General features: G+C 55.7%; 106 protein-coding genes, 4 tRNA genes, 1 other RNA gene and 3 pseudogenes (2 of these 114 running past the window's edge). 52 read left to right on the forward strand and 62 right to left on the reverse strand.

Features of this window, described 5'->3' with window-relative positions; all coding sequences use genetic code 11:
* The 29 genes from tssF to AC0IXH_RS14685 all read right to left on the reverse strand — a co-directional run.
* Positions 1–1,548 carry the 5' portion of a type VI secretion system baseplate subunit TssF gene (tssF, locus tag AC0IXH_RS14545; RefSeq protein WP_338571426.1) on the reverse strand. 330 nt of this gene lie to the left of the window's left edge, so the window shows 1,548 of its 1,878 coding nt (coding positions 1–1,548); the start codon lies at positions 1,546–1,548; the stop codon falls past the left edge of the window.
* 2 nt (positions 1,549–1,550) lie between these two features.
* Positions 1,551–2,132 carry a type VI secretion system baseplate subunit TssE gene (gene tssE / locus AC0IXH_RS14550; RefSeq protein WP_053140497.1) on the reverse strand — a complete coding sequence of 194 codons (582 nt, stop codon included), beginning with the start codon at positions 2,130–2,132 and terminating at the stop codon, positions 1,551–1,553.
* Entirely contained in the window at positions 2,129–2,947 is an 819-nt protein-coding gene (locus tag AC0IXH_RS14555) for a type VI secretion system accessory protein TagJ (RefSeq protein ID WP_346566928.1), read from the reverse strand. The genes tssE and AC0IXH_RS14555 overlap by 4 nt, the downstream gene beginning before the upstream one ends.
* 25 nt (positions 2,948–2,972) lie before the next feature.
* Positions 2,973–3,965: a hypothetical protein gene (locus AC0IXH_RS14560; protein WP_346599891.1), complete on the reverse strand. Its 993-nt coding sequence runs from the start codon at positions 3,963–3,965 to the stop codon at positions 2,973–2,975.
* An 18-nt stretch (positions 3,966–3,983) separates the two neighbouring features.
* Positions 3,984–4,778: a PP2C family protein-serine/threonine phosphatase gene (locus AC0IXH_RS14565; protein WP_041692207.1), complete on the reverse strand. Its 795-nt coding sequence runs from the start codon at positions 4,776–4,778 to the stop codon at positions 3,984–3,986.
* On the reverse strand, positions 4,778–6,904 hold the full coding sequence (tagH, locus tag AC0IXH_RS14570; RefSeq protein WP_471720615.1) for a type VI secretion system-associated FHA domain protein TagH: 2,127 nt from the start codon (positions 6,902–6,904) through the stop codon (positions 4,778–4,780). The genes AC0IXH_RS14565 and tagH overlap by 1 nt, the downstream gene beginning before the upstream one ends.
* A 196-nt stretch (positions 6,905–7,100) precedes the next feature.
* Positions 7,101–7,502 (reverse strand): lysozyme inhibitor LprI family protein, encoded by a 402-nt coding sequence (locus tag AC0IXH_RS14575; protein ID WP_471720616.1) that lies wholly within the window; start codon positions 7,500–7,502, stop codon positions 7,101–7,103.
* 86 nt (positions 7,503–7,588) lie between these two features.
* Positions 7,589–7,954, reverse strand: coding sequence for a hypothetical protein (locus tag AC0IXH_RS14580; protein ID WP_471720617.1), 366 nt, complete (start codon positions 7,952–7,954; stop codon positions 7,589–7,591).
* A gap of 112 nt (positions 7,955–8,066) precedes the next feature.
* Positions 8,067–8,198: a hypothetical protein gene (locus tag AC0IXH_RS14585; RefSeq protein ID WP_471720618.1), complete on the reverse strand. Its 132-nt coding sequence runs from the start codon at positions 8,196–8,198 to the stop codon at positions 8,067–8,069.
* 522 nt (positions 8,199–8,720) lie between these two features.
* Positions 8,721–9,260, reverse strand: coding sequence for a hypothetical protein (locus AC0IXH_RS14590; RefSeq protein ID WP_471720619.1), 540 nt, complete (start codon positions 9,258–9,260; stop codon positions 8,721–8,723).
* Positions 9,261–9,319: 59 nt separating this feature from the next.
* Positions 9,320–9,736 carry a hypothetical protein gene (locus AC0IXH_RS14595; RefSeq protein ID WP_471720620.1) on the reverse strand — a complete coding sequence of 139 codons (417 nt, stop codon included), beginning with the start codon at positions 9,734–9,736 and terminating at the stop codon, positions 9,320–9,322.
* Between the two features lie 215 nt (positions 9,737–9,951).
* Positions 9,952–10,323, reverse strand: a complete 372-nt coding sequence (locus AC0IXH_RS14600) for a hypothetical protein (protein WP_471720621.1) — start codon at positions 10,321–10,323, stop codon at positions 9,952–9,954.
* A gap of 834 nt (positions 10,324–11,157) precedes the next feature.
* Positions 11,158–11,571, reverse strand: coding sequence for a hypothetical protein (locus AC0IXH_RS14605; RefSeq protein ID WP_471720622.1), 414 nt, complete (start codon positions 11,569–11,571; stop codon positions 11,158–11,160).
* Positions 11,572–12,630, reverse strand: a complete 1,059-nt coding sequence (locus AC0IXH_RS14610; protein ID WP_471720623.1) for a hypothetical protein — start codon at positions 12,628–12,630, stop codon at positions 11,572–11,574. It abuts the gene before it with no gap.
* A gap of 51 nt (positions 12,631–12,681) precedes the next feature.
* A complete protein-coding gene (locus AC0IXH_RS14615) occupies positions 12,682–13,083 on the reverse strand; it encodes a lysozyme inhibitor LprI family protein (RefSeq protein ID WP_151038356.1) in 402 nt (133 codons plus the stop codon).
* Between the two features lie 12 nt (positions 13,084–13,095).
* Entirely contained in the window at positions 13,096–13,965 is an 870-nt protein-coding gene (locus AC0IXH_RS14620; protein ID WP_151038357.1) for a peptidoglycan-binding protein, read from the reverse strand.
* A gap of 105 nt (positions 13,966–14,070) precedes the next feature.
* A complete protein-coding gene (locus AC0IXH_RS14625; RefSeq protein ID WP_151038358.1) occupies positions 14,071–14,553 on the reverse strand; it encodes an Hcp family type VI secretion system effector in 483 nt (160 codons plus the stop codon).
* A 595-nt stretch (positions 14,554–15,148) separates the two neighbouring features.
* On the reverse strand, positions 15,149–16,648 hold the full coding sequence (tssC, locus tag AC0IXH_RS14630) for a type VI secretion system contractile sheath large subunit (protein ID WP_151038359.1): 1,500 nt from the start codon (positions 16,646–16,648) through the stop codon (positions 15,149–15,151).
* Between the two features lie 3 nt (positions 16,649–16,651).
* Positions 16,652–17,179 (reverse strand): type VI secretion system contractile sheath small subunit, encoded by a 528-nt coding sequence (gene tssB / locus AC0IXH_RS14635; RefSeq protein WP_106381763.1) that lies wholly within the window; start codon positions 17,177–17,179, stop codon positions 16,652–16,654.
* A gap of 47 nt (positions 17,180–17,226) precedes the next feature.
* Positions 17,227–18,243 carry a type VI secretion system protein TssA gene (gene tssA, locus AC0IXH_RS14640; RefSeq protein ID WP_053140538.1) on the reverse strand — a complete coding sequence of 339 codons (1,017 nt, stop codon included), beginning with the start codon at positions 18,241–18,243 and terminating at the stop codon, positions 17,227–17,229.
* Between the two features lie 17 nt (positions 18,244–18,260).
* A complete protein-coding gene (tagF, locus tag AC0IXH_RS14645) occupies positions 18,261–18,971 on the reverse strand; it encodes a type VI secretion system-associated protein TagF (protein WP_013200617.1) in 711 nt (236 codons plus the stop codon).
* A gap of 21 nt (positions 18,972–18,992) precedes the next feature.
* Positions 18,993–22,613 carry a type VI secretion system membrane subunit TssM gene (gene tssM, locus AC0IXH_RS14650; RefSeq protein WP_471720624.1) on the reverse strand — a complete coding sequence of 1,207 codons (3,621 nt, stop codon included), beginning with the start codon at positions 22,611–22,613 and terminating at the stop codon, positions 18,993–18,995.
* Between the two features lie 3 nt (positions 22,614–22,616).
* On the reverse strand, positions 22,617–23,855 hold the full coding sequence (locus AC0IXH_RS14655) for a DotU family type VI secretion system protein (protein WP_013200615.1): 1,239 nt from the start codon (positions 23,853–23,855) through the stop codon (positions 22,617–22,619).
* Positions 23,856–23,872: 17 nt separating this feature from the next.
* Positions 23,873–25,216, reverse strand: a complete 1,344-nt coding sequence (gene tssK, locus AC0IXH_RS14660) for a type VI secretion system baseplate subunit TssK (protein WP_151038361.1) — start codon at positions 25,214–25,216, stop codon at positions 23,873–23,875.
* Between the two features lie 25 nt (positions 25,217–25,241).
* Complete coding sequence (gene tssJ, locus AC0IXH_RS14665) at positions 25,242–25,745, reverse strand: type VI secretion system lipoprotein TssJ (protein WP_013200613.1); 504 nt, start codon at positions 25,743–25,745, stop codon at positions 25,242–25,244.
* 24 nt (positions 25,746–25,769) lie between these two features.
* Complete coding sequence (locus AC0IXH_RS14670; RefSeq protein ID WP_167738438.1) at positions 25,770–26,264, reverse strand: SH3 domain-containing protein; 495 nt, start codon at positions 26,262–26,264, stop codon at positions 25,770–25,772.
* A gap of 959 nt (positions 26,265–27,223) precedes the next feature.
* Positions 27,224–27,904, reverse strand: coding sequence for a pyrimidine 5'-nucleotidase (yjjG, locus tag AC0IXH_RS14675; protein WP_346595503.1), 681 nt, complete (start codon positions 27,902–27,904; stop codon positions 27,224–27,226).
* Between the two features lie 14 nt (positions 27,905–27,918).
* The gene (gene rimI, locus AC0IXH_RS14680; protein ID WP_041691887.1) at positions 27,919–28,359 is read right to left on the reverse strand and encodes a ribosomal protein S18-alanine N-acetyltransferase; all 441 of its coding nucleotides are present in this window, start codon (positions 28,357–28,359) and stop codon (positions 27,919–27,921) included.
* Entirely contained in the window at positions 28,322–28,741 is a 420-nt protein-coding gene (locus AC0IXH_RS14685; RefSeq protein WP_471720625.1) for a DNA polymerase III subunit psi, read from the reverse strand. Before AC0IXH_RS14685 ends, rimI begins: the two co-directional genes overlap by 38 nt.
* 179 nt (positions 28,742–28,920) lie before the next feature.
* On the opposite strand from AC0IXH_RS14685, the gene rsmC reads away from it, so the two are divergent.
* The 4 genes from rsmC (at position 28,921) to AC0IXH_RS14705 (ending at position 30,473) form a co-directional block, all read left to right on the forward strand.
* Positions 28,921–29,955 (forward strand): 16S rRNA (guanine(1207)-N(2))-methyltransferase RsmC, encoded by a 1,035-nt coding sequence (gene rsmC, locus AC0IXH_RS14690; protein WP_471720626.1) that lies wholly within the window; start codon positions 28,921–28,923, stop codon positions 29,953–29,955.
* Positions 29,956–30,141: 186 nt separating this feature from the next.
* Positions 30,142–30,228: transfer RNA gene (locus tag AC0IXH_RS14695), tRNA-Leu, on the forward strand.
* A 33-nt stretch (positions 30,229–30,261) separates the two neighbouring features.
* Positions 30,262–30,348: transfer RNA gene (locus tag AC0IXH_RS14700), tRNA-Leu, on the forward strand.
* 38 nt (positions 30,349–30,386) lie between these two features.
* A tRNA-Leu gene (locus AC0IXH_RS14705) sits at positions 30,387–30,473 on the forward strand.
* A gap of 150 nt (positions 30,474–30,623) precedes the next feature.
* Here AC0IXH_RS14705 and AC0IXH_RS14710 read toward each other — a convergent pair.
* Positions 30,624–30,908, reverse strand: a complete 285-nt coding sequence (locus tag AC0IXH_RS14710; protein WP_041691886.1) for a DUF1435 domain-containing protein — start codon at positions 30,906–30,908, stop codon at positions 30,624–30,626.
* Between the two features lie 261 nt (positions 30,909–31,169).
* Here AC0IXH_RS14710 and AC0IXH_RS14715 point away from each other — a divergent pair, with 261 nt between their 5' ends.
* The 3 genes from AC0IXH_RS14715 to AC0IXH_RS14725 all read left to right on the forward strand — a co-directional run bounded on the left by AC0IXH_RS14715 (position 31,170) and on the right by AC0IXH_RS14725 (position 34,085).
* Positions 31,170–32,270, forward strand: coding sequence for a GGDEF domain-containing protein (locus AC0IXH_RS14715; protein ID WP_134823382.1), 1,101 nt, complete (start codon positions 31,170–31,172; stop codon positions 32,268–32,270).
* A 486-nt stretch (positions 32,271–32,756) separates the two neighbouring features.
* Positions 32,757–33,545 (forward strand): siderophore-iron reductase FhuF, encoded by a 789-nt coding sequence (fhuF, locus tag AC0IXH_RS14720; RefSeq protein ID WP_471720627.1) that lies wholly within the window; start codon positions 32,757–32,759, stop codon positions 33,543–33,545.
* Positions 33,546–33,617: 72 nt separating this feature from the next.
* Positions 33,618–34,085, forward strand: coding sequence for a YbaK/EbsC family protein (locus AC0IXH_RS14725; protein WP_041692203.1), 468 nt, complete (start codon positions 33,618–33,620; stop codon positions 34,083–34,085).
* Between the two features lie 50 nt (positions 34,086–34,135).
* Here the strand turns inward: AC0IXH_RS14725 and AC0IXH_RS14730 are convergent, their stop codons facing one another.
* Positions 34,136–35,365, reverse strand: coding sequence for an MFS transporter (locus AC0IXH_RS14730; RefSeq protein WP_106381771.1), 1,230 nt, complete (start codon positions 35,363–35,365; stop codon positions 34,136–34,138).
* 270 nt (positions 35,366–35,635) lie between these two features.
* Here AC0IXH_RS14730 and AC0IXH_RS14735 point away from each other — a divergent pair, with 270 nt between their 5' ends.
* A complete protein-coding gene (locus tag AC0IXH_RS14735; protein ID WP_041692202.1) occupies positions 35,636–36,064 on the forward strand; it encodes a DUF2946 domain-containing protein in 429 nt (142 codons plus the stop codon).
* Positions 36,065–36,146: 82 nt separating this feature from the next.
* Positions 36,147–37,631 carry a PepSY-associated TM helix domain-containing protein gene (locus AC0IXH_RS14740; protein ID WP_471720628.1) on the forward strand — a complete coding sequence of 495 codons (1,485 nt, stop codon included), beginning with the start codon at positions 36,147–36,149 and terminating at the stop codon, positions 37,629–37,631.
* 45 nt (positions 37,632–37,676) lie between these two features.
* Here AC0IXH_RS14740 and AC0IXH_RS14745 read toward each other — a convergent pair whose 3' ends face one another.
* The 3 genes from AC0IXH_RS14745 to AC0IXH_RS14755 are packed head-to-tail and all read right to left on the reverse strand — an operon-like array spanning position 37,677 to position 41,150.
* Entirely contained in the window at positions 37,677–38,651 is a 975-nt protein-coding gene (locus tag AC0IXH_RS14745) for a nucleoside hydrolase (protein ID WP_346566920.1), read from the reverse strand.
* A gap of 9 nt (positions 38,652–38,660) precedes the next feature.
* The gene (locus tag AC0IXH_RS14750) at positions 38,661–39,698 is read right to left on the reverse strand and encodes a LacI family DNA-binding transcriptional regulator (RefSeq protein WP_471720629.1); all 1,038 of its coding nucleotides are present in this window, start codon (positions 39,696–39,698) and stop codon (positions 38,661–38,663) included.
* 57 nt (positions 39,699–39,755) lie between these two features.
* Positions 39,756–41,150 carry an MFS transporter gene (locus AC0IXH_RS14755; RefSeq protein WP_471720630.1) on the reverse strand — a complete coding sequence of 465 codons (1,395 nt, stop codon included), beginning with the start codon at positions 41,148–41,150 and terminating at the stop codon, positions 39,756–39,758.
* A 594-nt stretch (positions 41,151–41,744) separates the two neighbouring features.
* On the opposite strand from AC0IXH_RS14755, the gene AC0IXH_RS14760 reads away from it, so the two are divergent.
* Positions 41,745–42,314: a histidine phosphatase family protein gene (locus tag AC0IXH_RS14760; protein WP_053140575.1), complete on the forward strand. Its 570-nt coding sequence runs from the start codon at positions 41,745–41,747 to the stop codon at positions 42,312–42,314.
* On the opposite strand, the gene AC0IXH_RS14765 is transcribed toward AC0IXH_RS14760, so the two are convergent.
* Positions 42,292–43,203 (reverse strand): LysR family transcriptional regulator, encoded by a 912-nt coding sequence (locus AC0IXH_RS14765; protein ID WP_471720631.1) that lies wholly within the window; start codon positions 43,201–43,203, stop codon positions 42,292–42,294. The genes AC0IXH_RS14760 and AC0IXH_RS14765 overlap by 23 nt on opposite strands.
* 92 nt (positions 43,204–43,295) lie before the next feature.
* On the opposite strand from AC0IXH_RS14765, the gene AC0IXH_RS14770 reads away from it, so the two are divergent.
* Positions 43,296–44,111 carry an SDR family oxidoreductase gene (locus AC0IXH_RS14770; protein ID WP_471720632.1) on the forward strand — a complete coding sequence of 272 codons (816 nt, stop codon included), beginning with the start codon at positions 43,296–43,298 and terminating at the stop codon, positions 44,109–44,111.
* Positions 44,112–44,148: 37 nt separating this feature from the next.
* Here AC0IXH_RS14770 and AC0IXH_RS14775 read toward each other — a convergent pair whose 3' ends face one another.
* Both AC0IXH_RS14775 and AC0IXH_RS14780 read right to left on the reverse strand, forming a co-directional pair.
* Positions 44,149–44,445, reverse strand: a complete 297-nt coding sequence (locus AC0IXH_RS14775; RefSeq protein ID WP_471720633.1) for a type II toxin-antitoxin system RelE/ParE family toxin — start codon at positions 44,443–44,445, stop codon at positions 44,149–44,151.
* Positions 44,446–44,453: 8 nt separating this feature from the next.
* Positions 44,454–44,726 (reverse strand): type II toxin-antitoxin system Phd/YefM family antitoxin, encoded by a 273-nt coding sequence (locus AC0IXH_RS14780; RefSeq protein WP_053140587.1) that lies wholly within the window; start codon positions 44,724–44,726, stop codon positions 44,454–44,456.
* A 234-nt stretch (positions 44,727–44,960) separates the two neighbouring features.
* Here AC0IXH_RS14780 and AC0IXH_RS14785 point away from each other — a divergent pair, with 234 nt between their 5' ends.
* On the forward strand, positions 44,961–45,695 hold the full coding sequence (locus AC0IXH_RS14785; protein ID WP_134823375.1) for an SDR family oxidoreductase: 735 nt from the start codon (positions 44,961–44,963) through the stop codon (positions 45,693–45,695).
* 41 nt (positions 45,696–45,736) lie between these two features.
* On the opposite strand, the gene AC0IXH_RS14790 is transcribed toward AC0IXH_RS14785, so the two are convergent.
* Both AC0IXH_RS14790 and AC0IXH_RS14795 read right to left on the reverse strand, forming a co-directional pair.
* Entirely contained in the window at positions 45,737–46,672 is a 936-nt protein-coding gene (locus AC0IXH_RS14790) for an AraC family transcriptional regulator (RefSeq protein ID WP_471720634.1), read from the reverse strand.
* Complete coding sequence (locus AC0IXH_RS14795; RefSeq protein ID WP_471720635.1) at positions 46,665–47,264, reverse strand: TetR/AcrR family transcriptional regulator; 600 nt, start codon at positions 47,262–47,264, stop codon at positions 46,665–46,667. The genes AC0IXH_RS14790 and AC0IXH_RS14795 overlap by 8 nt, the downstream gene beginning before the upstream one ends.
* A 305-nt stretch (positions 47,265–47,569) precedes the next feature.
* Here AC0IXH_RS14795 and AC0IXH_RS14800 point away from each other — a divergent pair, with 305 nt between their 5' ends.
* The 4 genes and pseudogenes from AC0IXH_RS14800 to AC0IXH_RS14815 form a co-directional block, all read left to right on the forward strand.
* Positions 47,570–48,367 (forward strand): SDR family NAD(P)-dependent oxidoreductase, encoded by a 798-nt coding sequence (locus AC0IXH_RS14800; protein WP_471720636.1) that lies wholly within the window; start codon positions 47,570–47,572, stop codon positions 48,365–48,367.
* Positions 48,368–48,561: 194 nt separating this feature from the next.
* A tRNA-Ile gene (locus tag AC0IXH_RS14805) sits at positions 48,562–48,638 on the forward strand.
* 307 nt (positions 48,639–48,945) lie between these two features.
* Positions 48,946–49,540 (forward strand): annotated as a pseudogene (locus AC0IXH_RS14810) (phage portal protein); the annotation flags it as partial.
* A gap of 250 nt (positions 49,541–49,790) precedes the next feature.
* Positions 49,791–50,034, forward strand: a pseudogene (locus tag AC0IXH_RS14815) (transposase); the annotation flags it as partial.
* 56 nt (positions 50,035–50,090) lie between these two features.
* On the opposite strand, the gene AC0IXH_RS14820 reads toward AC0IXH_RS14815, so the two are convergent.
* From AC0IXH_RS14820 to AC0IXH_RS14835, 4 genes and pseudogenes are all read right to left on the reverse strand, one after another.
* Positions 50,091–51,071, reverse strand: coding sequence for an MAE_28990/MAE_18760 family HEPN-like nuclease (locus AC0IXH_RS14820; protein WP_471720637.1), 981 nt, complete (start codon positions 51,069–51,071; stop codon positions 50,091–50,093).
* Positions 51,072–51,073: 2 nt separating this feature from the next.
* Positions 51,074–52,255, reverse strand: a complete 1,182-nt coding sequence (locus AC0IXH_RS14825; RefSeq protein WP_471720638.1) for a GmrSD restriction endonuclease domain-containing protein — start codon at positions 52,253–52,255, stop codon at positions 51,074–51,076.
* A 685-nt stretch (positions 52,256–52,940) separates the two neighbouring features.
* Entirely contained in the window at positions 52,941–53,282 is a 342-nt protein-coding gene (locus AC0IXH_RS14830; protein ID WP_471720639.1) for a DUF1493 family protein, read from the reverse strand.
* Positions 53,279–53,653: pseudogene (locus tag AC0IXH_RS14835) on the reverse strand (STM2901 family protein); the annotation flags it as partial. The pseudogene AC0IXH_RS14835 and the gene AC0IXH_RS14830, both read right to left, overlap by 4 nt.
* 145 nt (positions 53,654–53,798) lie before the next feature.
* Between AC0IXH_RS14835 and AC0IXH_RS14840 the strand changes: the two are divergent.
* Both AC0IXH_RS14840 and AC0IXH_RS14845 read left to right on the forward strand, forming a co-directional pair.
* The gene (locus AC0IXH_RS14840) at positions 53,799–54,194 is read left to right on the forward strand and encodes a DUF1493 family protein (protein ID WP_471720640.1); all 396 of its coding nucleotides are present in this window, start codon (positions 53,799–53,801) and stop codon (positions 54,192–54,194) included.
* 70 nt (positions 54,195–54,264) lie between these two features.
* Complete coding sequence (locus AC0IXH_RS14845; RefSeq protein ID WP_471720641.1) at positions 54,265–54,690, forward strand: hypothetical protein; 426 nt, start codon at positions 54,265–54,267, stop codon at positions 54,688–54,690.
* A gap of 49 nt (positions 54,691–54,739) precedes the next feature.
* Here the strand turns inward: AC0IXH_RS14845 and AC0IXH_RS14850 are convergent, their stop codons facing one another.
* The 3 genes from AC0IXH_RS14850 to aspT (AC0IXH_RS14860) form a co-directional block, all read right to left on the reverse strand.
* Positions 54,740–56,419 (reverse strand): bifunctional aspartate transaminase/aspartate 4-decarboxylase, encoded by a 1,680-nt coding sequence (locus AC0IXH_RS14850; RefSeq protein WP_106381786.1) that lies wholly within the window; start codon positions 56,417–56,419, stop codon positions 54,740–54,742.
* 84 nt (positions 56,420–56,503) lie between these two features.
* The gene (aspT, locus tag AC0IXH_RS14855; RefSeq protein WP_471720642.1) at positions 56,504–58,189 is read right to left on the reverse strand and encodes an aspartate-alanine antiporter; all 1,686 of its coding nucleotides are present in this window, start codon (positions 58,187–58,189) and stop codon (positions 56,504–56,506) included.
* A gap of 38 nt (positions 58,190–58,227) precedes the next feature.
* Entirely contained in the window at positions 58,228–59,928 is a 1,701-nt protein-coding gene (aspT, locus tag AC0IXH_RS14860; RefSeq protein WP_471720643.1) for an aspartate-alanine antiporter, read from the reverse strand.
* Between the two features lie 793 nt (positions 59,929–60,721).
* Between aspT (AC0IXH_RS14860) and AC0IXH_RS14865 the strand changes: the two genes are divergently transcribed.
* Genes AC0IXH_RS14865 through AC0IXH_RS14875 form a run of 3 tightly spaced genes read left to right on the forward strand, consistent with a single transcriptional unit; the run spans position 60,722 to position 63,290 of the window.
* A complete protein-coding gene (locus tag AC0IXH_RS14865; RefSeq protein WP_013200583.1) occupies positions 60,722–61,738 on the forward strand; it encodes an ABC transporter substrate-binding protein in 1,017 nt (338 codons plus the stop codon).
* 11 nt (positions 61,739–61,749) lie between these two features.
* A complete protein-coding gene (locus AC0IXH_RS14870) occupies positions 61,750–62,514 on the forward strand; it encodes an ABC transporter permease (RefSeq protein WP_134823365.1) in 765 nt (254 codons plus the stop codon).
* A complete protein-coding gene (locus AC0IXH_RS14875; protein WP_346595468.1) occupies positions 62,511–63,290 on the forward strand; it encodes an ABC transporter ATP-binding protein in 780 nt (259 codons plus the stop codon). Before AC0IXH_RS14870 ends, AC0IXH_RS14875 begins: the two co-directional genes overlap by 4 nt.
* Before the next feature lie 59 nt (positions 63,291–63,349).
* Here the strand turns inward: AC0IXH_RS14875 and AC0IXH_RS14880 are convergent, their stop codons facing one another.
* The 3 genes from AC0IXH_RS14880 to AC0IXH_RS14890 all read right to left on the reverse strand — a co-directional run bounded on the left by AC0IXH_RS14880 (position 63,350) and on the right by AC0IXH_RS14890 (position 66,656).
* Positions 63,350–64,459: an AI-2E family transporter gene (locus AC0IXH_RS14880; RefSeq protein WP_013200580.1), complete on the reverse strand. Its 1,110-nt coding sequence runs from the start codon at positions 64,457–64,459 to the stop codon at positions 63,350–63,352.
* A 95-nt stretch (positions 64,460–64,554) separates the two neighbouring features.
* Positions 64,555–66,033 (reverse strand): SulP family inorganic anion transporter, encoded by a 1,479-nt coding sequence (locus tag AC0IXH_RS14885; RefSeq protein ID WP_471720644.1) that lies wholly within the window; start codon positions 66,031–66,033, stop codon positions 64,555–64,557.
* Entirely contained in the window at positions 66,030–66,656 is a 627-nt protein-coding gene (locus AC0IXH_RS14890) for a carbonic anhydrase (protein WP_106381793.1), read from the reverse strand. The genes AC0IXH_RS14885 and AC0IXH_RS14890 overlap by 4 nt, the downstream gene beginning before the upstream one ends.
* 818 nt (positions 66,657–67,474) lie before the next feature.
* On the opposite strand from AC0IXH_RS14890, the gene AC0IXH_RS14895 reads away from it, so the two are divergent.
* From AC0IXH_RS14895 to aroQ, 4 genes are read left to right on the forward strand one after another with little or no spacing between them, the layout of a single operon-like run.
* The gene (locus AC0IXH_RS14895; protein WP_206404201.1) at positions 67,475–68,854 is read left to right on the forward strand and encodes an MFS transporter; all 1,380 of its coding nucleotides are present in this window, start codon (positions 67,475–67,477) and stop codon (positions 68,852–68,854) included.
* Between the two features lie 16 nt (positions 68,855–68,870).
* A complete protein-coding gene (locus AC0IXH_RS14900; RefSeq protein ID WP_013200576.1) occupies positions 68,871–70,130 on the forward strand; it encodes a gallate dioxygenase in 1,260 nt (419 codons plus the stop codon).
* Positions 70,130–70,954 (forward strand): amidohydrolase family protein, encoded by an 825-nt coding sequence (locus tag AC0IXH_RS14905; protein ID WP_471720645.1) that lies wholly within the window; start codon positions 70,130–70,132, stop codon positions 70,952–70,954. Before AC0IXH_RS14900 ends, AC0IXH_RS14905 begins: the two co-directional genes overlap by 1 nt.
* Positions 70,955–70,963: 9 nt before the next feature.
* Positions 70,964–71,395 (forward strand): type II 3-dehydroquinate dehydratase, encoded by a 432-nt coding sequence (aroQ, locus tag AC0IXH_RS14910; RefSeq protein ID WP_134823362.1) that lies wholly within the window; start codon positions 70,964–70,966, stop codon positions 71,393–71,395.
* Here aroQ and AC0IXH_RS14915 read toward each other — a convergent pair.
* Positions 71,390–72,625: a LysR family transcriptional regulator gene (locus AC0IXH_RS14915; RefSeq protein ID WP_106381798.1), complete on the reverse strand. Its 1,236-nt coding sequence runs from the start codon at positions 72,623–72,625 to the stop codon at positions 71,390–71,392. The genes aroQ and AC0IXH_RS14915 overlap by 6 nt on opposite strands.
* A 127-nt stretch (positions 72,626–72,752) precedes the next feature.
* Here AC0IXH_RS14915 and galB point away from each other — a divergent pair, with 127 nt between their 5' ends.
* From galB to AC0IXH_RS14955, 8 genes are read left to right on the forward strand one after another with little or no spacing between them, the layout of a single operon-like run.
* Positions 72,753–73,496: a 4-oxalmesaconate hydratase gene (gene galB / locus AC0IXH_RS14920; protein WP_013200572.1), complete on the forward strand. Its 744-nt coding sequence runs from the start codon at positions 72,753–72,755 to the stop codon at positions 73,494–73,496.
* Entirely contained in the window at positions 73,493–74,206 is a 714-nt protein-coding gene (locus tag AC0IXH_RS14925) for a 4-carboxy-4-hydroxy-2-oxoadipate aldolase/oxaloacetate decarboxylase (protein ID WP_471720646.1), read from the forward strand. Before galB ends, AC0IXH_RS14925 begins: the two co-directional genes overlap by 4 nt.
* A gap of 1 nt (position 74,207) precedes the next feature.
* Positions 74,208–75,308: a 4-oxalomesaconate tautomerase gene (locus AC0IXH_RS14930; RefSeq protein ID WP_471720647.1), complete on the forward strand. Its 1,101-nt coding sequence runs from the start codon at positions 74,208–74,210 to the stop codon at positions 75,306–75,308.
* Positions 75,308–76,192 (forward strand): NAD(P)-dependent oxidoreductase, encoded by an 885-nt coding sequence (locus tag AC0IXH_RS14935; protein ID WP_471720648.1) that lies wholly within the window; start codon positions 75,308–75,310, stop codon positions 76,190–76,192. The genes AC0IXH_RS14930 and AC0IXH_RS14935 overlap by 1 nt, the downstream gene beginning before the upstream one ends.
* Position 76,193: 1 nt before the next feature.
* Positions 76,194–76,643, forward strand: a complete 450-nt coding sequence (locus AC0IXH_RS14940) for a GlcG/HbpS family heme-binding protein (RefSeq protein ID WP_151038389.1) — start codon at positions 76,194–76,196, stop codon at positions 76,641–76,643.
* 26 nt (positions 76,644–76,669) lie between these two features.
* A complete protein-coding gene (locus AC0IXH_RS14945) occupies positions 76,670–77,188 on the forward strand; it encodes a sugar dehydrogenase complex small subunit (RefSeq protein ID WP_471720649.1) in 519 nt (172 codons plus the stop codon).
* Positions 77,181–78,794: a GMC family oxidoreductase gene (locus AC0IXH_RS14950; RefSeq protein WP_471720650.1), complete on the forward strand. Its 1,614-nt coding sequence runs from the start codon at positions 77,181–77,183 to the stop codon at positions 78,792–78,794. The genes AC0IXH_RS14945 and AC0IXH_RS14950 overlap by 8 nt, the downstream gene beginning before the upstream one ends.
* Positions 78,791–80,092, forward strand: coding sequence for a c-type cytochrome (locus AC0IXH_RS14955; protein ID WP_471720651.1), 1,302 nt, complete (start codon positions 78,791–78,793; stop codon positions 80,090–80,092). Before AC0IXH_RS14950 ends, AC0IXH_RS14955 begins: the two co-directional genes overlap by 4 nt.
* A gap of 45 nt (positions 80,093–80,137) precedes the next feature.
* Here the strand turns inward: AC0IXH_RS14955 and AC0IXH_RS14960 are convergent, their stop codons facing one another.
* Positions 80,138–81,457, reverse strand: coding sequence for a gluconate:H+ symporter (locus AC0IXH_RS14960; RefSeq protein ID WP_013200564.1), 1,320 nt, complete (start codon positions 81,455–81,457; stop codon positions 80,138–80,140).
* Positions 81,458–81,634: 177 nt separating this feature from the next.
* Between AC0IXH_RS14960 and AC0IXH_RS14965 the strand changes: the two genes are divergently transcribed.
* Positions 81,635–83,644, forward strand: a complete 2,010-nt coding sequence (locus AC0IXH_RS14965; RefSeq protein WP_471720652.1) for a 2,4-dienoyl-CoA reductase FMN-binding domain-containing protein — start codon at positions 81,635–81,637, stop codon at positions 83,642–83,644.
* Positions 83,645–83,698: 54 nt separating this feature from the next.
* Here AC0IXH_RS14965 and AC0IXH_RS14970 read toward each other — a convergent pair whose 3' ends face one another.
* Positions 83,699–84,505, reverse strand: a complete 807-nt coding sequence (locus AC0IXH_RS14970) for a 5'-nucleotidase, lipoprotein e(P4) family (RefSeq protein ID WP_471721154.1) — start codon at positions 84,503–84,505, stop codon at positions 83,699–83,701.
* Positions 84,506–84,635: 130 nt separating this feature from the next.
* Between AC0IXH_RS14970 and AC0IXH_RS14975 the strand changes: the two genes are divergently transcribed.
* Positions 84,636–85,352, forward strand: a complete 717-nt coding sequence (locus AC0IXH_RS14975; RefSeq protein ID WP_471720653.1) for a purine nucleoside phosphorylase YfiH/LACC1 family protein — start codon at positions 84,636–84,638, stop codon at positions 85,350–85,352.
* Positions 85,353–85,410: 58 nt separating this feature from the next.
* Here AC0IXH_RS14975 and rlmG read toward each other — a convergent pair whose 3' ends face one another.
* Complete coding sequence (gene rlmG, locus AC0IXH_RS14980; protein ID WP_151038394.1) at positions 85,411–86,538, reverse strand: 23S rRNA (guanine(1835)-N(2))-methyltransferase RlmG; 1,128 nt, start codon at positions 86,536–86,538, stop codon at positions 85,411–85,413.
* 82 nt (positions 86,539–86,620) lie between these two features.
* On the opposite strand from rlmG, the gene AC0IXH_RS14985 reads away from it, so the two are divergent.
* Positions 86,621–87,127, forward strand: coding sequence for a M48 metallopeptidase family protein (locus AC0IXH_RS14985; protein ID WP_346595450.1), 507 nt, complete (start codon positions 86,621–86,623; stop codon positions 87,125–87,127).
* A gap of 10 nt (positions 87,128–87,137) precedes the next feature.
* Here the strand turns inward: AC0IXH_RS14985 and AC0IXH_RS14990 are convergent, their stop codons facing one another.
* The gene (locus AC0IXH_RS14990) at positions 87,138–88,001 is read right to left on the reverse strand and encodes a DMT family transporter (protein ID WP_106381811.1); all 864 of its coding nucleotides are present in this window, start codon (positions 87,999–88,001) and stop codon (positions 87,138–87,140) included.
* Between the two features lie 127 nt (positions 88,002–88,128).
* Between AC0IXH_RS14990 and AC0IXH_RS14995 the strand changes: the two genes are divergently transcribed.
* From AC0IXH_RS14995 to AC0IXH_RS15010, 4 genes are all read left to right on the forward strand, one after another.
* Entirely contained in the window at positions 88,129–89,523 is a 1,395-nt protein-coding gene (locus AC0IXH_RS14995) for an aminotransferase-like domain-containing protein (RefSeq protein ID WP_471720654.1), read from the forward strand.
* Between the two features lie 261 nt (positions 89,524–89,784).
* Entirely contained in the window at positions 89,785–90,537 is a 753-nt protein-coding gene (locus AC0IXH_RS15000; RefSeq protein WP_134823347.1) for a GntR family transcriptional regulator, read from the forward strand.
* Entirely contained in the window at positions 90,537–91,436 is a 900-nt protein-coding gene (locus AC0IXH_RS15005) for a carbohydrate kinase family protein (RefSeq protein WP_346566891.1), read from the forward strand. The genes AC0IXH_RS15000 and AC0IXH_RS15005 overlap by 1 nt, the downstream gene beginning before the upstream one ends.
* A 39-nt stretch (positions 91,437–91,475) precedes the next feature.
* Positions 91,476–92,327, forward strand: coding sequence for a BtpA/SgcQ family protein (locus AC0IXH_RS15010; protein ID WP_134823345.1), 852 nt, complete (start codon positions 91,476–91,478; stop codon positions 92,325–92,327).
* Between the two features lie 68 nt (positions 92,328–92,395).
* Here the strand turns inward: AC0IXH_RS15010 and AC0IXH_RS15015 are convergent, their stop codons facing one another.
* Positions 92,396–94,087: a chloride channel protein gene (locus AC0IXH_RS15015; RefSeq protein ID WP_471720655.1), complete on the reverse strand. Its 1,692-nt coding sequence runs from the start codon at positions 94,085–94,087 to the stop codon at positions 92,396–92,398.
* A 168-nt stretch (positions 94,088–94,255) separates the two neighbouring features.
* Between AC0IXH_RS15015 and AC0IXH_RS15020 the strand changes: the two genes are divergently transcribed.
* From AC0IXH_RS15020 to sstT, 3 genes are all read left to right on the forward strand, one after another.
* Complete coding sequence (locus tag AC0IXH_RS15020) at positions 94,256–95,254, forward strand: Gfo/Idh/MocA family protein (protein WP_013200552.1); 999 nt, start codon at positions 94,256–94,258, stop codon at positions 95,252–95,254.
* A 253-nt stretch (positions 95,255–95,507) separates the two neighbouring features.
* Positions 95,508–96,479, forward strand: coding sequence for a TerC family protein (locus tag AC0IXH_RS15025; RefSeq protein ID WP_106381818.1), 972 nt, complete (start codon positions 95,508–95,510; stop codon positions 96,477–96,479).
* A gap of 240 nt (positions 96,480–96,719) precedes the next feature.
* Positions 96,720–97,952, forward strand: a complete 1,233-nt coding sequence (gene sstT, locus AC0IXH_RS15030) for a serine/threonine transporter SstT (RefSeq protein ID WP_041692199.1) — start codon at positions 96,720–96,722, stop codon at positions 97,950–97,952.
* A gap of 48 nt (positions 97,953–98,000) precedes the next feature.
* Here sstT and AC0IXH_RS15035 read toward each other — a convergent pair whose 3' ends face one another.
* Together AC0IXH_RS15035 and AC0IXH_RS15040 are read right to left on the reverse strand one after the other, a co-directional pair.
* Positions 98,001–99,491, reverse strand: coding sequence for a UxaA family hydrolase (locus tag AC0IXH_RS15035; RefSeq protein WP_013200549.1), 1,491 nt, complete (start codon positions 99,489–99,491; stop codon positions 98,001–98,003).
* 11 nt (positions 99,492–99,502) lie between these two features.
* Positions 99,503–100,951: a tagaturonate reductase gene (locus AC0IXH_RS15040; RefSeq protein WP_471720656.1), complete on the reverse strand. Its 1,449-nt coding sequence runs from the start codon at positions 100,949–100,951 to the stop codon at positions 99,503–99,505.
* Positions 100,952–101,409: 458 nt separating this feature from the next.
* Here AC0IXH_RS15040 and AC0IXH_RS15045 point away from each other — a divergent pair, with 458 nt between their 5' ends.
* The 8 genes from AC0IXH_RS15045 (at position 101,410) to AC0IXH_RS15080 (ending at position 105,794) form a co-directional block, all read left to right on the forward strand.
* Positions 101,410–102,087: a DedA family protein gene (locus AC0IXH_RS15045; RefSeq protein ID WP_013200547.1), complete on the forward strand. Its 678-nt coding sequence runs from the start codon at positions 101,410–101,412 to the stop codon at positions 102,085–102,087.
* The gene (gene mzrA / locus AC0IXH_RS15050; protein ID WP_013200546.1) at positions 102,087–102,473 is read left to right on the forward strand and encodes an EnvZ/OmpR regulon moderator MzrA; all 387 of its coding nucleotides are present in this window, start codon (positions 102,087–102,089) and stop codon (positions 102,471–102,473) included. Before AC0IXH_RS15045 ends, mzrA begins: the two co-directional genes overlap by 1 nt.
* Positions 102,474–102,630: 157 nt before the next feature.
* Positions 102,631–103,005 carry a DUF1090 domain-containing protein gene (locus AC0IXH_RS15055; RefSeq protein ID WP_013200545.1) on the forward strand — a complete coding sequence of 125 codons (375 nt, stop codon included), beginning with the start codon at positions 102,631–102,633 and terminating at the stop codon, positions 103,003–103,005.
* Between the two features lie 37 nt (positions 103,006–103,042).
* On the forward strand, positions 103,043–103,348 hold the full coding sequence (locus tag AC0IXH_RS15060; protein WP_013200544.1) for an ElaB/YgaM/YqjD family protein: 306 nt from the start codon (positions 103,043–103,045) through the stop codon (positions 103,346–103,348).
* Between the two features lie 2 nt (positions 103,349–103,350).
* Entirely contained in the window at positions 103,351–103,743 is a 393-nt protein-coding gene (locus AC0IXH_RS15065; RefSeq protein WP_013200543.1) for a phage holin family protein, read from the forward strand.
* On the forward strand, positions 103,743–104,024 hold the full coding sequence (locus AC0IXH_RS15070) for a YqjK-like family protein (RefSeq protein WP_013200542.1): 282 nt from the start codon (positions 103,743–103,745) through the stop codon (positions 104,022–104,024). Before AC0IXH_RS15065 ends, AC0IXH_RS15070 begins: the two co-directional genes overlap by 1 nt.
* Positions 104,025–104,271: 247 nt before the next feature.
* The gene (locus AC0IXH_RS15075) at positions 104,272–104,664 is read left to right on the forward strand and encodes a DoxX family protein (protein ID WP_013200541.1); all 393 of its coding nucleotides are present in this window, start codon (positions 104,272–104,274) and stop codon (positions 104,662–104,664) included.
* 143 nt (positions 104,665–104,807) lie between these two features.
* Complete coding sequence (locus tag AC0IXH_RS15080) at positions 104,808–105,794, forward strand: glutathione S-transferase family protein (protein WP_471720657.1); 987 nt, start codon at positions 104,808–104,810, stop codon at positions 105,792–105,794.
* A gap of 82 nt (positions 105,795–105,876) precedes the next feature.
* Here the strand turns inward: AC0IXH_RS15080 and AC0IXH_RS15085 are convergent, their stop codons facing one another.
* Entirely contained in the window at positions 105,877–106,779 is a 903-nt protein-coding gene (locus tag AC0IXH_RS15085) for a LysR family transcriptional regulator (protein WP_013200539.1), read from the reverse strand.
* Positions 106,780–106,904: 125 nt separating this feature from the next.
* On the opposite strand from AC0IXH_RS15085, the gene AC0IXH_RS15090 reads away from it, so the two are divergent.
* Entirely contained in the window at positions 106,905–107,609 is a 705-nt protein-coding gene (locus AC0IXH_RS15090) for a pirin family protein (protein ID WP_013200538.1), read from the forward strand.
* Positions 107,610–107,691: 82 nt separating this feature from the next.
* On the opposite strand, the gene AC0IXH_RS15095 is transcribed toward AC0IXH_RS15090, so the two are convergent.
* The 4 genes from AC0IXH_RS15095 to rsmI form a co-directional block, all read right to left on the reverse strand.
* Positions 107,692–108,261 (reverse strand): UPF0149 family protein, encoded by a 570-nt coding sequence (locus tag AC0IXH_RS15095; protein WP_106381826.1) that lies wholly within the window; start codon positions 108,259–108,261, stop codon positions 107,692–107,694.
* A gap of 107 nt (positions 108,262–108,368) precedes the next feature.
* On the reverse strand, positions 108,369–109,178 hold the full coding sequence (locus AC0IXH_RS15100; protein ID WP_106381827.1) for a shikimate 5-dehydrogenase: 810 nt from the start codon (positions 109,176–109,178) through the stop codon (positions 108,369–108,371).
* Between the two features lie 1,079 nt (positions 109,179–110,257).
* An RNA gene (gene rnpB, locus AC0IXH_RS15105) (RNase P RNA component class A) lies at positions 110,258–110,754 on the reverse strand.
* Between the two features lie 32 nt (positions 110,755–110,786).
* A protein-coding gene (gene rsmI, locus AC0IXH_RS15110) for a 16S rRNA (cytidine(1402)-2'-O)-methyltransferase (RefSeq protein ID WP_206404178.1) crosses the window boundary here: on the reverse strand, positions 110,787–111,419 show its 3' portion. It continues 225 nt past the right edge of the window; 633 of the gene's 858 nt are visible here — the last part of the coding sequence; its start codon lies off the right edge, out of view; the stop codon is at positions 110,787–110,789.

Raw genomic sequence — 111,419 nt, forward strand, 5'->3', positions numbered from 1 at the left:
CGCGGCAGCGCCCTGGCCTTCATCACTGTCCATCAGGCTGAGGTAGTTCATTTGCAGATGGCTGATCAAGCGCCAGGTCGTCAGCCCTTCGGCCAGCGCCGGACGCGGTGGCGTTGGCCCTTTCTTCAGCGTTAACTGACCGACCGGAATCGAGTCCGGCATCAGGAAGTTGCCCTGATCCTGTTGCAGCAGCATCAGCGGCAGATCGCGGCTGGTGCACAGCACGTCGGCGGTCAGATGGCGCAGATCATCGCTCCACGGGGAATGACGTTCATCCACCAGCGACAGGAAAACTTCCGAGCCGACATAGCCGGTCCGCGTGCCGTAACGCTGCGCGCGTTCAGACAGCGTGCGCTGTTCGCGGCGCAGCGAGAAATAGGCGCCGTAATCCCCGTGGTCCTGGCTGAAGGTGCTCCAGAACGGGCGGAAAACCTGTTCGTCCCGGCGCTTATCGCCGGTGGCATACAGCTTCTGAACCGAGTAAATCTCGTAATCCAGCGGGCGAATATTGTCGACCACCAGATGATATTCATGCACGCTGTCGCTGATTTTTTGCCGCTCGGCCGTCTTCGGGAACAGGTTGATCACCGGCGTGCAGTGCAGCGACAGATGGCTTTTATCAATCACCCTTTCCAGCGCCGCGTCGGCTTTATCCAGCAGCAGCACGATCTCAAACGCCTTCACCTCCGGGCCGCACTTGCCGAGAATGCCGCGCAGCTGGCTGATGTTGATGAACTGGAAACGGGCCGGAAAAGCAAAGTACTCCTGCAACAGCCGGTAGCCGTCGAAGTTGCGCAGATCGTCCGGCAGCAAGGCCTGGTCTGGCGAAAATCCTTCCTGGGTCAGCGCCTCATCGTTCATCACCACCCGCTGCGGCTGTGCTTCCACCGTCTGGCAGAAGCTGCCCACCGTGTGTTGCATAATCAATTCGAGCAGCTTTTGCGCCTGAATATCCGGGCCGCTGAGGAAGAACATCAGATCGTCAAAGGTCAGGGTGTTGAGGGTTACGTCGTTGAAACAGGTCAGGCGGATGCGTAGCGCGCTGGCGGCTCCGCGCTGGCTGAGGCCCATCGGCCCCAGCGGGATATCCGCCGGCACGCCGCCCAGCTCGACGCTGGTGATGGTCAGCGGTTGCAGCATCACATCGTGGGCGGTGCTGTAGCTGCAGGTGACGCCGCTTTTCTTCAGCGTCTGGCTGTCCATCATCGTGCCGCGCGGGACGCGAAAGCCGCCGCTGATGTCGCCTTTCTGGCTGTCCGGATGCAGCTCCGCTATCGCCATCGACGGCGTAGGCGCCAGGTAGTTTGGCGCAATCATCTCCAGCATCCGCTGGGAGAAACGCGGGAACTCGGCATCCATTTTTAACTGCACGCGGGAGGTCAGAAAGGCAAAGCCTTCCATCAGCCGCTCGACATACGGATCGGCGACGTCAATCCCGCGCATCCCCAGCCGTCCGGCGACTTTTGGGTAGCGTTCGGCAAACTCCGCCCCCATCTCGCGCAGGTACGCCAGTTCACGGTTGTAATAATCGAGCAGTTTGCTGTCCATGATTACCCTACGTCTTTAAACTCAAAATGGCCGTTTTCCAGGTCGACATCGGTGCGGAACAGGAATTCCAGCGGATAGGGCACGCACCACAGCCGCCCCTTGATTTCAATCGACAACACGTTGTGCAGGTCCAGCGAGGTGGTGTCTGATATGCAGCGCACCTGTAGACCCACCGGCAATATGCGCGGCTCAAAATGCAGGATCGAGTTGGTGAGCTTGCGCTGCACGTCCTGCCATTCGATGTCGGACATGCGCTGCCCGGAAAGCGGCGCCACGCCATAGTTCAGCACCGAGCGCTTCACCTCGGCGAAGGGCTCCAGATCCTGCTGCCCTTCGTTATTGATGCTGTTAAACAGCCACTGCAAATCCCGCAGCACATGCCGCCGCAGCGTGGTGTGGGAAATCACCGTGTTGCTGGCGGACTCTTTCAGCTTGTCCGGTGCGTTATCGGTCAGCCGATCCAGCAGTGAAGGCTGCATTTTGTCGCGGGCGTTTAACGCTTCCTGCTTGTTGCGGTGACGGTAGCCACCGCGTAGCAGATCGCTGCCCTGCTGCGGTTGATTCAGGTCGAAGTCATTGCTCATAGCGCCTCGTCGAAGGTCAGCACGTCCAGGCTCAGCAACGGATAGTCCGCTTCGCCGCTCAGCCAGGTTTTCTGCCCCAGTCCGCTAAAGTGCAGGCCGGCACCATCCAGCGGCTGCCATTCGGTGACGCTGGCCAGCAGCAGGTTATCAGCGGCGTCAGCGCCAAACGGATAGCGCACCGGGATCTGACACACCTGCTCGCTGCCGTCGGTCAGCCTGACCGAGGTATGACGCCAGACCAGATCGGTCACGCTGGCCGGTGCCTGAAAACGCAGTTCGCTGATGGCGCTGAACGGCAGCCAGGTGTAGCGCCCGTTGACGATCAGCTCGCAAATTGGGCCAAGGCGGCCATCGCCATCAATCAACCAATCGACCGCCTGCGCTGACTCATCCTTCAACTGCTTCAGGCTGCCGGGATTGATTTCAGCCGCCTCGAACGCCGCCGCACGCAGCTCGTCAGCCAACAGGTTTTTGCCCGCCGCATCGGCCCGCAGCGCGCTTAATAACCCTTCGGCCCAGTTAAAGGCGTCGCCAGGCATCATCGGCGAGGCCTCGCCGGCAAACACCGCCGCGCGCTGCACTTCTCCCGCCACCGCCTGCTCCAGCAACGTCACCGTCGGTTTGGCCTGTGGCTTCAACGCCGCCCAGGATTTCATCTGGGTGGTGGCGCGCGTCCAGTTTCCAGCCAGGCACAGCAACTGCACGAAGGCCGCGCGCAAATCGGCATCCGCCGGGTTGGCTTTAATTTTGCCTTCGACGCGCGCCAGCGTTTCCGCAAGCGAGGCGCCGGACATCAGGGTGCTGAGGGAGTACATAAGCTTTCCTTTGACGTGCAGTGAACTAGTTGAGGGTGCGGAATGAACCGGCTGCCGGGTCTTTCAGCTGCGGATGGAGCGCCTGCACCAGCTTGATGGTCAGCGTGCTTTTATCCGCCAGGTAAGGGGACCAGACTTTACGTACCTCAGCGAGGCGCGCCTTCACATCGCTTTCGTCGCTGGCCTGTGCGGCGGTAATTTCCACCACCACCGTGCCATCCGTTTTCCAGCCGTTAACCGCCGGGTCGAACGGCACCACCATCCAGCTCTGCGGCGACTTCTCATCGCTCAGCACCATCCGCTGATTATTCACGGTGGTGATTTGCAGATCCTGGCTGAGCGCTTTGCTGGTCAGTCCGGCCACCGGGAAGCCTTGCAGGAAGGTCATGCGCACGTTTTTGCTGGCCCCTTTGCCCAGCTGAGCAATCTGGCTTTCGCCGCTCAGCCAGCCATCGCTGCCACAGCTGACGCCGCCTTTGGCAGGCACAAACAGGGCGCTGGTCTGGTTGCCGCTACGGAAATAGGTGCGGAAGTGGCAACCGTCGAGCAGGCTGAACTGCACCCACGGCGTGGTATCGGCCGGCGGGGAAAGATCGGCCGCCGCTGGCGTGGCTGCCGGTGCGGTTTCGGCTGCCGGAGGCGCTGCTGGAGGCGTCACCGGGGCATCAGGTTCCACCTTCACCGCCCATGACTGGGCTTTGGCGGCGGTGCCTTTTGCCAGCGCACTGCCGTTGCTGTCGGTCATCTGCCAGTGAATGGATTCCATCTTGCCGCACTGATGCTGCAAGACCTTGCCGACGCGCGGCAGGAAATCGTTCAGCACGTCCGGATCCTTTTTGCCTTTTGCCACGATGCGCAGCGGAAGCTCACGCGTACACCAGTCCGCCGCATTTTTGCTTTTAACGTTATCGATCCAGATATCCAGTTTCTGCGAAGGCGAAGAGACCACGAGATAATCCTGCGCCCAGGCGCTGGACGCGATAAACAGGGAGAGCGCGCCTGATAGCCAATATTTCATATAAGTCCTTTAAGGCCGTTAATCACGAAGAGGGAAAAACTGGGCTGCCTGCGACAAGGAGTGCAGCAGCGTGGTGTCTTGTGGATCGCCAACCCAGACCGCCACGGCGCTGTAGTTGTCCTGGCTGGCCTCGGATTGCTGGTCGTTCTTGCGGATCACTTCCTGCATCAGCGTCAGCCACTCGTCCGGGGTGTTCACCATATGCAATGACTGCTGCATATGGTCCGGCGAGAGGGCGTGCCAGAAGCCGTCCGTGCAGAGTAAAAACGCATCGCCATCTTCAATCGGCACCACATCGCTGTAGCTGGCATCCCGCTCTTCATCGCCCATGCCCAGCGCAAAATAGAGCAGATTGCTGTTGATCCCTTCGGTCTGGTGTCCGGCATCTTTCATCTGCTGCACCAGGCTGTGGTCGGTGGTGACGTGATAGAGATAGCCACGGCGAAACAGATACAGGCGGCTGTCACCGGCGTGCGCCCAGTAAGCCAGCTCGAAATCCCGATCGATAAACAGGCTGACCATGGTGGTGCCCATGCGTTTGTAGTCGGTCATGGCTTTCTGCTGCTGGCGGATAGCGCCATTGGCTTCGTTGACGTAGCGGCGGATGCTCTGCGCATCCAGATGCCGATCGCCGTTGAAGCGCTCAAGGATGGTGTTGCGCGCCAGCTCAGCAGCGACATCACCGCCTGGCAATCCCGCGACACCATCGCAGACCACAAAGCAGGCCGACCGCTCACCGATGATCTCACCTGTCTGGTCCTGATTGCTTTCGCGGGCGCCCTGATTCGACATAGAGGCAATGGTGATATTCATCATTCTTCCGATCTGATTTGAGAGTCTTTGTACTGGTTCACTTCCATGTCATAGGCATGCAGAAACGCCTCGCCGAACAGGGTATGGAAGTCGTCTTCGATTTCACCGGCGGTTTCGCCATAGCGTTTGGTGAAGTGTTCCCACAGCGCGGCTTTGCGGCTGCTCGGCAAGGAGATCCGCGAGGTGATCCCTTCCTGTTTCGCTTCCTCTTCCAGCTGCTGAGGATTAAAGGATTGCAGCATCGAAGCGATGATCGCGCGGATCCCGGCGATCATCCCCAACTGGTGCGCCTGCAGATCGACCAGCGCATCGCGCACCGACTGTTTCGGCGGCATAAAGCCGGGCATGCGGCTGCCGAACATCTGCATCAGCACCGATTTACCTGACGGCAATAGCTTGAACGGGTTGTTCGCCTCGTCGAGGATCACCGTCATTTCTGCCTTCACGCCACGCTTGAGGATCGAACGGGAAGAGAGCAGCGCCACGGTCCCCTGCGAGAACATGCTGAGCATCTGCCCAAGCTCCTGCATGGAATCGCGATCGATGCGCGGCGTCGGTTGCAGATCGTTGAGCCCCATGCCGCCGATTAATGCGTCCAGCAGTTCACCGTCCAGCACCTGGCCACTGGAGGCCGATGACGACGACTGCTGTGAAGTCGTATTGGAGACAGGATCGATGCGCAGACGGCCTTTTGGCGGCGGCGTGGTATTACGGGCCACCGCCTGCGGCGTGGGCAGCGTGATGCCGCCGTAATCCGGTTGAGCGGCCGTCGGCGGCTGATCAAACAACGGCGAGTCAGGCTGATTTGCAGAAGACTCAGCAAACAACGGTGAATCGGCCAGATCTGCAGAGGATTCAGCGAACAGCGACGAATCGCCAGGGTCCGCCGGGGAGTCAGCTGACCGTGACGGCGTTTCGTCGCCATGCTGTGGCGCATCATCAAACAGCGGCGAAGCGTGCTGCGGGTTGGATTTGTCACCGGCAAACAGATCGAAGTCGCTATCCAGCGCGTGCGGCGCTGGCGGCACGATGGTGTGCTGCGGAGGTTGCTGCGTCGCCGGACGCGGCTGGCTGCCTGACGCATCCATCGGCGTTAGCGGCACGGCATTGCCCATCATCAGGCCCAGCGGATCGTCGCTGTTGGCCTGAGCCGGTGCACCACCGCCGCTGCCACCGAACAGGGCCAGCGGATCCAGCTCATCTTTCCCTTTACCCGGCTGCTGAGGCTGAGCCGCAGGCTGCTGCATCAGGGTGCTTGGCGTGCTGTCGTTGAAGATGCTGTCCTGCTTAAACAGGCCATCGTCATCGGTAAACAGGGAATCCGGCGTTTGATCGCGGCGATCGAAGTTCAGGCTGTCCGGCTTACTGGCAAACTGCGCCAGCGGATCCACCGGATTGCGATCCGGGGCCGGTGCCTCTGCAAACGGATTCAGGTTGGCCGGCTGTGGCTTGCTGCGATTTGACAGGCTGTCGGAGATGGAAAACTCCTGCGCCAGGCTGTCCCAGATTTCGCTGGGGATGGCTGCGGGCGAGTTCTCTTTTGCAGCAGACTGCGGTGCTGAAGGCTGCGGCTGTGGAATTACCGTATTCGCTGAGGCGGCCTGCGTGGACACCGGCGGCTGCGCGGCATGTGCAGTTGCAGACGGTGCAGCCGCTGCCTGCGGTGGAGTGTTCAGCGGTACAGCTTGCGAAGCGGCATTGGGAGCCGCCGATGGTGATGATACGTGCTGTGGCGAGGCCTGCGCTGACGCTGGCGCATCGCTTACCACGGCGCGGGAAATCGGCGCGCTCACAATGGGTTGCGCGCCCGCACCCAGCTCGCTCACCTGCAGTGCGTAATCATCAATACGGATGATATCGCCATCCTGCAGTTCCACCTGGCGGCCGCGTTGCAGAGGAATATCATTCAGGTGCACCAGGGTGACGGTGCCTCGGTTGGTAATTTGGCACTCGCCATTCGCGCTGACATGCACAATCGCCTGCAGGCGGGAGATGGAGCGGTTCTCATCCGGCAGCACCAGATTATTTTCAGTTCCCCGGCCAATGGTGCCGCCCGGCGGCATAAAGTCGCAGCTACGCTGTGGCGGCTGCTGACCCGATTTGGTCGCTATTATCGTAAATCGCATAACGGTTTCCTGCGTTGGATTTAGTCGGCATTCAAGCCTCGCGGCTCTTTAAATAAAAGCGGCGAAGTTTGCAGGCTGAATTAGAGGGAGATGGCGATGAAACTCATGGCGGATGGATATCACCCTCCGCTATGTGAATTCAATAATGTTTCATTGAGGACTTACCATTCATAACTGACTGCATAAATGCGGCGAATCAGCCATAGGGCATTTCTTTAAACTGCGCAATACGCTGTTTATCTAATTTGTTTATACAAATACTGACCATGCCAAGATGCGCACTGCTATCTTCGTCAGCAAGGCTGGCTTCCATTTTGCACTGCCCTTCACGATACTTTAACCAGTTGCGCTGAGTTTCCAGCAGGGTTTGTAATTGAAATTTTACGATGCTGCTATCACTCTTGTATTCTTCTTCGATACGTTTCTTTGCAGCAGAGTACTCTTTATTTAAAACCGCCTCGGTGGCATCTTTATTTCTTACGCTACAACTATCCACTTCCCAACTGATGGTTTTACTGCTGCAATTTTCTTCTGCTCGGGCGATATTACACAGTGCCAGCACGACTGCTGTGAGAATATATAATTGTAATTTATTCATTCATTTCTTTCCCAGCGCTATCCATGACGCCATTCAATCCTAAAACTATAATGTTTGAATGAACGAGTCTGTAAAGCGCCTCCTGATTATTCTGCGGGTTGTAATAATGACAGATTACCGCTTTTAGGATCGTCCTTATCACTAACCATCTGATGTGTTTTTTGATCAACATAGACGCTAAACAAGCGATGCTGAACCTGAGGATCGCCAGGGCAAGTCCCCCCCTGTTTTTCCATGACATCAACCAGATCCATTCCTTTTTCTGCATCTTTGGTGAACAAATAATCTGTACAGGCGGGATCGCTGACCAGTTTCTCCTTCTCGACAGTACTTTTAACCTGCTTTATCACTGAATTTACTGTCGGTGAAGTTGTTGCACTTGCACAGCCAGTCACCAGCAGCAAAGACGCTGCCAAATATCCTTTCATTTTTGAATTAGCCACCGTATTCATATTGCTCCGTTATCGCCATCCGCCATGTGAATACATTAAGGGTTCATTAAGGACTTACCATTCATAACTGACTGCATAAATGCCCCCAATCAGCAATAGGGCATTTATTGAATTAAATTTTAAGAGCAGGAGGAAATAACCCGGCATTTGTTGTGAATGAAATAAAAACCCCTAATAAAAAACTAGCTGCAAATGCAATTAATAGTAGTAATTGCTCTGCAACCACAAATTTAATCACATCCATTTAATCACCCTTGAAAATAATCACTGCATTCCATCAACAGACTTTTCACCAACTGTTATTACAGCAATGCGGTCATTAGCAAGCCTAATCGTAAGGAATCTCTTTCAACTCTGTGGTTCTGGCCGCATCGAGTTTTGCAATGCAACTATCGGTAAATACCAGATAGGGGTTTGAGTTCTTATCAGATGTGATGATGACTCTGCGCCCTACCAATAAAGGATCATTCGGAGAAACGCTAATATGGCTGGAAATCTAATCATCAATCCCTACATGCTTAACTTGCCATGCCCCCGCTAAAGGGTCTATGGAAGCAGGATTCGCTTAAGCCTGTGCGCTAAACATGACTGTGATAAGTAAAGTTTCTAGGCATTTCATCGTTTATTCTCATTGCGATAATAAAATCAATAATCATGGTAAAAAAATTAGATAAATTAATTCTTACTGCAAAGTGCCAATATCTTATTTTAAACATCATCAGTTCTCACAAGCTGACTAAACGAAAATCTGATTTGAGATAACCCCTCAATATAATGTCTTATTGAGATAGTTAGCTTTTAATTCAGAGATGGTTTTAGCACCTGAAGAACCCATTTTATCGGTTAATTCTTTGTCTAATTCGAGATCGCGCGTTGAGTTTGCGACCGAGAAAATAAGTGTTTCATCGGCGATTGCATTGGGAGATGAAGCTTCATAGATAACTGCGATTTTAGTGTCAGAATTGTTTGCACTTGAAATAATACCCACAGATTTCGTTTTATTACATTTTTCTGCTTCCCAAGCATCGTAACCGATTGTGGGGATGACGTTAGTAATTACAGGCTTTTCCTTAGACCAACCGACAAAACAAACATTTTCATCCTGCGCATTAAAACCACTCCCCGCAATGAATGTACCCAGAATTTTGCCACCTTTATTCAAAGTAAAGGTCTTCCCATCTGCTGGTGTGCCACCTTCAATGGATTTTTCAGATGACTTTTTGAATAAGTCTTTCTGAAACGCGGCATCACTTGCAGCATGTAGCGATGTCTGAGCCATCACCCCCGTCGGCAGTAGTAACCACATGACCATAACAACTAACCGCATATGTCCTCTCAGATTTATTAAGAGAAAATTGAATATTATTAGTAATTAAAAACAACACTATGAATATATGCCGAGAGTAGTGCCATAGCCAAAAATGCGCTTTGAATTAAATAGTTCCGCCTCCATTCCCACATCCATTTTATTTCACTAGGATTAAATGAAAGCATATATTCATAGCAAGCTTGATCAACAAGCACACCTTTAGTGGCATACATCTTTTTATTTTTTAGCAGCCTGATAAAAAATACTATCTTGAAATAAAAAAACACAAAGCCCAAATTTTCACTTAATTTTGTTATGCTATCAATGAAAAGAGAGCTTCTTTTATAATTATCTAAAAAGAATTTATATTTTGATAAATTTCTACGATATGAAGCATACGAAATAGAAGTCGACACAAAGAAGAGAACAACAAAAAATATAACCACCATGAAATATTTGTGGTCTGCACTCATATAATCCAATCCATTAAATAATCCTTTTACTTCCCGGCCTCATCGTATTCACCTACAATGCACTATTATCGATACGGATGATATCGCCGTACTTGAATACTACCCTGCGGCGACAACGGTTCCAAAAATAAGCATTAAAACTAACCTTCTCATCTTTTAAAATTTACTGAAGCTTCTTTGGGAAGTAAATCGCTTATTAAAAAAAGTTAAAGTAATTACTCTAAAGTTCCACTGTCAGTAGATATTACTTTATCTTTCTCAAAAACATTAACTTTCCACTTATTAGCCTGACCAGCGACAAAATAATAAGTATAGACGCCATTCTTAAATTCATACCCACGAAAATCACAAACTTCTGGACAGTTTACGTTTACCGTCTTTCCTTTTAATGAAATTCCTTTTCCCGCTTTTTTACTTTTTGATTCAAGCGTGACATCATCACATGAGACATTTCCTTCAGAACAATGCTCAGTAATCTTGGCTGTGTATTTACTTCCAGTAAAAACAACTGTTGAATCAGCATGAGAGAGATTTGACCATCCCAGAGTGACAGATAAAAAGATTAATAATATAGTTAAATTTTTCATAACTCCCTCATATAAAATTTAATTATTGAACACGCATTGTTTATTTCAATTGTGTTATTAACATAGCCAGCCTTAAGGAATCTATTTCAACTCTTTATTCCTGGCTTAACAGGTTTCGCAAGATAACCTCGGTAATTACCGCATAAGGGGTGGAATTCCCATCTGCAATATGATTATACAACTTACACCACTCCCTGAAATGTTAGCTAACTTCGCTCCAGCCCAGCAATGAAAATAAATTATTTAAAAGGCTCTTCCAAAAAAACTTTCTAAATCGCTAATTAATTCATAACAAATCATTAATAATAGTTAACAAAAAAAATTAAAATAGCAAAGAAAATAGCAATCAGGGTATATATGCATCTATAGAACTTGTGTAATTTCAAAATCCAATCAATTCTATCTTCAGGCAAGCACTGGATAAATTCATATGCCTCTTTCTGAACTAACTTGTTTTTGGCGTGGTACATTTTCACACCTTTATGAAGTCTAACAAAATATATAATCTTCTGGTAAACCAATAAAACACCAAAACCAGTTGAGAATCGAGTTACCGAGTCCAGATCAAAACCATTTCCATTAAATTCATCGAGAATTGAATTGTATTTTTTTTCATTTTTTTTGAACATTAAAGCTGCAAAAGCCATCATGAATAATATTAAAAAGAAAAGGAATATAATTAATACAATAATGAAGTTTTCCAAATTCATAATTTTTTACATCAAATACTTTTCACAAAAAAATGAGTGAATCGCTTTTAAAGTCATCTTTTTATTTAGACAGCCGACTTAAAAATCATCAAAAAAAAACCTAAACAGTACGATATAAATCAGACTAGACCATTAGGTAATCACTGGTACAAGTAAGAATAATTAACAGTATTGCAATGAAACACTGGACTTTGAAAATATTATAATAACTTTTTATCCAGCCATAGTCCCCATTTGTTTTTCTAATTAATAGATTAGTTGCACCGGCATCAAAAAGGCGATTCTTTTTCGATTTAAATACTTTACCGCGAAATATCATCTTCAATATGGAAACTCTGAATCCAAAGCCTAAAAAGCCCAGATTTTTGTATAGAGATTCATCTTCATAACTCATATAACCAGCATCAATTAAGCATGAATATAAAAAATCCACCTTATCATTATTTTTTTTATAAAAAACGTATAGATATATCAAACTACCTGCAAACGAAACTGATAGCATTAATTCCCCTATAACAACAAGTTTAATTAGTTCCATTCAGTCACCCTTGAATAATATATAATTCACACCATCACCAACTTTACCACCAATTTTTTCTCCAACGGTGCCTCCCGCATAGCTTCCACCAGCAGCAGATACTACACCACAAACTATACCGCCAATACCATAAGTAGCAGCCCCAATTGCTAAACATAAAGGTGCTGTGGCCGCACTTGCTGCTATACCACCCCCGACACCACCTAAAGTACTACCGGTGAATGAGCTGTATTCTTTTATAGCAGTTTTTGAGCATTCTTTCTCTCGTCCAGTATAACAGGCATCAAATACTGTATTAGAGGTATTAAGAAATGAAAATCCTAAGGCGACCCATCCCCCAGCTTTCATAAATTTTGCAGACTTAGCAGCTCTCTCGATATAATTGGAATAACCTTTGATAGCTCCTACTCCAGCCGTTTCCCAATGGTGCATTATTGAACGACTTGACAATCCGAGAGAAGACTTCAGGCTTTCATATTTCGGCATACTCAAAGAGAGTCTGGATACTTTATTTAAGAGAGGCTTTAGCTCAGAAAAGAGCACCCTTCTCTCTGCAAAAAACTGCTGACTAATCAGGGTGCCTTGTGTTCTGAACTGATTTTGATAACTAGCCTCAATCCTTTTGAGTATTCCTTCAATCTTTGTAAAGTAACGTTCTCCAGTGTCCGAAACAAGACCAGTTAATGTATCACCATAAGATGTCAGCACTGCAATATTTGCGTAATTCTGGTGTATTAATTTGGCTGTAGACATATTAGCGGTGGCCAATGAACTATCAACTTTCCTTTTAGCTTCTTGCATTTTGGAAATTTGATGATTTTGGTTATTATTATTGGGATCGGCAATAATCAGCATCTGGCCTGGCTTAACCCATTGAGTATTGCCGTTTAACTGCATAAAGAGTTTTGCTGCATCGTGGTTTCTTCCCTGAAATATCTCCTGCGCCTGAGAGGCCAACGTTCCTGGATTTTGAACAATACAAAATCCAGGTTGAATTTGCGAATTTTTCCGGTTGTCCATTTTCACCTTCCATTTAGCATCTTCATTTGACCATTTCACACAGTAGCTCTGCTGAAATGGTCATTAAAAATCACTCATCCTTTATCAACATCAATCGTAAGGAATTTCTTTTAATTGCTTCGTTCTTTCTTCATCCATCTTCGCGATGCAATTATTGGTAAATACCGTGTAAGGATTGCTATTTTTATCAGCGACGTGAGCAAATAGCTTACACTGATTATCTCTGTATTTAAGCCAACCACGTTGAGCTTCTAAGAAGACAGGAAGATAATCCTTTTTTACTGCAGGTTCAGAAGCAAATACTTCATCAATACGTTTTTTAGCTTCTGCGTATTCGTTGTTCAGATCTTTTTCTGCGACAGAACGATTGTTTTGGGCACAGAGAAAGACATCTGGATCACTTGTTTTTTTCGAGCAATCTTCCATGGCATGAGTCGACGCACTCAGTGCCAAAAGACCAAATGCAGCACCTATTAAAAATTTATTCTTCATATCTTCCTCAAATCACCTGTTTTTTCTCAGATAGTTCGCTCTTTGACGACCACCTTCATAGCTTTGTGCCTGAGCGTTGGTTTCAATAAAATTGATCAACGTATCATAATCGTTCGTCATGCAGGCTTTCATCGTTCTTTCAAACCCCATCCCCTGGTAGACGAAATCGACTGCAATTTCTCTAATTGGCGCCTTAAGCAACTCCCAACTTGTTCTCTCAGGGAAGCTGGCCGTTTTGCTCAAATAGACACTTTTCGCACTTGAAACATACCTAGGGTAGATGAGTTCAAATAACCGTGCTTGGGCTTCTCTGGATATCACACCACATTCGTTTCTGTGATGCTTTACAAACTGCTCTGCCGTCCCGCCCGTCATTTTCTTTCCGTGAGACATTAACTCAGCCTGGTCAGCCGGAACGCCACACCGCGTCAGATCCAGGTAAATAGATTCCTGCGTCCTGCCACCCATATCGTATCCACGCCCGATAGTCACTCCGGATGCCCCTCTGGGCCAATGTAGATGGCGGCTAAAGTATATGTTGTGCGGATTATCATTACCTTCGGCATTGAATGTTACCTGCCCGGCATTCACAGTCAATCGCCCGGTGTTGAGATGTCGATTCTCCTGGGGAGCACCAGAGGGCGATCCCTGGCTATTCCCTGCCACTAATTTTCTAAAGGTCCGGCCATTAGCATCTACAACACCATCAGGCTGACGAAGAAACTTAGCTTGATAACTCTTTATCGCATCCAGGGTTTTCGGGCCAAAGGCACCATCGTCACGAAGATTAGGGTAACCATTTTTTTGTAGCAATTTTTGAATTATTTTTACGTCAGCCGGGTTATTTTTCGCCCCCTGACCAACAGAACCAGAGATAGCCATATAAATCTCCTTATCACTCTTTGAAAACAGTCTAGTGTCCCACCAGAGGCCTATCTGTTATTGCAAAGAGAAAGCAATTCCCACCAGGGAATTGCTTCATTTAAATTATGCTTCTTTGTTTTCTTTGATGTTCCAGCCAGCGCTACTTTCTGCGCCTTTACCGCCTGAAGAACTCTGTTCCCAATATTGCTGCTTCACTTTAGAAGCCTGGAAACCGTAGGTCATACCGACTGTATCACCGTTATCACTACCATTATATTGAACCGAAGTGACTAATACGTCTTCCAACGTCACACGACTATATTCAACCTGCGTTCCACCCGCTTTGCAGATAGATAATTCAACTTTAGCCAGGTGTTTACCGCTTGCACAATTCTTCAGCAACGCAGTGGTAGACTTGTCGATCAATGCCTCAACATGCAGATCGTTGAAGTTCACTTTACCGGCACCGCCGCCGCCGCCCACAGACATATTGCCTGGCTGTGAAGCGCCCCAGGAGAAAGAAGTAATATCGGTCCAACCGGTGTGGTTTGAATCTTTTGATTCGCCAGTCACACCGTCAACTTTCATAAACATATCAATAGCCATGATTATCTACTCTTCATTAGTTAAAATTTGCTTTAGATAAAGCACTGATATGGCAAACAGGAAAGCATGGGGCTGAATAAAACAGTCCATATTTTACCTCTGCCTCGCTTCTGAATATCGCTACATGGGATTATCCAGAAATATAGTTACCCGCCACCCGGCGGTATAACTATTGTTGTGCCTTAAGTAACGTCAACTTTACTTAAGGCATAAAAACTGCTCAAACCTAATTAAAAATATTGAACGAATCACTTAAGCTCTGTCAGGTAATAGACAACGGATATATTCATGCGCTACATTACCCGGAATACATTGCATAATCATAATCGAAAAAGGATCAACAATTGAAAAGGATCATCTCAATCATTTTTATTTCCCTGTTATCGATCGTATCAATATATTCAATTTTAGATATTCTCTCTTCGTTCTATCTGGTCATAAGATATGAGCATTTATCTGTGTCATTTTTGGGTCTTATGCTGGGCGAAATTGTGTTCACCACGCTTTGCTTAACGGCTATTTGGTTAATAGTTAAAGCAAGAAACCAAAAGAACAGATGAAATTTTGCGGAGTAAATCATTACTCCGCATAGCCATTACGCATCGTTAGATTTCAAAGAAGGCAGTTTTGATACCAGACGCAGCGACACGGTCAGGCCTTCCAGCTGGTAGTGCGGGCGCAGGAAGAACTTGGCGGCGTAGTAGCCTGGGTTGTCTTCGATCTCTTCAACCTGCACTTCTGCAGATGCCAGCGGCTTGCGGGATTTGGTTTCCTGCGAAGAGTTAGCCGGATCGCCATCGACGTAGTTCATCACCCAGTCGTTCAGCCAGCGTTCCATCTCGTCACGCTCGCGGAAGGATCCGATCTTGTCACGCACGATGCACTTCAGGTAATGCGCGAAGCGGCAGCAGGCGAACAGGTACGGCAGGCGTGATGCCAGACGGGCATTCGCGGTGGCATCGGCATCGTGGTATTCCGCAGGCTTCTGCAAAGACTGTGCACCGATAAAGGCGGCAAAGTCGGAGTTCTTGCGGTGAACCAGCGGCATAAAGCCGTTTTTCGCCAGCTCGGCTTCGCGACGGTCGCTGATAGCGATTTCGGTCGGGCACTTCATGTCCACGCCGCCGTCATCGCTTGGGAAGGTGTGGCATGGCAGATTTTCTACCGAACCGCCTGACTCCACGCCACGGATTGAGGTGCACCAGCCGTACTCTTTGAAGGAGCGGTTGATGTTAGCCGCCATCGCATAGGCAGCGTTGGTCCAGGTGTAATTGCTGTGGTTCGCACCGTCGGTCTGCTCTTCGAAGTCGAAGCTGTCCACCGGGTTGGTGCGAATACCGTACGGCAGACGCGACAGGAAGCGTGGCATCACCAGGCCAAGATAACGGGCATCTTCCGATTCACGCAGGCTTCGCCAGGCGGCATATTCGCTGTTCTGGAAGATTTTGGTCAGGTCGCGTGGGTTCGCCAGCTCCTGCCAGGATTCCATCTGCATCACGCCCGGCGCAGTCCCGGTGATGAACGGACAGTGTGACGCCGCGCCAATGCGCGCCATTTCGCTCAGCAGCTCAACGTCCTGCGGGCTGTGGTCGAAGTAGTAATCGCCGACCAGGCAACCGAACGGCTCGCCACCGAACTGGCCATACTCTTCTTCGTACACCTTCTTGAAGATCGGGCTCTGGTCCCAGCCGACGCCTTTATAACGCTTCAGCGTGCGGCCCAGTTCCTGCTTGGAGATGCTCATAAAGCGGATTTTCAGCATCTCGTCGGTTTCGGTGTTGTTCACCAGGTAGCTCAGGCCACGCCACGCCCCTTCCAGCTTCTGGAAGTCTTCGTGGTGGATGATCTGGTTTACCTGCTGAGACAGCTTCTCGTCGATCTCCGCGATCAGCGCCTGAATCGTGCGGTAGGCATCGGTGGAAACGGTGACGGTATTTTCCAGCGCCTGCTGCGCCAGCGTTTTCACCGCGCTTTCCACGGCGGCACGCGCAGAGTCGGTCTTAGGACGGAACTCTTTATTCAGCAGCGCGCTGAATTCGTCCTGACTGTAAGCCTGCTGTTCCTGCAGTTCCGTCTGTTGTGAAGGATTGCTCATCGGTTATTCCTCCCCACTTTTAGCGGCTTCATCCTGCTTCGGCAGGTGGCTCAGTGATTTCAGCAGCGTAGGATCCTGCAGAATTTTGGAGATCAGCTCTTCCGCGCCGTTTTTGCCGTCCATATAGGTCAGCAGGTTGGAAAGCTGAGTGCGTGCATCCAGCAGCTGATTCAGCGGCTCAACGTTACGCGCCACCGCATCCGGCGAGAAATCTTCCATGCTGTTGAAAGTCAGATCGATGTTCAGACGCCCTTCGCCGGTCAAGGTGTTGTCCGCCTGGAACGCCACGCGAGGTTTCAGCGCCTTCATGCGTTCGTCGAAGTTGTCGATATCGATTTCAAGGAACTTGCGCTCGTCTACGGCCGGCAGGCCTTCGACCGATTTACCGACCAGGTCGGACATCACGCCCATCACAAACGGCAGTTCAATTTTGCGTTCCGCGCCATAGATCTCCACGTCGTATTCGATCTGCACGCGTGGCGCACGGTTACGGGCGATAAATTTCTGCCCACTGGATTTACTTGGTGCCATGGGGTTCTCCATTGGTATTCGCGGTAAAACGTGAATGAACGCGCAACTCAGTTATCGCGGCGTCCGAAGATATTTTCCAGCTGATGCACGCCGTCTGGCGCCAAATCACGGATGATGTCCATAAAGTCGAGCGCGATCATCCGCTGTACGCGGTCGATCATCAGCGGAGCCGGATGGCTTGGCTCGTGCTGCACAAAGTACTGCTTCACTTTCTCCAGCATCAGCTGGGCATCAGAACGCGAGCCAGGCTGAATCGTCCGCCAGTCCATATCGGCACGCGCCGGTCTGGCGGCTGGCGATGCCTGCGGGACTTCATCACTCGCTGGCGTTAGGCCGGGGATCAGGCTCGCCAGATCGGTAACTTCACAGGCCTGCGCGACGGTGTTCACCGTTTTTTGCAGCTGCTCCATCTCCGGCACGCCGGTTTCGCCAAGGTGTTCCACCAGCGTTTGACGAATTGTTTGTAACCGCTCACTTATGCTCAGGATGGCTTCCACGCCGGGTTGACCCGCGCGCGCCAGCTCATCTGTCAGCCGTGCGAGGCCGCCAGGATACTCCGGGCATTCGGTTTTGCTGCCGTCCAGTAGTGCGCAGGCATCGCGCAGCGAAATCTCATCTGAGGCGCTGCGAATCAACGGGGCCTGACGGGCTGCGGTAGTGAGTGCTGACTTATCGCTTAATGCCGCCAGCGCATTGACGCGATAAAACGGATCGCGCTCACCGTCCTCTTCCAGCACCGGCCAGAGCGGCTCCCAGTAACGCAGCAAAGACTGCTTGATCAGCTCCAGACCGTTGGCGTAACCCGGCAGCCCTTTCAGCTGCGTCCAGGCGCGGGTCAATGCCAGCATCACGCGGAGATCTTTGGTGCGGCTCAGCAGGTCGCTGGCCAGCCGCTCGACTTTGTTCCAGTCCGCAGGCTCGGCAGGAATGATGGTGCTGCCAAATTGCTGCTCGGCTTTGCCCGCGCAGGCCTGCTCCATCGCCATGTAATCGGCGTCGTATTCCAGATTCTCGCCGCAGGGCTTGTCAGCGCTTATCGGCTCAAGTAGCGCATCGATATTCATAGGATTTCCTTGCGTTATTACTCAAACATCGGCGGATAAAGACCGTGGCGACCGGGTTTGGCGCCGGCTGCCGGGTCAAACAGCATCGAGAACAGCTGACCGGTAAAGTTGCCGCTGTGCACGTGGGTATAAAGCGGATAGCCATCGGTCTGATTGGTCCACCAGAAGCTGGTGTAGTGCTGCGGATCGAAGCAGTCCGAGACCTGCCGCCAGCTCAGCGTGCAGGGCCGATCGGCATAGCCAATCACGTCCAGAATGTCGGAGCGTGACTCTGCGGCAGGCAGCACCGGTGCGGGAATCGACAGCAACGCCTGGTCCAGCTGCTCAGCGCTGTACGCGTTGCGCACCGCGTTCAGCAGCGTGCGCCCCACCTGCTGATACCATTCTCCTGCCAGCGCCAGCTGCGGTTGCGTCCAGCTCTGCGGGGAAAAGGTCAGCAAGGCGCAGACCGGATACTGTCGGCCCACGTTGTCACGCGCGGGCAGCAGGCAGCCCATCTGCACCAGCTGACTGCCCAGCATCGGAGGCACCACAAAATTCCACACCGGCGCGGCGCTGAACGATCGGTCTCCGTCGGCGCGTTGATCTTCATTTTGCTGCCAGTTCAGCAAGCCCACCTGGAACCAGTGGGTCCATTGCTGCCAGAGCGTTTCGGGAAAACGGCGCTTAAGAAAGTCACCGGCACTGGGCAATTTCCCGTACCAGCCAATCGCAGGAGTCTGGTTCATTATCAAATCCTTGCCTTGCGGTTAGGGGCATGAGAACCCGGGAAGCTGAAACGGATTACGGATACTGTTTGGCGTGAACTCCAGCGTCACCCGATGACCATTGACGTTAAAGGCCGCCTGACGGCTGAGGCTGCTGCTGCCGCGCGAGAGTTCGGCGCGGTCAAAGAAGCGATTCAGTGCCCATGCGCCGTTGGTGACCAGCGTGGCGGTGGTGCCATCCGCCAGCCCCAGCTGCATACGCACCTGGTTGGTGCCGCCGGGGCCCGGCCAGTTCATCAGCTGGACCGCCTGCGGCCCGTGGCTGTAACGCAGCAGCTGTCCATCCACATCCAGCGTTAAGGTCAGGATGTTGTTATCCATCTGCACGGTGCGGACGGTGACGCGGAAAGAAGGCGTGGTCGCGCCATTGGCAAAGAAGGCATCACGAATGCTTTGCGCCTGCTGGAACGGGCGCAGCACGCTTTCGCCGCCTGGCAAGGTCTTGCCGTCGATGCCCGGCGTAAAGCGCCAGCTCGACTGCGTGGTATCGACCTTGTTGGCGAGATTGTCGCGGAAGAAGCTGTCCATCAAACCAGTGCCCGGTGCAAACATCCGCGCCAGATCGTCAGGCGTTACTTCAGAACGGCCACTGCGGGAGAGCGGATAGCGCCCGGCAATCGCCTGACGGCAGAAGCTGCCCACTTCGACATTGATCCGCTTGCGCACGTTATCCAGATCGCGACGCTGGGTATCACTGCTGGCACCCACCGCCATGCTGGTGAACATGTTTTGCAGTGAGCCAGGCAGGCGACCGGCGCTGGCCTGCAGACGACTGATTGAATCGCTGGCTGGCGGCGGCATACCGCTGTTGGCGGCATCCTGCACCGCGGTCAGGTAGCGATAGAGGTCGTCGATTTGCTTAAGGAAATCATCGAAGGCGATGGTTTTACCGCCTTTCTCCAGCGGCTGAGCCAGTTCAATCACCGGTGCGAAGTGAGCGGTTACTGACTGCTCCGGCGTTTGCTGCTGCTGGCTGGCGGCGGTGCTGGCCTGGCGTGAGCGGAACAGCGCGCTCAGCGTGCTGCTGGCGCTGCTCTCCTGCTTGTCCTCGCCGGCCTTCGCCGTATCCTCTTCCGGGGCCGCTTTCTCCAGCACCAGATAGTGGCTGAGGTTAATCACCAGTTTGCGCAGCGGCGAATTGCTGCTGGAAAGCAGACGCGCCGCGTTGATGCGTTGCGATAAATCCGCGCTGTTGTTCAGCTGGATGTCCTGCAGTAAGCCATCCCACTGACGCATGTAATCGGCCATATAGAGCTGGCGAACGGCCAGATCGGTTTGATCCTTTGTCTCGCCCTGCACCTGTCCGCCCAGCACCCACTGGTCATCGTCATGCAAAGCCGCCGTGACGCTGTCGATGTTTTTGTCGAAGCTGTTCCAGTAACCGTCTGGGGTAAACAGCCCCGGAATGCCTTCACCAATCGACTTGCCGCTTTTACGTGAGAAGACCAGTTCGCTTTGTGGACCCCCGAGTGAAGCCAGCGATACCGACTTCAGTGCATCATCCCTTTCCAGCAGGCGCTTGAGGCGTCCATAGACCCGCTGCGACAGCGGCATCTGATTAATCAGCGCCTGCTCGCGCTTTACCAGCGCATCATCCCGCGCATACGGCGACGCCTGAATTTGCGTCTCCAACAGCTGCATCAGATGCCAGTCGAGCTGCTTAATCTGTTGCTGGGTGATGTTCTGCGGCTGGTTGCGCTGAATATTCAGCATCAGCCAGGCGTGCAGGAATTTGCCGTCGTAATGCTTTGGCTGGTACAGCATCTGATAGGCTTTCAGCGCTTCGTAGCTGTAATCCGCATCACTGCCGTTGTCATTACGCAGCCAGGTGGTGATTAGCTGAGCCACCTGCGGCATCAGCAGCTGCTTCAGGGATTTCTGGTACAGTGACAACGTCGCATCACTGACTTCCACACCGCGATACAGCCCCATCCGGCGGGTGATTGGCGGATCGTTCAGATCGAAGTCCTCACTCTCCGGCAGATGCAATACGCCATTGAGGAACGGCAGCAGCGCATACAGGTCAGTCAGGTCATTGGCCTGCAGGTTCTGGCTGAGCTTCACCACCTGCGGCACTTTCGCCTGCACTTCCTGCAAATAGGCTTTGTTATTGTTGTAACTGGTGATCCACAGCACGCCGGCGACGATCAGCGCAGCCGCCAGCAGCACATAGCCGGACCACAGAACGGCACGATTGCGCAGCTCCCACCAGCGGTTACTGCCCGCCAGCCCGGCTTCCTGGAAAATGACGTTTTGCAGCAGGTCTTTCAGGAAGTAGCTTTGCCCTTTGTTGGCCGGGATCGGCGCGGCTTTATCCACCTGATCCCACGCTTTGCTGTTGCCGCCCTCTTCCTGCGGCAGATTCAGCGCGCGGTTCAGTTCGCCCATCACCCGGTCAAACGGCAGACCTTCCTGAGTGCCGCTGGCAAAGTAGATGCCGCGTGGCGAGAACTGCGTTTCAAAATTGGAGCGGCTGAAGACGGTTTCCAGATAGTCATTCAGCAGCGGGCGCAGCGCCGCAAACTCCTGCGGGAACAGGTAGCTTTCGGCCCGGGCTTTGCCGTCGCTTTCCTGTAACAGCGTGTCCGGCAGACCGGCATCCAGCCGCTGTTGCAGCAGAGCATATTCCTGGGTAAAGGCGCTTAACAGATCGAAATCGGCCAGCTTCGAGCGTTCCCACGGGAAGGTGAAGCCCCAGACCTGATCGCGCTGCGCCTTATCAAAACGGGCAAAGTACGAACGGAAGCCTTTCAGTAAATCCGTTTTGGTGACCATCACGTACACCGGGAAACGGATACCCAGCTGCTCATGCAGTTCCATCAGACGCTGTCGCAGCGAAAGCGCCTGCTGACGCGACGCTTCAGCCGATTGCGTTAACAAATCGGAGACGCTGATGGTGACAATCACGCCGTTGATCGGCTGGCGACCGCGATATTTCCGCAGCAGTCCAACAAAGTTACCCCACTCGCTGGCATCCTGTTGCTGTTCGCTTTCCTGGGTGGTGTAGCGTCCGGCGGTATCCAGCAGCACCGCCTGATTGGTGAACCACCAGTCGCAGTTGCGGGTGCCGCCAATGCCGCGCAGCGCCGCTTTACCAAAGCGGTCGGCCAGCGGGAACTTCAGCCCCGAGTTGACCAGCGCGGTGGTTTTGCCCGCGCCCGGTGCGCCGATAATCACGTACCACGGCAGTTGATACAGATACTGACGGCTGAAGCGCTGGGTCCAGCGCTTATTGCCCGCGCCGCTGAAGTGGGCCTTTTTCAGCATCTCGGCGGCTTCGGTAAAGCGCTCGGACAGCACGCGGTCTTCACTGGTCAGACGCTTGTTGTCAGCGCTGCCCTCTTCGCCCGGCGTGGTTTTCAGGCTGCCCATCAGCTTGCGGTTCAGCCAGGCGTTATACAGGCGCGGCACCAGATTGCTCAGTCCCCACGCCACGTACAGCAGCCCGATACTGATCTGGCGGTTCACTTCCGGCTCCAGCGGGCGGGAATCCGCAATCGAGAACACCGGCCCAATCACCCAGATGATAAAGGAGAGCGCGGTGATGCCGATAAAACCCCACATCAGACGGCTGGTCATGATGGAAAATAGAATATTCAGCATCCGTTAATTTCCTTGCTGCAAACCGTTAACTTCCGCGCGGGTGTTCTGCGGCGAAACTAACAGCGTGATGTCCACCCGGCGATTGCGGGCGCGATTTTCGGCGGTGGTATTCGGCACCAGAGGATTGCTCTCTCCGCGCCCTTCCGCTTTCACGCGTTGCGGCTGTGACAGATGTTGTTGCAGGCGCTCCTGCACGGACTGTGCCCTGGCCAGCGAAAGCTCATAGTTAGAGGCGAAGCGCGCACTGCGGATCGGCACGTTATCGCTGTAGCCAATCACCAGAATGCGGCCATTTACGTTGTTCATCGCCTGAGCGATACGATCCAGCACCTCTTCATAACGCCCGCGAACCGAGGTGGACGCCGAGGTAAACAGACCGTCGCCTTTCAACGTGACCACGCTTTGGTCGGCTTCATCTTTTACCGCAACCAGGCCCTGTTCGATTTCAGGACGCAGGAACGCCTTAAGGTTCAATGCCGCTGGCGGCGGCGGTGCCGGATTATGAATGGTGATTTCCGGTAACGGCGTCTGGTAGACCGCAGCCAGCACCGGCGAGGTGACATCGCCCAGCCGCCAGTTCAGCAGGATATAGAACAGACAGGCGAGGAAGCCGACCAGCGCCGTGCAGGCCCACAAAGGCACCACCGGCCGCCACAATTTGCGCGTGACCGGATGATCTTCAGGATGCGGTGAAAGCGGCGGCGCATAACCACCGCGCACGGAGTGGATCATCTGCAGCAGGCGCTGTTTGATGGTTTCCAGCTGGGAACGGCCGTTATCCAGCACGCGGTAGCGCCCTTCAAAGCCCAGTTGCAGACAGTAGTTGATCAGCTCCAGCAGAACGATTTGTTCACGCGGATTCTGTGAAAGTTTGGCCAGCAGCTGGAAGAACTTCTCGCCGCCCCAGGTTTCATTGTGGAAGGTGACCAGCAATCCCTGCCCGGGCCAGACGCCGCGACTGCCCCAGGGCGTGAGCGCAGCGGCTTCATCCAGTGCGGTACATAAGCAGTAGCGCGCGCCAATAATCACTTCATAAGCCAGCCCGGCACGCTGGCAGTTCATCTCGAACTGGCGCATTTCGTCGATCAATCGCTGGCGTAACGCGGCCGGATCGGCATGGCTGACCGAATGGCGGATTTGCGGAATCGAATTTAATAACCCGTTCGCCGCGGCCACCAGAGGATTGTTATTGCTGGCACCCGAGAACACATCGCCCTGGGCAAAAGCCTGTTGTTGCTGCATGTTGCTCGCTCCCTGCGTCAGACTGAGTGGTTACGGATAGCCCAGAATTCCATCTTCAGACCGGGGAAATCCCCCGCCAGATGGAGCGCGAAGGTGCCGGATTTTTCCATCTCCTGCCACAGCTCACTGCCCTTCTCCAGTTCGAAGTAGCTGTAACCGGTGTGCCAGGGAATTTGCGGCGGCGCGACGGGCAACGGCCGCAGCACCATGCCTGGCAGCTGTAGCTGCACCAGATCGCGAATTTTGGTCACCGGCGCAATCTTCATCTGCGCCGGGAAGTGCGTTTGCAGCGCCTCGCCGGGCACATTGGCGCGCACCGCCAGCACAAAGCCGAACTCACGGACCATGGAGGTTTCGGTCACGGTAGCCACGTTCAGACCGTGCGATCGTTCGGTCAGCATCAGTTGAACGGCGTTCTCTTCCATCACCTGCGACAGCCCCTGACGCAGCATCAGCATCAGTTTGCCGAAGCAAAAGGCCAGATCGTCATGGTCATAGGTCGGCAGTTCGCTGTCCGGGAAGCGCTGAGGCGTGTAGGTGGCCAGTTCCGTCGCAAAGGCCAGCCAGGTGGAAAACAGCTGTTCAGGATGCAGCAGCGGCAGATCTTTCAGATGGCTGACGTGGCCAACGTGGTGGTTAACCAGCGCCAGCAGCATAAAGTCGACCATATCGGCCGAATTAAAGCGGCCAGGCTGTTGCAGACGCTGGCCGATTTCCTGACTGCGTTGCTGTAACAGCCCATGCATGCCGCTGAGATACTCATACAGCTTGCTGTGCGCGACGCAGTTAAGCATCGGCGGAATGAAGTTTTCATCCAGCCGAACCTGATTGTCACTGCGCTTCTCGGTGATGCGCAACGTGGCCATCGCCGTCCATTCCGCTGACAGCTCGCTTTCCAGCATCAACCGCAGACGAAGCTTGCCGAACTGCACGGCAGCGCCGCCCACCGACAGCGCATTGAAGTCATCCACTTCCTGTTCAAAGGTGACATAACGCGCCAGCGAATCCGCCGACTCGCTGAAGATCACCTCTTCACGGCCATTACGGCGGGCAGGCAGGGCCAGCACCACCAACTCATTGCCGTGATTATCCGGGATAGCCAGTGGCGGCGGCCCGTTACGCGCATCGCGGAAAGAGAAAAAGGTGCCGTCAGGCAGCAATCCACTGGCGGAGCTGAGGGCAACTTTCCCCTGCCGCAACATCGCTTCGTCGATTTCATAATCTAAAAAGCCCCAGAGATAAGGCCGCTGGGTCAGTCCCCAGTTACGAAGCGCGCTTTGTTGATAGCTCTCTGCTTGCTGGAAATGGTGTGGACGCAGGAACATGCCCTCGGTCCAGACCACTTTTTCTGCTTTATTCATAATGGCTTCCGTTGTCAGGCAATGCTCACGGTTTCACGGTGCGCAGACCGCTGATGTCAGCAATGATGTCGGCTTTCAGTTCGTCAGAAGACCCCTGCCAGAATGCGTAGGAATGGTCATTGGGCACCGGCAGCGGCAATGAGATACGCCATTTTTTGCCATCCAGAGACTGATACTCCGCGAGGATCCCGATATATCGCGCCTCTGAAGTGGTTTGCCCCTGGAGGACTTTATTCAGCTGACCTGGCATCAGGAAAAACTGCTCGCTGGTGATCAGGTTGTTGCCCAGCAGAGCGGGCGCGCTGTTTTGCAACGAATAGAAGTCGGCAGACATGAAATCCGCATCCGACTTCATTAACAGCACCCTGATCTTGAGCGGAGCGCCGTCATTGATTTGCGGATGCGCCTGGAAAACCAGGTTGTAGTGAGCAGGATTGCTGTGTGTAGACGAACCACAGCCAGCAACAAGGCTGACTGCTATCAGAAATAGCGCCTGAAGACTCAGGCGCAAAAATGAATGTCTTTTCATAGTCAGGCGGCCATTAACCCGTTATCAGTCGATGATCCAGGTGCCGCTGTTGCTGTTCTGGCACGCTTTACTGTCACCCGCGGCAACGCAGGTTTTTTTGCTCGCGGCGCGCACACGCTTACGGCGGGAGTCGGCTTTGACGGTTTTGTCGTAAAGATCGCTCTTCACCACGGCACGCAGCGGAACGTAGCCAATCAGCTGCTCCTGTCCCTGCTCGGCAATGGCGAACCAGTTGTTTTCGACCGAGCCCAGCACGGTATAAGGCTTGCCGTTCTCCAGATTGCTCACCAGCTTGCCGCCGAAGTCAGGACGGTTCATCACCGACGCGTCATACAGCGCGCGGTACTCTTCATTCACCGGCGTGAACGACGTTGGCGGCTGAACGGCGTGACGGTAAGTCAGCTTCACACCATCGACAGTGCTGGAAACAATCGTGTCATCCGTCATTGCTGGCGGTGGCGCTTTACAACCTGCAACGGTCAGGACAAAGAGCAGACTCAGTGCAATTCGAATTTTCACCATGATCCTCATGAAGTTTTTTTTGGAATGAAAGGCGTACGACAACTCAGAAATACGCGTGTACAGAATAGAGAGGGTGTCTGGGCCAGCAGGAAGCGGACCGTAACGACAAGCAGGGAGAGCGAGGCAGGCAAATGAAGCACGGCTTAACTGGACCAGTCATTAAAACAGGTCAACATTTATCCGTTTCACTTTATAGCCGAAAGCACGCTTCACAGCTTAGTAACGCAGATTATTCACATGAGTAACATTGAAACGAGATAGAGGGCTTGATTAGCAGGTTAATAGTGTAGCAACAGGATCGATTCAGCCGACCATATCGCTCACTTAACGAACAAAAATGGGGTTAAACTCCGTTTACCCTACAAGCCCTTTCCAAATATCCTACATAAAGAAGTGAATAATACTGTAGTGAATTACTCCACTCTTCTTACGCAAAGTCCCTATACTCATTACTTGTTTCAATAACATTTCACTTTAATTACCTGTTATATATAGATTAAAAAACAGGCCTACTACCATAGCTACCGCACGAGCTGATGCAAACGCAAAACGCCCGTGACATTGGTTACAGTTTATTGTGAAATTTTCGGCAAGTTTACAGAGTCCAATCGATTATTCAACGCTACGCAGACGCTGCCACTAACGTAAGAAAATCTAATGTTACAAAATTAAGGAAAATTCTGCATATTCAGGCGAAAAAACCCAGGACATTTCCAGGAGTTCGCTCAATATTTGGCTTTATTAAAACAATATGGAATATAAATATTATTTTCAATAACCAAATATCATAAAGTAAAATTATCGAATGGCACTAATTTTTAGGATTTTATCGGGTGGGATTTTTGAGACGGGGGTCTACAGGTTTTTATATCTAAAAATGGGGTTATTTAGCTGAATGCCAGCGATTTGTGCTGGCATTCAGAGAGTGAGGGTGTTTTTGACCAAAAATATCAAACTTAAGTATTTAGAATCACTTCCAGTTCCTGTAGCGTTTTTACCTGCCAGCCAGGCTGGATGCCTTCAGGACGTGGACGATTGTCGGCGTTGAGCCAGCAGGTCGCCAGACCGGCATTAATGCCGCCGAGAATATCCGAATCCGGGTTATCGCCAACCATCATCACCCGCTCACGCGGAGGATTGCCCATCTGATCCAGCGCGTAATCAAAGATGGCCGGATGCGGTTTAGCGTGGCCAACCTGCTCCGAGATCACCAACAGGTCGAAATAGCCGAGGAACCCCGTCCGTTCAAGCCGTGCCTGCTGCAATGCCGTAAAGCCGTTGGTGATGATGCCCATCTTCACCTTGCCTTTAAGCGAGTTAAGCAGGTTTACCGCGCCGGCCAACGGCACGCACAGCTCGGCCATCGCAGCTAAGAAGCCGTCGTTAAGGTCCAGCGGCGTCACCTGCAGCTTCGCGGCCCAGCCTTCAAAGCGCTGATGCTGCAGCTGCAAGGCACTGATGGCGCCATTCTGATAATCAACCCACAGCGGCTTGTTAATCGCCTGATAATCATCGTAATCGGCCGTAGAAAAGGCCACGTCATACTGCTGAAAAAGACGCTGTAAACCGGCAAACGCATCGAAGTGAAACAGCGTATCGTCAGCGTCAAATAAGATCCAATCCCAGTCTTTAAGCATCTTTCAGTCGGTCCTTATAACGTCAGCGCCATAATAATGGCATCTTCTTTGCCGTCCGCCGTTGGGTAGTAATTACGGCGCACCGACACTTCGTTGAAATCCAGCTGCTCATAGAGCGCAATCGCTGGACGGTTTGAGGCGCGCACTTCCAGCCATAACGTCTGGATGCCGCGTGATTCGAGTTCGACGATCACATGCTCCAGCAGTTCCCGGCCAATGCCCTGGCGCTGAAAAGCGGGATCCACCGCCAGGTTAAACAGCGTGGCTTCATCAAGCACCACCTGAGTAATGGCAAATCCCGCCATCTGCTCACCGACGGTCAGCTGATAGTTCAGGTAACGTTCGCCCTGATTGCTGGAGAAGGTTTTTTCTGTCCAGGGAAAAGCATGACTGCGCTGCTCAATGGCAAAAGCGGTCTCAAGATCGTGCGGGGTCAGTAAAGAAATCTGATTCATAGTGGGAGATCTGCTGCCACAGCGCGCGTTTGGCACCGGCATTATGATAGAGCTCCGCAAGAACAGGCGAAGCGATCTGTGAACCGTCAGGCACGGCGGCGGGTTCTACACCCAGACACCAGCTCGCACAACGGGTATCGTCTGGCAGCATCGCCAGTTGTTCCGGGTTCAGCACCACCACCTCCTGCTCGCGCATCAGCATCGCGCGGAGCACATCGCTAATCAGCGGATCCGAGAGCAGAGGCGGTACTTCCGCCACAATCAGCAGGCGAGTCTGTTCCGGCAGTGACACCGCAACCTCACCCTGTAAGGCACGCGGACGCCGCAGCGTATACTGCGTTATGCCCATTTGCTGTAATAACCAGTCACGTCTGGAGGACATCTTTATTCCTGTCTGGTCGCCCGATTGCGTCGCTATGCTAGCAAACCCATCGGTTCTGCGCCAACAAAGCCACCCTTCGCACGCCGGCTGACAGCACAAAACAACGGAATGCGGCGGGCAGTGCTGCAACTCTGGCTAATTTGGGTATAATCGCCGCTCTGATTCGTAAGGAGCCACCGATGTCTGCATTTAGCCCGGCCAGTGAAGTGATACTGCGCCACAGTGATGAATTTACTCAACGCCGCGTACTGTTTGCTGGCGATCTGCAGGATGACCTGCCCGCCCAACTGGACACCGTTTTGAGTCGGGTGCATACCCAACAATATCATCACTGGCAGATCCTGAGCCGCACGCTGGAAGACTACGCGCGCTACGGCCTGGTGGCGACAGCCGACGACGTTGCAGAGTGCGACACGCTGATCTACTTCTGGCCGAAGAACAAACCGGAAGCGCTGTTCCAGCTGGAAAACCTGCTGTCGCTGCTGCCGGTGGGCACCGATCTGTTCGTGGTCGGCGAAAACCGCAGCGGCGTTCGCAGTGCAGAACAGATGCTGGAGCCGTGGGCAAAAATGAACAAAATCGACAGCGCGCGTCGCTGTGGTTTGTATCATGGCAGCCTGGATGTTCAGCCGACCTTTGATGTTGAGCAGTACTGGGACGAATATCCGCTCGGCCCTCTGACCATCAAAACCCTGCCAGGCGTGTTCAGCCGTGACGGTCTGGATGCCGGCAGCAACCTGCTGCTCTCCACGCTGAAACCGCATATGAAAGGCAAAGTGCTGGATATGGGCTGTGGCGCCGGTGTGCTCTCCGCCATGCTCGCCAGCTTCTCGCCGAAAGTTCGCCTGTTTATGACTGACGTAAATGCAGCGGCAATTGAAGCCAGTAAAGCGACGCTGGCAGCGAACGATCTGGAAGGTGAAGTGTTTGCCAGTAACGTCTACTCCGACGTCAACGGGCGTTACGACATAATTATCTCCAACCCGCCGTTCCACGATGGCATGCAAACCAGCCTGGACGCAGCGCAGACGCTGATCCGCGGTGCGGTGAAGCACCTGAACATGGGCGGCGAGTTGCGCATCGTGGCCAACGCCTTCCTGCCTTATCCGCAGATTCTGGATGAGACCTTTGGCAGCCATGAAGTGCTGTTACAAAATGGCCGTTTTAAGGTTTACCGTGCCGTGTTGCAGCGCGCGGCGAAAGCCAAGCGTTAATCCGTAAAGCGGCGATTATTTCGCCGCTTTTTGCTTAGCAAGTGCCTGATTCGCCAACCTGACCGTGATAACGTCGCTTTTTACAGCGTTCATTGGGAAGGTGGCTAAATAACTGTTGACGTAGACTGGAAAATCTCTAGAATGCGCCTCCGTGGTTGCAATACAGTTTACCTGTGTTGATGGTATGCGAAGGTGGCGGAATTGGTAGACGCGCTAGCTTCAGGTGTTAGTGTCCTAACGGACGTGAGGGTTCAAGTCCCTCTCTTCGCACCATAAATCACGTTGTTCATATTACGCAGCATTCGAGCGATGGTGGCGGAATTGGTAGACGCGCTAGCTTCAGGTGTTAGTGTTCTTACGGACGTGAGGGTTCAAGTCCCTCCCTTCGCACCAATGCGGTGATATGAATAAAAAGTTAAGTTCAACAGAATGCGAAGGTGGCGGAATTGGTAGACGCGCTAGCTTCAGGTGTTAGTGTTCTTACGGACGTGAGGGTTCAAGTCCCTCTCTTCGCACCACGTTGAAACTGGCTCACTGCTTTTCCCTGCATCATCTCCCCGATTATCTCTGCACGGCCTTTCTCTGAATCACTTTCTGTTTTCACGTTGCATTCCGTTTTTCATCGGTTCGATCCGCTATTCCTTTGCGACTCAGCGTCCCCTGCTCTGTTAAAGCATGCCGAAATTAACGGATATGGCCGCCATGCCGCCCGCCAGTGCCAGGCAGGAAGGTAACAGCAGGTAATGACGCAGACGTTTGTGATAGAGCATCGCCACGGTGGCCAACAGCGCAATCACCATGATCACCCGCCATTCGCTGAATGACAGTTTCATCAGGGCGATAAGTGGCATCACTGCACAGGGCAGCAAAACACCCCAGGCGCTATCGAGTTTTTTTCCGAACATCCAGCTTACCCCCCAAAGTCCACATGCGGTGACCAGTGCTATCAGCATTGTCGTACCCACACCTTTTCAAATGATAATGATTACCAATAGCATATAAGAATATTTATCACTTTGCAGCATAATTTACCGTGCCGCTGTTGAAACTTTGCCCGCGCTGATGACACTCAGAATGTTAAGTGGTAAATTGGCCAGGTTCACTATTAAGAAATTCCAAATAATAACAGAAAGAAACTATTCCACGCGCGAATGTAGTCCGCCAATTTAGGTTAATGGTGCGGGTTTATTCATTGCAGTCACGAGTAGAAAATAATGAAATTACAAAGCTATGATGAATTGCTTAACAGCAAGCATCGGCTGTCGCTGATGCTCTTTCTCTTTTTAAACACAGCAACGTCTTTATTTTGTTTATGTAGCACTAAAGGGAAACTGGGACAGGTTCAGTTTTCAATTCCCACGGTTGCCATCGCACTATTTTGTGCGGTGATAATCGCGTGGATGCTTTTAAAGCCGTCAGGGAAATTTCCGATATTAAATCTGGTCGCGGTAATTACCGGTTTGCTGTGGACGTGGCAAATTTACGATAAGTACGAAACGGTATTTTATTTCGACGGCAGCTTTTTAGTAATCAGTCTGATTAGCGTGTTTTTTATCAGTGCCATCGCGCTGGGCGACCATCTGCTGGCATTTTGCCTGCATACGGCTCCGCCTTCCGTCGCGGTGTTGGTGCTGGACCACGGGCAGAACACGCTGCTGATCCTGTTTACCATTGCGCTGCCGCTGATTGGCTTTACCTTGCACCACCTGATGCAGCGCCGCCGGGACAACTTTACCCTGCGCCTGATGCGGCAGCTGTATGAAGAGAAAGAGACCTACAGCGACCTCAGCATGCTCGATCCGTTGACCGGGCTGTACAATCGCCGTGGGCTGAAAAACCGGCTGGAGAACATCCTCGAGAACCACGCGGGCAGCCACTTCGTGCTGCTGCTGGATATCGATAACTTCAAGGCCTACAACGACAACTACGGCCATGCGATGGGCGATCAGGCGCTGGCGCGCGTCTCGGTGGCGATACGGGATGCGGTGCGTTCAAGGGACATTGTGACCCGCTATGGCGGCGAAGAGTTTCTGGTGCTGCTGACCAACGTCAATGAGTCGATTGCCCGCAAACTGTCGGAGCGCATCCGCCAGTACGTGCTGAATCTGGAGATCCCGCATCTGTTTAATGACCGGGTCGCCACGCACGTCACCATCAGCGCCGGGTTTGCGCCCTTAATCGAAGAAGATTTCGATGCGGCGCTGGCCAATGCCGACCGCGCACTTTATCTGGCAAAAGGCCGTGGACGTAATACGATCCTCTCCTTTGAAGACATAACGAAAAGTCCGCTTACCCACCCCGCAGATGCAATGTGATATTTTTAACTGGCCCGGACGCCCGGGCCAATACGTTGAATTAATTTATCGCTCTCCTTAATACAAATCCCAGACCTGACGGGTATATCTGGCATAATGACCTGCGCTTTTATTCCCTATTCATTAAGCCGATGAATGAAAAATTGTTGTTAATAAAAAATGGCAATAATGCATTCTATGGCGGAGGTGATAACAGAAAATAACCCAGCCATTGTTATTCCCTATAATTGGAATTAACTCTACAATGCCGGGAAACGTCCCGGTTATGGAATAAGCTGCTATAAAGCCGTCAATAACGCCTGCCTGTTAATCTACAGCGTAATCCCTGCTGTTATTATGGCCAATGCGATCAAAATTCAGCCAGGTTGCTTATCAATTGCCTTCCAGACCCGGCGCACAATTTGCTGCTTGTTTGTGCGTATGGCCTCAGATAGAATCAAGAACGATTATCATTTGTTTTTGTATTCGGTTTACGCTGGAAATCCCATGGCCACCATCGTCCGTCAGGCAGTTGAGTATGGTTCACATCCGCTGATCTTTTTGCAGAGCAATCGTTCGCTGGCGTCTTCGCTGCGCGCCTTGTTCAGTGAACACCGTGCTTATTTCCTGGATAGCGTGAAGCTGGGGGAAGAAGCGCCCGCCAGCAGCATGACGCTGGACCGCTGGTCGACACCGGAGAATTTCGCCCGCCTTAACGCGCAGTACGCTGACTATATCTACCGTGAGCAGGGCGAGATGGAACGCGAAAACAAGCCGCTGCAGTCGCTCTGGGCGCAGTGGTATTTCGGCCTGGTGCTGCCGCCGATGATGATGGCACTGCTGATTGAAAACCGCCCGCTGGACTGCTCACCCGAGCATTGCCACGTTGAGTTCCATGAAACCGGCCGCCCGGCAACCTTCTGGTTTGACGTGCGCGAAGATGAAGAAGCCCGTTTCCTTAGCCCACAACGTCGTATGGATCGCCTGATCCAACAGCATCTGATCCCGGCGGTGCGCGCCATTGAGCAGCACGGTGATATCAACGGCAAGCTTATCTGGAGCAACACCGGCTTCGCCGTGCACTGGTTCCTCGGTGAACTGGCCCCTCTGCTGGGCAAATCCCTGCACGCCGAACTCGAACACGCCTTCTTCTTCAGCAAAACCCTGCTGGACGGTTCCGACAACCCTTTCTATCGCACCATGCTCCCGCGTGACGGTGAAATGCAGCGACGTACCTGCTGCCAGCGCTATCGCCTGCCGGAAGTTGAGCGCTGCGGAAACTGCACGCTAAGCTAAATTAACGCCTTCCCGTTTACAGTCAGTCTGCTCTGTGGCAACTTTATGCGCTTCGTTATGTGGGAGAAAAGCATGAGCCTGGAGTCTGTACGGCAGTTCTTTGCCGAGCGCGCCCCTGATATTGGCATTATCGAGTTGGCCGAGAGCACGGCAACGGTCGCTCTGGCGGCACGGGCACACCATGTGGAGCCTGGCCAGATTGCCAAAACCCTGTCGCTGAAGGTGAAAGATCGGGTGGTATTAATTGTGACTCGCGGCGATGCCCGCCTGGATAACCGTAAGCTGAAAGCGACGCTGGGTGCCAAAGCGCGCATGCTCAGCACTGATGAAGTGGTGAACTGGACCGGTCATCCGGTCGGCGGCGTCTGCCCGTTCGGACTGGAAACCCCTTTACAGATCCTGTGCGATATCTCGCTGAAGCGTTATGAAGAAGTGCTGCCTGCAGCCGGATCGATTAACAGCGCCGTGCGTATTTCGCCCGAGATGCTGGCGCAACTGACCGACGCCAAATGGGTCGACGTCTGCGAGATCCCTGCCTGACGGCAACAAAAAAGGGCGGCTTTGAGAGCCGCCCTTTTGCTATCCGTCTCTTAGCGGGACTGTTCGCTCACCTTGCCGGGTGACGCCGAAATCTCCACCCCGCGCGTTTCCCTGCCGAACGCCACCAACACACAGATCAACACCGCCACGGTGCCAGCGACAATCGCCATCGCCAGGCCATAGTTGTTGCCATGCGCTTCCGCTATCGAGGATTGCAGCGTGGCATTGACTGAGGCAATCAGGTTACCCAGCTGATAAACGAAGCCTGGCAGCACCGCGCGGGTATTGGCCGGCACCAGCTCGGTCAGGTAGGTAGGCACCACGCCCCATGCGCCCTGCACCATAAACTGCATCAGGAACGCGCCCAGCCCGATCATCACCGAACCGGTTGAGAAGGCCCAGAGCGGGATCACCGGCAGCGCGAGGCAGGCGGCAATCATCATCGCTTTCTTACGGCCAATTTTCTCTGACAGCGTGCCAAAGAATACGCCACCGAGCATCGCGGCAATGTTATAGCAGATAGCGATGATGCTGACGGTATGCGGATCGAAGCCGTGCTGTACCTTCAGGAAGGTGGGATAGAGATCCTGCGTGCCGTGGCTGAAGAAGTTAAAGCAGGCCATCAGCAGTACCAGATAGACGCACAGCTTCCAGTGGCTGCGCAGCACCGGCATCAGCGCGGTGCTCTCTTTACGTTCCCGTGCCGCCAGCCACACCGGCGACTCAGGGACTTTGAAATAGATAAACGGCAGCAGCAGCACCGGCAGCGCGCCGATCAGGAACATGCCGCGCCAGCCGACGGAGGCATAGAACAGGCCGAAGATAATCGACGCCAGCAGATAGCCACAGGGATACCCCGCCTGGAAGATCCCCGACATCAGCCCGCGCGAGCGGTCAGGAATGGTTTCCATCGCCAGGGATGAGGCCACGCCCCAGACGCCGCCCATCGCAATACCGTAGATCACCCGGAAGGCGAGGAAGGTGCCGAGGGTTGGAGACCAGGCGGACAGCAATTCGAAAATCGAGAACATCAGGATGTTGACCATCAGAATGGGTCGACGACCAAACCGTTCGGCCAGGCGGCCAAACAGTAGCGCGCCAATCGGTCGCACCGCCAGCGTCAGCATGATCGCCAGCGAGACGTGCGAAATTTCGGTGTGGAAGTTGGTAGCAATATCACTCAACACGAAGACCAGTATAAAAAAGTCGAACGCGTCCAGCGTCCAGCTGGCAAAGCTGGCGAAAGCCACATTGCGCTGGGTCGAAGTCCAGTTGAACATAGGGTTATCCTGTCTTGCTGCGGCCAAGGCCCGGATATCGGGTCAAGAAATGTTAACTATTTGTTTATAGCATGTAAGTAAATAGCGATCTTCGCGTCTTTGTCAGCGCAAGATTCAAGCTGTAAACCGGCGTAACACTTCATTACCCGCCTGATAGTTAGCCGAGGTAAGGTGCTGCCGCGATGTTAATGCTTCGGCGCTAATTGTTTATTTGCTACACTCCCGCCGTGGATTTTTGACCAGGATGTTCAAGGCTTGTCGCTGATTCAGATGCACCGTTCGCCCAACCGCTTTGCGGCCTGGCTGGCGGTGGTGGCCATTTTGCTGCTGTTTATTGCTCCGGTGATTTCCAAATCCCTGGTGAGTGATGCTGCGCGTGATTCGATGATGATGCCGGGAATGGCCATGGATCATGACATGGCGATGGATGATGAGATGCCGATGGACGGCATGAACATGGCCACGATGTCGCCGCTTGAACATGCCCGCATGATGCAGCACCATCCGATGTCGATGATGGATGACAGCGCCTGTGGCTACTGCGTGTTACTGGCGCACCTGCCGTTAGATTTGACCAACTTCCCGGTGCTGTGGTCTTCACTTCAGGCCGCCAGGCTTCCCGATTCACCGCCGTTCCGCCCTGCTGTGGCACGGTTTATTCCGCAGTTTTTCCATCCGCGAGCCCCACCCACTTACTGAGCCGGTTAAACACTAAAAATATCCTGTCGTTATAGCGGCAGGCACCTGCTCATGCCTGGAAACAGGCGGATGGAAAAATATCATGTCAGAAAAAATCCTGGCGCAGTCTGCACGCGCCGAACAATCGCGCAGCTCCCTGCTGCCATTACTGCGTCGTCTGCATTTCTATATCGGGCTGTTTATCGGTCCGTTTATCTTCGTCGCGGCCTTCACCGGCGCGCTGTACGTGATGACGCCGCAGCTGGAAAACGCGCTCTACGCACATCAGCTGTTCACCGACAGCGGGGGGCCGGAACGCTCTCTTGCCGATCAGGTTCGGGTTGCTGAGTCGTTTATTGGCCCACAGGCGAAAATCACCGCCCTGCGCCCGGCGCCCGCTGCCGGGGAAACCACGCGAGTGATGTTCACCACGCCAGACGGCGGCAGTGCCACCACCGCGGTATTCGTCGATCCTCAGACCTTAGAAGTACGCGGCATGCTGAACGTTTATGGCACCAGCGGCGTGCTGCCGCTGCGCACCTGGCTGGATTATCTGCATCAGAATCTGCTGCTGGGCGACGTTGGCCGGAACTACAGCGAGCTGGCCGCCAGTTGGTTATGGGTGGCATCATTAGGCGGACTGCTGTTGTGGGCCACCAGCCGGGCGCCGGGTCGGATCAAAAAAGGCCGCCGTTCTCGCGGGCAAAGCCTGCTGCGAAGCCGCTACTGGCACAGCACGCTGGGCGTGGCGCTGCTGCTGGGATTGATCTTCTTCTCGGCCACCGGCCTGACCTGGTCGCGCTGGGCGGGCGACAATATCTCGTCGATGCGTGCCCACTTTGGCTGGCTGACGCCTGCGGTGAATACCGCGCTGACGCCAAACGCGGAAGCGGCCGATGACAGCATGCCGGGTATGACCATGCCTGCTGATGCACATGCCGATCAGGCGATGTCAGGGATGAACATGCCTGCCGATGAACATGCTGAACACAAACAGTCAGGCATGCCGATGCCGGACAATCCGGCGGCGTCGGTCAGCATCTCACCGGAACAGTTTGATGCGGTGGTGCATACCGCCCGCGCGGCGGGGATTTCAGCCGGCAAGATTGAAATCCGTCCCACCACCCGCGCCGATAAGGCCTGGACCGTCAGCGAGATCGATCGCCGCTGGCCAACCCAGGTCGACAGCGTGTCGGTCGATCCGCGCAGCTATGCCCTGCTGGATAAGGTGGAGTTTGCGCAATTTGGCCTGCTGGCCAAACTCACGCGCTGGGGCGTCGATGCCCATATGGGGGTGCTGTTTGGCCTGCCGAACCAGCTGATTCTGGCGGCTTTTGCACTGGGATTATGCGTAATGATTGTGATGGGATATCGCTTATGGTGGCTGCGCCGTCCAGTCGCCGGGCAAGGCCCGCATCCGGCAGAAACGCTGATTTATCACTGGCGACAGCTGTCGCTTAGCGGCCGTTTTGCGGTGTCGGTGTGCACCGTGGCGTTGGCGTTGAGCCTGCCGTTGATGGGCATCAGTCTGGTAGTGATGCTGGTGATTGATGCCATTCGCTGGCAGCGTGCGGTGAAGGTCGCCTGAGTCAAATGAACTGGCTCCCCGTCTTCCGCGACGGGGAGCGCAGCCTTAAGCCAGCGCTTTCTCCAGCATCGAGAGCAGCAGGCGGTTATCCACCGTTTGCAGTACGTGAACCAGTCCCGCCGTTGAAGGCTCAATCGCCACGTCGACCCGCAATGGCGGACGGTAGCGCCATGATTTCCCGCGCGTCTGTCCCGGCCGCAACTCCACATTGACGTAGTAATCCGCGGCCTTGGCCACCTGCTGATTCAGCAGCCAGGCCACCACCAGCGCATCGTGGATCCAGCAGCCCGGCAGATTGCGGGTTTGCATCGAGTAATCCATCCACGGCCTGAGCGTTTCGGTGACAAAGCGCGCCAGCGGCGTGTTCAGTCGGGCAATCCGGTCCAGATCGCTATGCGTCATCAACGTCTGGGTGGTGACGTCCATCGGCACTAAGGTGATGTTAGCACCACTGTTCAGCACCTTGTGCGCGGCTTCAGGATCGAGGCCGAAATTGGTGTCCTTGATATAGTCATCCAGCGCAAACACGCCGCCCATAATGGCGATCTCCTGCACCGCTTCCACCATCTCCGGATAGCGTTCCATCGCCAGCGCCACGTTGGTTAACGGCCCAATCGCCACCAGGGTGATCTCGCCGGGATTGGCACAAATCAGCCGGGCGATAGCATCGGCCGCGTCCTCTTCCGGTGCCACAAAGGCCTCCGGCTGACGAACGCCCTGCCACAGATGCGCCAGTTTGTTGCCGTGCACCCGATTATCCAGCGCGTCACGCCAGGGCTGTGGCGGTTCGGCCAGTGCCTGGCTCGCCCCTTTCAACACCGGAATAGTCAGGCCTAAATTTTCAATCAAATCTTTCGCTACGTTGAATCCCTGCTCGCACGGCGTGTTGCCGGCGACCGTGGTAATCAACTCGAGCGAGATATTGGGTGACCCCAGCGCAAGCGCTATGGCCAGACCATCATCAACGTTGGCACCGACGATGCCGTTTCCTGGGTCACAATCAATAATCAATCTTTTCATTTTTTATTATCATTTTTGTGCGGCGTTGCGGCTGTCGTTAAAGCAACAGCCACAGGATTCGCCTATTTCCAGCTGGTGCGCAAACTCACTCAGCTGTGCCTCGCCTTCCGGGGCTGTCAGCATTGCGATGGCCCTTTTTGCCATTTCCCCAACCGGCTGTCGCACGGTGGTTAATGAAGGGACATGAAACGCCGATTGATCCGTTCCGTTAAAACAGACCAGAGCAACCTGCTCTGGCACCGTAATGTTGTGTTCCGCCAGCGCCCGAATACAGCCAATCGCCTGGGCTTCGTTGCTGGCGAACAGCGCGCGAGGTAACGCGCCGGTTTTCAGCATTTGCTGACCGGCCTCATAGCCGCCTTCGCGGGTATAGGTTGTCGGGAATATCCACTCTGCCCGCTCGGTCACACCCGCGTCGGCCAGCGCCTGACGCCAGCCTGCAAGACGATCCTGGGTGTTAAAACGCTCCAGCGGACCGCAGATAATGCCAATGTCCTGGTAGCCGTGGCTCAACAGATGCGAGGTCACCTGACGGGCCGCCTCGCGCTCGTCCACGCGCAGAATATTCACTTTCAGACTGGGATCGACCCGGTCCAGCATCACCAGCGGCGTGCCGGTGGCCTGAATCACATCGATATAAGGGTGGCGATCGACGCTGTTATAAAACAGTCCATCGACCTGACGGCTCAGCAGATTGTTGATCAGTTCCAGCTCGCGCTGACGGCTGTCACCTGCATCGCCCAACAGCATCACCATGCCGTTGCTCAACGCTTCCTGCTGCAACGCATGGGCAAATAACGCGATAAACGCGTTGGAAATATTGGGCACCACCAGTCCATAGGTTTTCGTGGTGCCCGACGCCAGAGCACGGGCCACGCTGTTGGGCCGGTATCCGGTTTTCTTGATGGCCTCAAGCACGCGAAGCCGCGTTGCTTCCGCAACCGGCCTCGGACCATTGTTCATCACATAGCTCACCACGGCGACCGAGGTGCCCGCTTCTTTGGCGACATCGCTGCGGGTGGCACGATTTACGGTGCTTTTTACCAAATTATTGCCTTTTCCAGAGGCAAACCGCCGAGCGATCGACGGTTCGCCTGGTTCCCGTCAGATCGCGTCTTCCGGGTCATTTAAGTCTCGCCCACGGGTTTCCGGGGCAACAAACGTGGTCAGGAAGCCAATGGCCGCCATCGCCGCAAAGTAAGTGGCGATCGGCCACCAGTGGCCAGTCCATGACAACAGCGCAGCAGCAACCAGAGGAGCTGTTCCGCCAGAGAGAATCGATCCCAGCTCTTTCGCCGTCGCCATTTTAGTGTAGCGGTGATGCACGCCGAACATCTCAACGCCCCACGCCGCCTGCACACCAAAAATACCGAGTGACGCCAGACCCATACCGACAACGATAGTCGAGATCACAATCACTGGCTCACGAGAATCCAGCAACATAAAGGCCGGGAAGGCATAAAGGATCAGTAAAAGGCAGAACCAACGGTAGGTAATGCGGCGGCCAAAGCGGTCAGAAAGCCAGCCAGCGAAAGGAATAATCAGGAAGCCGAGCAGAGAGGCAAGGAACACGGCGGTGGTGGCAACCGACTTATCGACAGTCAGCACTTTCACCACGTAGCCGATGATAAAACCCTGAGCCAGATACGAAGGGCCGTTCTCACCGATACGCAAGCCAACCATCACAAAGAACGAACGGCTGCGTTTCCAGAAGCTGCGGGTATCGACCGGCAACGGCTGAGCAACGCGTGAGCTTTCACGCTGCGCCAGCAGTTCCGCTTTCTTGCGTTCAAATACCGGGGTTTCTTTCAGATGACGGCGGATCCACAGCGCCACCAGCGCAATCAGCGAGCTACAGAGGAACGGGATACGCCATCCCCAATCCTGCAGCTGCTGTTGATCCATCTGCACCACCGCCAGCCAGACCAGCGAGGCCACCAGCGTGCCGCTGTTGGATCCCAGCGCAATGATCGAGGAGACCAGACCGCGTTTTTCTGCCGGAGCATATTCACCCAGCATCACCGTGCCGCCAGACAGCTCGGCGCCAGCACCAAAGCCCTGACTGAAGCGCAACACCACCAGACAGGCCGGTGCCCACAGGCCAATCGAGGCATAGCTCGGGATAACGCCGATCAATGTGGTCGACGCGCCCATCAGAATGATGGTGGAGACCATCACCACTTTGCGGCCTTTACGATCGCCAAGCCAGCCGAAGAACAGTGCACCAATCGGTCGGGCAATAAAGCCAACGGACCAGGTGGCAAAGGTCGCCAGCAGCGCCATGGTAGGGGTGGATTCGGGGAAGAAGACGTCGCCAAAGATAATACCGGCGGCCAGACCATAGAGGGCGAAGTCCGCATATTCCATCGCGGTGCCAAGCCAACAGGAGAAGGTAGCGCGCCAAAAATCTTTACGGCCTTCTGGGGTAGTCAGGCGTTCATCTGCCGCAGAGGATGCGGAACGTGAAGCCTCATGCTGAGTGCTTTGAGGAGTGGACATGAAAGTTCCCTGAAATACAGAGTGCTAATTTGCCTTCCCTGGCGTGTCCTGAGAGTCAGGAAAAATTCGCCAGTTAGGACGCTCTTTTGCTGAGCCATGGTTAAGGTCAGAACAGGTTCCCTGGTGTTGGGAGAGTTATATTCGTTTCCCGGTCGTCGGTTTTAAGTAACCAATCGCATCCATACGGTGAAACAAAGTGACCTTCACTGGGCAGATAAGCATCATGCGTCGCGAATTTTTACTACGAGGGCTATTGTATCTACGCGCGTAGATTTTGCAATAGATCTGCGCAAATAAATTAGTGTCACTTCACATTTGGAAAGCGCGACTCCAGATAAAAGCGATAAAATACATTAACTTGAATTAATAACTTAATTTATCGCTCTGATATTGCACTACAATACACCGAATAAACTGTACTAAAGTTCAGTTTTCACTCACGTCTGACTGGCTCAGTCGTGGGCATTCTAAACGGCATATTATTGCAGTCAGATGAATCCTCGCCCATTGCCGGGCAAATCTTAAAATCAGCCCGCTTATTTGTCTTAACCTGAACGTCAGCTTACTCTTGAAAAAAACACCTGAGGGAAGGTAATGACCATAATTCTGATGCGTCACGGTAAGCCGGACCATACGGTGGGCGGCCGCTTACCGGCGCTGGCGATGACAGAGTGGTGTGAAGCCTATGATATGTCGAACGTGCAGGATGGCCCGCCGGATAAGAGTATTCGGGTGGCGGCGATGGCCGACTACGTGGTGACCAGTCCCCTTCCCCGCGCGCGCTCGTCACTGCAAAAGCTGGGGCTGGAACCGGCCTGCATCGATGCGGTATTCAGCGAAGTGTCCCTGCCTACCATGCGCCTTGCCTATCCCCACCTTCCTCCATCGCTGTGGCTTTCGTTACTGCGGCTGATGTGGCTGTGCGGCTATGCCGGCTCGGTCGAATCCTTCCAGCAGGCGGAACTGCGCGCCAGTCAGGCCGCTAACCGACTGATTTCCCTGTCGGAGCATGGCAACGTGCTGCTGCTGGGACACGGCATCATGAATAAAATGATCGCCCGCCATCTGCGCAAAGAGGGCTGGCTGGCGGAGAAACATGCCAGCAGCCGGCACTGGAGCGCGGCCATTTATCATCCGCCGGTTATTCCGCCGGGAATGCTGTAACGGGCGACTTCAGCACCTCGATAAAGGCGCTTAACGCCGCAGGCACATGGCGATGGCCAGGATAGTACAGCGCCAGCCCCGGCGAAGGCGGACTCCACTCTTCCAGAACGATTTGCAGCTTGCCGCTCTGTAGCCACGGCTCCGCCACGCTGCTCGGGACATAGGCGATACCCAACCCCTGCGCCGCCGATTCGACCATCAGTTCCAGATGATCCAGCATCAGCGCGCCCTTCACCTCCATATGCCGCTCCACGCCACGACGCGAGAACTCCCAGCGATAGAGCTTGCCGCTGGGTAAGCGGAAGCGAATACATTGATGGGTTAACAGATCGTCGGGCGTGGCGGGTTCGCCGCTTTTCGCGACATAAGCGGGCGAGGCCACGGCAATAAAGCGCAGATCGCCGCCAAATGGCACCGCCACCATATCCTGCGGCACATCCTCCAACAGCCGCACGCCGGCATCAAACTGCTCGCTGACGATATCGATCAACCGCCCTTCGGTCACCACATCCAGCGAAATGGCCGGATAGCGCTGCAAAAACAGCGGCACAACCCGCTGCAACAGCTGACGGGCAGCGCTCTCACTGGCATTGATCCGCAAGGTGCCGGTCGGCTGCTGGCGAAATGCCTCCACCGAACTGAGCGCACTCTCCAGCCCTTGCAGCACCGGCTTCAACTGGTTAAGCAACTGCTCACCGGCTTCGGTGGTCGAGACGCTGCGGGTGGTGCGGTGCAGCAACCGCACCGCCATTTTCTCTTCCAGCGCGCGCAGCATATGGCTGAGGGTGGACGGCGATAATCCCAGCTCGTCGGCCGCCTGACGAAAACTGCGGCGGGTGGCGACCAGCACAAAGGCCTGCAGCGCGGAGAGATCGGGTTTGCTATTCATGGGTAATTTTCACCAACTCATGCATGATTGGACGGATAGTAGCATCAATTCCAGCGGCGTAAGGTTACCTGACACTCAACAGGAGAAACCCCATGTCTAAAACCTGGTTTATTACCGGCACCTCATCAGGCTTCGGCCTGGAAATGACTGAACGCCTGCTGGAACGCGGCGACCGCGTGGCGGCCACCTTGCGCAAACCCGCCGTGCTGCAGACGTTGAAAGCGCGTTATGGTGAGCAGCTGTGGCTGGCGCAACTGGATGTGACCGACGCCGAAAGCGTGCGCACGGTCGTCGATCGGGCCTTTGCGGAATTAGGCCGCATTGATGTGGTGGTCAGCAACGCGGGCTACGGGCTGGGCGGCGCCGCCGAAGAGCTGGCGGATGCGCAGATTGAACGCCTGCTGGACACCAATGTGCTCGGCTCGATCCAGCTGATCCGCGCGGCCCTACCGCATCTTCGCCAGCAAGGCGGTGGCCGCATCCTGCAGCTCTCTTCGATGGGCGGGCAGATTACCTTCCCGGGACTGAGCCTTTATCACACCAGCAAATTTGCGATGGAAGGCTTTGTCGAGACGGTGGCGCAGGAAGTGGCGGCATTCAATATAGAATTCACGCTGGTTGAGCCAGGCACCGCCCAGACGGGGTTCACCCAGGGAATGGAGATGGCTGAACCGCTGGCGGCTTACGATCGGAGCCCAATGCGGCAGCTGATGGAGAACTGGCCGACCGTCGGCGAGGCGAAGAAGATGGTGCGTGAAATGATTGCCTCCGTCGATCGCTCCCCTGCGCCACGCCGACTGACGCTAGGCAGCGATGCATACACGCTGGTGCATGCCGCATTGACCGAACGACTGGCGGCGCTGGAAGCGCAGAAAGAGATCGCCTTTTCGACCGATGTGGGCCGCTGATCGGCATTTCAGAGGAACAGGCAAGTCAAAAAGCGGGTTAAGGAGAATACTTCGTGGGTTCGTCTTTCTGATGTACTACGGCCAGAATCTCAATACCGACTTTGACTACCCGGTAGAAGATTAGTTGGGAGTTGGCAGGGAAACGCAGTACGCCGGGACCGATGTCAGCGCTACGGTCCCGGCCCAATGCAGGGTTAGGGTCAAGAATATCCTGCATCGTTGTCCGCAAAGCGTTGGCAGACAGATTGGCGGTAGTCGCACCAAAATGACGATGTGAATACGCTCTTATGGCGCGGATCTGCGCCCTTGCTTGTGTGGTAAAGATGACGGTCATCCTTGAACCTATTCCCCAGCGTGTTTGATTTCTTCTTCAGTGAGGTCGCTGAACACATCGTCAATACTGTGCAACTCGCCACGTTCTGACTGGACGATCGACTCCGCAACCATCGCGCGCAGTTTCATTAGTTTCAACTGCTCATAATCGTGAAAATCTTCAATCGACATCACCACCACTTTAGGTCGGCCATTCTTGGTAATACTGACAGGCTCGCGCTGCGCTTTGCTGATGAGTTCGCCAAACTGGATTTTGGCCTCACTGGCGGTAAAGCTGTGCATACTCACATCCTTCAACAATACAACAGGTACGATTCGTACCGATTCATACCAATTTTAATGCATCGCAGCCACCCGCACCATGCCCGCTGTTAAGAAATGCGTACTTCGTCAGTTTGTTTCAGAGGAACAGGCAAGCTTCAGAGAGGCCCGGATATTCGCAGCCAGGGGATAAGGCTTTACCCTGAACTTCGCTGACGGACACGCCGTTCAGCAAGCCCTGGTAAGGAGAGTCCTGTGTCTGAACTGAACAATAAAATCGTGGCGATCACCGGTGCCAGCAGTGGCATTGGCGAAGCCACCGCCCGACTGCTAGCGGCCAAAGGCGCGCGTGTTTTGCTTGGCGCGCGCCGCACCGATCGTCTGGCGACGGTGGTTGCAGAGATCCGTGCCGCTGGCGGCGAAGCGCATTTCACCTCGCTTGACGTCACCAGCCTCAGCGAGATGGAGCGCTTTATCGCCGAAGCACAACAGCATTTTGGCGGACTGGATGTGCTGATTAACAACGCTGGCGTAATGCCGCTGTCGCCGCTTTCGGCCCGTAAAGTGGACGAGTGGGATCGCATGATTGACGTCAATATCCGTGGCGTTCTTTACGGCATTGCAGCCGCACAACCGCTGATGGAACAGCAGCAGCACGGCCATATCATCAACATTTCGTCGATTGGCGGACTGAGCGTCTCGCCAACGGCCGCGGTCTATTGTGCCACCAAGTTCGCGGTGCGGGCGTTATCGGATGGGCTGCGTCAGGAGACGGATAAACTGCGGGTGACGGTGATTTCACCGGGCGTGGTGACGTCGGAACTTGCAGACAGCATCAGCGATGACTCGGCGCGCGAAGCGATGAAAGCCTTCCGACGGGTAGCGCTGGAACCGGATGCCATCGCGCGTGCCGTGGTGTATGCCATTGAGCAACCGGCGGACGTGGATGTCAGCGAGATCGTGGTGCGTCCTACCGCCAGCCCCTACTGATCCGCTTCATGCCCGCCTTTACGGGCGGGCTTTTTTTAGACTTAGCCCGCCATCTCAATGGCCGGTTCCAGCCGCAGGATTTCTTTCATATACAGCGCTTCCTGAACCGGGCTACGACCAAAGAAGCGCTTAAACTCGCGGCTGAACTGCGAAGGACTTTCGTAACCTACTTCCGCTGAAGCCGTGGCGGCAGACATTCCGCCACGCACCATCAACAGTCGTGCCTGATGCAGCCGGGTGGATTTCAGGTACTGAATGGGTGAGCTTTGGGTCACCGTTTTGAAATGGGCATGGAAAGTAGCCACGCTCATGCCCACTTCGCTTGCCAGATCGGCCACCTCAAAATGCTCGCTATAACGGTTTTGCAGGATGTGTAATGCCCGCGCAATCTGCGCAAAATACCCCTGCTGCGCCAGCGCCGCGCGTAAGGTGCCACCCTGATCGCCGACCAGCACCCGGTAGTAAATCTCACGCACGATCCCCGCGCCCAGCACCTGGCTTTCCTGCGGCGAACTCAGCACCTCCAGCAGACGGATGACGCTGTCACCCAACGCCTCATCCAGCGGCGAAGAGAGCATGCTGACCGCGTCATGACGGCGGGGAACCGGCAATTTTAAGGTCAGCAGCAAATCGGCCAGCACCGTAAAATCCAGCCTGAGCGCCACCGCCAGCATCGGCTCATCCACGCTGGCGTCGGTCTGGCTGATAAAGGGCAGCGGTACCGCGACCACCAGAAAATGCTGAGCATCATAAACATAGACGTCATCCCCCAAATAACCGCGCTTGCAGCCCTGGCAAACGATGACAATCGAGGGTTCATACAGCACCGGCGTATGGTCCAGCGGCCTGTCGGAACGCAGCAGGCGCACATCATCCAGCGCGGACCGGGTATAGCCGTTATTGGGGGCAAGTCGGGTAATCAGCGCCGCCATTTTCTTGCGCCGTTGCTCGGTTTCCAGCGCCTGAGGTTCAGCCATGCGCATCACCGTTCAGGCCCAGCCGAAGCTTGAGCTGGCTGCGGGAATCTGCCAACAACTGCCCGGCCACCGCGTCATCCTGAATCGCTCGCGCCATCGCCATCGCGCCGATCAACTCGGCCTGCGCCGAGGAGGCCAGAGGCTGCGGCTGTGGATGCCCCATCGCCTGCAGCGAATGGGCGATCAGCGCCTGCATTTCCTGAATACCCAGCGTAAAGCGTGCCCGCGCCTCGTCCGGCAAACGGCTGGCTTCGCCCGCCAGCGAAGGCATCGGGCAATTGTGCTCCGGTGCGTTGCGGGCTTCAGGGGAAAGGTAAAGATCGATCAGGCAAGTCAGCCGCGCAGCGCCTTCCGGCAGCGGCGACAAGGCATTCAGCCGTTCGCCGGTTTCATTAAACATCCGGTCGATAACATTCGCCACCAGATCATCACGCGAGGTGAAGTGCGCATAAAACCCGCCGTGCGTCAGCCCGACGCGCTTCATCAGCGCCGCCACACCGATGCCCTCGGTGCCCACGACGCGCATGATGGCGGCCGCTTCGTCCAGGATTCGCTGACGGGTGCGTTCTTTATGGGTGATAACTTCTGACATGGGGCCTCCGGGACGGGATCGGTAATCGGCTTGCGCGGAATTGTGCAGCTGAACGCCTGAGCCAGATACAGGGAGTTTAGCTCAGCGTTTAACAAGATATGACTATCATAATAATTATTATGATCATCATATTCAATGTGGCGTTGGGCATTGCTCGCCTATCTTTATGAAAGATCTACGTTAAATTTTATGGATGGACGAGGGACGGGCTAAAACCGCCATTTTGGCGCTATTGACAGTCAATATGATGACCATCATATTAAGCCTCAACACCAAATGATAACCATCATATTCAGGAGAGCATCATGACCATTTCGAACGCATCTAAAGGCACAGCAGCGATCACCGGCGCATCGGCAGGGATTGGGGCTTTTTACGCACAACGCCTGGCACAGCGCGGCTACGACCTGTTGCTGATTGCACGCGACAAAACGAAACTTGAGGCGCTGGCCGCAAAACTCTCCTCAGATTACGGCGTGAAAGCCGAGGTGCTGGCCGCCGATCTGATCGACCAACAGGATCTGGCGCGCGTCGAACAACGGCTGAGCAGCGATGCCAACATCACGCTGCTGGTGAATAACGCAGGCATGACCGTCGCCGGCGACTTCCTGGATAACGACATCGACAGCGTACAGCGGATGATCATCCTTAACGTGCTCGCCCCTACCCGACTGGCGCATGCGGCGGCGAACGCCTTTAAAGACCGCAAACAGGGCACGATTATCAACATCGCTTCGGTCCTTTCGCTGGTGCATGAAATGTCTAACGGCGTGTACAACGGCACCAAATCCTTCGTGCTGAACTTCAGCCGTTCGCTGGAAGCGTCGCTGCAACCTCACGGCGTACGTGTGCAGGCCGTGCTGCCAGGGTTAACCCGCACCGAAATCTTCGAACGTTCCGGCCGTTCCGCCGACGAGCTGCCGGCGCATATGCTGATGGAAGTCGACACCATGGTGGATGCGGCACTGGCCGGGCTGGATTTAGGCGAGAGCGTGACCATCCCATCGCTGGAGAAATATGAAAACTGGGAAGCCTACGATGCCGCCCGCGCCGCGCTGCTGCCGGATTTATCGCTCAGCCAGTCTGCATCTCGCTATCGCTAAGGGATGTTGGGTGCGGGGAACGAGTACCCTGTATGGGGATCGCTGTGGCTTAGTGACGTAGCGGAAACCGTTGTCGGGACAAGGGTAAGGGGCGAAGAGGTTGTTATTCCACCCGTTTTCCTGGTTGGAAATTAGCCAACCGGATGATAACTGCTGGATTGCACCACCGAGTTACATTATAATCCTGCGCCTCAGGCCCCATAGCTCAGTTGGTTAGAGCACGCGACTCATAATCGCTTGGTCACTGGTTCAAGTCCAGTTGGGGCCACCAAATTTTACCTGTTAAATCAGGACATTAAGCCACCTTTTTGAGGGTGGCTTTTTTGTTGCACCGTGTCATGTCCTTTTTTTGTCCCCGCATAATTTTCGTCCTTATTTGCCGCCAATTAACACTCGATGAAACAACTGTTCAGATACAAACAACCAAAACACGCTTTCACGGGCAGTATCAACGGATACTGGTACATGCCTTCGATGAACTTCCACGGGCAGGCAAAAGGCTGTGCGGCATTGCTCACAGCCCACCTATTTACAATAGGGGCAATTTTCTGGCCTCAACCTTATCCCACACCCGATGTTTTATGAATGACTGGAAAAAGCCGCATCTGTTTTTAGCCGGCAGCGTGTTTCATCTAATTTAGCCGGACATAAATCAGGATCTTTAAGTCCCGACGGAATACCTCAGCGCGCTGAACTCCGCCTGACTGAATGAAGCGGCCACGCTATTTCGCCGCAAGTATTACCAGAACGGGGCGCACGCCGGTTACATCCTGTATATGACCGACGCGGCGCAAAGCAGCAGCGACGTTGACCGGATGCGTCAGGCGATGCGCGATAAAAAAGGGCTGGGCAACTTCCGCAACCTGTTTATGTACGTGCCAAACGGTAACCGGACGGAATCAAAATCCTGCCGCTCAGCGAAGTGGCTCCAAAGGATGATTTCTTTAACATCAAAAAGGCCAGCCGCGACGGCCTGCGAAACGCGCACCGTGTGCCGCCGCAGATGATGGGGATTATCCCCGACAACTCGGGGATGCGGTGAGGGCATCACAGGTATTTGTCAGGAATGAGCTGACACCTTTGCAGGAGCGCATGAAAGAAATTAAAGACCGGATGGAGGAAGAGGTGATCGCGTTTCGCTCCTATTCGCTTGAAATGCCCGAGGCAAACTAAGTGGTAGTCGTCCTGATGTTCTGACATTTTTCCCACTCGGACATAATCTTTGTAAACGTCCGCTTTGTGCTGTGAGTTCAACGGTTCGACGCAACGCTATCCTTAAACAAGGGGGACGTTGCTCATGAAACAGTTAACCTACGGGTATTGGTCATTAATGCAGTTGATGTTGTATTGCAATGAGTCATAAACCTCAGGTTGAGGGGTACTCATTTATAGTCGAGTAGCCACTTTTGGGGGGTAAGATCAGTTCAGCTATCCGCCGGACATCCGCAAAGCCCTACACCACAAACGCTATCGAATTGCTGAACAGTTGGATCCGGGCAGCGATTAAGAAACGCAAAGTGTTCCCGAAATATGACTCGGTACGAAAGGTTATTTATCTGGCGATCAAGCATGCGTCGAAAAAATGGAGTATACCGATACAGAACTGGCGGCTTGCAACGAGTCGTTTTATTATCGAGTTCGGTGACCGCCTGAGCGATCACTTTTAACGAGTTGGTAGTTACACAGAATTACAGATAGGCTCATGACTTCGCCTTGTTTTCGCTTACAAAAAAATATGTATGTTAGTTTTTTTCTTAGGAAGTCTGTCGCATTTTATTCCTATTTCCACATTATTATCCAATACTGAAAATTCCGCACCCACGTCATCGTCATTTAATTTCACTTCACTAAATTTTTGCGTGTAAAAATTAAAAGAATCTTCAAACACATAATCCACCCCCAAGCTTATAACCGATTCTTTATTAACTTTAGCCACAGATGCCCCAACCCTATTAAATACCTCAGTTACATTACCAATCTTGAAAGTTTTTCCAGCTAGTTGTAAAAGAATAAAAATCTCCCTTTCAACAAAGGACGTAATACTGCTAACTAATAAAAAAATTAACTCACAGTGCCGTTGGAGTATACTCTGACTCCCTATTTGCTCAGGCACACCATGTGAGGAATCATTTCTAACTTCAATGAAATTATTAAGCTCTGACTCAAACTGCTCCTTAATCCTTTCCTCACTGTCATATAAACCATACTCTTTTGCAGACATAATTAGCCAACTTTCAAGACCAGTTAACCCTAACCGGCTAAAAAGCTCAAATATAACATTAGGCCTTAAATTATTATCATGCCTTAACAATGCCTCTGCAATAAATTGATAATTAGAGACACTTTCATTAATGGCTCTATGATATTTCTCTATTAAATCCTCATGATTGAGAGAGCTAAATCTAGGTTGATCTATTCTACTCAAAACATGAGAGAACCCAATCCTATACTCCCTCTTTAGACCAGGAGATAAATCCGCATAGGTTTTGTTTTCTGACAAATAATCCAAATATGACGAAAGTATTTTTTCGATAAAGTCTTCAAAAATTGCGTATAGACGAGTTACGGCCGTAGCGTACGCGTATTGCCTTATTTTTGTCACTTTAATTTGTGATACTTTTCCCAGTCCAGAATAAATATCATTAAAAACATCCAAAACAACTATGATATCTTTTTCTGTATTATCCTTGATAACTTCGAGCATAATTATCTTCCAATTACATTGATCAATATCTGTCGAAAATCATTTACTCTTAATTCAATGTCTTTCTTAGTGCTAGCTCGCCCTGTAAAAGATGAAACACCCTTAGCATCGAAAATTTCAATTGTCTGTTTTAAAATTGATTCTTTGTTATCGATTATCAAATCGTAGTCATCTAATCGCTCGCTAAATGAAACCATTACTGCATCGTAAACCCCTTTCACTGGATGACCGTAAAAATCGCCGTTTCTATACAACCTAAAAATATCATCACCATAGATGCTATAAGCTAAAAATTGTGTTTTCAAAAATATATCTTTCAATACGTCAACGTCATTATGCGTAAATTCTTTCGTACGTATTAAATACAAATCTAAAAACCCCTGAATCCCATATTTAAAATGCTGTAAATGTCTTAAAGCAAAAAACCTCAAAATAACTTCAAGATCTTCCATTTTTTTATAAAAAGATTCCTCATAAATCTCCAATTTATGATTTATTTCCTCCTCTTGAGTAAAAACAGGAAGTCCCCATATTTTCCTAAAAAGATCATCTCTTGCAAGTATGAAAAGCATGTCATTCACCAACCCCTTACTTAAAGAGTTTCTTATTTCCTGCCTTTCAAGGCGTACTCCGCCTGTGTTTAATCTTTCAAAAACCAATTGGCGTAAAAATATTGCATCTTCTTCATCCGGAGCTGACTCTTTTAATAAAACGATTGAAGAAATAGAACGACGATCAAGGCCAGATTTAATTTTATTAGGTAGATCAGCATAATACATCCCATTCAATTCAGGCCATAAATCCAATCCGGTTAATTTAAATCGATTGTTGTAATAATCTGATATGGCTGTGATTCGCTGCTGACCATCCATTACCTCATAAGCCCCAAAAGATTTCTCGTATAAAAAAACTGGTGGGACAGGAATATTTATTATGAAGGATTCAATAAGTTTCGATTGTCTTTCCTCATCCCAGCGAGATCTTCTTTGGTAAAATGGTCTGATTTCCATATAATTTTGCCGTTCAAGCGCCTGAACGAAATTTGGCAATTTCTCATTATTCGTCTCAGTTACAATTCTATGCTCTCCTCGCTCATATTTTTCATTTATTTCACTCGCATTCATTTTTGTAGGTCTATCCTTAGGTGCAACATCCCACATTGATAATTCTGATTCAGAAAACATAAAAAACTCCTCTGTGAACGCTATTATAAACACCATTTTTACATAGTAAACATGGTGTTAGCCTACCTTACATTACATAAAGGTCAAAAAAAACAATTTTCCCATATTTTTTAGCCTTAACATCTGAAAAATATCACGAATCAAGCTATTAGATGATTTATCTTCATTGAGCACTAGACATTCATCCACACGATGATAGGGGATTGAACGAGAACAAATCTGTATTAAAGGGTCATCTAAATTTGCAATACCTAAAGTGCGCCGTTTTTTCACCGGTCTCCTACAAGTACATATTTGACTATCCTTAATGCGCTAACTCAGTGACACCTCAATCAGAGACATATTACTAACTGATGTTTGACTCACCTGACCTGACCCACTGCCCATTTTGGGTCAGGTCAGGATAGTACAATGGGGAAATTATAGAACCAATTAGAAGCAAATTAACTTCATAACTCATTGATTATAGACAATTAAAAATACAAAAGAGACAATAACGAACAATTCAAAACATGCCTATTTGATGACTCATAATCGCTTGGTCACTGGTTCAAGTCCAGTTGGGGCCACCAAATTTACCCTGTTAAATCAGGATATTAAGCCACCTTTTAGAGGGTGGCTTTTTTGTTTCTGGTTTTGAGTGTCGATGAAATGGCTATGCCTGTCCAAACAGGCGCAATGCCTCTCAATAGAGCCAACGGCCCGCTTTGGCTGATTCAATCAGCATGGTAATAGTCAGTTCCTCAGGCTCCTTTTCCTCTATCTGCATTGAGCGAGGTCGCAGGAAATTAGGGATCAACCCTTTTTCGTATGGCCAGTATTTGATGAAATCGAAGTTTGTATCATCAACACCAAAGCGTGAAAAATAATCCTTCATAATGTCATCGCCTGTCTCGCGTGCCCAAGGGTAGCGGCCCGTGCTGAGGCTGGTATCAAGAGTAAGAGGTCGCTTTTTACTGAAGGGCGTGGGCAAGTTCCAATGCTCGTCATACCAGTCGAAGACCTCCTTTGCCTTAGCTTCACTCATCCCCATAATTTGTCCTCTTCCCTCGCAATACGATTAAATGTATTCGTTGCCCTCCAGGCGATGGTCATCACGTCATTCATAATGAACATAATACCGAGGATAGGGATCCAACGCCCTGTAAAAGCCCCTAAATTAGTGACATAGCTGAATTTTCTTCTTTTTATCGAACCATTGGTAAGCGTAGGCAATTGCATACCGACTTCAATATTGATCCAACGCCTTAAATTCTGGCTTAAGAAGCTGGTTCCTTTTGTTGCTCCAGCTGGCTTTCCTCTGGTGGTTTTCGTTGGTTGACCCAAGATGAAAAGGGCAAGTGCTATCACATCATCAACATTTAGCTGCCGTTGGGCTTCATCAAGGAACACCCAGAAAACTCCGCTAAATTACGTCCTCGCACGCCGGGCTAAATTTGCCAAACCGCGCACACTTCACAAAACTCCAGCCCAAAACCCCTACCCACATGCCCCACACGGTTATAGGATTGCCACTCCACCAGACAGGAGTCGAAGAGTAGCCATGGACACAGTCAACAACCCCCCATCCCACGCAGTTCCCATGCCAGAAATGAGCAGCACTGGCGCTCAGTTATTAGCCTGGTATCAGGAACGATGGAATAAGCCCCTGTTCCTCTCCTTCAAGCGCCCCACTCTTACCCTGGAGACCAGCCTTTCTACAGGTGATTACCCATGGTGCTGGGAGGATGGGGAAGACATCCTCGTTGAATACTTCGACAAATTCCATGTCGATAAGGGCAATTTCTCATTCACTAACTACTGGCCGAATGAAGGGGTGTTTATGCTTCTGAATTTTCTGCGTTCAAAGGACAAAAAGAGGAAGTGGACTGAACCGAAACCACTTACCTTAAAAATGCTGGCTGAATCGGCGAAGGCCGGTCGTTGGCTGTATGACTAAATGGAAAAAAGAAGGTTATGGCTAAGCACATCAATCTGCGCCTAACCTTCAGCACTTCAAGGAATAGATTATGTCACCCAGCACGGTTATTAAATGGACACACCGAATCCTGACGCTTCTCTTGTTGCTATTGGTCCTCGGCTATTTAGCCTATCAGCGCACAATGGGCCCGCCTTATGACGATGCATTGCTATCAGCGAAACAGATCGGCCCGGACACCTGGCTTTATATAACGGAGTATCAGGGCGGCGCAACGGTGTCTGATGTCTACCGTTACTACATTTCTGCAGAATTAAAAACCGACCCGCTAAAAGCACTCGGCCATGTTGCGCCCTTCCTGACGGCGGATACCGCGGATGCGAAGGTCAACAAATGGGGAAACCGAATCAGTATCAACCTGAGCGGCAAGATCTACCATTTCACCAGTTCCGTCTATTACACCTCAAACGGCATTGCGATGACGCCATCCATTGATTTCACCTCCCGCACCCCATAAAAAAGGCAGCCCCAAACGGCGCTGCCAGCCTCACTTTATCCCGAACCCACTATGACTTTTTCTTAGCCTTAGCCTTCGGTTTCGGGATTGCGCCGGCCGCTTTCACCGTTTTTACTGCTTTAGCGGCAGGCGACGGGACGTCGGCATTGGTCGCCTCGACAAACTTCTCATAGTATTCCTGAGAGAGCCTGCGGATGGCTTTCCCGATGTTGGCGTAGTCATATTCATTCAGGTTAGCCAGCGACACGCGCCATGACGGGTGCGGAGTGCCGAACCCGCGGCCCGGCAGCAGGATAACGCCGGTTTCTTCCGCCAGGCGGAACAGCGCCTCGTTCGGTTTCAACCTGCCCAGCATCCATATCACAAACTCGGAACCGTACATCTGCTCGGCCAGCTCTTCCAGGTCCAGCAGATGGTAGTAACGTACCGAATTGTTGTCATACGGCATCGGCAGGCCCAGTTCGCGATACAACGCCTCTTTCCTGCGCAGTACGATGCGTTTCATTTCGGCTTTGTAAGCGCCCGGTTCGTCCATCAGGCAGAAAATTGAGAACAGCGTCATCTGCGCCTGCACCGGCGTCGACAGCCCGGCGGTATGGTTCAGCGCTACCGTGCGGCTGTCGGCGACCAGGCGATCGATAAACTTCAGGCTACGCGGTGCGGTAGTAATCGAGCTGTAACGCTTGTCGAGCTGCTTACTTTTGGCTTCCGGTAACTCGGCAATCGCCGCGTCGATAATATTGTCTTCATGGGTTGCCACAATCCCCATGCGCCAGCCGGTGGCACCAAAGTATTTCGAGAAGGAGTAAACAAGAATGGTGTTATACGGGCAGATGGCGAACAGCGAGACAAAGTTGTCGGCGAAGGTGGCGTACACGTCATCGGTAAGAATGATCAGGTCAGGCCGCTTTTTCACGATCTCGGCGATGTATTGCAGCGTGTCCTCATCGATTTTTACCGACGGCGGATTGCTTGGGTTCACCAGGAAGAACGCCTTCACTTTCGGGTCGAGCAGCTTATCCAGCTCTTCGTGGGTGTACTGCCATTTATTGGATTGCGGCGCGTCAATATGGATGGTTTTGAGGTTGTAATCGCTAAGCTCGGGGATCTCGATGTACGGGGTGAAGATCGGCATCCCGAGCGCGATGGTATCGCCCTCATTGATCACATGGTTGGCCTTCAGGCTGGCAAACAGGTAGGTCATCGCCGCCGTGCCGCCTTCCAGCGCATACATATCAAACTTACCGACAAACGGATAGCTGCCGATCATCTCGGTATGGATGTACTTGCCGATAATCTCTTCGCTCATCTTGAGCATGCGGTCCGGCACCGGGTAGTTACAGCCCAGGATGGCTTCACACATTTCATAAATGAAATCCCCGGCATCCAGGCCCATCTGGTCGCGAATATACGACACGGCCGATTCGATAAAACGCACGCCGGGGACACTTTCATGCTGCTTGGCAAACAGTTCAAACCGCGCTTCGATACCTTCACGCTTCGGAAAGCCGCCGACATGATCCATATACATGTAGGAGCGTTCGGCTTCGGTCATTGCAAATAAGCCAAACTGGAAAAAACCGTGGCGCGGGGTGGTAGCCAGAAAGTTGGGGTTCCCACGGCCAGCGTTCAACATCAACTGGTTACTTTGAACCGCCCGCTGCATCAGAGCATCTTTCAGTTCAAAAGGGCTCAACAGCGCGAGCTTTTCCGGGTCGCTAAAATTCATGTCACTACTCCTTGAAGCATCATTGACAAAGCAAATTGCCATTCCGGAAACCTCCGGGCAGGCTACCTGTAGGACGACATCTCGTTAAACCAGTGCAACAACCAGCGGTCCCAGTAAGGTCAGGAAAACGTTGGCCAGCGCGTAAGTAATGGCGAATGGCACCGTTGGCACGGTGTTTTCGGCTTTATCCAGCACCTCACCAAAAGCCGGGTTCGCGCTGCGGGTGCCGCTAAGCGCCCCAGCGAAAATGGCGGTGTTGTTGTAGCGCAGGACGTAGCGGCCAAACAGCATGGTCAGCACTAACGGCAGGATGGTCACCACCACGCCTATTAACAGCAGCTTCAGCCCCTGGCTCTCGACGGTTTGCACCGCCTGCAGGCCGGAAGAAATCCCGACCACCACCACAAACGCCGCCAGACCCAGATCTTTCAGGATCTGCACCGCGCCGGACGGCATATAGCCGAAGGACTGCCGACGGGAGCGGAACCAGCCAAACAGCAGGCCGGAGAGCAACGCCCCGCCACCACTGCCCAACGTCAGCGGAATCGAGCCGATTCTGGCGGTCAGTAACCCCACCAGCAGACCAACCACAAGGCCTGCGCCCATATAAACGAAGTCAGTTTTGGCGCTTGGCACAATCGCATGACCAATCAGGTCCACCACGCGTTTGACGTCCTGTTCCGCGCCAAATACGGTGACCACATCGCCCAGCATCAGCACCGTTTCCGGCTCCAGCGCCAGCGCTTTACCCTGGCGGGTAATCTGCGAGACATATATCCCATGACGCACGTCCTGCGCGGCGGCAGCACGAATATCGCCAAAGGTGCGGTTTTCAAGTTTCTTGCTGGTGATCACCACTTCACGCCGCTGCATGGTCAGTTCCATGCCTTCCTCGGCGTGCAGCTCTTTGCCGAGGGTTGGGGCTACGGTGACCACGGCGTTACGTTTGCCGACCACCAGCACGATATCGCCACCCAGCAGTTGCAGATCCGGCGTCGGCTCCATCACCTGTTTTTCCCGCTTCACCCGTTCGATGGTGATCGCCACGTCTGGAGCGCTCTCCAGGGCGGAAACGGTGGTGGAAGTATTTGGCGGCAACTGGAAAATCCTGCCAACCAGATCGGGCGCGGCGGCTTCCTGGCCCGGTCCGTAGACCTGCACGCCGGACTGGATGGCGCTTTCAGCCTTTAACGCATCCTCTTTGATGCTGCGGCCCATAAATTTCGGCAGCAAATTCACACAGACCAGAATGGCGCCGAAGGATCCGAAGACGTAAGTGACCGCATAGCCGATCGCCACATTGCCCTGTAAGCGCTGAACCTCATCGGCCCCCAGCCCCAGCTTGGTGATGGCATCACCGGCGGTACCGATAATCGCTGACTGGGTTAATGCCCCCGCCGCGACGCCGGCCGCCAGCCCTTTATCCAGATCGAAGCCTTTGGCTAACACCACCACCGTCAGCAGCCCGGTAATCGCCAGCACCGCCGCCAGAATGATCTCTTTGATCGACTGCTTGCCTAAGGAACGGAAGAAATCGGGCCCGCTCTCGTACCCCACCGCATAAATAAACAGGGCAAACATCACCGATTTCACCCCCGCATCGATCTCCACGCCCACCTGGCTGACCAGCACGGCAACCAGCAGCGAACCCGCCACCCCGCCCAGCTGGAACTTGCCAAATTTGATCTTGCCGAGGTAATACCCCGCCGCAATCGACAGAAACAGCGCGATTTCGGGAGACTTTTGGAACAACTCATGCAACCAGTTCATATGCCTACCTCAGTTACCAAAATGAAGAGTCCTGACAGCTAAACAGGCTGGAGAGAACTGGCCAGCCCGACAATTAACGGCCCCATCAGGGGCAGCACGACATTCGAAATTGCGTAGGTGATGGTGTAACCCAGCAGCGGCGTGGAATTTCCACAGGCACTCTGGATGGCACTCAGTGCAGGCGTGCTGCACTGTTGCCCGGCAATAGCCCCGAGTAACACCGGGGCGCTGAGTTTGAGCCAAAAGTGCCCAACCAACAGGGAGAGAGACGCCGGGATCACTGCGATGGCAATGCCCAGCAGCGGCAAGCTAAAGCCGTACTGCATAATCAGCGCCATCGCCTGCGGGCCGGATGACAGGCCGACCCCGGCAATAAAGCCCGCCAGGCCCAAATCCTTCATCAGCGCCAGCGCATCGGCATTCACCGTATGCAGATCGGCACGACGGGCGTGATACCAGCCCAGCACCAGTCCGACCACCAGCACGCCGCCGCCGGTTCCGGCTGAGAACGGAATGCCGCCGATGTTGAGGCTAAAGCTGCCCAGCAATGTGCCGAGGGCAATCGCCAGCCCGGCAATGCCGAGGTTGCTGGCGAGCTTGTCGGGCATCCTTTTGCCGATATGGCTGAGCTGGGCGCCGGAGCTGCGGCCACCGCCGGGCGTGGTGTCGTAAATCTGCAGGATGTCATGCAGCTGTAAGCGGGTTGCGGGTAAGGCCGGCATAATCGCATCGCCGCGCTGAATGGCGGCCACATGCAGGCCAGCGGGCAAGGTCACCTCCTGCAAAGGCCGGTTGGCCATCGCCGGTGCCAGCAGCACCACATGGTAGGTTTCCAGCGCAGCGGCCATCGAAGTGGTATCCGGCATCTCCTGGCCCAGCATCGCGGCGGTCTCAATCAGCGATCCGCGATAGCCCACCAGCAGCACGCGATCGTCCCGGCGCAGCTTCAGCTCAGGGGTCAGCCCGAGCAGTCGGCCATGACGCTGCACCCGTACGATGCTGCTTTGCTGGCCCAGCCGCTGCTGGATTGCCGCCACGGTATAACCGGCGCCGGCATCCACCCGATAACCGCGTCCGACGATGGTCGGTGCCGCAGACTGTCCGTCGGTTTCGACCCGCCCGCCCATTTCCAGCCACAGTTTGTCCGCCTCCTCGCGCAGGTTAACGCGCAGGAACAGGGGAAAAAGCTGGCTGGTAACGATGACGATGGTGATCAGCCCGCAGATATAGGTGATGGAATAAGCGGTCACGACGTTGCCCTGCAGGCGGAGGATGTCGCTGGCAGGCAAATCCAGGCGGGAAATGGCGTCGGTGGCGGTGCCCACCACGGCAGATTCAGTCGCGGCACCGGCCATCATCCCCGCCGCAGTGCCCGGATCCAGATGCATCACCGCCGTGGCGGTCAGCACCAGCGCCAGCACCGCCACCACCTCAATCAGGCAGAACAGACCCAGGCGGATGCCTTTGGCATTCAGATTGGCGAAGAATTGCGGGCCACCGCTGTAACCCAGCGCAAAAATGAACATCATAAAGAAGATGTTTTTGATGCCGGTATCTACGGGAATATTCAGCTGACCAATCAGCAGCGCGGCAATCAGCGTGCCGCAGACGCCACCCAGCTGGATCGGCCCAAGGCGGATCTGCCCGATGGCATAGCCAAATGTCAGGGCCAGAAAGATAGCCAGTCCGGGAACAGACTGTAACGCCTGAGTGATATAGGAAAAAAAAGTACCAGACATGCAACATCCCTGGTCATTTAGTGGATACTGCCGGAGAGAGAAGAACGTCACCCTCTGAGATGCCCGTAAGCCAAATTCGCCGTCGAGTCCGGTGAAAATATAGCAGGCGTTTAAGCTTTAAACAGAAAGCGGCGGACAGGTGACGGCGAGAGAAAAACAGGGAGAAAAATCCCGCCTGGCCAGGCTGATGGCAAAGACTCATTTATAATGCATGTTTTACAAGGATTTACATTAACGCAACATGGATTCCCTTACCGCAAACCTGCCTTTCAGAACGATGGTTATTTAACCACCATGCAGTAATTTCAAAAAAAAAGTGATGGTTATCGGGTTGAATTTATTAGAAAAAATTATGACTCCGCGCTTTTTCCGCGGATTTTTTATCATTTCGTTATTTTTAACGCTGAAAATGACCGTGCGATCACAAATAAGCCGCCTGCGGACGATCACATCTGCCCAGCTATGTTCCTTAAGCCCACAATAAAGTTGAGCACAATGAAAGGGATGCCGTCCGGCAGGCATGACTGGCCCTAAAAATCCCCGTCTGAAAACGCCACTTTACCGCCCGTCTTTCTGGCAGCCGCGCTAACGAAAACAAACGCACTGCTAGCAATCAAGGGGCATTTTCTCCAGATTGGTGCACCGTTCGCACCACCCGCAACGCACCTTACGCCACAAATTTCGTTCAGGGCCTGCGTTGCCTGCCTTTGCCGTTCTGGCATAACTCCTGCATTGCTTGATCACTAACTTGTATACAAGCCCGCATACCGGGCCACATTGGGAGTCATCAGCCATGAGCAGCAAAGACAAACAGACTATCGATGCGATGCGTCGCCAGATCATGAAATATTCGGCACTGACTTTAGGCGGCGTTGCACTCAGTGGCATGTTGGGGAGCCTGCCTGCGATGGCGGCAGACGAAGAGATCCTGATTGGCTACTGGCCGATTGTCGGCGGTCTGCCTTTATATGTCGGTATTGAGAAAGGCTTCTTTAAAAAGGCGGGCCTGAATGTGCGCGCGGTGAAATTTGCCAGTACGCAACAGGTGGTCGAAGGGATGATCACCGGGCGCATTCATGGCTGTGCCAACGGCACGGCAACCGGTGCGCTGGGACTGGGCGCGCTGACCAGCCCGGACCTGTTCAAAATAATCTGCTCCAACCCGTCCAACGAAAAAATGGTGCTGGATGAATTCCTGGTGCCGATGAACAGCACCGCCAAATCCATCGGCGATCTGAAAGGCAAACGCATCGCCTGCGGACCCGGCATCCAGAACGTCACCATGGCGAAAATCATTCTGGAAAAGAATGGCTTCACGGAAACCAACGTGATCGAACTGCCGATTGGCCAGCATGTGCCTTCGTTAGCGGCGGGGCAGATCGACGGCGTTTATACCCTTGAGCCCACCGGCACCGTCGCGCGGATGAAAGGCTTAGGCAAAGTGCTGGAAACCGGCGTGATTGCGAAATACGTGCTGGGCGATGCCAACGCACCGTGGTTTGGTGGCGCGGCGGCGCTGACCAGCAGCTTTATCAATGCCGATAAGGCCCGCTCGACGCAGTTTGTCGAAGCCTATGCCGAAGCGGTGAAATACATTCAGCAAAACCCGGACGACGCGCGTCAGTATGTCGCCGGCTACACCGGTATCGAAGCTGCGCTGGTGAAGGAAGTGCCGCTGCCGGGCTTTGTGATGTATGACCAGCTCACCGGCGAAAATCAGCAATGGTTCCAGAAATTCTATGACGTCTTTACCGAACGGAAGATCTTCAGCAAGCCGCTTCAGGTTGCCCCGCTGATCTACAAAGCATAAGGAGACGCAAGATGAAGCCATCATGGCGTTATAAGCTTCTGCCGCTGGTTGGGCCGCTGCTGCTGTTTTTGCTGTGGCAGACGGCGGTCAGCGCCAAATGGCTGAACCCGGTGTTACTGCCCTCACCGGGTGAAACCGTCAGCTATCTGTTCAGCAAGCTGGCCGACGGCAGCATGAATCAGGATATCGGCGCCACCCTGTACCGCACGCTGATGGCCTTTTTCGTCTCGGCGGTGATTGGTGTGCCGCTGGGCGTGATGCTCGGCAGCAGCGAACGTCTGTATCGCAGCGTGGAGTTCCTGGTCGATTTCTTCCGCTCCACGCCCTCCTCGGCGCTGATCCCGCTGTTTATGCTGATTTTCGGCATTACCGACACCAATAAAATCGCCATTGCGGCCTTTGCGGCGGTGCTGGTGATCCTGTTTAACAGCGCGTACGGCGTAATGAATGCCAAAAAGACCCGCATCATGGCGGCGCAGGTGATGGGCGTTTCGCGCTGGCATGTGTTCAAAGACATCATGCTGATGGAAAGCCTGCCGCAAACCTTTGTCGGCCTGCGCACCGGCGTGTCGATGGCGCTGGTGATCGTGATCGTTGCCGAGATGTTTATCGGCTCGGAAACCGGTCTGGGCCATCGCATTATCGACGCACAGCAGCTGTTCAACATTAAGGACATGTACGCGTCGATCCTGATTACCGGTGCCTTTGGTTATCTGCTGAATCTGGCCTTTTTGCTGATTGAAAAGCGCTGCGTACACTGGAGTGGCAAAGCATGAACCATCCTCCCTACCCTAAACCCAATACCCACGTCACGATCCGCGGGCTGGATAAAACCTTCGCCGGGCAACCGCTTTATCAGGATCTGAATCTCGACTTCCCGCGCGGCAAGATTGTGTCGATATTCGGCCCCAACGGCTGCGGTAAATCGACGCTGATGAATATGATTGCCGGCCTGATCCCGGTCGATCGCGGGCAAATTTTGTTTGATGGCAAAACGCTGGCGGAAACCACCATCGGCTATGTGTTCCAGAACTACCGCGATGCATTGTTTCCGTGGCTGACCGCCTGGAACAACATTGCCTATCCGCTAAAGCGCCGGGGAATGAAGGCCGATGCGGTGAAAAAGCGCGTGGCCGAGCTGTCGGAAATGTTTGATATCCGCTTCGATCTGCAGCGCTATCCGTACGAACTGTCGGGCGGCCAGCAGCAGACGGTGTGCATCATGCGCGCGCTGGCGACCGAGCCGGAAGTGATGTTTCTCGACGAGCCGTTCTCGGCCCTCGACTTTGAAATGACGCTGTTTATCCGCGATAAGCTGCAGCAGGTGCAGCAGGCAACCGGCGTGACGATGCTGATTGTCTCGCACGATCTGGAAGATGCGGTGTTCCTGGCGGATGAGATCTTACTGCTGACGCGGCGTCCGACGCGGGTGGCGGAAATCGTGCCGTTTGAATTACCGCGTCCGCGCACCGCCGAAATCATGAGTCATCCGGAATTTATTCGCGTCAAAGCCCATACGCTGGAGGTGTTTAAGCGGGAAATGGCGGGGTAGTCTCATCAAGCAAAAAGCAGCGCCGGAGCGCTGCTTTTTTATTTCACCCAGCCGGCCGATCAGGCTTCCGGCGGGGCTTTCCCTTCTTCAATAAACTCTTCATCGATCTCGTCGCTGTTTTCGCGGTTATCGCGACCGGAAAGCAGATTCCAGCAGGCAATAAACATCGCGGCAATCAGCGGACCGATCACAAAGCCGTTGATACCGTAGATTTCCATGCCGCCGAGGGTGGCGATCAGAATCAGGTAATCCGGCATCTTGGTATCTTTGCCGACCAGCAGCGGGCGAAGAATGTTATCCACCAGCCCAATGACCACCACAAAGAAGCCGACGATAAACAGCCCTTTCCACAACACGCCCGAGGCGAAGAAGAAGATTGCCGCAGGCACCCAGACAATCGCCGACCCCACCGCCGGGATCAGGGACAGGAAGGCAATCAGTGCACCCCACAGCAGGATGCCATCAATGCCGGTGATCCAGAATGCCAGCGCACCCAGCGCGCCCTGCACCACCGCCACCACCACCGTGCCTTTGACCGTCGCACGGGAAACCGCTGCGAACTTCATAAACAGGTGATGCTTCACGTAGCTGGACAGCGGCAACGCTTCGAGGATCAGATTGACCAGGTAAGCACCGTCTTTCAGCAGGAAGAACAGCAGATACAGCATGATGCCGAACCCAACGGTGAAACCGAAGGTGCTTTTACCGATCAGGAATACGCTGCCCGCCAGATACTGTCCGCCCTGCATCGCCACCTGTGAAAGCTTTTGCTGGATTTGCGCAGCGGTATCCAACTGGTGTTCGGTCAGGAAGCTTCTGGCCCAGCCCGGCAAATGCTGCATCACGTCAGCCATGATGGTCGGCAGCTGCATATTGTTGCTCTGCAGCTTGGTGTAAACCACATTGAACTCAATCGCCATCGACGAAACGAGAATGGCCAACGGGGTGAAGACGATTAAGCAGATCACCACCAGCGTGGCAAAGGTGGCTAATCCATTACGGTCACCCATCATCTGGCGGAGTTTTGTTTTCATTGGGTGGAAGATCACTGCGAGGATCGCAGCCCACAATACCGAAGAGTAGTACGGCCCCAGTACATCAAGAAAAGCCACTGTTACGATAAAAAGGATCAGGATGAAAAATCCTTTTGCCAGGCCGTTAAATCTCATGTCAGTCCCTCTAATGCGCAATTTTGCTCCCGAAGCATAGAACGCAATTTCGCATTTGCAACAAAAGACTGACGCTCATTTAACGGCCTGTCACATCAGGCGAGTTTCACCGGCCACTGATTCAGCACGATGCCACGTTTCTGCGCCCCTTCACCGAAGTCTTTCAGCACCGCTTTGACATCCGGATCGATGTACTCCGCGTTGTCGTGATCGACAATCACTACGCTGTTTTCCGGGATTTCCGCCAGCAGGCCTTTTAACCGGGGGTTATGCATAAAGGTCAGGTTCTGCTGGAAGCGCAACACAAAGTGATCGTCGTAGCGCGTAAGCAACATCGCCCCGCGATGGCTCTTGTAGATGCTGAACAGGATCTGCGTGGCCAGGCCAATACCAATCCCCGCCAGCATGCCAAACACCAGAATCCCGCCGATGGTGGCAAGGAACGGCACCGCCTGCTGCGCGCCCTGACGGAACTGCTCAACAAACAGGCGCGGCGTGGCCAGCTTATACCCGGTATACAGCAGCACCGCCGCCAGGCTGGCCAGCGGAATGGCGTTCAGCAGTTCGCTGAAGTAGAGGCCACACACCAGCAGCAACACGCCGTGGATCAGGATTGAAATCTTGCTCTGCGCACCGGCGCTGACGTTGACCGAGCTACGCACAATCACCGCGGTAATCGGCAAGCCGCCAAGGAAGCCGCTGATCAGGTTACCAATACCCTGCGCGCGCATCTCTTTGTCCGGCGACGGCGGTGGATTTTGTGGACGCAGCTTTTTCAGCGCTTCCTGGCTAAGCAGGGTTTCCAGGCTGGCAACGATGGCGAGGGTCGCGGCGATCATATACACCGCCGGATTCTGCCAGACGCTCCAGTCCGGGCGTTCCAGTTCACCGGTCAACGCCGCCAGGCTGTCGAAGGAAGGCAGAGAAATGCGCGGCAGGTTGCTGACGATGTCCGGGAACATTCTGCCGCCGACCACCGTCGCCATACAGCCAAACAGCACCGCGACCAACGGGCCGGGCGCCCAGCTCAGCACCTTGATGTTTTTGACGGTGTTGGTCGACCAGAACCACAGAATAAACAGGCCGATGCCGGAGACCACAATCGCCGGGATCGACACGCTGAACGCGCCGCCGGTGACCAGCGAGCTGAGTTCACTCTCTTCCGCCGCACCCAACGCCACCGGGATCTGCTGCATAATCAGCAAAATACCGATTGCCGCCAGCATGCCTTTGATCACCGTGCCAGGCACCAGGGTGATAAAGCGTCCGGCGCGCATCACGCCAAGCATAAACTGCAGCACGCCGGCGATGATTAACGCGAACAGCAGGGCGGAAAACGATCCGAGGGTTTCAATGGCGCCGGTGACAATGGTCACCAGACCGGCGGCCGGGCCGCTGACGGCGAATTTAGACGGGCTGAAGGTGGTTACCACCAGCCCGCCAATCACCCCGGTAAGCAGGCCAACGAAGGGCGGAAGGCCGCTGGCCTGCGCAATGCCCAGACAGAGCGGCAGCGCCACCAGAAACACGACCAGACCCGCCGGGATATCCCGACGTAGATGACTTAAGTTCATGGCGATTTACCCTCTGCACTTTGCTGGATTAACTCTTTCAGATGCCCGGACTGCAGGTCATACACGCAGCCAAACACATCCAGTTCCACGCCGGATCGCCAGATATTCAGCACCGGCTCTGCGGCGATCAGGTGAGAAAATTGGGCGAGGACGTTGGCCTCCACCAGCTTATTCAGCTTTTCGCTTTCATCCTCAATACCCTCGGCGTCGGCCAGTCCCGGTGCCAGCGCATTACGCAGTTGCGTGATGCGTCGGGCGAGCGGCGAGTTTTCGTCAGACAACGGAATATTCGGTAAGGCTATCGCCGCCTGCACGCCACCGCAGCCGTAATGGCCGCAGAGCACAATGCGGGACACTTTCAGGTACTCCAGCGCGTATTGCAGCACGCTCATAAAATTATCGTCACCGGCCACCACCATATTGGCGATATTACGGTGCACAAAGAGTTCACCGGGATGCGCGCCGGTCAGGACTTCGGCGGGAACGCGGCTGTCGGAGCAACCAATCCACAGCGAGTGCGGCTGCTGGGAATCGACGTTTTGGCGAAAGTATTGAGGATTGCGTTGGCGGCGCTGTAAGGCCCAACTGCGGTTTTTCGCTAACAGGGGTTTTAGTGTCGTCAAAATACATTCTCTCTTTTAAGTACGACAGGAATAAACCTGAGCGCCAAATAAATGGAAATAAGTGTTAACAGAGGAACTGCCTCCGTTTAAGTATGTACACATCTGCTGTAATAAGTTCTGATATTTTAGACTGGTATTAATTATTAAGATTATTCTTAAGTCAGATGAAATAAGCGAATGTAATTTTTATTAAATTAACCTGTTTACCGTTGATTTCTCAGCACACGCGTTTCCAGCCAATTAAATAAACTAAAGTAATCAACTAAAACCCCTAATAATCAATAATATGTTTAATTAATGCATTCCTGATTCATTAATTAAACATAAGCTTTTCCTATGACCTCAATTAGCCATAAAAGGGATGGTCGTCTCTTTAATATACCGCTTTATCATTATTTTTTGTGGGGTGAATAAATAGATCCACTGGCTAAATCACTGAAAGGTTTTATTTCTCTAAGAATAAATACGCTGGCGAGTAATAACGCGATTTATCAATAAACGTCAGAAACACACTGAAATATTTGAACATCTTTACATTGTCGATCTGCCGCCCTTCCCCGGTTTCATCTTACGGCACACCTCACAGAATAAATAAAACTCATGCCTCTATAACGATTTTATGGCAGACAAAGCCGCTGGCCCTGCTTAAGTTGGTATTGGCACAACAAAACAACAACAATATAACTGGCTGTTTTATAATAAAAAAACAGAACAGACTTACCTCAAAAACAGATAAAAACACCACCCGTCAATCCCAGGTGAGTGGATTTTTTTTTAACCCGGTCACGGATTAATAAAAAAAACAGAGAGCGTACCCTATGAGCAACCACGACATTGTCGACGTAAAGGGATGGATTGATTCCCGCGCCATCTCGGGGAAGCAATGGCTGATCCTGGCCCTGTGCTTCTTAATTATCCTGTTCGACGGTTATGACGCCGCCGTAATGGGCTTTATTGCCCCTGCCCTGATTGAAGACTGGGGCATTTCCCACGCTGAGATGGGCCCGATCCTCGGTGCCGCAATGTTCGGCGTGGCGATTGGCGCGCTGGTCGCCGGGCCGTGGTCGGATAAATTTGGCCGCAAGAAGATCCTGCTGATTTCGATTGCCTGCTTTGCCTGCTTCAGTCTGGGCAGCGCCTTTGCCCGTTCCCCGATGGAGATGGCGCTGCTGCGCTTTCTGACCGGGCTGGGCCTTGGCGCGGTGATGCCCAACTGCGTGACGCTGGTGTCGGAATATATGCCGGAACGTCGCCGCAGCCTGATGATCACCCTGATGTACAGCGGCTTTAATATCGGTTCCGGGATGGGCGGCTTTATCGCCGCCGGCATGTTGCCGCACTTTGGCTGGAAATCGGTGCTGCTGTTTGGTGGCGCGATGCCGCTGCTGATGCTGCCGGTGCTGATCTGGGTATTACCGGAATCGGCAATGTTTATGGTGGTGCGTAACGTCAGCCGCGAAAAAATTGCCGCGGTGCTGAACCGCATGGGCGGCAGCTTTACTGCCACCACCGCCTTTGTGCTGTCGACGCCGATTGTGCCGAAAAAAGCGCAGGTGCTGCAGCTGTTCAGCAAGGGCTATGCCGGCGGCACCATCGTGCTGTGGCTGACCTACTTTATGGGCCTGTTTGTCATCTACCTGCTTAACGGCTGGCTGCCGACCATTATGCGGTCGGGCGGCGTCACGCTGGAGCGCGCGGCAATTGTCGCCGGGCTGTTCCAGCTGGGTGGCACCGTCGGCGGCCTGCTGGTCGGAAGCCTGATGGATCGCCTGAAGGCGAAATATGTCATCGCGACCTTTTATCTGCTGGGCTGTTTCTGCCTGGTCTCTCAGGGCGTCTGGGGCTTTGGTCCGGACATGCTGGCGCTGCTGGTGTTTGTCAGCGGGCTCTGTATTAACGGCGCGCAGACCGGCCTGCAGGCCTTCTCACCGGCCTTTTATCCCACAGAAATGCGCGCCACCGGCGTGTGCTGGATGCACGGCATTGGCCGCAGCGGCGCGATTATCAGCTCCTCGCTGGGCGGCGTGCTGCTCGGGGTGTTCCCGGGGCAAACCAGCATCTTTATTGTGTTAGCGATCCCGGCTCTGCTGGCGGCGCTCTCGATTACGCAACATAAGCCTGCGCAGGTGGCAAGACAGCTGAAAGGGGTTGATCTCAACGACCTGCCGTCCCTCTCGCGCAGTATGAATAACCGATAAGTGAAGGAAGAGAACTATGGCTACTATCATCGGCGGTCTGGCCGTCTCACACACGCCAACCATTGGCTTTGCAGTCGACCATAACAAGCAACAGGAAGGGGCCTGGGCGCCTATTTTTGACGGCTTTGCGCCTATGCAACGCTGGCTGGAAGAGAAGAAACCGGACGTGCTGCTGTACGTGTTTAACGATCACGTCACCTCCTTCTTCTTCGATCACTATTCGGCCTTTACGCTGGGCATTGATGAGCAGTATGCGGTGGCGGATGAAGGCGGCGGCCCGCGCGATTTGCCGCCGGTTCAGGGCCACGCGGCCCTGTCGCAGCACATTGGTGCCAGCCTGATGGCCGATGAATTCGATATGTCGTTCTTCCAGGACAAGCCGCTGGATCATGGCCTATTCTCACCGCTGTCCGCACTGGCACCCTGCGATAACGGCTGGCCGATGCAGGTGGTTCCGCTGGCGATTGGCGTGCTGCAATTCCCCATCCCGTCTGCCCGCCGCTGCTTCAAACTCGGCCAGGCGCTGCGCCGCGCGGTGGAAAGCTTCCCGGAAGATCTGAAGGTAGCGGTCGTCGCCACCGGCGGCGTTTCTCATCAGGTGCACGGTGAACGCTGCGGCTTTAACAACCCGGAGTGGGATGCGCAGTTTGTCGATATGATCGTCAACGATCCGCAGCGTCTGACCGAAATCACCCTCGCCGAATACGCCACGCTGGGCGGGCTGGAAGGGTCGGAAGTGATTATGTGGCTGGTGATGCGCGGCGCGCTATCTGCCAACGTGGAAAAGCTGCATCAGGCCTATTATCTGCCGTCGATGACCGGCATCGCCACGCTGATCCTCGAAAACCAGGCGAGGGAAGCGCCGGTGGATGTGCATCAGCGCCAGCGCGATAAGATCAACCTGCAGCTCAGCGGCGTGGAGAAGTTGCCCGGCACCTATCCGTTCACTCAGGCGCGCAGCCTGAAGGCATTACGCATCAACAAATTCCTGCACAAGATGATCCAGCCCGCCTGGCGTGAGCGCTTCCGCAACGAACCCGAGGCGCTGTATGACGAATCAAAACTGACCGAAGAAGAGCGCACGCTGATTAGCTCGCTGGACTGGCGCGGGATGATCCATTACGGCGTCAGCTTCTTCCTGCTGGAGAAACTGGGTGCGGTGGTCGGCGTCTCCAACCTGCATATCTACTCCGCGATGCGCGGCGTGTCGCTGGAAGAGTTCCAGCAAACCCGCAATCAGCAGGTGCTCTATTCTGTTGCGGGGAAAGCGTCCTGATGACCTCGTTGCCCATTATTGACTGCCACCATCACGTGTTCGATCCGGCGCAGTTTCCCTATGATGCCAACAGCGGCTATCACCCGGACGGTCACGAGCTGGCCACTCCGGCCTACTATCAGGCGGTGATGGAAGCCTACAACATCCGCCATTCGCTGATGGTCGGCCCGACGTCGGCCTATAACCTCGATAACCGCTGCATGCTGGAGGCGATCCGCCAGTCCGGTGGCCGGGCGAAAGGCATTGCGGTGACGCCGCGTGACGTGGACAGCAATACGCTGGCGGCCCTGAAGGATCGCGGCGTGGTCGGTATTGCCTTTAATGTCGCGATGCTCGGCACCGGCCCTTTTTTACAGCTCGACGATCTGATGGCGAGGCTGGCGGAGCTGGAGATGTTTGCGCAGATCCAGGTGCAGGATGATCAGCTGCTGGCGCTGATGCCGCTGCTGAACCGCACCCGCACCAAACTGATCTTCGACCATTCCGGGCGACCGGACGTTAACGCCGGGCTGTCGCAGCCGGCGTTCCAGGCGCTGCTGTCGCTGGCGGGTCAGGATCGGACATCGGTCAAACTGTCGGGCATGGCCAAGTTCTCGCAGCAGCGCTACCCGTGGCAGGATGCGCAGCCGTATGTGCTGGCGCTGCTCGACGCCTTTGGCGCGGATGCCTGCCTGTGGGGTTCTGACTGGCCGTTCCTGCGCGCCACCGAACGGATGGACATGGGCACCCAGCTGCTGCTGCTGGAGAAAATGATCCCCGACGAAAACACCCGCCGCAAAATCCTGTGGGATACCCCAAAGCGCCTGTTTGGCTTCCACGACTGAGGAAAACGCATGAAAACCATTTATGTTCTGAATGGCCCGAACCTGAATTTACTGGGCACCCGCGAGCCGGAAACCTATGGCTCCGACACGCTCGAAACGGTGGAAAAGCTCTGCCGCGATACCGCTGCCGAACTGGATATCGCCATCGAGTTTCGCCAGACCAACCATGAAGGGGAAATGATCGACTGGATCCAGCAGGCGCGTTTGCAGGCCGATGCGCTGGTGATCAACCCGGCCGCCTGGACACACACCTCGGTGGCGATCCGCGACGCGGTGACCGGCGTGGCCCTGCCGCTGTGGGAAGTGCACATCACCAACGTGCACAAGCGCGAAGCCTTCCGCCATCACTCGTTCCTGTCGGATGTCGCGCAGGGCGTGATTTGTGGTTACGGCATTCGTGGCTACCGCTATGCGTTGATCGAAGCGGCCCGTTCTTTATAAGCGCGGCTCGCTGCCGTGGCACACCTCGCGCAGAAAGCCGATCAGCGCGTCGGCCGCCGGTGACGGCAGGCTGCCGGTGCGGTAGCTCAGCCCAATCGCCCGTCGGGTATCCGGCAGGGCGATCGGCAGCACCACCAGCTCTTCGGACGCCAGCTCAAACTCCAGCTGGTGCGCGGAGACGGCGGCCAGCATATCGGAATCGCGCAGCAGGCCACGCACCAGCGCCAGATCGCCGCTCTCGACCACCGGATCCGGCGTCGGAATGCCCATCGCCAGGAAGCAGTTATCCAGCAGATTGCGGGCGGGCGTATGGGAACGCGGCAGCACCCAACGCGCCTCGCGCAGCGCCTGGGTGCTGACCGGTGCCTGCGCCAGCGGGTGATCGCGTCGGGCCACCAGCACCATCTCTTCCGCAAACAGCGGTTCGTTGCTGATATCGTTGATCTCTTCGGTGTTACGCAGCGCACCAAAGATAAAGTCGATCTCGCCGGATCGCATTTCAGACGTCAGCATGCCCCAGGCACTTTCGCTGGTAACCACCTTGATGCCCGGATACCGCGCGGTCAGCCGCACGATCGCCTGCGGCAGCAGTCTTGTGCGGCCGAGCGGTAAGGCCCCCACGCGCACCGTCCCTTCCAGCACCCCTTTGCGGGCGGCAATATCCGCCGGAATATGCCGCAGCTCGTTGAGGGCACGGCGAATATTCGGCTCGATTTCCCGTCCCGCCAGCGACGGGATCATGCCGTGCGGCGTGCGTTCCAGCAGCGCGATGCCCGCGCCGTTTTCCAGCACCTTGAGCGCGGCGCTGACCGCCGGCTGGCTGAGCCCCAGCTGCTGAGCAACCGACTGCATATGCCGGGTCTGGCACAGCCTGACGAAGATTTGCAGGCGACGGACGTTGAACAGCCACAGCGGTTCTGACTCCGCCCTGCCGCCTTTGCCCTGCAGTTTGCTCAGCAATAACGGGATGGCGTGCAGCTCATCTATTGCCCGTTCGGCGCGCGGCAGAATGCATTTCCCCAGGTCGGTGAGGCGCATACCGCCCGCATGACGCTCAAATAACGGCACGCCTAAAGTGAGTTCCAGATCGCGAATGGCGCGGGTGATCGCCGACTGGGTACGAAATAATTCATCGGCTGCCTTTGAGACACTTCCCTGAACCACAACCTGACTAAATGCCCTGATTTGCATCAGGTTTGTCAGTTCCTGCCGGGTAATTTCCTGTGCCATTTCCGCTCCTTCTCAACCTGTGATCTGAGCCAAACTATAAATAAAACGCATACCCACTGCAATCAAATGAATTATCCGGGGATTCGCCCGCGTGACAGCATGAAAAAAAACGCAAAGGAACCCGAATATGACTGAGTTAACTTCCCCGAAAACCGCTCTGGTGGTCAGCGCTCACTCTGCCGATTTCGTCTGGCGTGCCGGCGGCGCCATCGCGCTGCATCAGCAACAGGGCTATCAGGTGCATATCGTCTGCCTGTCATTTGGCGAGCGCGGCGAATCGGCCAAGCTGTGGCGTAAAGGGCCGTCGATGACCGAAGCGCAGGTCAAAGCGTCCCGCCGCACGGAAGCGCAGGCCGCCGCCGAAATCCTCGGTGCCAGCATCGAATTCTTCGATCTCGGTGACTACCCGCTGCGTGCGGACAAAGAAACGCTGTTCCGCCTGGCGGACGTCTATCGCCGCGTGCAGCCTCACTTTGTGCTGACCCATTCCCTGCAGGATCCCTACAACTACGACCATCCGATGGCGACTAATCTGGCGCAGGAAGCGCGAATTATCGCTCAGGCCGAAGGCTACCGTCCGGGCGAGAAGATCGTTGCCGCGCCGCCGGTGTACTGCTTTGAGCCGCACCAGCCCGAGCAGTGCAACTGGAAGCCGGACGTGCTGCTGGATATCACCCGCGTCTGGGACAAAAAGTACGCGGCGATCCAGTGCATGGCCGGGCAGGAACACCTCTGGGAGTACTACACCCGCGTGGCCCAGCAGCGTGGCGTGCAGGCGAAACGCAATGTCGGTATCACCGCCGCCCGCGACATCATTTACGGCGAGGGCTATCAGAGCATCTTCCCCCGCGTGACGGAGGATCTGGCATGAGTGCGATCGGTCAAAAAGGCGTTGTCGTGCGTAATATCCCGCGCGCGGATAACATTGATATCGCGTCGCTGGCGACATCCGGCGTGGCAACGGTGCATGAAGCGCAGGGCCGCAAAGGGCTGCTGGATCACGCCATCCGTCCCCTTCAGCAGAACAAATCGGTGGCGGGAAGCGCCGTCACCGTGCTGCTGGCACCGGGCGATAACTGGATGTTTCACGTCGCGGTTGAGCAGTGTCAACCCGGCGACATTCTGGTGGCGGTGCCGACCTCCCCGTGCGTGGATGGCTTCTTCGGCGACCTGCTTGCCACCTCGCTTAAGGCGCGCGGCGTGATTGGCCTGATTGCCGATCACGGCGTTCGCGACTCGCGCACGCTGCGTGAGATGGGCTTTGCGGTCTGGTCCCGCGCGGTGTTTGCGCAAGGCACGGTGAAAGAAACGCTCGGCTCGGTCAACGTGCCGGTGATCTGCGCCGGGCAGCTGGTCAATCCTGGCGATGTGATTGTCGCCGATGACGATGGCGTGGTGGTAGTGGCGCGCGGCGAAGCGGCGCAGGTGGCGGAAAGCGCCCGCAAGCGCGAAGCGCTGGAAGAGAGCAAACGCGTGCGCATGGCGGCGGGCGAACTGGGTCTGGACATCTACCAGATGCGCCCACGGCTGGCCGAGAAAGGCCTGCGTTACCTGGACACCCTTGACGATCTGGAGACCTAATATGCGCCAGCGCCGCCTGCCCTGCCTGCTGATGCGCGGGGGAACCTCAAAAGCCGCCTGCCTGCTGGCCAGCGATCTGCCTTCAGACGCGGATCGTCGCGATCGCGTGCTGCTGGCGCTGATGGGATCGCCGGACAGCCGTCAGATCGACGGGCTGGGCGGTGCCGATCCGCTGACCAGCAAAGTGGCGATCGTCCGGCGATCGGAACGTGCCGATGCCGATGTCGATTACCTGTTTGCCCAGGTCAACGTCGACAAGGCCATCGTCGATTACGGCCAGAACTGCGGCAACGTGCTGGCGGCGGTCGGTCCGTTTGCCATTGAGCGCGGGCTGGTTAAGGCCGGCGATCCGCTCACCGAAGTGCGGATCTTTATGCAGAACACCGGGCAGATTGCGGTCGCGCAGATCGCCACGCCAGACGGCGAAGTCTGCTACGACGGCGATCTGAAAATCGACGGCGTGCCAGGCACGGCGGCGGAAGTAGTGCTGAATTTCAGCGATATCGCCGGATCCAGCTGTGGATCGCTGCTGCCAACCGGCCAGCCGCGCAATGTCTTCGACGGCATCGAAGTGACCTGCATCGATAACGGCATGCCGGTGGTGCTGTTGCGGGCCGCCGATCTGGGCCGTACCGGCTACGAGAGCCGCGAGCAGCTGGACAACGATCCTGAACTGAAGCAGCGGCTGGAATCCATCCGTTTGCAGGCCGGTCCGTTAATGAATCTGGGCGACGTCAGCCAGCGCACCGTGCCGAAAATGACGCTGCTGTCGGAACCCAGCCAGGGCGGCACCATCAACAGCCGTACCTTTATTCCCCACCGCTGCCACGCCTCGATTGGCGTGCTGGGCGCGGTGAGCGTTGCCAGCGCCTGCCTGGTGGCGGGCAGCGTCGCCAACGGCCTCGCCCGGGTCGGCACCGCACGCGATCAGCGGCTGAGCGTCGAGCATCCCGGCGGCGAATTCAGCGTGCTGTTGCAGCGCGATGATCGCCTTCAGCTGACCGGCGCCGGACTGCTGCGCACCGCCAGACTGATTTTTGCCGGTGAGGTGATGATCCCGGCGTCCGTCTGGCCGCTTTCCTCATCACAGGAGACGCTGTAATGACAAAAATGACCTTTATTGGCTTTGGTGAAGCGGGCGGCATTCTCGCCGCGGCGCTGGCGAAACAGGCTGAGGTCACGGTGTGGGACCGCAAGTTCGATCGCGCCGAATGCCGCGCGGCGATGATGGAGAAAGCCGATGGCGCGGGTGTGCGCGTGGCCCGCTCGCTGGGCGATGCGCTGGACGGGGCCGAACTGATCTTCTCCGCCGTCACCGCTTCTGAAGCGCTGAACGTGGCGATGGCCGCCGCCGCCGATCTGCACCCTGGCCAGACCTTCCTCGACCTGAACTCGGTGGCACCGGCCACCAAGCTGGCGGCCGCCGAGCTGATTGAGGCCCGTGGCGCGGACTATATCGATGTGGCGGTGATGGCCCCGGTGCCACCGGCGGGGCTGAAAACGCCGCTGCTGATTGGCGGTAAAACGGCGGAAGCCCTGAACGTCACGCTGCGCTCGCTGGGGATGAACAGCCAGTACCGCAGTCGCGACGTGGGCGAAGCCTCCGCGATCAAAATGTGCCGCAGCGTGATGATCAAAGGGCTGGAAGCGCTGACCACCGAATGCCTGAGCGCCGCCCGTCAGTACGGTGTGGAACAGGCGGTGCTGGACTCGCTGCATGCCAGCTTCCCGTCGCTGGGCTGGAATGCCGCTCTGCCGGATTACCTGATTAGCCGGGTGGCGGAGCACGGCCAGCGCCGCGCAGAAGAGATGCGCGAAGTGGTACAAACCCTGCAGGACGTCAACGTGGTCCCGGCGATGAGCCAGGGCATCGTCACCACACAGCAAGGGCTGGTCGATGCGCTGGCGCAACGTGACCTCAACTATCAACAGCTTACCCCCTTTGTCTGGCAGCACACGCTGGACCGGATTTACGTTAAGGACTGATATGAAACCGTTATTTTTCGCCGCCAGCCTGCTGCTGGCCTCGGCAGGATCCTGCGCCGCCGCAGGCCTGAATGCCGCCCAGGCTGACCAGGTGCTCAACCACGTCAAAGAGAGCCTTGCCGCCGCCAACAGCACCGGCTGTGTGGCGGTGGTCGATGCCAGTGGACTGCTGGTCGCCTTCCAGCGTTTTGATAACGCGCCGCCGGGCTGCGTGAACGCCTCAATCGGCAAGGCCCGCACCTCCGCCCTGTACCACGCGCCGTCGCTGAAGTTTATGCAGCGCCTGCAACAGGGCGAAACCACCGTGCTGGCAATCCCGCAGGCGGTCGCCCTTGGCGGTGGCTTCCCGCTGACCCTGCACGGTGAGATTGTCGGTGCGGTTGGCGTCAGCACCCCCAAACAGGAACTGGATAATCAGGCCTCAGAGTCGGCCGCTACCGCGCTCAACTGAGCGCAACCCGTAAAGGATTTCACCTTATGTCGCTTACACGTCGCCGACTGTTAGTCGGCTCGACGGGCCTGTTGGTTGCTGGCGCGTTGAGCCAGTGGCTGCCCGCATTTGCCCGTGCGCCGCTGGCGTCGGCCATTACGGTGCCCGCAAATTTTGTCTCGCTGTCGCAAACGCTGACCGGCATGGATCGGCCTGATGCACTGCTGGCGCAGCGCCTGTACAGCTGGCTGCATCAGCGGATCGACGGATTGGACAACCAGCTGATCGGCCTGAGCGACCTGCTTAATCGCCAGCCTGCACCGCAGGGCGATGCGCTGCTGGCGGCGATGGCTGGCCAGCCGGCGGCGGTGCAGGAACTCTACCAGACGCTGGTTTCCGGCTGGTATCTCGGCGTGGTGAACCGCCAGAAGCCGGAATGCGTGGCGTTTGAGAATATAGTCAGTTATCGCGTGGTTAAGACCTCGTTGCTTCCTCCGAGCTATGCGCCGGGTGAAGCCAACTTCTGGACGCAACCGCCAGGCAAGGAGAGCATTGCACATGGCTGAGAATGTAAGCGCAGATGTGGTGGTGATTGGCGCCGGGATTGCCGGTTCGCTGGCCGCCCTGAAAATGGTCAAGGCGGGCGTTTCGGTGCTGATGCTGGAATCCGGCCCGGAAATCAAACGGGACCAGGCAGTGGAGTATTTCCGTCACTCGCCGTTTAAGGGCGATTTCACCGAACCCTATCCGCCAGAGCCCTGGGCACCGCAGCCCAAATTCATCCCGGTGGATAATCACTATCTGATCCAGAAAGGGCCGGATCCTTATCGTGCGCAATACCTGCGCGGCACCGGCGGCACCACCTGGCACTGGGCGGGTCAGGCGTTTCGCCTGCTGCCCAACGATTTCCGCCTCAACACGCTGTACGGCGTCGGCCGCGACTGGCCGCTGAGCTATGAAGATCTGGAACCTTATTACTGCGATGCGGAAGCCCAGATGGGCGTGTCGGGCGATGACGATCTCAACTCGCCGCGTTCGCGTCCCTATCCGCTGCCCGGCATCCCGCTGCCTTACGGCTTTGAGCGGCTGAAAGCCCGTCTGGCGCCGCTGGGCTACGACGTGGGGATTGGTCCGCAGGCGCGCAACAGCATTCCTTACGATGGTCGCCCGGCCTGCTGCGGCAACAACAACTGTATGCCGGTCTGCCCGATTGACGCGCAGTACCACGGCGGCATTTCGGCCCGTAAGGCGCTGGATGCCGGGGTGAAAATCATCGCCAACGCGGTGGTCTACAAGATTGAGGCCGACGACCAAGGCGTGATCCAGGCGGTGCATTACCTCGACCGCAATAAAGCCAGCCATCGGGTCACCGGCAAACAGTTTGTGCTGACCGCCAACGGCATTGAAAGTCCGAAATTGCTGCTGCTCTCCACCAGCGATCGCTATCCCAACGGCATCGCCAACAGCTCCGGCATGGTCGGCCGCAACCTGATGGATCATCCGGGTTCGTCCGTTGAATTTTATGCCGATGAGCCGGTGTGGTTTGGCCGGGGGCCAATGCGGCCTGGCAGCATTAATAACCTGCGTGATGGCGACTTCCGCAAGGATCGTTCGGCGTTGCGTGTCGATCTGGCGAACACCTCGCCGGTGCGCTATCTCACCGAACGGCTGGTGAAACAGGGCTTCTATGGCCGGGCACTGAACGACAAGCTGCGCTGGCAGGCCGAGCGTTTTGTGCAGCTGAAATGCCTGCTGGAGATGCTGCCGGAACCGCAGAACCGCGTGGTGCTGAGCAAAACCGAAAAGGATGCCTGGGGCATTCCCCGGCTGGAAGTGTATTACCGCTTCCCGGACTACGTTCACCGTGGCTATGACCAGTCGATGCAGGATTTTAAAAAGATGGTGGCAGAGATGGGCGGCACGGAGGCGGTGTACAGCAAGCGCGGGGTTTACGATAACAACCAGCATATTACCGGCACGATGATCATGGGCAGCGATCCGACAGACTCGGTGGTGGATGCGGACTGTCGCACCCACGATCACCCGAATCTGTATATCGCCGGCACCGGCATTATGCCGTCAGCCTCGACGGTGAACTCCACGCTGACCGGCACCGCGCTGGCACTGCGGATGGCCGATACGGTGCTGAAAAGCCTGGGGGCAACCGCATGAAGCACACCCTGCTGGCACTCTCCCTGACTGCGGCGGTCTGCGCTGCCGCCCATGCCGATCCGGCCCAGATCGCGCGCGGCAAATACCTGGCAACGGCGGCTGACTGCTCGGCCTGCCACACCGCGACCAACGGCAAACCCTTTGGCGGCGGCTTTGCGGTCAGCACGCCGTTCGGGCAGATTTACGGCACCAATATTTCCTCCGATCCCGAGTACGGCATCGGTAGCTGGAGCGAAGACGAGTTTGTCGCGGCGGTGCGCGACGGCGTTGGCAAAGGCGGCAAGCAGCTTTATCCGGCGATGCCGTACGACGCCTTCAGCAAAATGCGCCGCGAAGATGTGCTGGCGATCCGCGCGTACCTGCTGGCCTTGCCCGCCGTGCATGTCGCCTCGCCGGAAACGCAACTCGGCTTCCCGTACAACCAGCGCTGGGGACTGCGCTTCTGGAAATGGCTGAACCTGGATAAAGGCGCGCTTAAGCCCGATACGGCGCAAAGCCCGCAGTGGAACAACGGCCGCTATCTGGTGGAGGCGCTGGCGCACTGCGGCACCTGCCATACGCCGCGTAATATCACCAAGGGCATGGATAATGGCAGCCCGCTGTCCGGCGGCGATCTGGGCGGCTGGATGGCGTGGAACATCACGCCGGATAAAAACGCCGGTATCGGTGACTGGAGCGAAAAGCAGCTGGTCACCTACCTGAAAACCGGCTTTGTCGCCGGACGCGCCAGCGCCTCCGGGCCGATGGCGGAAGCCGTTGAGCACAGCCTGCAATATCTGCCGGACAGCGATCTGCAGGATATCGCGCTGTACCTGCGCAGCGTGAAGCCGGTTGGCGATGATAAGCAGACCAAACCACGCGATGACTGGGGGCAGCCCACCGCCACCGTCAGCCAGCTGCGGGGAAGCTCTGACGCCTGGCGCCGTGAGAACGCCGGCGCGGTGGTGTTTGCCGGCAACTGTGCCAGCTGCCACGGTGCGTCGGGCGGCGGATCGGGTCAGGGGTTTGGCGCCTATCCTTCGCTCAGCCACCACACCACCACCGGCGCGTGGGACAGCCGCAATCTGATTTCGGTGGTGCTGAACGGCGTCCACCGCAAGATGCGCCAGGGCGAAGTGTTTATGCCGCCGTTTGCCCCGGAGCTGAGCGATGAACAGGTGGCCGACGTCGCCAACTTTGTCAGCCGCGAGTTCGGCAATCCGGCGGCAGCGTCGGCGACCGCAAAGCAGGTGGCTGAACGTCGGCAGGAAGCGAAACTCGCCTCGCCGCCGGTGTATGGCCAGGGGGATAAGCCTTAGGGGGCTGCCCGATCGTCCCAGCGAGGGGAGATCGGGCGGTCATCATCAGTGAATAATGGCGTTGAGGATCAATACTCCGCCGAGGCCGAGGAACGAGATCAGCGTTTCCATCACCGTCCAGGTTTTCAGCGTTTCCACCACGGTCAGATTGAAGTAGCCCTTAAACAGCCAGAAGCCCGGATCGTTGACGTGCGAGGCGATCACGCTGCCGGATCCCACCGCCAGCACCATCAGCGCAGGATCGGTATGGGTGATGGCGATAATCGGCGTAACGATCCCGGCGGTGGTGATCGCCGCCACGGTGGCCGATCCCAGCGCCACGCGCAGCATTGCCGCCACGGTCCAGCACATCAGCAGCGGCGACAGCGACGAGCCTTTCATCAGGTCAGCGATATAGTTGCCAACGCCGCTGTCGACCAGCACCTGCTTAAACGCCCCGCCGCCGGCGATGATAAAGACAATCATGGCGATGGCGGCAATCGAGCTGCCGCACATCTCCATCACCTCTTCCATCTTACGGCCGTTGCGCAGCCCCAGCGTCAGCACCGCCACCACGACCGAGATAAACAGCGCCACGGCGGGATTACCAATAAATTCAAAGAACTGACGCAGCGCATTCTCTTTCGGCATGGTCAGCTCGCAGATCGCGGCGATGGCCATCAGGATCACCGGGATCACTGCCGCAAAGATGCTGATCCAGAAGCCCGGCATTTCGTGTTCTTCAAAGATCTTCGGATTGAACAGGCCTTCCGGCGGTTCGCGCTCGAAGCTTTTCAGGAAGCGCGAGAAAATCGGCCCGGCGACGATCACCGTCGGAATGGTGATGATCAGCCCGTACAGCAGCGTGGTACCGATATTGGCGCCAAAGATGGTGGCGATCGCCGTCGGGCCCGGGTGCGGCGGCAGGAAGCAGTGGGTCACCGACAGGGCGGCGACCATCGGCACGCCGACGTACAGCAGCGGCATCTGCGCCGCCGCCACGATGGTAAACACCAGCGGCAGTAACAGCACGAAGCCCACTTCATAGAACATCGCCAGACCGACAATCAGCCCGGTGACCACCAGCGCCCATTGCAGATGCTTTTTACCGAAGGCGGCTATCAGCGTGGTGGCCACCCGCTGCGCTGCGCCGGTATCGGACACCAGCCTGCCGAGCATGGCACCAAACCCGAGGATCATCGCCAGGCTGCCCAGCGTGCCGCCGATGCCTTTTTGGATCGAGGCCACCACCGCCAGCGGCGTCATGCCTTCCGCAACGCCGACCACCGCCGAGACAAACACCAACGCAATAAAGCCATTCACTTTGAAGACGATCATCAGCACCAGAAGCAGGATCACGCCAACCGCTATGATGGTTACAGGCATGCTAATTCCTTGAAGAAAAGAGTCAGAGGATGCATTAGGTGTAGTTGCTTCTTTCGCGCTACGCCGCTGAAAAAGCGCAATACCTGGCGGCACATCACACTCCGGTTAACAACACTTTAACAATGGGCTTTTCATCGCTACAGTAGCACTCATCCGACCACTCACTTTCAGGGTCTTATGAACACTTCCTTGTTCTCTCCGCTTGATTTGGGTTTTACCCAGTTGAAGAACCGCGTGCTGATGGGCTCCATGCATACCGGGCTGGAAGAGCACCCGGACGGGCCGCGCCGTCTGGCCGCTTTCTATGCCGAGCGCGCGGCGGCGGGCGTGGCGCTGATTGTTACCGGTGGCATTGCGCCGTCGGCGGAGGGCGTGGTGATGGCCGGCGCGTCGGTGCTTAATCATGCGGACCAGCTGGCGCATCATCGCCCGGTCACCGATGCGGTGCATCAGGCCGGCGGCAAAATCGCGCTGCAAATTCTGCATGCCGGACGCTACAGCTATCAGCCTTCGCTGGTTGCCCCTTCGCCGCTGCAGGCCCCAATTAACCCGTTTAAGCCGCATGAGCTTAATGGCGACGATATTCTGGCGCTGATCGGCGACTTTGCGCACTGCGCCGCGCTGGCGAAAGAGGCCGGGTATGACGGCGTCGAGATCATGGGATCGGAAGGCTATCTGATTAACCAGTTTCTGGCGGCACGCACCAACCAGCGCCAGGACGACTGGGGCGGTGATGACAGCCGCCGCATGCGCTTTGCGGTGGAGATTGTTAAGGCGGTGCGGGAAGCGGTGGGCCGGGAATTTATCATTATCTTCCGCCTGTCGATGCTGGATTTGGTCGAACAGGGCAACACCCTGCCGCAGAGCATCCGGCTGGCGAAAGCCATTGAGCGCGCGGGTGCCAGCCTGATCAACACCGGCATCGGCTGGCACGAAGCGCGGATCCCCACCATCGCCACTTCGGTGCCGCGCGGCGCGTTTGGCTGGGTCACCCGGGAACTTCGCCAGCACCTGAGCATTCCGCTGATCGCCACTAACCGCATTAATCATCCTGACGTGGCGCAAGCCCTGCTGGATGAGGGCTGTGCGGATATGATTTCGATGGCGCGGCCGTTCCTCGCCGATGCAGAGTGGGTCAGCAAGGCCCGCGCCGGGCACAGCGACCGGATCAATACCTGTATCGGCTGTAATCAGGCCTGTCTGGATCAGATTTTCGCCGGCCGGATCACCTCCTGCCTGGTGAATCCGCGCGCCTGCCATGAAACCGAGATGCCGGTTACGCCGACGCAGAACGTAAAACGGCTGGCGGTGATTGGCGCCGGTCCGGCGGGGCTGGCGTTTGCGGTCAATGCCGCCGCGCGTGGCCATCAGGTGACGCTGTTTGACCGCGCGGCCGAGGTTGGCGGCCAGTTCAATATTGCCCGGCAGATCCCCGGCAAAGAAGAGTTCAGCGAAACCCTGCGTTATTACCGCCGCCAGCTGGCGCTGACCGGCGTGACTCTGAGGCTGAATGAAGCGGCCCGCGCTGAGCAACTGACCGAATTTGATGAGATCGTGCTGGCGACCGGCGTTACCCCGCGCCTGCCGGACATCCCCGGCCTGGATCACCCTTCCGTGCTCAGCTATCTGGACGTGTTGCGCGATAAAAAGCCGGTCGGCCCGCGCGTGGCGCTGATTGGCGCAGGCGGAATTGGTTTCGATACCGCCGAATACCTCAGCCAACACGGGCCGTCCACCAGCCTGGATATTGCCGCCTTTTGCCAGGAATGGGGCATCGATCGCACCCTGCAACAGCCCGGCGGACTGGTGCCGCCGGTGCTGCCGACGGCGGAACGGCAGATCTGGTTATTGCAGCGCAAGCCCGGCAAACCGGGGGCCGGACTGGGTAAAACCACCGGCTGGATCCATCGCGCCAGCCTGCAAATGCGGGCGGTGAAAATGTGGGGCGGCGTGCAGTATCTGAAGATTGATGACCACGGCCTGCATATTCTGCGTGATGGCGAGCCGCTGCTGCTGGCAGTCGATAACGTGGTGATTTGCGCCGGTCAGGAGCCTAACCGTCAGCTGGAAGCCTCGCTCACCCGCCTGGGTAAGCCGCTGCATATTATTGGCGGTGCGGATGTGGCGATGGAGCTGGATGCCCGCCGCGCGATTGCGCAGGGCACCCAGCTGGCGCTGTCGATCTAAACGACGGCGTTTTACGGGCCTGGCAGAGGCGATCCTGCCAGGCGGTTCAGCGGCTTATTTACCGCTCCACGCCTTGAGGTTGGCGTCACGGGTTTGCAGCTTCTGCTCTGGCGTCAGCTTGTTATAGCCTTCGCCCAATCCGCTTTCCCAGTCGCCGTACAGCGGGTTAGGCAGAATAATGAACTGCGTGCCGAACAGGCGGTTATTCTGGTTCACAAAAGCACGACGCTGGGCGTTGCCCTGATGCCAGGTCGCGGCACCGTAGTCGTTAAGGTTGTCGCCGATATACAGCACCACGTCGTAGCCTTCCGCCTTGATCGCATCAAATCGCGCCTGCTTGTTTGAGCTGTCGCTCTTCAGGCGCAGGGTTTTATCGTTCACCCCGGTGAAGCCGAGCTGGGTCAGGTTTGCCGCCGTGGCCGCCGCATCTTTACTGTCGCGGTTGGAGACATAGAACATGGTGCCGCCGTGGCTGTTAACATAGTTGGCAAAGTTCACCGCGCCCGGTACGGCGGTGGCCTGTTTTGCCTGGGTCCACTGCGACCAGCTCTTATCGGCGAACGGCTGGTTCGTCTTCACCTGCCAGGCGCTGTAGGCGCTGTTATCGATCATCGTTTCATCCAGATCGACGATCACCGCCTTCGGCTTGCCGGTCAGCGACGGGGCTTTATCAAACGCCAGCGTGGCAAAATTAAACGCCTGATACGCCAGCGCCTGATATTCACCCGACTGCTGGAACCAGTTAAGCGCCATCACCGACTGCTGATTCAGCTGGTTGGCAGCATCCTGTTTGTGAGGGGCGCAGCCAGACAGCGCCAGCGCCATCAGCACGGCGGCACTTAGGGTGGTGGTGGTTTTCATTTTCAAGGGTGGTGATCTCCTGCCAGAATAAAGGGATAGAAAGGCTTTCGAATTAACGCCTTAAAAATGTAGCATCTCCCCCGTAATGTGAAGAGATTGTTCGCCTGCTGATGACGTAAAGGACTGGAACATGCCGCAACCCTATCGCTCGCCCCTGCTCTCTTCGCTGAGCTGGCTCGATCACGCTTTTCTGCCCGCCGGTGAGCGTCCGCCGGAAGAGAGCATCTATAACCATCAGCGTCACAGCCCCAACGTGGTGCTGGACACCGAAGCACTGCCGGTCAAAAGCCAGCAGGCGGACGGATTGATCGGCACCGGCACGCGGCCGGTCGCGGTGTATACCGCCGACTGCCTGCCGATCCTGATTGCCGATACCCGACACAAGCAGGTTGCCGCCGTCCATGCCGGACTGAACGGCGCGCTGGGCGGCGTGTTGATCAATACCCTGCGACGGCTGTGCGAACGCGGCGCCACGCCGGACAGCCTGATGATGGCCATTGGCCCGGCCATCGGTCCCTGCTGCTATGAGCTGGGTGACGAGCGCATTGCGGGCATCCAACAGGAGAACCCTCATGATCTCGCCGGGCTGATCGCCTTCTCAACCGTGCAGCCGGTTAACCGCGATGCGGTTCGCGCGCAGGCGAAAGGCACCACCGCTGGAGTGTGGTTTGATCTGCCGCTGCTGGCTAAGAGGATGGCGATGCGTGAAGGGGTGCCGGAAGCGCAGATTGAACTGAGCGCGATATGCACTTACTGCATGGCGGAAGCGCAGGCCAGCTACCGCCGCAACAGCCACTTCGATCACGGTTATCAGCAGCGTTTTTCGTGGATCCGCAGGCGGGATTAAGCGCATAAAAAAAGGCGGCCCGTTGCAGGTGCCGCCTTTTTTGTCTGTCGCAACAGCGCTAGCGCATCTTCACCGAACGCAGGATCACGAACTTCTGGTTAGAGGCCACGGTGGTGCAGTTGCCAAACAGCTTCTTCATTTTGCGGTAGTAGTCCAGATGGCGGTTACCCACCACGCGCAGCTCGCCGCCTTCCTGCAGACAGCGATAGGAATCACGCATCATCTGCCAGGCAATGTAGTCGGTCAGCGTGTTCTGCTGATGGAACGGCGGATTGCACAGCACCGCATGGAAGGTATTCGACGGGAAGCCCGCCAGTGAATGGTTCACCGAGAAGTGGCAGCGATCCATGTCATCCGGACGGTTCACTTCCACGTTCATCTCGCTGGAGGCGACCGCCATCCAGGATTCATCGATAAAGTGCACTTCAGCAGCCGGGTTCTGATCCAGCGCGGTCAGGCCAATAACGCCGTTACCGCAGCCCAAATCGGCAATCTCGCCTTCAATTCCTTCTGGCAGGTTCGCCATAAAGAAGCGCGCGCCCACATCCAGACCGCTGCGGGAAAACACGTTGGCGTGGTTGTGGATTTCGTACTGCGTGTCGTCCAGCGGCCAGATCGAGGTCATTGGCGCATCGGCCAGCGCCGGCAGCGTCGGTTCACAGAAGATCAGACGCGCTTTTTTCACCGCCAGCGAGGTTTTGGTGACGCCCAGCACGCGCTCAAACAGGTTCAGCGTCGAGGTGTGAATGTCTTTCGCTTTACCTGCGGCAATAATTTTCGTTTCAGGCGTAACCACGCTGCGCAGTGAGCGTAACTGATGCTCTAACAGCGCCAGCGTTTTAGGGATCTTGATCAGCACCACGGCAGGGGTGATGGTCAGCGGCGCGAGGCTGTTGATAAACTTCACGTCCCCTTCGTCCATCGCGTTTTCATTCAGGTTCTGACGCGTGGCCAGCTCGCACATCACCGAGTCGCTGATGCTGTAAAGCTCTTCACCGTACAGTCCGCATGCCAGCGTGCCGAAGGTGTCGTTAAACAGGAATACGGGGCCATTGGTCTGAATATCGGCCATATGTTGCAGCAAATATTCATCGGCAGCATCCCAGGCCTGTAACGGGCTCTCTTCGCGCGTCTGGGGGAAACGGTGCAGCGTCAGCGTGCGGTGGCTCAGTTCGAGTTGGCTCATGGGATCTCCGGCGTGGTAAAATTCCCGCGATTTATCCCCTAAAACGGGCTAACAGTAAACTTTTTTCTTTCCTGGAGTCAGCATGTCGTCGCTTATTTACCTGCAAGGTTACCCCGAATCCCTGCTTTCTCAGGTCAGAACGCTGATCGATCAGCAGCGTCTGGGGGAAGTGCTGCAGAAGCGCTATCCCACCAGCCACAGCATCACCAGCGATAAAGCGCTGTACGATTACGCGCTGGATTTAAAGAATCAGACCTTACGCAAAGCGCCGCCGCTGAACAAAGTGATTTACGACAGCAAAATAAAAGTGATGAAGCACGCGCTCGGTCTGCATACATCCATTTCCCGCGTGCAGGGCGGCAAGCTGAAAGCCAAAGCGGAGATCCGCGTCGCCACCATTTTTAAGCAGGCACCGGAAGCGTTTCTGCGGATGATCGTGGTGCACGAGCTGGCGCACATCAAAGAGAAGGATCACAACAAGGCGTTCTATCAGCTTTGCTGCCATATGGAGCCGGAATACCACCAGCTGGAGTTCGACACCCGTCTGTGGCTGACCGAGCAGGCACTGCGCGGACGGGAGAGCGAATAGCGCCCGGCCGTCACACCGCGAATCGCTTCGCGCCCGCCACGCAGACAATGGCGGCCAGGGTCACCAGCAGCATCGACCAGCTGACGGTTTCGTGCAGCAGCAGCGCGGCCAGGCCCAGCGCGATAAACGGCTGAAACAGCTGCAGCTGGCTGACCGCCGCAATGCCACCCAGCGACAGCCCGCGATACCAGAAGATAAAGCCAATCAGCATGCTGAACACCGAGACGTAGCCAAATCCGAGCCACGCAGGCAGGCCAACGTTGGCAAAGGAATCGGGACGCGTCAGGTATGTCGCCGGCAGCATCAGCGGCAGCGACAGCACCAGCGCCCAGCAAATCACCTGCCAGCCGCCGAGCCGGCGCGATAAGCGCGCCCCTTCGGCATAGCCCAGACCACAGACGATCACCGCCGCCAGCATGCAGATATCGCCACGCAACGATCCCTGCGCGCTGCCGATCAGCGCATAACCCGCCACGGCGGCGCTGCCCAGCAATGAGAACAGCCAGAAGGCCGGACGGGGACGCTCGCCGCCGCGCAGCACCGCAAAGGTGGCGGTACAGAGCGGAAGCAGCCCGAGAAACACAATCGAATGGGCGGAAGAGACATGCTGCACCGCCAGCGCGGTCAGCAGCGGGAACCCCACCACCACGCCTGCCGCAGCGATCGCCAGCGAGGCGATATCCTGACCTGCAGGCCGCCGCTGGCGGAAAGCCATCAGCAGCGCCAGCCCCAGTAATCCGGCAATGGTGGCGCGGGCACAGGTGAGGAAAATCGGGTCGAGATCGGCCACCGCCGCGCGGGTTGCCGGTAGCGATCCGGCGAAAATCACCATGCCGATAAAACCGTTGACCCAGCCATTTGATTTCAGATTCATGTCACGCGTTCTCCCTGTTGCAGATAGCCGCATTGAAGCATTGAAATGATCCGGCGAGCCAGAGACAATCAAGTACAATTCAAACGAACTGTACTGGTTCACTTTCCCCTACAGTCTGGAGTGCCCGATGTCGGAAAACCTCACGCGTATCGCGATGGTGATGCAGGACGTGCGCAGCAAAATTGCCGCCCGAAATTATCTGCCCGGTTCGCGGCTGCCGTCGGTGCGCGCTCAGGCGAAAACGCTGGGCGTGTCGGTATCGACCGTGGTGGAGGGCTATGAACGGCTGGCGGCGGAGAATGTGATTCTCGCAAGGCCCGGTGCCGGGTTTTTCGTCAGTGGCCCGGTGGCACCGCTGGATCTGGCGCAGATTGGCCCGCGACTTGACAGAAATATCGATCCGCTGTGGATGTCCCGCCAGTCGCTGGAAGCCGATGACAGCATGCTGAAGCCCGGCTGCGGCTGGCTTCCGGCCTCGTGGATGTTTGAAGAAGGCATCCGTCGGGCGATGCGCACGTTGGCGAGATCGGACGCCTCGCTGCTGACCGATTACGCCACGCCGCTGGGCCATGCCGGGATGCGCCAGTTTCTGGCGCGCAAGCTGGCGCTGGAAGGCGTTGAGACCGAAGCCAGCCGCATCCTGCTGACCGAATCGGGTACCCAGGCGGTCGATCTGATTTGCCGCTTTCTGCTGGAGCCAGGCGATACCGTGCTGGTGGACGATCCCTGCTACTTCAATTTCCATGCGCTGCTGAAGGCGCATCGGGTCAACGTCGTCGGCATTCCCTATACCGCCACCGGCCCGGACCTTGCCGCCTTCAGTCAGGCGTTGCAGCAGCACGCGCCCAGGCTGTACCTGACCAATTCGGGCATTCAGAACCCCACCGGCGCCACGCTTTCTCCGGTCACGGCGCACCGGCTGCTGAAGCTGGCCGATGCGGCGGATCTGGTGATTATCGAGGATGATATTTTTGCCGATCTCGAGGTGTCTGCCGCGCCACGACTGGCCGCGTTTGACGGACTGTCGCGGGTGATTTTTATCGGCAGCTTTTCAAAAACGGTTACCGCATCGGTGCGCTGCGGGTTTATCACCGGCCGCGCCGACTGGATTGAGAGCCTGACCGATTTCAAAATTGCCACCAGCTTTAGCGGCGGTCGCATGGCGGCCGAACTGTTGCTGACCGCAATGACCGACGGCGGTTACCGGCGGCATATGGAGTCCGTGCGGCTGCGGCTGGCGCAGGCGATGACTGACACCGCGGCGCAGCTCAAACCCCTTGGGATCACCCCCTGGCTGGTGCCGCAGGCCGGGATGTTTTTATGGTGCCAGCTGCCCACCGGCACTGATGCCGCCGCCGTCTCGCGCCGTTGCCTGCAGGAAGGGGTGGTGCTGGCACCGGGCAATACCTTTAGCCAGCTGCAAAACGCGGGCGATTTTATGCGCTTTAACGTCTCCCAGTGCGCAGATAGGCGGATTTTTGACCTCCTTGGTCGGGTGCTGGCGGAATCCAAACCGGCTTAACAGACGCCGCGCGAGGGTCGATTGCGCGCGCCGTCATATAAATTCCGTATGGCTGATTTTTGCACGATTTTCGCCGAATTCAGCGCCGCTGAATGTCTGCTGCTAATTGCTTGTTTACTGGTGACAAAGCGGCAAATGTCACACCAATCAGTTCGGCAAAAGTGACTGATTCTTCTCGTTTTTCCCCAATTCCCCGCGTATTGACACGGTTGTCATGTCATTTGATTATCGAGCCAACTTCACTCGGACAGGATCGGGTTTATGCAATGGGATCAACAGGCGCTTGTTGCCGGTACTCAACCTCTCTGGTGGCAAATCGCCGAGCGGCTACGCCGTGAAATCGAATTTGGCGGCTTTAAGCAGGGCGACGTGTTGCCATCCGAAGCGGCCCTCAATCAGGTGTTTGGCGTCAGCCGCACCACCGCCCGAGCGGCGCTGGATAAGCTTGAGCAGGAAGGGCTGATCAGCCGCCGGGCGGGAAAAGGCTCGATCGTTTTGCCGCCGCAGGTTATCCAGCCGCTGAGCCAGATGTCGAGCTTTGCCGAAGATATGCGCCGTCGCGGCTTTATCGCCAGCTATAAAACCCTCAGCGCCCGCATGGTGACGCCGCCCGCAGAAGCCGCCGCCGCGCTGGGGCTGGGCGAACATGAGAAGGCCTATGCCATCTCGCGCCTGCTCAATGCCGATAACCAGCCGATGGCGCTCTCCTACAGCTGGCTGAAACCCGGCCTGTTCGACCTGCATGCGCCGCCGGGCAGCGACAAGCTGGACCGCCAGTCGCTGTATGACTGGCTGGAACAGCATTGCGACTGCCGGATTACCGGCGCGCAGGAAACCATCGGTGCCGCGCTGGTCAGCTCGGAACTGGCCCGACGCCTGAAGGTGGCGAAAGGCTCCGCCAGCCTGGTCGCCCGCCGCCTCAGTCACGATGCAGAACAGCAGCCGGTGGAGTATGCAGTGGTGCATTACCGCGCCGACCGCTATGCCTTCGCCATCGATCTGGTGCGCACCTGATGGCGACGGGAAAGGCCTTATTTGTTGGCGATATCAGCCTCGACACCACCCTGCAGCTGGGCCACATCCCGCAGCCCGATGAAAAGCTGCACGTGCGTATTGATAACGAATCTGCCGGTGGGGTGATCAGCAACGCCGCCCTCGCCTGCCGTCTGGCCGGCGGCAACCCGGTGCTGGCGGTGGAAACCGGCGATGACCTGTTTGCCGACTCCCTGCTGATCAGCCTGCAGCAGGCGGGCATTGAGATCGTCAGCCGCAAAATGCCTGGCCGCACCTGCCGCGCCATCGTGCTGATTGAACCGCACGGCGAGAAGCGACTGCTGCTGGAGCCGGGCGTGTCGCTCTATCCCTCCCTTGAATGGGTGCAATCCCTCTCCTTAGACGGCATCGACTGGGTGCATACCGCGGTGTATGGCGAAGGCGCGTGGCCGCTGATTGAGCAGGCGCGTCAGCGCGGCTGCAAATGGTCGCTGGATCTGGAACCCGCCACCTTTGTCGACGGCATCGCCTCGCTCGAACCGCTGCTGGCGGGTGCGGAAGTGGTGTTCTGCAATCAGCGCGCGCTGGCGCAACTGGGAGAAAACCCGGAGCAACAGCTGCTGGCGGCTGGGGTAAACGCGGTGGTTTCCACGCTGGGTGCCAGAGGCGCCAGCTACACCACCGCCAGCGAGCATATTGAGGCGCGCTACCCGCTGACGCCAACGCTGGTGGATACCACCGGCGCAGGCGACTGTCTGGCTGGCTGGTTTATTGCCTGCCTGCTGGCCGGCAAATCGCCCGATGCGGCGCTGACCGAAGCGGTGTTTGCCGCGACCTACAGCTGCGAACGGGCTGGTGCTCAGCCCTCTTATCCTGACCGGCAGCAGCTCGCTGCCTTTCAACAGGCCAGCCTGCGCTGACCTTCTGACCCCATCAAGCACGTTTACAGAGAGAGTGATATGGCCGCACCCCAAGTTCTGCCGCAGAAGAGTAATGCCCTGGAGACGCTGTTTCAGGTGAAGAAACCGGTGATTGGCGTGATCCACCTGAAGCCGCTGCCCGGCGCGCCACGTTATAACGGCCAGGCGATGAAAGAGGTGTATGACGCCGCCGTGGCCGATGCGCTGACGCTGTCACGCGGCGGCGTGGACGGCATTATTGTCGAAAACGCCAGCGACCTGCCCTTCGCGCGCCCGGAAAATATCGGTCCGGAGACGGTGGCCGCGTTAACCGCCGCCTGCCTCGCGGTACGCAATGCCGTTGATACGCCCATCGGCATTACCTGTGTCGCCAACGGTGCCATTCCGGCGCTGGCGATTGCCAAAGCGGTCGGTGCCCGCTGGGTGCGCGTCAATCAATGGGCCAATGCCTATATCGCTAACGAAGGCTTTATCAACGGCCCGGCCCCGGAAGCGATGCGCTATCGGGCGATGATCGACGCGCGCGATGTCGCCATTTTCGCCGATGTTCACGTCAAGTTTGGCGCCCACGCCATTACCGCCGACCGCAGCATTCCCGAGCAGGCGACCGACGCCGAATGGTTTGATGCCGACGTGCTGATCGCCACCGGCACCCGCACCGGCAACCCCACCAGCGACACCGAGGTCAACGAGGTGCGAAGCGGCACCAATCTGCCGGTGATTGTCGGCTCTGGCCTGTCACCGTCTCAGGTGCCGGCGCTGTTTGCCTCCGCCGATGGCGCGATTATCGGCCAGTGGCTGAAGGAAGACGGACAGTGGTGGAAGCCGGTCGATCCGCGCCGCGTGGCGGAGCTGATGGCGGCGGTGATGAAAGTGCGGGAAGGACTGTGAGCGAGAAGGTCGAATACCCGGCCGACGGACTGTAATCCGCAAGGGGTTCCCGTGACGGGCCCCCCTGCTTACAGGAAGTCTTTGGCTTTCTGGATCAGGCTGGTTTTGGTCAGCGCGCCGAGGTATTTCCTTTCCACCGGATTATTCAGCACCGGCAGGCGCTCCAGCGTGATGCGGGCAAAGGCTTCCCAGCCTTCGGTAATGGTCTGATTTTCGTAGATAAACGGGAAGGTGTCATCCACCACGCAGCTGACCGGGGAATCCAGCGTGATCTCTTTATCCAGCACCTTTCTGGAAATATCATGGATCGACACCGCGCCCAGAAACTGCCCAACATCACCGATCACATAGACAAAACGCTCGCGTTTTAACGTGCTGACCGCCAGCGCCTTGCCGACGGTATCTTCCGGCTTCAGCGCCGCGCCAGAAACGATAAATTGCGAGATGATGCCGTTATCAAAATCGAACTTGGCATCGGAGCGGCTGAAGTGGTTTTTGATCACCGGATAGGTGCTGCTGGACTGCAAACGGTAGACGGTCATTGACGCCAGCACGCAGGCAATCATGGTGGGGAACAACAGGCTGCTGTTGAGGGTCATTTCCAGCACCATCAGCATCGCCATCAAGGGTGCCTGACTGACCGACGCCAGCACCGCGCCCATCCCCACCGCCGCGAATACCACGGTGTTGCTGACCGGCCAGCCGGCCAGGCTCGCCAGCGTGGCGATCACCACGCCCAGCACCGCGCCAATCAGCAACGAGGGCGTGAACAGGCCGCCCACCGCATTCGAGCCGACCGACACCGCCGTGGCGATCATCTTCAGCGCCAGCAGGATAATCAGCCCTTTCAGCACAAAGCTGCCGGCCATGATTTCGACAATCACTTCGTAGCCGTTGCCGAGAATATTGGTGCTGGCAATCGCCATCACGCCCACCAGCACGCCGCCTAATCCCAGCCGGAACGGCAGGTTTTTGATGCGGCCAAAGCGCTGCTTGCTCTGATTGATCAGCCAGATCATCGCCCAGCCCACCAGACCGGCCGCCAGGCCGACGATCACCGTCAGCAGCATGTTGCCGACCGTCAAATCAAACTGCGCATGGGAGAAGGGATAAATCGCCGAACGGTAGCCCAGCGTCCACATGGTCAGCACCGCCACGCCTGAGGAGATGATCAGCGGGATCAGGCGCTGCAGCGCCGAGATGCCAAAAGCAATCTCCGCCACGAAAATCGCCGAGGCCAGCGGGGCATGGTAAACCGACGACAGCCCGGCGGCGGCGGCCATCGCCACAATGTCACTGTTGCGCAGCGCGAGCTTAGCGAAACACAGCCGGCCCATCAGGCTGCCGCTCAGCGCGGAAAGCTGCACCATCGGCCCCTCTTTACCAATCGAGGCGCCGCTGCTGATACTGGCAATCGAGGAGAGCGCGCGGAACAGCGAGGTTTTGGTCGGCACGGCATCCAGTCGGGCATTGATCACTTCCAGATAATCGGTGCGAACCGTCTCTTTCTGTTCAATCGCCGTGGCATAACGCAGGAAAAAACCGGCAATCACCCCGCCGATTCCCACCACCAGCGGCCAGAGATACCACGGATAGACGCCGATGGCCTGGGTCACATCCTGCCGGGTGCCAAACACCACCGAGTTAATCAGCTCAATCGCCTGACGAAAGCCCAGCGTCACCAGCGTCGCCACCAGGCCAACCGGGATCGCGACCAGAATGCTGGTCCAGTTCAGTGCGTGTTTACTGCCCGTCGTCATGTTTTCAGTGTGCCCCGGTGGAGAATCTTTCCTCTTAGGGTGAAAGAGGATACAGGAAAAATCAAACGGCATGCGGGAACTCACATGCTACTCTGAAGGTTATCGCCGTGGGCAGGGCAAACGCGCTGCGCCACTCCCGCCATAAACGTGTGGAGACCAAAACACGCCATGATCCGCTTCGCTGTTGTAGGGACTAACTGGATCACCCGCCAGTTTGTCGATGCCGCGCATGAAACCGGCAAAATGAAGCTCACCGCCGTTTACTCCCGTTCACTGGACCAGGCTCAGGCCTTCAGCACCGATTACCCCGTGCAGCATCTGTTTACCTCGCTGGCGCAAATGGCCGAGTCGGACGACATTGATGCGGTGTATATCGCCAGCCCGAACGCCCTGCACTGCCAGCAATCGCTGCTTTTCCTGCAGCATAAAAAGCATGTGATTTGTGAGAAGCCGCTGGCGTCTAACCTGCGTGAAGTCGAGACGATGATCGCCTGCGCGCGAGAAAATCAGGTAGTGCTGTTTGAAGCCTTTAAAACCGCCAGCCTGCCCAATTTCCTGATCCTGCAAGCGTCCCTGCCGAAAGTGGGCAAGCTGCGTAAAGCGGTGATCAACTACTGCCAGTACTCCTCGCGCTATCAGCGCTATCTGGACGGCGAGAATCCCAATACCTTTAATCCGGCCTGGTCGAACGGCTCGATTATGGACATCGGTTATTACTGCCTGGCGACCGCGGTCAGCCTGTGGGGTGAACCGCATAAGGTGTCGGCGAATGCGTCGCTGCTGGCCAGCGGCGTGGATGCCCACGGCACGGTGGTGATGGATTACGGCGATTTTGACGTTACCCTTCTGCACTCGAAAGTCAGCCAGTCTGGCCTGCCAAGTGAGATCCAGGGCGAAGAGGGATCGCTGGTTATTGAGCACGTTTCGGAATGCCAGCGCGTCAGCTTTGTGCCGCGCGGCGCCCGCTCGCAGGACCTCAGCCATCCTCAGCATATCAATACCATGCTGTATGAAGCCGAGACCTTCGCCCGGCTGGTAGAGAGCAACGAAGTGAATCATCCGGGCCTGCAAACCTCCCGTACCACGGCGAAACTGCTGACCGACATTCGTCGCCAGACCGGCGTGGTCTTCCCGGCGGATGAGTTGCCCGATGACGTGGTTGTGTAAATATTTCTAAATATGTCCAGTTATGATTGACCTGTGCCGCGGCGGACCGTATCTTCTGCCGCAGCATAGGGGAGTAACTTTTACGCCAACCGATCGTCAGCACGGTATCGAAGATACCCGGTCGTTGGGCAACAGAACCACGGGTTCTGCTGTGAGTGAGACCTGGCGTTGAAGGAATCGGCCTGTTTGTCATCTATGATGAAATCAACAGCCCTGTTTCTGTCGGCCATTTTTCATTTTACAGGATACGTCTATGCACTCTGTTGGCACGCCTCTGCTGTGGGGCAGCTTCGCGGTAATCGTGGTTATTATGCTGGCTATCGACCTGTTTTTGCAGGGTCGTCGCGGCTCCCAAACCATGTCAATGAAACAGGCGGCACTCTGGTCGCTGCTGTGGATCTCCCTCTCTCTGCTGTTCGCTGCCGGTTTCTGGTGGTACCTCGACGGTAATGTCGGCCGTGAGGTCGCGAATACGCAAACCCTGGCTTTCCTGACGGGCTACGTGCTGGAAAAAGCGCTGGCGGTGGATAACGTCTTCGTCTGGCTGATGCTGTTCAGCTACTTTGCGGTGCCGGCCGCCATTCAACGTCGGGTGCTGATCTACGGCATCCTCGGCGCTATCGTGCTGCGTACCGGGATGATTTTTGCCGGCAGCTGGCTGGTCTCTGAATTCAGCTGGATCCTGTATCTCTTCGGCGCGTTCCTGATCTTTACCGGCATCAAAATGGCGATGGAAGGCGGTGACGATGAAGGCAACGTCGGCGACAAGCCGGTCGTCCGCTGGCTGCGCAGCAAAATGCGCATGACCGAAACCATGGAAGGCGAGAAGTTCTTCGTGCGTCGTAACGGCGTGCTGTTCGCTACGCCGCTGCTGCTGGTGCTGATTATGGTCGAGCTGAGCGACGTGATTTTTGCCGTCGACAGCATTCCGGCTATTTTCGCGGTCACCACCGATCCGTTTATCGTTCTGACCTCTAACCTGTTCGCGATCCTCGGCCTGCGCGCGATGTACTTCCTGCTGGCGAACGTCGCGGAACGCTTCCATATGCTGAAATATGGTCTGGCGGTGGTGCTGGTGTTTATCGGTGTGAAGATGCTGATCGTCGATTTCTACCACATTCCGGTGTCGATCTCGCTGGGTACCGTCGGCGGCATTCTGGCCATCACCCTGCTGGTTAATGCCTGGGTTAATCACCGTAACGACCAGAAGAAGCTGAGTCAGTAACGCGCTGCCTGACACCGGGCTGCTTCACCGCGGCCCGGTGTCAATTTCCCGCTGGAGATTCTGTTTAGCCGCACGCTTCTTTTCGTCAGCCGAACTTTTCACGACTTTTCCCTTCCCCTGCCATCACATTTCCTTATACTCACCCGCGCAAACACACCAATGCCGTCCCATTCAGCACACACGATGCTGAAGCGCCGCATTGTTATTTATCGAAAACAACACTGGTTTTTTACTATGCGTATGGAAAAAAGTCCTGGGCTGATGCAGCGTCTGATGCAGGGCAGCCTGGTCACTCAAATTATGATCGGTCTGATCGCCGGCATTGCCCTGGCGTGGTTCTCAAAAGAAGGCGCCCATTCTGTCAGCCTGCTGGGTACGCTGTTTGTCAGCGCGCTGAAAGCGGTTGCTCCCCTGCTGGTGATGGTGCTGGTGATCTCCTCGATTGCAAACCATCAGCACGGCAGCAAAACCAGTATCCGCCCGATCGTCATTCTCTATCTGCTCAGCACGTTCTGTGCCGCCGTGGTGGCCGTCGTCTTCAGCCATCTACTGCCGCAAACCCTGACGCTGAGCGACGCTAACCAGCAGATCGTCCCGCCGTCCGGCATTCTGGAAGTGCTGAACGGCCTGTTGATGAGCATGGTGGCTAACCCGTTTGATGCGCTGATGCACGCCAACTATATCGGCATTCTGGTGTGGGCAATTGGCCTCGGCTTCGCCTTCCGTCACAGCAGCGACACCACCCGCACCTTCCTCAACGATGCCTCGAACGCCGTGACCTCGCTGGTACGGCTGGTGATCCGCTTCGCGCCGCTGGGCATTTTCGGACTGGTGGCCTCGATTCTGGCGACCACCGGCTTCTCCGCGCTGTGGGATTACGCGCATCTGCTGGGCCTGTTGTTGGGCTGTATGCTGCTGATGGCGCTGGTGTTCAATCCGCTGCTGGTGTACTGGAAAATCCGCCGCAACCCCTATCCGCTGGTATTTACCTGCCTGCGTGAAAGCGGCGTGACCGCCTTCTTCACCCGCAGTTCCGCCGCCAATATTCCGGTGAATATGGCGCTGGCGAAAAAGCTGGGGCTGGATGAGGACACTTACTCGGTGTCGATCCCGGTGGGGGCGAATATCAGTATGGCGGGGGCTTCGATCACCATCACCGTGCTGACGCTGGCGGCGGTGAATACGCTGGGCATTCAGGTTGATGTCAGTACGGCGATCTTGCTGAGCCTGGTGGCGTCGATCTGTGCCTGTGGTGCATCCGGCGTGGCGGGCGGTTCGCTGCTGCTGATCCCGGTGGCCTGTAATATGTTTGGTATTCCAAATGAAGTGGCGATGCAGGTAGTGGCGGTTGGCTTTATTATCGGCGTACTGCAGGATTCGGCGGAAACCGCGCTGAACTCCTCAGCCGATATCCTGTTTACCGCGGCGGCCTGTATGGCCGACCAGCGTCAGGAAGAACAGCAACGCGCCTGATGGCGTTAACCGGCTCGCTGCCTGGCGAGCCGGTCCGTATTCCCTTCCCTACAGCGTCACCCCACTTTTGAAAATCGCCAGCTCGCGGAAGTCATTCAGCTCATTTTTGGTCTGACGGCCGTTGGCGATGTCCACCAGCGTATCGACAAAGTTCTCCAGCAACACCGACATGTCGGTTCCCTTGATCAACGCACCCGCATCGAAATCAATCCAGTGCGGCTTTTTCGCCGCCAGCTCGCTGTTGGTGGCCAGTTTTACCGTCGGCACAAAGCCGCCGTAAGGGGTGCCGCGTCCGGTACTGAACAGCACCATATGGCAGCCTGCGCCAGCCAGCGCGCTGGTGGCGACCGCGTCATTCCCCGGTGCGCTAAGCAGGTTCAGACCCGGCTGATGCAGGCGCTCGCCGTATTTCAGCACGTCAACCACCTGGCTTTGCCCGGCTTTCTGCGTACAGCCCAGCGACTTCTCTTCCAGCGTGGTGATGCCGCCCGCTTTGTTGCCCGGCGACGGGTTCTCGTAGATAGGCTGCTGGTGATCGATAAAGTAGCGTTTGAAGTCGTTGATCATGCTGACGGTTTTTTCAAAGGTCTGCTCATCGCGGCAGCGGCTCATCAGAATGCGCTCGGCACCGAACATTTCCGGCACTTCCGTCAGCACCGTGGTGCCGCCGTTGGCAATCATCTGGTCGGAGAACCGGCCCAGCAGCGGATTGGCGGTGATGCCGGACAGCCCGTCCGAGCCGCCGCATTCCAGGCCGAACTTCAGCTCACTCAGCTTGCCCGGTTGGCGCTGGTCATCGCGCATGACGGCATACAGATGGCGCAGGTGTTCCAGCCCGGCTTCCACTTCATCATCATGCTGCTGCAACGCCATAAAGCTGACGCGATCGGCATCGTATTCGCCCAGCGTCTCGCGGAAGACATCCACCTGATTGTTTTCACAGCCCAGGCCAATCACCAGCACCGCGCCTGCGTTGGGATGACGCACCATATTCTGCAACATGGTGCGGGTGTTCTCGTGATCCTGGCCCAGCTGGGAGCAGCCGAAAGGATGGGTAAACAGATGCACGCCGTCGATGCCCGCCGCGTCGTCGCTCTCCTTCAGAAAACGGTTAACCATCTGTTTGGCGATGCCGTTAACGCAGCCGACCGTGGGCAAAATCCATAGCTCGTTACGGATGCCCACATCGCCATTGCGGCGGCGGAACAGCTGCACCTCACGGTCAGCGGCCTGTGCCGGTAGCGTGGCGAAATCGGGCTGATAGCTATACTCGTCCACATCGCTGAGATTGGTGCGGGTGTTGTGGGAATGCAGGATTTCACCTGCCGATACCGGCACCGTGGCGTGCCCAATCGGCAAACCGTATTTGATCACCAGTTCGCCCACCGCCAGCGGCAGCAGCGCAAATTTGTGGCCGCGCTCGACGGCCTGCTTCAGCACCACGTTCTGCTCGCCGACGCTGACGGTTTCCCCTTCGGCGAGTTCCGCGAGGGCAACCGCCACATTGTCGTTTGGATGGATTTTGATATAACGCTGCATGGTGGTGTTCCTCAGTTCAAATGCGTCAGTGCCTGGCGCATATCGCCGCCGACAATACGTTGCAGGTGTTCGGTGACGGCCGCGGTTAAGCCCGGTACCGTATTCAGATCGCAGCCCCAGTGAGCATCGTCGCGGAAAACGGCGTCAACCAGCTGCTGCGGCGCCAGCTTGCCGCTGTCGACCTGCGGCCAGAGTTCGGCAAAGCGCGCCAGCCAGGTCGCGTCGTCCTGCAGGGAATAAACTTCGTCGCCGCGTTTACCGCGATAAAAGGCCAGCAGCGCCGCGAAGGCAAAGCTCAGACGCGGCGGAACCTCGCCGGTTTGCTGGCAGCTGGCCAGAATTTGTGGCAGCAGACGGGTACGAAATTTGGTCATGCCGTTGAGGGCAATCGCCTGCAGCTGATGGCGGATAAACGGATTGCGGAAGCGGTTGAGCACCGCATCGGCAAAGGCATGTAATTCAGCCGGATCCTGCGACAGCGTGGGAATGATTTCCTGCCGCAGGGTGCGGTCGATAAACCCGGCGATATCGGCATCGGCCATCGCGTCACCCACCGTATCCAGCCCGGCGAGGTACGCCACCGGCACCATGGCGGTATGCGCGCCGTTAAGGATCGCAACCTTCTGCTCCTTAAACGGTTTAATGTCGTCAACCAGGCGGATATTCAGCGGATAGCGATCCAGACAGAGCGCCTGCTCCAGCCACGCCGGCCCCTGGATCGCCAGCAGGTAATAGACCTCACCGGCCACCAGATAGGCATCCTGATAGCCCAGTTCGGCTTCAATCGCACTAGCTTCCTGCGGATAGCCGGTGACGATGCGGTCGACCAGCGTCGAGCAGAAGGTATTTTCCTGCTCCAGCCACTGCATAAACGCTGCGGGCAGCTGCCACGCCTGCGCGTAACGCCGCACCAGCGCCTTCAGCGCCTCACCGTTGTCATCAATCAGCTCGCACGGCAACATCACCCAGCCGCTCCCTTTCGCGCCGGAGAAGTGCTGCCAGCGCGCGTACAGCAGTTGGGTTAGCTTTGCCGGGAAGCTGCTGGCAGGCTTATCGTCCAGCCGATCGGCCGGGTCATACTGGATGCCCGCTTCAGTGGTGTTGGAGAAGACGTAGCGAATCTCCGCTTCCCGCGCCAGCGCCAGAAACGCCTCGTGCTGCCGCCACGGATGAATTTCCTCATTCACCGAACGGATCAGCCGCGGTTCGCTGACCACTTCGCCGCGATCGTTAACGCCGCGGATCAGCGTGGTGTAGAGCCCGTCCTGGCTGTTGAGGCTGCGGGTGGTCTGGCTGTTACGCGGACGCACCACCACCACACCGGCGTTCAGCTCGGTATGTTCGTTTAACAGATCGATTTGCCAGTCAATGAAAGCACGCAGGAAGTTGCCTTCGCCAAACTGAATGATTTTTGTCGGGTGAGTCCGGCCAGCAAACTCCCTGCGATTGAGCGTCGACATTGCCAGATCCTTAATCGGGGTAACAAGCGAAGTCAGCCGCATCACCTGCGCTGACGAATGCCCTCATCTTTAAGAGGTATGGCAAGGGTTGTCCCTGCTGTCAGCGACTAATTGCCAGCCGGGTCACAAAATCAGGTTTTAATCCTGTATAAAAACCCGAAACGGTGGAAATGTAGCCATCACCTTTTCAATGTAAAATTGTGAAAGTGGTTAAAATCAGGCGGTCAGCCATTTTCCTGTCCCAATCGCCGATAAGTCGGATTTTTCTTGGCGTAACAGTGGCCCAGCAAGCCGCAGAAACAGTGCTATAATGTCAGCCTGTGTAAAGCTTCTTTTCCCTTCTCGCTTGCCCCTGTAAAACAACGTTGGCGACACGTTTCTCCTGTCTCATTCGCCGGTATTTTGTTACAGTTACGCGCCTTTTCTTACCGTTTGAGACGGTCTTAAGGGAATACCCTATGGATATTTTTAAAGCCCTAATCCACGCCCTCTGGCAACAAGATTTCGAAACCCTTTCAGACCCTACGTTGGTCTGGGCAATCTATTTTGTCCTGTTTATGATCCTTTTCCTGGAAAACGGCCTGCTTCCTGCCGCTTTCTTACCGGGTGACAGCCTGCTGGTATTGGTTGGCGTATTGATTGCCAAAGGCACGCTGAGCTTCCCGATGACGCTGTTTATTCTTACCACTGCGGCCAGTCTGGGCTGCTGGTGCAGTTATATTCAGGGCAAGTGGCTGGGCAATACCCCCACCGTGCAAAAATGGCTTTCGCACCTGCCCGCCCAGTATCACGTTCGCGCCCACCAGTTATTTCATAAGCATGGCCTTTCCGCGCTGCTGGTCGGCCGTTTTATCGCCTTTGTCCGAACGCTGTTGCCGACCATCGCGGGCCTTTCCGGCCTGAGCAATGCCCGTTTCCAGTTCTTTAACTGGGTAAGCGCGCTGCTCTGGGTATTAATCCTGACGGTTATCGGCTTTGCGCTCGGCAAAACCCCTATTTTTCGCAAATACGAAGATCAGATGATGTTCTGCCTGATGATGCTGCCGCTGGTGCTGCTGGTCTTTGGTTTGTTTGGCTCGTTGTTCGTGCTGTGGCGCAAAAAGCGCGGCGTGAACAATGAGAAAGGAAACTTATAATGCTCGCCCTACTCAGACCCTATCTCTCCACGCGGGTACTCTGCGTGCTGGTCGTGTGCTTCTCGGCATTGATGCTGGTGGCTTTTATCCCGACCCTGTTTCGCAACGATACCGCGCTGCAAATTCGCGCCTCCCGTCAGGGCACCACGCTGCCGGACGGGTTTTATGTCTATCAGCGCCTGAATGCGGAAGGGATCCGCATCAAAAGTATTACCCCGGATAACGACTCGCTGGTGATCCGTTTCGACACCGAAGAACAGAGCATGGCGGCGGAAAAAGTGCTGCATCAGTTGCTGCCGTATGGCTTTGATATTGGCCAGATGGATCCGTCGGGTTCTTCGCAGTTAATGAATCGCCTGAGCCTGCGCAAACAGTCCGTTGGTTGATTTTTATCCGGCTTTCCGGCGCTATCCCTAAGAATCTTCTCTCTTTTTGAGCTTTTTGGGATTTCTGTCTATGCTTACTATGCCAGTATCCCCGAAGACTGTTTACAGGATTAACGGGACGTCCTGCGGCCCAACACAACGGAAGGTAACGATTAGCATGAAAACCCGCACTCTCCTTGGACTCGCTCTGTTCTCGCTGACCACGTTTGCCCATGCGGCAGATTCGTTGTGCATGCAGAAAGAACAGGGGATCCAGCATGAAATTGAACTGGCGAAAAAGCATGACAACCAACGTCGTGTGACCGGTCTGGAGCGTGCATTAACGGAAGCGAAAGCGGGCTGTACCGACGAAAAACTGAAGGCTCAGCATCAGGAAAAAATTGCTGCCCACAAGCAGCAGGTGGTTGAGCGTCAGAAAGAGCTGGAAAAGGAAAAAGCGGATGGCGATGACAGTAAAAAAATCGCTAAGCGTGAAGAAAAACTGGCAGAAGCAAAACATGAACTGAAAGAAGTCCAGGCCGCCCCTTACTGAGCCGGGCTCTAATTACTGAACATCAATGGAGTTTGTTATGTCAAAAGATACTACATCTGAACATCTGCGCGCTGAACTGAAAAACCTGGCCGATACGCTGGAAGAAGTGCTGAGCAACACCGGCGAGAAATCAAAGAATGAGCTGGATAAACTGCGCAGCAAAGCACAGAGCGCATTGAAAGACACGCGCGCCCGTCTGGGTGACTCTGGCGATCGTATTGCCAAAACCTCTCGCGAAGTGGCTGACCACGCTGATGTCTATGTGCGTGAAAATCCATGGACCAGCGTAGGTATCGGTGCCGCCATTGGTGTGGTACTGGGTGTCTTGCTGACGCGTCGTTAATAATGGCAGATTCTCAGCAAAGCCACGGCCCCGGCAAAGGGGTCATTAACATTGGACAGCGCATTGTCACCACCCTGGTGGGGATTGTGGAAACGCGCGTGCGGCTGGCAGTGGTTGAGCTTGAGGAAGAGAAGGCCAATCTGATACAGATGCTGTTGATGATTGGCCTTACCATGCTCTTTACCGCTTTTGGCTTGATGAGCCTGATGGTGTTAATCATCTGGGCTGTGGATGCGCAGTATCGTCTGATGGCGATCGGCATAACCACCGCAGTGCTGTTTGCCCTGGCGTTGATCTTCGGTCTGTGGACCCTGGCAAAATCACGTCGTTCCACCTTACTGAGCGCCACGCGTAAAGAGCTGAAGTCTGACCGCCAGCTGTTGGAGGATGACTGATGAGCCGCGAGCGTGATGCACGTAAAGCCGAGCTGCTAGGCCAGATCCAGCAGCAGCGGCTTGACCTGAGTGCCGGTAAGAAGCGCTTTCTGGAAAGCACAGCCCGCTACGATCACGGCTGGCTGACGCTGATTGGTCTGCGTCGCTATGTCGCCGTCGGCAGCGGCCTGATGGCAATCTGGTCGGTGCGTAATCCGCGTCGCCTCTCACGCTGGGCCAAACGCGGCATCGGCGTGTGGAGCACCTGGCGGATGGTCCGCAACTATCTCCCTCGTCGCTAGCCCCTTCAGCCCTCGCTGACTGGGGCTTTTCTTTTGCCCGCCGTCTCACCACCCTCAGTTATTTCTGGTCCTACCCTTCCTGTTCAATTTTCCTGATAAACATCGACAGTTTATCTCGCTTACAATGATTCCGATTCGCGAATATTATCTTCTGCAACGAACGGTACTAAGCGCTTAAGACGCTTCAGGCCTGAACTTAATGCGGTTGGGAATGTTTCCTGCCAGATAAAACTTGTTAGGGTGAATCATGAAAAAATTAGAAGATATCGGCTTTTTGGTTGCGCGTATTTTGATGCCTGTGCTGTTCATCGTGGCGGGCTGGGGCAAAATCACCGGTTATGCCGGCACCCAGCAGTATATGGAGCACATGGGCGTCCCTGGCTTTTTGCTGCCACTGACCATCCTGCTTGAGTTTGGCGGCGGCCTGGCCATCCTGTTCGGTTTCCTGACGCGCTTTACCGCTATCGTGACCGTTATTTTCACCCTGATCACCGCGATGGTGTTCCACATCGATTTCTCGGTAGAAGGTAACTCGATCAACTTTATGAAAAACCTGAGCATCGCCGGTGGCTACCTGCTGTTGTTCATCACTGGCCCTGGCGCAATCAGCCTGGATCGCCTGCTGAATAAAAAGTGGTAAGAAACACCCGCTATACTCAGTAGCATCAAAGCGACGACGATGCTGATAGCCCTTAGATTTCGATTTGCAGGAAGGCAGCTAACGCCCCGGCAACGCGAGAACTAAGGGCTTTGTTGCTTTCTCACTTAGGGACTGGAGGAAATATGGGACAACTGATTGACGGTGTCTGGCACGATAACTGGTATGACACCAAATCCACCGGCGGCCGTTTTAAACGCTCTGAATCGGCCTTCCGTAACTGGGTCACCGCCGATGGCGAAGCGGGCCCGACCGGCCAAGGCGGCTTCCGTGCTGAGGCAGACCGTTATCATCTGTACGTTTCTCTTGCCTGCCCCTGGGCGCACCGCACGCTGATTATGCGCGCGTTGAAAGGGCTGGAATCGATGATTTCCGTCTCCGTGGTGCATCCGCTGATGCTGGAAAACGGCTGGACCTTCGACGATGATTTCCCGGCGGCCACCGGCGACAGCCTGTATCAGAACGAGTACCTGTATCAGCTCTATCTGCATGCCGATAATGAATACACCGGCCGCGTCACCGTGCCGGTGCTGTGGGACAAGCAGCAAAACACCATCGTCAGCAATGAATCCGCCGATATCCTGCGCATGTTAAACAGTGCCTTTGATGCGGTTGGCGCGCGGGCCGGGGATTATTATCCTGCCGAACTGCGCGAAAAAATTGATGAAGTGAACAGCTGGGTGTACGACACGGTGAACAACGGCGTCTACAAGTCGGGCTTTGCCACCTCGCAACCGGCCTACGATGAGGCGGTCACCGCCCTGTTCAGCTCGCTGGATCGTCTGGAGCAAATGCTGGGGCAACATCGTTATCTGACTGGCGATCGCCTGACCGAGGCCGATCTGCGTCTGTGGACCACGCTGGTGCGTTTCGATCCGGTGTATGTCACCCATTTTAAATGCGATAAGCACCGCATCAGTGACTATCTGAACCTGAACGGTTTCCTGCGGGAGATTTATCAGATGCCGGGCCTGGCCGAAACCGTCGATCTGGCGCATATCCGCCATCACTACTATTGCAGCCACAAAACGATCAACCCGTCCGGGGTGATCTCGATCGGACCCGCCTTTAACTGGGACGAGCCGCACGGCCGTGACCTGCGCTTCCGCTAGTCGTCGCCTGCAGAAATAAAAACGGCCACCTCAGTGAGGGGCCGTTTTTTTTGCGCGGAACGCAGTGGAATGATGCCGCCGGTTAACTCTGGCGTTTAGCCATCAGTTTCGGGATTTCGCGCAGGCACCAAGCTTTCGCTTCGCCCATGCTGTCACGCCGCCACGCCATGATAATGTCAATTTCGCGGGTGTATTCCGGGCTGACCACCCGCAGGCGTCCTTCGGCGATATCCTTTTCCACCATCGGATACGGCATCGACGCCACGCCCAGTCCGGCCAGCAGGGCACGGTGTTTGTCTTCGATGGTGCTGACCGTCAGCCGTTGCTGTTTATCCAGCAGCTGCACGGTGAGCACCGGACGCTCGCGCGCGGTATCCGCCACCGCGATGCCACGGTATTTCACGCGGGTCACTTCTGACAGCGGTTCCGGCTCGTCATGAATCGGATGATCCGGGCTGGCGACAATCACGCTCATCATGCTGTACAGCTTGCGGGTGTTGATCTCCGACGAGGCGCGAAAATGCAGGTCCGGCGCAATCACGATGTCCGCTCTTCCCTGCTCCAGGCGTTCCCAGGCACCGGCCAGCACTTCCGTCACCAGCGAAATCTGGGTATTGGCTTTATCGGCCAGCTTGCCGATCAGTGGGAACAGGTATTCGCTGGGGATCAGCGCTTCGGTGACAATGGTCAGGTGCGTTTCCCAGCCGCGCGCCAGCGCTTCGGCATCGGTTGTCAGCTTGTCTGCCGCTTCCAACAGCACCCGGCCACGCTCTAACAGCATCCGGCCGACGTTAGTAAACTTGGTGCGGTGGCCGGAACGGTCAAACAGCACCACGTCCAGCTCCTCTTCCAGCTTCTGCATGGTGTAGCTGAGCGCGGAAGGCACCCGACCCAGTTCGTCCGCTGCGGCAGCAAAACTGCCGCGGCGATCGATAGCATCCATCACTCTCAGCGCTTCCAGCGTCAGGGCGCGGTCTTTAGCCATTGCGGTTCTCTGTCAGGAATTTTGAATATACCGAGCAGATTAACTGGCTAACAATCCGGCGTCCAGAAACTTACTATAGATGCAGAATAAACGGTCGGGTAAATCACATCGACCGGGGAGGATTTATGATTACCAGTCGCACCGCGCAAGAGTGTGGCAAGGCTGATTATGGCTGGTTACAAGCCCGCTATACCTTTTCCTTTGGCCACTATTTTGACCCCAAATTACTGGGCTACGCGTCGTTACGCGTGCTCAATCAGGAAGTGCTGGCACCAGGGGCTTCCTTCCAACCGAGAACCTATCCAAAGGTCGACGTACTGAATCTGATTTTGCAGGGCGAGGCAGAGTATCGCGACAGCGAAGGCAACCACGCATTTGCACAACAGGGCGAAGCGCTGCTGCTTTCGACGCAACCCGGCATCAGTTACAGCGAATTTAACGTCAGTAAAGAGCAGGAACTGACGCGTATGCAGCTCTGGCTGGACGCCTGTCCGGAACGTGAGAACGCCGCGGTACAGCGCGTGAAGATGCCAGAAAACGCCCGTTATACGCTGCTGGCCTCGCCGGATGGCGCGGAAAACAGCCTGCAACTGCGTCAGCAGGTTTGGGTGCATCATGTGGTGCTTGAACCTGGTGAGACGCAGACCATTAAACTTCATGGGCCGCGCGCCTATTTGCAGTCGATTCACGGTGGCCTGAATGCGGTGACCGGAACGCAGGCAAAAGAAGCGTTGGTCTGCGGAGATGGCGCATTTATTCGTGAAGAAGTGAGCGTAACGCTGATGGCCGAGACGCCGCTGCGCGCGTTGGTAATTGATTTGCCAGTTTAATTTAAGCCGGCATCAGGGAAAGTCTTTTAACGCAAAACCTCGCCGAAGCGGGGTTTTCTGTTTCTGGCATCATCGTGAAGCGTTACTCAGGCGCGCGCTTCGCGGTCCAGTACTCATACAGCTTGAGCGCCGCCGGGCGGATCGCCTGCTGCGCCAGCACATATTCATCAGGCGTCATCTTTTCAAGCTTCGCAAACTGCTCTTCATCGCCGTGGACCGCAATCGCATCCAGCGACGGTTGCAGACTGTCCGGTAAGCCGGACCAGTCATCCAGCGCCACGCCGCGCAGATAGCCAAAGCACCAGTCTTCGACAACTTCGTAATCTTCATCATCGATGGTGCTGAAGCCAAACAGCGGTTCAAACTGGTCTGGCGCGGTCGCGAGACGTTCAGCCGTGTCATTGAGATGCTGGAAGATCAGGTCGTTGAAGCGGTTTTCATCCACATCGCTCGGCCACAGAGGGATCTGCTGTTCGCCGCCCCACAGCGCGGTTAACCAGACTGAAGAAGGCAGTTTAGTCGGGCCTGACAGGATGGCGGTAAACATGCCGTCCAGTTCGGAGATATCCAGCACGGAATTCTCACTGCCGTGATTCATCAGCGCCTCATCCAGCCACTCCAGCTCTTCTTCGTTTAGCGGTCCACTGTTCATGCTGTTCTCCTCAGATCCTTCAATTTTTGCGGCGATAATCGCTCAAGCTTACCAGAAAAGACCCTTTGCTGACGGAAAGGTTCAGGCAGCGGTGCTGAGCGCTGGGCTCAGGAACGTGAGAAGGCCGACGCTTCCAGCATCAAGGCTTCATCGGGACGCACGCCGGTATACAGGGCGAATTGTTCCAGCGCCTGCAGGGCGATCACTTCCGCACCCGTCACCACGGTTTTGCCATATTCCCGGGCCAGCACGATCAGCGGCGTTTCTGCCGGGAAGGCCACCACGTCAAAGACAAAAGTAGCGGCCTGCACGTCCTCTTTGCTGAATGCCAGCTGATCCTGTTCTGCGCCACCGCTCATGCCAACCGGCGTGACGTTGACCAGGATATCGGCTTGCTCGCCGGTAGGCGTTTTGCTCCAGCGGAAGCCATATTTGTTGGCCAGCGCGGCGCCTTTCTCTTCATTGCGCGCCAGCACCGTCACCTGGCTAAAGCCACTGTCGCGGAACGCTGCCACCACCGCTTTCGCCATGCCGCCGCTGCCCTGAATAATCACCGTCTGGTTGCTGTCCGGGAAGTTCTTCTCAATCAGCGTTTTCACCGCAATATAGTCGGTGTTGTACGCCGTCAGATGCCCATTGTCATTGACGATGGTGTTGACCGAATCAATGGCTTTGACCGAGTCGGACAGCGTGTCGAGGAAGGGAATACAGCTCTCTTTAAACGGCATGGAGACTGAACAGCCACGGATCCCCAACGCCTGAACGCCTTTCACTGCATGTTCAATATCCTGGGTGGAGAACGCTTTGTAGATGAAATCCAGATCAAGCTTTTGATACAGGTAGTTATGAAAGCGGGTACCGATGTTGCTGGGCCGGGCGGAAAGGGAAATACAGAGTTGGGTGTCTTTGTTGAGCATAACCATGTCCTTATTAAAATCTGCTGCCAGTGTACCCACCATGATAGTTGAAGCTGGGGGTTAAATCAGGAACCTGCCTGCCATTTCACTCCGGGATCATCTGCTGATAATATGCTTGCCTTGGTTTTGATAGGGATCATCAAATGCCTCTTAATGAATTTGGCGTTGTCGGGTCTCCCAACAGCGCGATAGCCCATCCTGACGGGCTTGAATGTTATGGTAGGATTCCCGAAATTAATACGCAGGGTGATGTTATTCCTGCCGGTGAGATTTTCCTGCGTGCTGGCAGGCATACCGGCCCCAACAGAGGGTTTGGCGTTCGTCACATATGGGCTGAGCATCAAACTGAACTGACCTGATTAGGCTATACCACGGTTGACGATGTGGTGCGTTTTGTACGGGATATCATCCGGCCCGGTTCAGCAATTTATTGTGAGTTTAATCATCCTGGTGGGAAACACAGGCCGACAGTTTTGAAGTCATCATTAGGTATTGTGATACTTGAACCCAGAGAGGCACCTGAGACTGATTCAGGGTGGATTTATGTTGTGGTGACGGCGTACACAAGCCGGAGAGCACACGGGGTATTGATTGGCACACTTAAATAAAAAAGGCGCTAAAAGCGCCTTTAGAGGAATGTGTTGGTAGCCGCAGCATTTCCTTAGCACATAGGGTTCAGAAACCGACTGACGTCGTAACTACCCGGCAGATGACCAGTCATCTGACTGCCCGGCACAGAAGGCCAATTACTGGTTGACGCCCCCTGCGAATGCTCTTGCAGTACGCTTATTCTATAGGGTTGCCTAAGCGCATTCAACCTGAGGTTGAGTAAACACTAAACCTGGGGTTTAGTGTTTACTCAAAACTGACTTCCTCCTTAAGCCGCTTTCTTTTCATAAAAAGCGTCGTGGACAGTCATTCATCGGCCACAAAGCAAAAACCCCGCCGAAGCGGGGTTTTTATTTGAATGAGTTGAAGCTGACCGTTAAGCCGCTTTCTTTTCATAAAAAGCGTCGTGGACAGTCATTCATCGGCCACAAAGCAAAAAACCCCGCCGAAGCGGGGTTTTTATTTGAATGAGTTGAAGCTGACCGTTAAGCCGGGTTCTGTCGTGGACAGTCATTCATCTAGGCCAGCAATCGCTCACTGGCTCAAGCAGCCTACCCGGGTTCAGTACGGGCCGTACCTGGTGAACCCCTATTTGGCCTTGCTCCGGGTGGAGTTTACCGTGCCACGAACTGTTACCAGCCGCGCGGTGCGCTCTTACCGCACCCTTTCACCCTTACCTGATCCCACATCCCCTGCATCTTTCAGGCCGCTGCTGCGTTAGCTTCTCGCTTTCACCCCAGTCACTTAGTTACCTAAGCTCCTGAGGACTCAAGCGATTGCTGCCTTGCTGCAACCTGAAATCTATTGGGGGGGCCATCGGCGGTTTGCTCTCTGTTGCACTGGTCGTGGGCTTGCGCCCCCCAGGCGTTACCTGGCACCCTGCCCTATGGAGCCCGGACTTTCCTCCCCTCTGTCTGTCTCCCCCGAAGGAGGACGGCAACAAAGCGGCGACTGCCTGGTCAGCTTCGGCGCGGATAATAGGGGATCCCGCGCGATTTGTCACCCCTCTTGCTGCTCCAGAGCGTATTTATACAGCGCATTTTTTTTCACAGCGTGGATTTCGGCGGTTAATTGCGCGGCTTTTTTCAGCGGAAGCTCCTTCTGCAACAGCGCCAGGGTGCGCAGTGCTTCCGGCGGCAGCGCGTCTTCCTCGGCGTGGAAACCTTCGACAATCAATACCATCTCGCCTTTACGGCGGTTTTCATCTTCCAGAACCCAGGCCAGCAGCTCGCCCACCGGCGCGCCTTGAATGCTTTCCCAGGTTTTAGTGATCTCGCGGGCCAGCACAACATAGCGATCCGGTCCCCAAACCGTCACCATATCCTGTAGACTCTCCAGCAGACGGTGGGTGGATTCGTAAAAGATCAGCGTGCGCGGTTCCTGTTCCAGCTCGCGAAGCGTATCGCAACGTCCTTTGCTTTTGGCCGGTAGAAATCCTTCGTAACAGAATCGATCGGACGGTAACCCCGCTGCGCTTAATGCTGTGATCGCGGCGCAGGCGCCAGGCAGTGGAACGACGCGGATACCGGCTTCACGGCAACGACGCACCAGATGGTAGCCAGGATCGTTGATTAACGGCGTGCCGGCATCGGAAACTAAGGCGATGCTTTGGCCTTCCTGCAGCTTGGCAAT

The sequence above is a fragment of the Erwinia sp. AC075 genome, from assembly GCF_979253995.1.

What these genes read in the sequence shown, in the direction of transcription:
- tssE (WP_053140497.1), bottom strand. Translation starts at nt 2,132, where the DNA reads ATGAGCAATGACTTCGACCTGAATCAACCGCAGCAGGGCAGCGATCTG.
- AC0IXH_RS14555 (WP_346566928.1), bottom strand. Translation starts at nt 2,947, where the DNA reads ATGTACTCCCTCAGCACCCTGATGTCCGGCGCCTCGCTTGCGGAAACG.
- AC0IXH_RS14560 (WP_346599891.1), bottom strand. Translation starts at nt 3,965, where the DNA reads ATGAAATATTGGCTATCAGGCGCGCTCTCCCTGTTTATCGCGTCCAGC.
- AC0IXH_RS14565 (WP_041692207.1), bottom strand. Translation starts at nt 4,778, where the DNA reads ATGAATATCACCATTGCCTCTATGTCGAATCAGGGCGCCCGCGAAAGC.
- tagH (WP_471720615.1), bottom strand. Translation starts at nt 6,904, where the DNA reads ATGCGATTTACGATAATAGCGACCAAATCGGGTCAGCAGCCGCCACAG.
- AC0IXH_RS14575 (WP_471720616.1), bottom strand. Translation starts at nt 7,502, where the DNA reads ATGAATAAATTACAATTATATATTCTCACAGCAGTCGTGCTGGCACTG.
- AC0IXH_RS14580 (WP_471720617.1), bottom strand. Translation starts at nt 7,954, where the DNA reads ATGAATACGGTGGCTAATTCAAAAATGAAAGGATATTTGGCAGCGTCT.
- AC0IXH_RS14585 (WP_471720618.1), bottom strand. Translation starts at nt 8,198, where the DNA reads ATGGATGTGATTAAATTTGTGGTTGCAGAGCAATTACTACTATTAATT.
- AC0IXH_RS14590 (WP_471720619.1), bottom strand. Translation starts at nt 9,260, where the DNA reads ATGTGGTTACTACTGCCGACGGGGGTGATGGCTCAGACATCGCTACAT.
- AC0IXH_RS14595 (WP_471720620.1), bottom strand. Translation starts at nt 9,736, where the DNA reads ATGAGTGCAGACCACAAATATTTCATGGTGGTTATATTTTTTGTTGTT.
- AC0IXH_RS14600 (WP_471720621.1), bottom strand. Translation starts at nt 10,323, where the DNA reads ATGAAAAATTTAACTATATTATTAATCTTTTTATCTGTCACTCTGGGA.
- AC0IXH_RS14605 (WP_471720622.1), bottom strand. Translation starts at nt 11,571, where the DNA reads ATGGAACTAATTAAACTTGTTGTTATAGGGGAATTAATGCTATCAGTT.
- AC0IXH_RS14615 (WP_151038356.1), bottom strand. Translation starts at nt 13,083, where the DNA reads ATGAAGAATAAATTTTTAATAGGTGCTGCATTTGGTCTTTTGGCACTG.
- AC0IXH_RS14620 (WP_151038357.1), bottom strand. Translation starts at nt 13,965, where the DNA reads ATGGCTATCTCTGGTTCTGTTGGTCAGGGGGCGAAAAATAACCCGGCT.
- AC0IXH_RS14625 (WP_151038358.1), bottom strand. Translation starts at nt 14,553, where the DNA reads ATGGCTATTGATATGTTTATGAAAGTTGACGGTGTGACTGGCGAATCA.
- tssC (WP_151038359.1), bottom strand. Translation starts at nt 16,648, where the DNA reads ATGAGCAATCCTTCACAACAGACGGAACTGCAGGAACAGCAGGCTTAC.
- tssB (WP_106381763.1), bottom strand. Translation starts at nt 17,179, where the DNA reads ATGGCACCAAGTAAATCCAGTGGGCAGAAATTTATCGCCCGTAACCGT.
- tssA (WP_053140538.1), bottom strand. Translation starts at nt 18,243, where the DNA reads ATGAATATCGATGCGCTACTTGAGCCGATAAGCGCTGACAAGCCCTGC.
- tagF (WP_013200617.1), bottom strand. Translation starts at nt 18,971, where the DNA reads ATGAACCAGACTCCTGCGATTGGCTGGTACGGGAAATTGCCCAGTGCC.
- tssM (WP_471720624.1), bottom strand. Translation starts at nt 22,613, where the DNA reads ATGCTGAATATTCTATTTTCCATCATGACCAGCCGTCTGATGTGGGGT.
- AC0IXH_RS14655 (WP_013200615.1), bottom strand. Translation starts at nt 23,855, where the DNA reads ATGCAGCAACAACAGGCTTTTGCCCAGGGCGATGTGTTCTCGGGTGCC.
- tssK (WP_151038361.1), bottom strand. Translation starts at nt 25,216, where the DNA reads ATGAATAAAGCAGAAAAAGTGGTCTGGACCGAGGGCATGTTCCTGCGT.
- tssJ (WP_013200613.1), bottom strand. Translation starts at nt 25,745, where the DNA reads ATGAAAAGACATTCATTTTTGCGCCTGAGTCTTCAGGCGCTATTTCTG.
- yjjG (WP_346595503.1), bottom strand. Translation starts at nt 27,904, where the DNA reads ATGCTTAAAGACTGGGATTGGATCTTATTTGACGCTGACGATACGCTG.
- rimI (WP_041691887.1), bottom strand. Translation starts at nt 28,359, where the DNA reads ATGAATCAGATTTCTTTACTGACCCCGCACGATCTTGAGACCGCTTTT.
- AC0IXH_RS14685 (WP_471720625.1), bottom strand. Translation starts at nt 28,741, where the DNA reads ATGTCCTCCAGACGTGACTGGTTATTACAGCAAATGGGCATAACGCAG.
- rsmC (WP_471720626.1), top strand. Translation starts at nt 28,921, where the DNA reads ATGTCTGCATTTAGCCCGGCCAGTGAAGTGATACTGCGCCACAGTGAT.
- AC0IXH_RS14710 (WP_041691886.1), bottom strand. Translation starts at nt 30,908, where the DNA reads ATGCTGATAGCACTGGTCACCGCATGTGGACTTTGGGGGGTAAGCTGG.
- AC0IXH_RS14715 (WP_134823382.1), top strand. Translation starts at nt 31,170, where the DNA reads ATGAAATTACAAAGCTATGATGAATTGCTTAACAGCAAGCATCGGCTG.
- fhuF (WP_471720627.1), top strand. Translation starts at nt 32,757, where the DNA reads ATGGCCACCATCGTCCGTCAGGCAGTTGAGTATGGTTCACATCCGCTG.
- AC0IXH_RS14725 (WP_041692203.1), top strand. Translation starts at nt 33,618, where the DNA reads ATGAGCCTGGAGTCTGTACGGCAGTTCTTTGCCGAGCGCGCCCCTGAT.
- AC0IXH_RS14730 (WP_106381771.1), bottom strand. Translation starts at nt 35,365, where the DNA reads ATGTTCAACTGGACTTCGACCCAGCGCAATGTGGCTTTCGCCAGCTTT.
- AC0IXH_RS14735 (WP_041692202.1), top strand. Translation starts at nt 35,636, where the DNA reads ATGCACCGTTCGCCCAACCGCTTTGCGGCCTGGCTGGCGGTGGTGGCC.
- AC0IXH_RS14740 (WP_471720628.1), top strand. Translation starts at nt 36,147, where the DNA reads ATGTCAGAAAAAATCCTGGCGCAGTCTGCACGCGCCGAACAATCGCGC.
- AC0IXH_RS14745 (WP_346566920.1), bottom strand. Translation starts at nt 38,651, where the DNA reads ATGAAAAGATTGATTATTGATTGTGACCCAGGAAACGGCATCGTCGGT.
- AC0IXH_RS14755 (WP_471720630.1), bottom strand. Translation starts at nt 41,150, where the DNA reads ATGTCCACTCCTCAAAGCACTCAGCATGAGGCTTCACGTTCCGCATCC.
- AC0IXH_RS14760 (WP_053140575.1), top strand. Translation starts at nt 41,745, where the DNA reads ATGACCATAATTCTGATGCGTCACGGTAAGCCGGACCATACGGTGGGC.
- AC0IXH_RS14765 (WP_471720631.1), bottom strand. Translation starts at nt 43,203, where the DNA reads ATGAATAGCAAACCCGATCTCTCCGCGCTGCAGGCCTTTGTGCTGGTC.
- AC0IXH_RS14770 (WP_471720632.1), top strand. Translation starts at nt 43,296, where the DNA reads ATGTCTAAAACCTGGTTTATTACCGGCACCTCATCAGGCTTCGGCCTG.
- AC0IXH_RS14775 (WP_471720633.1), bottom strand. Translation starts at nt 44,445, where the DNA reads ATGACCGTCATCTTTACCACACAAGCAAGGGCGCAGATCCGCGCCATA.
- AC0IXH_RS14780 (WP_053140587.1), bottom strand. Translation starts at nt 44,726, where the DNA reads ATGCACAGCTTTACCGCCAGTGAGGCCAAAATCCAGTTTGGCGAACTC.
- AC0IXH_RS14790 (WP_471720634.1), bottom strand. Translation starts at nt 46,672, where the DNA reads ATGGCTGAACCTCAGGCGCTGGAAACCGAGCAACGGCGCAAGAAAATG.
- AC0IXH_RS14795 (WP_471720635.1), bottom strand. Translation starts at nt 47,264, where the DNA reads ATGTCAGAAGTTATCACCCATAAAGAACGCACCCGTCAGCGAATCCTG.
- AC0IXH_RS14800 (WP_471720636.1), top strand. Translation starts at nt 47,570, where the DNA reads ATGACCATTTCGAACGCATCTAAAGGCACAGCAGCGATCACCGGCGCA.
- AC0IXH_RS14820 (WP_471720637.1), bottom strand. Translation starts at nt 51,071, where the DNA reads ATGCTCGAAGTTATCAAGGATAATACAGAAAAAGATATCATAGTTGTT.
- AC0IXH_RS14825 (WP_471720638.1), bottom strand. Translation starts at nt 52,255, where the DNA reads ATGTTTTCTGAATCAGAATTATCAATGTGGGATGTTGCACCTAAGGAT.
- AC0IXH_RS14830 (WP_471720639.1), bottom strand. Translation starts at nt 53,282, where the DNA reads ATGAGTGAAGCTAAGGCAAAGGAGGTCTTCGACTGGTATGACGAGCAT.
- AC0IXH_RS14840 (WP_471720640.1), top strand. Translation starts at nt 53,799, where the DNA reads ATGGACACAGTCAACAACCCCCCATCCCACGCAGTTCCCATGCCAGAA.
- AC0IXH_RS14845 (WP_471720641.1), top strand. Translation starts at nt 54,265, where the DNA reads ATGTCACCCAGCACGGTTATTAAATGGACACACCGAATCCTGACGCTT.
- AC0IXH_RS14850 (WP_106381786.1), bottom strand. Translation starts at nt 56,419, where the DNA reads ATGAATTTTAGCGACCCGGAAAAGCTCGCGCTGTTGAGCCCTTTTGAA.
- aspT (WP_471720642.1), bottom strand. Translation starts at nt 58,189, where the DNA reads ATGAACTGGTTGCATGAGTTGTTCCAAAAGTCTCCCGAAATCGCGCTG.
- aspT (WP_471720643.1), bottom strand. Translation starts at nt 59,928, where the DNA reads ATGTCTGGTACTTTTTTTTCCTATATCACTCAGGCGTTACAGTCTGTT.
- AC0IXH_RS14865 (WP_013200583.1), top strand. Translation starts at nt 60,722, where the DNA reads ATGAGCAGCAAAGACAAACAGACTATCGATGCGATGCGTCGCCAGATC.
- AC0IXH_RS14870 (WP_134823365.1), top strand. Translation starts at nt 61,750, where the DNA reads ATGAAGCCATCATGGCGTTATAAGCTTCTGCCGCTGGTTGGGCCGCTG.
- AC0IXH_RS14875 (WP_346595468.1), top strand. Translation starts at nt 62,511, where the DNA reads ATGAACCATCCTCCCTACCCTAAACCCAATACCCACGTCACGATCCGC.
- AC0IXH_RS14880 (WP_013200580.1), bottom strand. Translation starts at nt 64,459, where the DNA reads ATGAGATTTAACGGCCTGGCAAAAGGATTTTTCATCCTGATCCTTTTT.
- AC0IXH_RS14885 (WP_471720644.1), bottom strand. Translation starts at nt 66,033, where the DNA reads ATGAACTTAAGTCATCTACGTCGGGATATCCCGGCGGGTCTGGTCGTG.
- AC0IXH_RS14895 (WP_206404201.1), top strand. Translation starts at nt 67,475, where the DNA reads ATGAGCAACCACGACATTGTCGACGTAAAGGGATGGATTGATTCCCGC.
- AC0IXH_RS14900 (WP_013200576.1), top strand. Translation starts at nt 68,871, where the DNA reads ATGGCTACTATCATCGGCGGTCTGGCCGTCTCACACACGCCAACCATT.
- AC0IXH_RS14905 (WP_471720645.1), top strand. Translation starts at nt 70,130, where the DNA reads ATGACCTCGTTGCCCATTATTGACTGCCACCATCACGTGTTCGATCCG.
- aroQ (WP_134823362.1), top strand. Translation starts at nt 70,964, where the DNA reads ATGAAAACCATTTATGTTCTGAATGGCCCGAACCTGAATTTACTGGGC.
- AC0IXH_RS14915 (WP_106381798.1), bottom strand. Translation starts at nt 72,625, where the DNA reads ATGGCACAGGAAATTACCCGGCAGGAACTGACAAACCTGATGCAAATC.
- galB (WP_013200572.1), top strand. Translation starts at nt 72,753, where the DNA reads ATGACTGAGTTAACTTCCCCGAAAACCGCTCTGGTGGTCAGCGCTCAC.
- AC0IXH_RS14925 (WP_471720646.1), top strand. Translation starts at nt 73,493, where the DNA reads ATGAGTGCGATCGGTCAAAAAGGCGTTGTCGTGCGTAATATCCCGCGC.
- AC0IXH_RS14930 (WP_471720647.1), top strand. Translation starts at nt 74,208, where the DNA reads ATGCGCCAGCGCCGCCTGCCCTGCCTGCTGATGCGCGGGGGAACCTCA.
- AC0IXH_RS14935 (WP_471720648.1), top strand. Translation starts at nt 75,308, where the DNA reads ATGACAAAAATGACCTTTATTGGCTTTGGTGAAGCGGGCGGCATTCTC.
- AC0IXH_RS14940 (WP_151038389.1), top strand. Translation starts at nt 76,194, where the DNA reads ATGAAACCGTTATTTTTCGCCGCCAGCCTGCTGCTGGCCTCGGCAGGA.
- AC0IXH_RS14945 (WP_471720649.1), top strand. Translation starts at nt 76,670, where the DNA reads ATGTCGCTTACACGTCGCCGACTGTTAGTCGGCTCGACGGGCCTGTTG.
- AC0IXH_RS14950 (WP_471720650.1), top strand. Translation starts at nt 77,181, where the DNA reads ATGGCTGAGAATGTAAGCGCAGATGTGGTGGTGATTGGCGCCGGGATT.
- AC0IXH_RS14955 (WP_471720651.1), top strand. Translation starts at nt 78,791, where the DNA reads ATGAAGCACACCCTGCTGGCACTCTCCCTGACTGCGGCGGTCTGCGCT.
- AC0IXH_RS14960 (WP_013200564.1), bottom strand. Translation starts at nt 81,457, where the DNA reads ATGCCTGTAACCATCATAGCGGTTGGCGTGATCCTGCTTCTGGTGCTG.
- AC0IXH_RS14965 (WP_471720652.1), top strand. Translation starts at nt 81,635, where the DNA reads ATGAACACTTCCTTGTTCTCTCCGCTTGATTTGGGTTTTACCCAGTTG.
- AC0IXH_RS14970 (WP_471721154.1), bottom strand. Translation starts at nt 84,505, where the DNA reads ATGAAAACCACCACCACCCTAAGTGCCGCCGTGCTGATGGCGCTGGCG.
- AC0IXH_RS14975 (WP_471720653.1), top strand. Translation starts at nt 84,636, where the DNA reads ATGCCGCAACCCTATCGCTCGCCCCTGCTCTCTTCGCTGAGCTGGCTC.
- rlmG (WP_151038394.1), bottom strand. Translation starts at nt 86,538, where the DNA reads ATGAGCCAACTCGAACTGAGCCACCGCACGCTGACGCTGCACCGTTTC.
- AC0IXH_RS14985 (WP_346595450.1), top strand. Translation starts at nt 86,621, where the DNA reads ATGTCGTCGCTTATTTACCTGCAAGGTTACCCCGAATCCCTGCTTTCT.
- AC0IXH_RS14990 (WP_106381811.1), bottom strand. Translation starts at nt 88,001, where the DNA reads ATGAATCTGAAATCAAATGGCTGGGTCAACGGTTTTATCGGCATGGTG.
- AC0IXH_RS14995 (WP_471720654.1), top strand. Translation starts at nt 88,129, where the DNA reads ATGTCGGAAAACCTCACGCGTATCGCGATGGTGATGCAGGACGTGCGC.
- AC0IXH_RS15000 (WP_134823347.1), top strand. Translation starts at nt 89,785, where the DNA reads ATGCAATGGGATCAACAGGCGCTTGTTGCCGGTACTCAACCTCTCTGG.
- AC0IXH_RS15005 (WP_346566891.1), top strand. Translation starts at nt 90,537, where the DNA reads ATGGCGACGGGAAAGGCCTTATTTGTTGGCGATATCAGCCTCGACACC.
- AC0IXH_RS15010 (WP_134823345.1), top strand. Translation starts at nt 91,476, where the DNA reads ATGGCCGCACCCCAAGTTCTGCCGCAGAAGAGTAATGCCCTGGAGACG.
- AC0IXH_RS15015 (WP_471720655.1), bottom strand. Translation starts at nt 94,087, where the DNA reads ATGACGACGGGCAGTAAACACGCACTGAACTGGACCAGCATTCTGGTC.
- AC0IXH_RS15020 (WP_013200552.1), top strand. Translation starts at nt 94,256, where the DNA reads ATGATCCGCTTCGCTGTTGTAGGGACTAACTGGATCACCCGCCAGTTT.
- AC0IXH_RS15025 (WP_106381818.1), top strand. Translation starts at nt 95,508, where the DNA reads ATGCACTCTGTTGGCACGCCTCTGCTGTGGGGCAGCTTCGCGGTAATC.
- sstT (WP_041692199.1), top strand. Translation starts at nt 96,720, where the DNA reads ATGGAAAAAAGTCCTGGGCTGATGCAGCGTCTGATGCAGGGCAGCCTG.
- AC0IXH_RS15035 (WP_013200549.1), bottom strand. Translation starts at nt 99,491, where the DNA reads ATGCAGCGTTATATCAAAATCCATCCAAACGACAATGTGGCGGTTGCC.
- AC0IXH_RS15040 (WP_471720656.1), bottom strand. Translation starts at nt 100,951, where the DNA reads ATGTCGACGCTCAATCGCAGGGAGTTTGCTGGCCGGACTCACCCGACA.
- AC0IXH_RS15045 (WP_013200547.1), top strand. Translation starts at nt 101,410, where the DNA reads ATGGATATTTTTAAAGCCCTAATCCACGCCCTCTGGCAACAAGATTTC.
- mzrA (WP_013200546.1), top strand. Translation starts at nt 102,087, where the DNA reads ATGCTCGCCCTACTCAGACCCTATCTCTCCACGCGGGTACTCTGCGTG.
- AC0IXH_RS15055 (WP_013200545.1), top strand. Translation starts at nt 102,631, where the DNA reads ATGAAAACCCGCACTCTCCTTGGACTCGCTCTGTTCTCGCTGACCACG.
- AC0IXH_RS15060 (WP_013200544.1), top strand. Translation starts at nt 103,043, where the DNA reads ATGTCAAAAGATACTACATCTGAACATCTGCGCGCTGAACTGAAAAAC.
- AC0IXH_RS15065 (WP_013200543.1), top strand. Translation starts at nt 103,351, where the DNA reads ATGGCAGATTCTCAGCAAAGCCACGGCCCCGGCAAAGGGGTCATTAAC.
- AC0IXH_RS15070 (WP_013200542.1), top strand. Translation starts at nt 103,743, where the DNA reads ATGAGCCGCGAGCGTGATGCACGTAAAGCCGAGCTGCTAGGCCAGATC.
- AC0IXH_RS15075 (WP_013200541.1), top strand. Translation starts at nt 104,272, where the DNA reads ATGAAAAAATTAGAAGATATCGGCTTTTTGGTTGCGCGTATTTTGATG.
- AC0IXH_RS15080 (WP_471720657.1), top strand. Translation starts at nt 104,808, where the DNA reads ATGGGACAACTGATTGACGGTGTCTGGCACGATAACTGGTATGACACC.
- AC0IXH_RS15085 (WP_013200539.1), bottom strand. Translation starts at nt 106,779, where the DNA reads ATGGCTAAAGACCGCGCCCTGACGCTGGAAGCGCTGAGAGTGATGGAT.
- AC0IXH_RS15090 (WP_013200538.1), top strand. Translation starts at nt 106,905, where the DNA reads ATGATTACCAGTCGCACCGCGCAAGAGTGTGGCAAGGCTGATTATGGC.
- AC0IXH_RS15095 (WP_106381826.1), bottom strand. Translation starts at nt 108,261, where the DNA reads ATGAACAGTGGACCGCTAAACGAAGAAGAGCTGGAGTGGCTGGATGAG.
- AC0IXH_RS15100 (WP_106381827.1), bottom strand. Translation starts at nt 109,178, where the DNA reads ATGCTCAACAAAGACACCCAACTCTGTATTTCCCTTTCCGCCCGGCCC.